The following is a 115,343-nucleotide window of genomic DNA, read 5'->3' as shown; positions in this document are numbered from 1 at the left end:
CTCAGATAAATCTTCTTTTAAGTAAAATGCCATGTCATCTAACTTGTAAAACCATTCGGTATCAAATTGCATTTTATTAATCGTTGCATCCTTAATCAGTAGTTTTTCTTTTAGAGGTTTCATAATTTTTAAATTTAGTTTCAAAATTAAAGTATCATCATAAAGTTGCCAAATTATTATTCTATTTTTATAATCAAATCAAAAATTATTTTTTTTTTATAAATTATAAAAACGTTAAAATAACACTGATATGAATCATAAATTACTTTATTAATTACTCTAAAATTTAAAATTATGAACGGATTTTTTAAAACGATATTAGCTGGTTACGGTGCCAAAAAACTTGGTGGTGGATGCTTTGGAACAATTATATTATTTATAATTATTTACTGGATCTTGGGGTATTTTTAGAATTAAAAAACTAAAAATAAATCAATTATAATTATAAAAAGAGCGTATGATATTAAATCTACGCTCTTTTTTTATTTAATTATTTTAATATTAAGAGTTCACTAAAACTATTGCATCTGCTTTAGAAAATATTAATGTCTTTACTAATTTGTTTAAAAATCAATTATTTAATAAGCTAATAATTCCATCAATTCTTTTTCAAATCTTCCTTTTGGTAAATATTGATCTTCTAATGCCTTTGTAAAAGGGATCGGACTATCTAAACTTGCCACACGTTTTACAGGAGCGTCCAAATATTTGAAGCAGTTTTCCATTATCAAAGCTGATATATCACTAGCTAATCCTCCAAACATACTGTCTTCCTGATAAATGATTACTCTTCCTGTCTTTTTTACTGATGCGTAAATTGCTTCGGTGTCTATGGGTTGCAACGTTCTTAAATCTAGCAAATCAGCAGAAATAGTTGTGTTTTTAGATAAAGTATCCAATGCCCAATGCACTGCAGCACCAAACGAAATAATAGTTACTTCATTTCCTTCTTTCAACAAAGCAGCTTTTCCTAGAGGAATGGTATAATACTCTTTTGGTACCTCTTGGTGTATGCTTCTGTATAATTGTTTGTGTTCAAAAAACAATATAGGATTAGGATCGTTAATAGAGGTATTCAATAATCCTTTCGCATCATAAGGAAATGCAGGATATACTACTTTTAGACCAGGCGTTTTTGTAAACCAAGCTTCATTGGTTTGGGAATGAAAAGGTCCTGCTTGAGTTCCGCCTCCGCAAGGCATACGAACTACAACATCTGCTTTCTCTAACCAACGGTAATGTGATTTTGCTAATAAATTTACGATTGGATTAAAACCCGTTGAAACAAAATCAGCAAACTGCATTTCTACAATTGCTTTGTATCCATTAATAGATAATCCCATTCCGGCAGAGACAATTGCACTTTCGCAAATTGGGGTATTACGCACTCTTTCCTTGCCAAATTGTGCCATAAAACCATCTGTAATTTTAAAGGCGCCACCGTAATCAGCTATATCTTGACCCATAATTACGGATTCTGGATGACGTTCCATAGATTCACGCAAACTAGCAGATATAGCATCTATAAAGCGGATATTTTCTTTCTCTTCTGAAGGCTCAAATGCCTCATGTTGATAAGGTTTATAGACATCATCTAATTCTCCACTATAAGTAGCTTCAATCTCTGGTTCGGCATTAGCAATTGCTAAAGCTTCGTCAATTTCTTTTTTAATTTCAGTTTTTAAAGCGGAATCAAATTCTTCTGAAAGAATACCATTTTCTACTAAAAATTTTCTGTAATTATCTACAGGATCTTTAATCGCCCATAAATCCATTAATTCTTGAGGAACATATTTAGTACCACTCGCCTCTTCATGACCACGCATTCTAAAAGTTTTAAACTCTAACAAAACCGGACGAGGTCTTTCGATCATAGAAGCTTTTAATTCGGATAATAAATTAAATACTTCCAAAATATTATTACCATCAACAATGTGACTTTCCATTCCGTAACCAATTCCTTTGTCAGCCAAATTTTCACAACGGTATTGCTCATTGGTTGGTGTCGATAATCCGTAACCATTATTTTCTATAACGAACATTACTGGTAATTCCCAAACCGAAGCAATATTTAAAGCTTCATGAAAATCTCCTTCACTTGTTGCTCCTTCACCAGTAAAAACGGCCGTTATTTTGCCATTTTTCTTTAATTTATTAGCCAATGCAATTCCGTCAGCAACTCCTAATTGAGGTCCTAAATGCGAAATCATACCAATAATCTTATATTGTTGGGTGCCAAAGTGAAAACTACGATCGCGACCTTTGGTAAATCCATTTGCTTTTCCTTGCCATTGCGAAAAAAGTCGGTATAAAGGAATATCTCTTCCGGTAAATACACCTAAATTCCTGTGCATTGGCAAAATATATTCATCGTTGTCTAAAACGGCTGTTACACCTACAGAAATTGCTTCTTGACCAATTCCCGAAAACCATTTAGACACTTTTCCTTGACGGATTAAAATCAACATTTTTTCTTCTATAAGCCTTGGCTTTAGTAGTCTTTTATATAAATCTAATAATTGGTTATCAGTAAGATTTTTTTTATCAAAGGTCATTTTTTCGCTTTTTTTGGTATGGCTCAAAGATAAAAAAATATAACAGTTTTGATATAATTTGTTATAAATTTTTATTTTAATAATACGTTTTAAAATTAGGAATTAAAATTATTCTTTATCTTTGTAGTTACAAGATTTAGCTCTTGTAATTTATTAAATAAAATAAATATGCAAAACATTCCTAGTGTTGACTTGCGTGATTTCCTTTCGGATGAACCGAAACGTAAACAAAAATTTGTAAATGAAATCGGAAGTGCTTTTGAAGACATTGGATTCGTAGCACTCAAAGGGCATTTTTTAAACGACCAACTGGTTGATGAATTGTATGGTGAAATTAGGAATTTTTTCTCTTTACCATTAGAAACAAAGCACAGTTATGAAATTCCTGGAATTGGAGGCCAAAGAGGGTATGTTTCCTTTGGGACTGAACATGCTAAAGGCCGAAAAGAAGGTGATTTAAAAGAGTTTTGGCATTTTGGACAATATGTATCTGAGGATTCTAAATATGCTTCAGAATATCCAGAAAATGTTGAAGTGAAAGAATTAACTCGTTTTAATGTAGTAGGAAAAGAAGCCTACCAAATGCTTGAAAAAACAGGTGTTTATGTATTAAGAGCTTTGGCATTGCATTTAGGCTTAGATGAATTCTATTTTGACAATTTTGCCAAAGATGGAAATTCAATTCTAAGACCAATTCACTATCCGCCTATCACATCAGAGCCTGCAAATGCCATTCGCGCAGCAGCTCATGGAGATATCAACTTGATAACATTATTAATGGGTGCTCAAGGAAAAGGTTTGCAAGTACAAACGCATGAAGGCGAATGGATTGACGCAATTGCAGAACCGGATGAATTGGTGATTAATGTGGGTGATATGTTGTCTCGTCATACGAACAACAAATTAAAATCTACCATTCATCAAGTGGTCAACCCGCCAAGAGAATTATGGGGAACTTCTCGCTATTCTATCCCGTTTTTTATGCACCCCGTAAGTGATATGAAATTGGATTGTTTGGAAAATTGTATTGATGAAGAAAACCCAAAGAAATTTGAAGACATTACTGCAGGCGCTTACTTATATGAACGTTTAGTAGATTTAGGGTTGATTAAAAAATAAAATCCCCCAAACCCGCAAAACGGGAATAATTATACAAAAATTCCAAATTCCAAGAAAAAAGAGACTAAATATAAAGTCAAAAATATTGGAATTTGGAATTTATTTTTTAAATTTTTAATTAAAAAAAATGGACTTACAAGACCAATTAAAAAACCTTTTTCCAAATCACGAACCAGGTCCAGAAGAAGTGATTGAAGAAGTTCCTCATGAATTATACGTTCAAAAAGAACCTATGATTTGCAAATTTGAAAAGAGAAAGGGAAAAGCAACAACAATAATAGAAGGTTACGAAGGAACAGACGAGGATTTTAAAATTCTAGCTAAAGAAATTAAAACTAAACTTAGTGTTGGCGGCACCTTCAAAGACGATTCTATAATCATTCAAGGCGATTATCGGGATAAAATCATGACCATTTTAAAAGATAAAGGCTTTAAAGTAAAACGGGTTGGTGGTTAAAAAAATGTTTCGTGATCAGTTTTAGGTATTCATTTTAAAGCGTTCAAATAAGTTCCTATTATTAAATTTAACGTTCACTTTGCGCGTTCGCGTCTTTGTGACAAATAAAAATATACAATGATAAAATCATCAGAATTAATATTAAATCCAGACGGTAGTGTTTACCATTTGAATTTAAAACCCGAAAACATTGCACACGATATCATCTTCGTTGGAGATCAAAATCGTGTCGAAAAAATAACACAGTTTTTTGATAGTATAGAATTTTCTACTCAAAAAAGAGAATTTAAAACCCAAACGGGAATCTTCAAAGGCAAAAGAATAACCGTATTATCAACCGGAATTGGTCCAGACAATATTGATATTGTAATCAATGAATTAGATGCACTGGTAAATATCGATTTAAAAACAAAAATGCCAAAAGAAAAATTAACAACACTAAATATCATTAGAGTGGGAACTTCAGGTTCTTTGCAAGCGGATATTCCTGTGGATAGTTTTGTAATGTCAAAATTCGGATTGGGATTAGACAACATGCTTCGCTCCTACTTGATCGATGCCGTTTCTAATATTAAAATGGAAGATGCTTTTGTAGCACACACTAATTGGGATCCTAAAAAAGGAAAACCTTACGTGATTGCTTGTTCTGAGAAGCTCGAAAAAATGATAGAAAGTGACAAAATGCACAAAGGAATTACAGCAACTGCAGGTGGGTTTTATGGTCCACAAGGACGTGTTTTACGTTTGAACATTCAAGATGAAAATCTAAATTCTAAAATGGATAATTTCCAGTTTGAAGGAAACCAAATCACCAATCTAGAAATGGAAACGGCTGCTATTTATGGCCTTTCAGCACTTTTAGGACACAATGCATTATCCTTAAATGCTATAATTGCTAACCGCGCTTCAGGAACTTTTAGTGAAGATCCATACAAAGCTGTAGATGAACTAATCGCATACACATTAGACAAAATAGCGCAATCTTAAAATAATTAATTTTGTTATTCGGAGCTATTTCCTGCTCTTCACTGTATCTTTTTCACTCCTTCGCAGGAGTAAAAAAGGATGCCGTTGCGATCAGGGCTAAACAGAATTTCTAACCAATTTTAATAAATGGATTTATTACTAGAAACTAAAAATCTTTTGCTAAGGGAAATGAAAATAGACGATGCAGAAGCGTTATACCAAATGGATTGTAACCCAAAAGTACACCAATACTTATGGAACAAACCTGTAAATAGTATCGATGAAATTTATCAAAATATAGAAAAAGTACGCAATCAATATTTAGAAAATAATATTGGACGATTTGTAGTACTAGAAAAAGAAAGTAATTCAATAATTGGTTGGGCAGGATTAAAATATAATACAGAAACAGTTCATAATAAAATCAATTTCTATGATATAGGATATCGATTTAATGAAACTTCTTGGGGTAAAGGATATGCTTCTGAAGCTGCTTTTGCTTGGCTGAATTACGGATTTGATGTTATGAAAATTGAATCATTACATGCTTCGGCACATGTTGATAATATTGCTTCAAATCGAATCTTGCAGAAAATTGGACTAAAATTCACTAAAAACTATATCGAAGATGCAATTCCTTGGAATTGGTATGAATTAAAAAATAATAAAATAGTATGAAAACAATAAAAATAGCTGGAGTTCCAGAACATTTCAATTTACCTTGGCATTTAGCCATAGAAAACGGAGATTTCGAAAAACAGAATATCGATTTACAATGGACAGATGTTCCCGAAGGAACTGGGAAAATGTGTCAAATGCTTCGAGATGGTGACATTGATATTGCAGTTATCTTAACCGAAGGAATTGTAAAAGATATTGTTGCTGGAAATCCAAGCAAAATTGTTCAGGTTTATGTTGAAAGTCCATTAATTTGGGGAATTCACGTGGCTGCAAAATCAGATTATAAAACTCTTGCGGATTTAGAAAATAAAAAAGTAGCTATTTCTCGTCTAGGTTCGGGTTCCCAATTAATGGCATACGTAAATGCTAATAATCAAAACTGGGCAACAGATGATTTGCAATTTGAAATCATTAACACCATCGACGGAGCGGTTGAAGCATTGACCAATCAAACTGCTGATTATTTTATGTGGGAACGCTTTATGACGAAACCACTAGTAGATAAAGGTATTTTTAGAAGAATTGCAGATTGCCCTACTCCTTGGCCGTGTTTTGTAATTGCTGTTCGCGAAGAAATTTTAAAAAATGATCGGAAGATTATCTCAAAAATTCTTGCAATCATCAATCAAACTACAGAGGAATTCAAAGATATCCCAAGTATTGATAAAACTTTGGCATCCAATTACGATCAAAAAATAGAAGATATTCAAGATTGGTTAGCATTAACAACATGGTCTCAAAAACAAATAACCAATGAAATGTTAAACAAAGTTCAAAATCAGCTTTTTCAACTTAAAATTATAGATAAAAAAGGTACTTTTGAGGGTATTGTAAAGACGGTTTAGATTACTGTTTGTAGTTTCAAGTATGATAAAATTCAAAAACATTACTTTTCAAGATATAAAACAAAAACTTCAGGTCAAAAAACCTTGGGATGATGTTATTATTTTTGTACTTAATATTTTGATTGCTATTCCGCTTTTTATAATTTTACATCAAAATTTAATCAATCCAAACTGGTTTTTAAATATTGATCGTGTTATACTTTTCATTGTAATGATCGTTGTCATTCAACTTATTTTAAGAATGTTACGAACAATAATTATTTTTTGTATTATTCTTTATTTAATAGTATTAGTTTACGGTTCAACTATTGGGAATTATGGGTTTAATAGTGTGTATGAGGACTACAACACGATGATGTATAGCATGTCCTACAATCCATATCCTCAAGATATTATCATTGCCAAATTACTTCCGTTTCCTAATAAATCCAAAATTATTAATGCAATTGAATATCAAAATCCAAAAGTTAGGAATTTTGCTGTAATGGCTACTTCAAAATATTTTAAGGATGTAAAAGGATATGCTGAGTACCGAACCATAATTCAATGTTTTGCCGTTTTTAAAGAAATTAATAGTAGGTGGAATTATGTAAGTGATCCTAAAGCAGGAGATTATATTGCTACTGCTACAGAATCGTTACTCTATTTTTCTGGTGATTGTGATGATCACTCCATTTTGATGGCGGCTTGTGTAAGAGCCATTGGTGGAACACCTCGATTGATACACACCAAAGGACATATTTACCCAGAAATACTCATTGGATCTCATGCTGATTTAGAAAAAGTAAACTTTTTGATTAAAAACATATTATTTCCAAACGAAAGTCGCGATAAAAAGCTTTTTTATCACGTAGATGAACGCGGACAAATCTGGATGAATTTAGATTATACCGCTCGATATCCTGGCGGTCCTTTTTTATCAGAGGAAATTTTAGGTGCTTTGACCTTAGATTAAGTACTAGTATTATTTCTCTGAATTAGTTTTAAAATCACTTTAATTAGAAGATATCAGAACGTGAAAGTCGTGTTAATTTATCTTTTAAGGAATTATATTTTATTATCTTGACACAACTTAAGATTTTATAAAAATTTAATTTACTATGAAAGATTCCAAACTAAAAGCTTTTATACCTCTTTTTTACCTCGTTTGGTCAGACGATCTTTTGACTCAAAAAGAATTCGTGACTTTACAGAATTTCATCCTTTCACAAGATTGGTTAAATACAAAAGAGCAGGAAATACTACTCTCTAATTTAGATAGCAAAACACCACCAACACGAACCACAATAAACAGTTGGAAATCAGAAATAGAAACCGTTCTCAACGAAAATCCTACTTTAAAATCTACTTTTGAAATAGCAACATTACTTTCTGATAATGAAAATAGTAGTAAAGATTTGCGTGCCGTATTTATACAACTCGAAAATGATTTAGGAATTTCTGGCGAAGAAATAATTACAGATTTCAAAAACAAATCGAATAGTTTAACTTCAAATCTTCAAACGACTACAAGTTTTGAAATTGAAAAGCTCACAAGAATTTTGGATGGCGAGCAAGCAGCAATAATAAAAAAAGTAAAACTGATAATCAGTCAGCCTGAATTTGCTTACGAAACTTCTACTGACACGGCTATTTATAGAGAAAAAGTCTATGATTGGTGCAAAATACTTGCCAAAGAAAATTTAGGTAACATGGCTTATCCTAAAGAATACGGTGGCGGAGATAATATAGCCGATTATTTTGCTATAATGGAGACCTTGAGTTACCACGATCTAAGTTTAGTTATTAAATTTGGTGTTCAATTTGGACTTTGGGGAATGAGTGTTCACTCTTTAGGTACAGAAAAACACTATGCTAAATACTTAAAAGATATTGGCTCACTTAAAATACCCGGTTGTTTTGCCATGACAGAAACCAATCATGGATCGAATGTGAAAGGGATGGAAACCACAGCCACTTACAATCACGATGATCAGACATTTACCATTCATACGCCACATCAAAAAGCACAGAAAGAATATATTGGTAATGCAGCCGTTCACGGACAAATGGCAACCGTTTTTGCTAAGTTAATAATTGATAACACAGATTATGGAGTCAACGCATTTATAGTGCCCATTCGCGATACTAATAGTGTGGTTTTAAAAGGCATTACTATAAATGATTGTGGGCTAAAAATGGGGCTTAACGGAGTAGATAACGGAACGATCAGTTTTGATCAGGTGGTTATTCCAAAAGAAAACATGCTCGATCGTTTTGCTTCCGTTAATGATAAAGGTGAATTCGAAAGTCCAATTCCAAGTGATAATAGACGATTTTTCACCATGTTAGGAACTTTGGTTGGTGGTCGAATTGGTATTCCTAGATCTGCTTTGTCTGCAGCCAAATCTGGGCTAACCATTGCAATACAATATAGCGATAAACGCCGACAATTTGGACCAGAAGGTGGCTCTGAAGTTCCGATATTAAATTATCGAATTCATCAAAGACGTTTGCTTCCGCTAGTAGCTAAAACCTACGCCAATCACTTTGCACTGCAATATGTTACCAAACGGTTTATGCAGAGAACCGAAGCCGAAATGCCAGAAATTGAAGCATTGGCGGCAGGTATGAAAGCCTACTCTACTTGGAGTACAACTGCTATTTTACAAGAATGTCGAGAAGCTTGTGGCGGTAAAGGATATTTGTCTGAAAATCGAATTGATGCTTTAAAAAATGATACTGAAGTATATACCACTTTTGAAGGAGATAACACCGTATTAATGCAATTAGTGGCTAAAAACCGTTTATCCGAATTTCGAAAATCATTTGGACAAATGGATGCCATGGGTATCATTCAATATGTGTATGATAATGCAAAAACAGCTTTCGCTGAAAAAAATCCGATTGCAACTCGAAAAACAGATGAAACTCATTTGATTGATCAAGAGTTTCATTTGAATGCGTTTATACATCGTGAAAAAACTACTTTAGCTTCTGCGGCAAAACGTTTAAAAAAATTGATTGAAAGTGGTCTTGATCCTTATGATGCCTTTAATGTAGTGCAACATCAAATGATTGATGTCGCGCAAGCTTATCTAGAAAGAATAGTTTTAGAGCAGTTTCAAGAGGCTATTAAAACTATTGAAGATAACGATAGCAAGGCTGCAATGATTAAATTATGTCAACTATATGCACTTGCCCAGATAGAGAAAAATAAAGGTTGGTATTTAGAAGATGGCTATATGGAAGCGGTAAAAACAAAAGCAATTCGTAAGATGGTCAATCAGTTGTGTTGGGATATTAGACCTGATGCGGTTGCGTTGGTTAAAGCTTTTGATATTCCAGACTCTTGTCTTGCTGCACCAATTGCCTTTTAAGAATAAAAATTTTCAAATAACAAAAAACTCCTTATTTTAGAGGAGTTTTTTTTGTATTCAATTTAAATTATTTTTTAAATTAATTCTATAAAATGGAGTTCAAACGAATTGTATTGTGGGTAAAACTATAAACTATTGTACTTTAACAAACTAACTCTCAAACTAGAATATTGTATTTGTAGTTCATTTTTTAATACTTCATATTCAGCAGCAAGCAATTGATTTTTTACGGTTGTATATAAAATAGCTTCTATTTTTCCGTTTGTAAATTTGGCTTGTGTTGTAGCTAATGATGCTTTGGCATAGCTTTGCTTTTCAACTAATTTTTGCTTTAATTTTATATAATTTTGCTCATTCATTTCTTCTAAAGCAATTTTTTTATCTAACTCTTGCTTTTCTTGCTCCATCAATTGTTTTGTTTTTTCACTTTCTATTTTAGAAGCACTAATTTTTTTATTGTTACGAAAACCATTAAAAATGGGAACTGCCAACTGTACTCCTACTTGCTGACTTTTATTGTCTTGCAGCTGACTGAAAAAAGCGACAGCATTTGGATCAGTCATTTTTAGGTTTTTATAATAAAAAGTCGAATATCCATAATAGGCAGACAATATTGGTAAATTATTCGCTCTTTCAATGCTTATCGTTTTTAAGATATTTTCAAATTGAAGTGCTGCACGTTTTATTTTAGGATTATTGCTCGTTATTTGTTCTTTCTCATAGAGAGCTTCTCGTTGCAATTCAATTTGACCTATTGCAACGGCAGTAAAATTCAGTAACTGGAACAACTGCATCTTCTGAATTTCATACAATTGTTCGGTTTGCATGTTCCTACTTTCATCTTCAGAAAAACTCAATTGCATGTCATATAAGTCGCTTTGAGGTTTACTACCAATATTTACTTCCTTGTTTATTCTTTCTAAGTTGAATTCACTTTGTTTGAATTGCTCTTTCTGAATTTTTAGTAATTCTTGCGTGTAGAGCGCTTGGTAATAGCTTTCTAAAATCTGAAGTTTATACTCATTTTCGATCACTGCTGCATCTGCTTTAGCCAACTCCATATTTATTTTATCTTTTTGAGCATTTGCAAAAGCACTAAAATCAATTAGATTCATTTTTGCATTCAAATAAAAATTATCATTCTGAATGTTAGAACTCACTCTTCCGTTAGTAGAAGGATCGATCGTAGAACCAAAATTATAACTTTGATCTCCATATAAAGTAACAGCGGGCAACATTCGGTTTAAAACAGAATGTTGCAATTTTTCAGTGCGTTTTATTTCTAATTGTCTTATTTTAATTTCGATGTTGTTTTGTAAACCTACCGAAATACATTTGTTAACCGACCAAGAATTTTCTTGAGCACTTACTAGCGTAGTAAATACGAAAAAAATGATGGCTGAAATGACTTTATTATTCATATTTTAAATATTTTAATACATCAACTCTTGTGGCTTGATAGGCTCTTGATAACACTACAACTAGCGTTAAAAATAGCAAAGCAACAAATCCTATTATAAAGGGATAAATAGATATTTCGATTCTATAGGCAAAATTTTCTAACCATTTATTCAATAAATAGTATACTGGATATAAAGCAATTAAAAACCCTATTATACAATACAAAATATATTGTTTGGAAAGTTCTATTAGTAAAACATTAGTTTCGGCGCCAATCGCTTTTCGAATAGCAATTTCTTTCATTCTACTTTGTATAGAATAGGAAGCCAAAGCAAATAATCCAAAAAGGGCAATACCAATTACAATGATATTTAGTAATGAAAAGAGGTTGTTTTGCTTTACATAAGATTCGTACGTTCTCGCATATTGCTTGTCTACAAAATCATATTTAAAAGGATATTCTGTATCTACTTTTGACCATAACTTTTCAATATCAGCTAATGTATTTTCAATACCTACCGATTTTAATTTTATGTAAATTTTATCAATACCGCCAGCACTTTCGAAAGTTTTTATGTGATAAAAAGTCATAGGAAGAACATTAATTTCTGGACTTAATACATTAAAATCTTTAACAACACCTACAATTTTTAACTTTTGATTTCTTAATAAAACTTCTTTACCAATTGGATTGTTAATATTCATTAATTTTTGAGCAGTTTCATTAATCAAAATAGAATTGAGCGTATCCGAAGCAAATTTTTCAGTAAATCCCCTGCCTTTTGTAATCTTTATGTTCATCAATTCAAGCATCCCAAAATCAATAGCAACGTTATTTTCTTTGAATAAAACATCATTATATAAAATTGGTGATAAATCTCCAGAAGTTCCGGTAAAAGAAATCGCTCCAGTAGAAACAGATTCAACACCTTTTATTTTTAAAAGTTCTTGTTTTAATGTAGCGTATTTATTGTAAATATTTTGACTAACATTTTCTACTTTATAAGCTGATTCTGGAAAATTTAAATTCACCGAAATGACCTGATCTCCTTTAAATCCTAAATCTTTGTGATTTAAATAATTTATCTGCTTATATACAATTGTAGAGCCTATAATAAAAAAAGTAGCAATCGCAAATTGAAAAATCAACATTCCGTTGCGGACCCAAATTCCACTTTTACTTCTTGCATAATTCCCTTTCAAAACTTTTAAAGTTTCAAAATTAGAGACATAAATCGCTGGAAATATTCCTGAAACAAAAATAGTAATGATAAAAATAAGTAGCAATTGAATGTAGAACTGGCTTCCAATTATGGTTAAGTTTTTATTTAAAAACTGATTGTAGTAAGGTAAAGTCAGTTCTACAAGTACTAATCCAAATAAAAGAGAAAACAAGCTTATCAAAATAGTTTCGAAAATAAATTGCTTTATAATATCGCTTTTTGATGCTCCGACTACTTTTCGAACACCTACTTCTTTTGCTCTTCTTATAGCATTGGCAGTTGCCAAATTGATATAATTTACAATCGAAAGAATAAGAATCATAATAGATAATCCTATCATAATCAACATAAACTGATAATTGCCTCGTCCTTCGGGATAACCATCTGTAATTGAGTGTAATCGCGATTTTGAAAGCGGTTCCATAAAAACGGTAAAATGTCCAATTTTTTTCTCCATTTCCTCCAATGTAAAACCTGCTTGTTTTGCATTTAAAACTATCACTTCTTCGTAATAAGCTTTTTCTAGCAATAATCGGGTAGCTTCTACTTTTGAAGGGTCTTTCAGTTTTAGTAAAAGTTTTAATGTAAAGAGTCCGTGTTGTTTTTCAGGATCTACTAAATCCTTCATTTTATTGACAATAACATTTGGAGCGACAGACGATTTACCAGAAATTTGATAAACTGCACGAACAACATGCATTGTGCCTAAGCAATTTATCTGTTTACCAATTGGATTTTCGTTTACAAAAATTTTTTTAGAGAGTGCTTCAGAAATTGCAATACTCGTATCGTCCTTTAATGATGAATAACCATTTCCTTTTATTATTTTGAACGGAAATAGAGAAAAGAAATCACTTTCTACATTCATAATTTTATCTACTTCTACTTTCTTACCATTATAAATTATTTTATCATTTTGATACCAACTATCAGCAAAAACAAGCTTTTCTACATTAATATCTTTTTGAAGATATGTTTTTAACTTTATAGAATTTTCTGCTAAAATTGGCATATCGGTAAGTTGTACCAATACCTGAAAAACTTTTTCTTTTTCAGGATTCCATTCATTGTAACTTTGTTCGTCATTCCAATACAGTAAAGCAAAGATTAATCCCGCAATTCCTATAGCTAATCCTAAAGCATTCAAAAATGAAAACAGTTTGTTTTGCTTTAGGTTATATATAAATATTCTTATCCAATTTTTTAGCATTTTTATTCGTATTTTAAATATTTTAATACATCGACTCTTGTGGCTTGATAAGCTCTTGATAACACTACAACTAGCGTTAAAAATAGCAAAGCAACAAATCCTATTATAAATGGATAAATAGAAATTTCGATTCTATAGGCAAAATTTTCTAACCATTTATTCAATAAATAGTAGACTGGATATAAAGCGATTAAAAACCCTATTATACAATACAAAACATATTGTTTGGAAAGTTCTATTAGTAAAACATTAGTTTCAGCACCAAGTGTTTTTCGAATAGCAATTTCTTTCATGCGTCTTTCGATAGAATAAGAAGCCAAAGCAAGTAATCCAAAAAGGGCAATGGCAATTACAATTCCATTCAGTAAGGAGAATAGATTTTTTTGTTTTACATACTCTTTATAAGTTCGTTTGTAGCTTTTATCAATAAAATCATATTGAAAAGGATAATCTGAATCGACATTTTTAATCCAAAATTTTTGGATATCAGCAATAGTTTGCTCCGTGTTTTTAGTTTCTAATTTTACAAAAATGTCACTTATATTTTCAATCATCGAGCTAACGGTTTTGAAATGGAAGAAGACCATTGGCGGTACTTTCCTTTGTGGACTGTAGAGGCTAAAGTCTTTTACAACCCCTACAATTTTATATTTATTTTCACCCCAGTCAACAATTTTTCCAATCGGATTTTTCTCCTTCATCATCTTTAAAGCCGTTTCATTTACCATCATCGAATTAATGGTATCCGAAGCTATTTTTGGATTTAAATAGCGACCTTGAGTCATTTCTATTTTCATCATTTCGAGCATGCCAAAATCAACCGCCATATCATTAGCTTGAATATTGATTCCTTTATAAGCAAAACTCGAAGAAGAATCATTACCACCACCAAAACGAAATGCTCCAGTTGCCACTTGTTCAACCCCATTTATTTTTAAAATTTCATTTTTGATAGTTATGTAACGATTAAATATTTTTTGTTCATATTCATGGCCAGTTCGATCATTTTGAGATATATTGTAAGCAATATCTACAACCTGTTTGCCTGAAAATCCTAACTTTTTGTTGCCTAAATAACGGACTTGTTCCAAAACAATATAAGAACCAATGATAAAGAAAGAGGCAATAGCAAATTGGAGAATTAGCATTGCGTTTCGGAGCCAAACACCGCTTTTATTTCTCCCGAAATTTCCTTTTAAAACTTTTAATGTTTCAAAATTAGAAACGTAGATTGCCGGGAGAATACCTGCGGAAATTATTGTAATTATAAAAATGAGTATGATTTGACCATAAAATTGACTTCCATAAATAACCAATTCTTTATCAAGAAATTCATTATAATAAGGCATTGACAACTCGACAATAACCAATGCTAAGAATATAGAAATTAGAACAATTATTATTGTTTCAAATAAAAATTGTTTAACAATATCCCTTTTTGAAGCTCCTACAATTTTACGAACCCCCACTTCTTTTGCGCGACGAATAGCATTTGCTGTGGCGAGATTTACATAATTGAAAATAGACAAAATTAATATCAAAACTGATAATCCTAGCATTATTAGTAGAAATTGATAATTCCCTTTTCCTTCCGGTGATCCTTGGCCTTTAGAATGTAACCTAGAAATAGAAAGAGGTTCTAATATGAAATTAATATGGCCATATTTTGATTCATAATCTTTTGCGGTAATTCCTTCTTTTTTTGCTTCTTTAACGGTGTTATTTTCATAGTAAATAGCGTTTAGTTTTGCAGTAAGTTCAGTCGTTTTCGATGGATCTTTTAATTTTATAAACCAACCATTATTTAAATTTCCCCATTGCTCTTTATCAGCATCTAGTCTCGCTTTCATGTTGTTGACAACAGCATCTGGAGCAATCGATGAATTTCCCGGGATTTTATAAACAGCGGTAACAGTCAAAATTTCATTTTCGTATTGAATTTGTTTGCCTATTGGGTTTTCATCTCCAAAAAAAAGGGTTGCTGTCTTTTGGCTCATTGCAATGCTATTTTCATTTTGCAACGCAGTTTTTATATTTCCCTGAATAAACTCAAAAGGGAAAAATTCAAAAAAGGTTTTTTGAGCATTAAATAATTTCTGAATGATTATTTTTTTACCATTGTATTTATAAAGAGGAGATTCGTACCAATATTTACAGTACATCATCTTTTCAATATCAGAGTCATTTCTTAAGAACGGTTCGAATGTGACAGGAGCGTACGTCCAAGTAATATCATCTCCTCTCTCTATCAAAACCTGAAAAACATTGTCTTTCTCAGGATTCCATGCATCATAACTCTGTTCGTCATTCCAATACAGTAAAGCAAAAATTAATCCCGCAATTCCTATGGCTAATCCTAAAGCATTCAAAAATGAAAAAAGTTTGTTTTGCTTTAGGTTATATATAAATATTCTTATCCAATTTTTCACCATTTTTATTCGTATTTTAAATATTTTAGTACATCGACTCTTGTGGCTTGATATGCCCTTGATAGTACTACAACTAGCGTTAAAAATAGCAAAGCAACAAATCCTATTATAAAGGGATAAATAGATATTTCGATTCGGTTAGCAAAATTCTCCAGCCATTTATTCAATAAATAATATACCGGAAACAAGGCAATTAAAAAACCAATAATGCAAAAAAGAATGTACTGTTTCGATAGTTCTAATAGTAAAACATTAGTTTCGGCACCAAGCGTTTTTCTGATGGCAATCTCTTTCATGCGTCTTTCTATCGAGTAGGAAGCCAAAGCAAATAAACCAAACAGCGCAATGACAATAACAACTACGTTTAATAAATAGAAGAGATTTTTTTGTTTCACATACGTTTGATAGGTTCTCTTGTAACTTTTATCTAGAAAATCATATTGAAAAGGATAATCGGAATCGACATTTTTTACCCAAAATTTTTCAATATCTGCAATGGTTTGCGCTGTGTTTTCGGCATTTACTTTTACATATAGATAATTTAAATTACCAATCATCCAGTCTATGGTTTTAAAGTGAAAGAAAACCATTGGAGGCACTTTTCCTTGTGGGCTAAAAAGGCTGAAATCCTTTACTACACCTACAATTTTAAGTTTATTTCCGTTCCAATCTACAGTTTTACCAATTGGATCTTTCTCCTTCATCATTTTCAAAGCGGTTTCATTAACCATCATAGAATTTATGGTGTCTGATGCAATTTTAGGATCCAAATAACGTCCTTGAATCATCTCTATTTTCATCATCTCTAGAAAACCAAAATCAACAGCAATATTCTGCCCTTGAATGTTGGTGCCCTTATATGCAAAACTGGAAGAGGAGTCGTTACCGCCACCAAATCGCAATGCTGCTGTAGCTACTTGCTCTACGCCTTTTATTTTTGAAACTTCATTTTTAGTCGTTGTGTACCGATCAAATATGAGTTGTTCTGAATTTTTATCATTCCGAATCGCATCTGGTTTAAAGTAAAAAATTTCTAAAATTTGCTCACCGGAAAATCCAAGATCTTTATTTCCTAAATACTGTACTTGCTGAAAAACGATATAAGAACCAATAATAAAGAAAGAAGCAATTGCAAACTGCAAAATTAGCATTGCATTTCGCAGCCAAACGCCGCTTTTGTTTCTTCCAAAATTTCCTTTTAACACTTTTAAAGTCTCAAAATTAGACACATAAAAAGCCGGGAATATACCTGCAAAAATCACGGTCACCACAAAAATTATTATGATTTCCAGGAAAAATTGACTTCCATAAATAATTAATTCTTTTCCTAAAAATTCATTATAATACGGCAATGAAAGTTCGACTATAACTAAGGCTAGCGAAATGGCAACAATCACTGTAATTATAGTTTCAAATAAAAACTGCTTTATAATATTAGATTGTGATGCACCCACAATTTTTCTAACACCCACTTCTTTCGCTCTACGTAATGCATTTGCTGTAGCTAGATTTACGTAATTAACAATGGATAAAATCAAAATTAATACTGAAAGGCCAATCATGATCAATAAAAATTGATAGTTGCCTTTTCCCTCTGGACATCCTGGTCCTTTGGTATCCATACGAGATATTGCGAGCGGTTCTAGATAAAAATTAAAAGCTCCAAATTGTGCTTCATACTGTTTTATGGTAATCCCTTCTTCTTTTGCTTCTTTTGCTATTTTATTTTTATAAAAAATCGATTTGATTTTTGCTTCAAGTTCATGAGCTTTTGAAGGATCTTTTAATTTGATATACCAACCATTATTAAAATTTCCCCATTCCTCTTTATCTGCATTTATTTTAGCTTTCATTCTATTGACCACCGCATCTGGAGCAATTGCTGAATTGCCATTAACTTTGTAAATTCCTGTTACCGTAAGAATTTGATCTTCATACTGAATTTGTTTGCCAATTGGGTTTTCAGTTCCAAAAAAAAGGACAGCTGTTTTTTGAGAGAAGGCAATACTATTCTCGTTTTGTAAAGCCGTTTTTTGATTTCCTTTAATAAACTCAAAAGGGAAAAAATTAAAAAAATTATTTTCCGCATTAAATACTTTTTCAACAATTATTTTCTTACCATTGTATTTGTATAGTATTGATTGGTACCAGTTTTCAGAGTACATCATTTCTTCGATGTTGGAATCATCTTTTACAAATGGTGCCATGGTAACTGGAATATTGTTCCATACTTTGCCGTCTTCCATATCTACTAAGACTTGAAAAACAGTATCTTTATTAGGATTCCATTCATTGTAACTTTGCTCGTCGTTCCAATAGAGCGTGGCAAAAATTAATCCTGCTATTCCTATCGCTAAACCCAAAACATTTAAAACTGTAAAAAGCTTATTGTTTTTGATGTGATAGAAAAATATATTTATCCAATTTTTTAGCATGATTCAAAAATTTATGAAGTGATTAGTACATCAACATTACGACTATTCGTTTTTTCAGAAAGTACTATTCCGTCCTTCATCAATATTGTTTTTTGCGAAAAAGAAGCATCGTAATCAGAGTGTGTAACCATCAAAATGGTAGCGCCATTGGCATGTAAATCCGTCAATAATTCCATTACTTCATTTCCGTTTTTACTATCTAAATTTCCTGTAGGTTCATCGGCAAGAATAATTTTTGGATCATTAATTAATGCTCTTGCTACTGCAACGCGCTGCTGTTGTCCTCCAGAAAGTTGTTGCGGATAATGTTTCAATCGGTGTGAAATATTCAGTTTTTCAGCAATTGCTTCTACTTTTTGTTTTCTTTCTGCTGCAGGAATTTTGTTGTAAATCAACGGTAATTCAATATTGTCATACACCGATAATTCATCGATCAAATTGAAGTTTTGAAAAATAAATCCAATATTTTCTTTTCTCACCTTCGATTTTTGCTTTTCTTTTAAACCCACCATTTCCTGATCGAGTAATTGGTAACTTCCGCTAGAAGCGCTGTCTAATAATCCCACAATATTCAGTAAAGTCGACTTTCCGCTTCCTGATGCTCCCATTATCGAAATAAAATCACCTTGATTAATGGTTAATGATACGTCACTTAAAGCTTTGGTTTCAATTTCTTCGGTTCTAAATACTTTTGAAAGGTTTTTGATTTTGATCATACTATTCGTTTTTTGATTGATGTTATTTATTTACTAACTATTTACTAAGAACTAATTACTACGTGCAATTCAATTCTGTTTATTCTAAATTTAAAACTTCTACTTGCTTGTAATCTTTGTAAGAGGAAGTAATGACTTTTTCTCCCGGTTTTAATCCTTCCAAAACTTCATAATACAACGGATTTTCTCTTCCTAATTTAATGGCTCTTCTTTCTGCTTGGTTTCCTTTGACTACAAAAATCCATTTTCCATTGGTTTCTTCGTTAAAACTTCCTTTAGAAACGACAATTGTTTTCGTTTTTTCAGATAAATTTAGTTTTACACCAAAACTTAATCCTTGCTTTAAATCCAATTTTTCTTTTGATATAAAATCCAGTTCGACTAAAAATCTTCCATTTTTAATTTCTGGAATTACTTTAGTTATTTGAACTTCTATGTTTTTATTGTCAAAAATAACCGTTCCTTTTTGCTTCTCTGAAATACGGTCCAGATAAAACTCATCCACATCAGCGACTAATTTATACCCTTTTCGATCATCTATAATTCCAATGGTAGAATTCTGAGGATAATTTTTTCCAAGAATAGGTTCAAATGAAGACAATCTTCCGGAAAGTGGCGCCGTAACCAGAAAGTTCTTTTTGTTAGTTCTTAAAATTTCAAGACTTTTATTCATCACTCCAATTGATTGATTGAATTGTCCGATTTGCACTAAATTGGCTTGCTTTTCTTTACTTACACTTTGTTTTATAATTCCCATTCGCTCTTGTTGAAAACGAAAATTTTCTTTGGTTTTGTTCCACTCGCTTTTAGCTAAAATTTCCTGTTCAAATAAATTTTTATTCAAATCATATAAATTTTTGGCATCTAAATAATCGTGTTCTATTGCAATCAAATCTTTACTGAGATTTAATTCTTGGTTTCTTAAATCGAGTTTCGCTTTATTCAGATTATTAATTTGCTCAATAATAGCGGTTTCTTGTTGCATATACGCCAATTCTGAATTAGGATTGTACAATTTTGCCAACGGTTGTCCTTTGCTTACTTCGTCCCCATTTTCGACAAAAATTTCTTGAACAGATCCACCTTCAATGATATTAATCAACATCGAGTTTAGCGGAACTGCCTTTGCTTGAAAAGACATAAAATCTTCAAAATAATTATCTTCGACTGATTTTATTGAAATTTCATTTTTTTTAATTGTAAGACTTCTCTTTTTTGTTGCCGATGTAAAAACAACATATCCCACAATCAAGATAATTGGTAATGCGATTAATACGTACTTTTTTTTGTTACTTTTACTTTTAATAATGGTATCCATTGTTGCTAATTTGATAAGTGTAAAGGGAATTTCATGCCACTGATTTATAAATCATAACAATTTAATTTTCAGTTATTTGCATTTAAAAAATTATTTTACATGTCCATTATTGAACACTATTTGTCCGTAAACGAACACTATTATAATTGACACTATTTTAATAGAAGCTTAAAAAATAAAATATACGCCATAAATGAAAAAAACAAATGCCTCCATTTTAATAATCGACGATCAAGAAGACATTCTTTTTGCTTCAAAAATGTTCTTGAAAAAACATTTTGAAACTATTTTCACCCTTAGCAATCCAAAAAATGTAGTCGATTTATTAGCTCAAAATACGATTGACGTCGTTTTATTAGACATGAATTACCGCATCGGTTTTGAAGATGGCAAAGAAGGTTTGTATTTATTGAAAGAGATAAAAACACTTTCGCCACGAACTGTAGTCATTTTAATGACGGCTTTTGGTAAAGTAGAAACCGCTGTCGAAGGATTAAAATCGGGCGCTTTTGATTATATTTTGAAACCTTGGGAAAATGAAAAATTGCTCGAAGTAGTCAAACAAGCCGTACACAAATCCCGTAAAGACCAAAAGAAATGCGATTCTAATTACTCCGATATTGAGTTTTTTACAGGAACTTCAGAAGTAATAAAAAAAGTTTACGCTGTGGCGGATAAAGTAGCCAAAACCGATGCAAATGTGCTGATTTTAGGTGAAAATGGAACCGGAAAATTTGTTTTATCACATTATATCTTTAGTCAATCCGAACGAAAGGAAAACCCATTTATTCATGTTGATTTAGGTTCTTTAAACACCAATATTTTTGAAAGTGAACTCTTTGGTTATGCCAAAGGTGCTTTTACGGATGCTAAAGTAGATACACCTGGACGTTTTGAAATGGCTCAAAATGGAACGATTTTTCTAGACGAAATAGGAAATGTGCCGCTTCATTTACAATCAAAACTACTGCAAGTTATTCAAACCAAAACAGTAACTAGATTAGGTGAATCGAAAGCTAGACCTTTGAACGTAAGGATTATTACTGCGACAAATTTGAATTTGAAGGAAGAAGTAGCTCACAAAAATTTCAGAGAAGATTTGTATTACCGCATTAACACGATGGAAATTATCTTACCACCTTTGCGAGAAAGAGACGCTGATAAAATACCGTTGGCAGACTATCTATTGCAAAAAATGAGTTCTAAATACCAGCGAGAAGCCATTACTTTTGACGAAAAAGTAATCGATGCAATCGAAAAACACGCTTGGAATGGTAACATTCGGGAAATGGAAAACAGAATAGAACGCGCAGTAATTTTATGTGAGAACAATACAATTACTGTTTCTGACTTAGATTTAGACCAGCTAACCGCCTACGAAGAAAATACAAACGATCACCAACTTTGGTCAATTGAAAAAAATACCGTTGAAAAAGCGCTCCTAAAAAACAACAATAATATCAGTAAAACAGCAGAAGACTTAGGATTATCAAGAGGTGCCTTGTACCGCCGTTTAGAAAAACATAACATTAGCACTAATTAATATGTTTAAATCTTTTAAAATTTACAATCTGCTTTTTGTACGATTGATTCTGATTCTTTTAATGAGTGCAATGTCTATTTTTCTATTTGAAAAAGAACTTATTTTTACTTCTACTTTTGTAGTTTTCATCGTAGTATTGCTTGTTATAGAACTTTATTTTCATGTTAAAAATGTATTTTCTATTTACGACAGAACCATTACTTCTATCTTAAAAAATGATTTTACTGCTGATTATTCAACTTATAGCGGCTATAAAAACTATGTAGAGTTATTTCATTTATATGAAAGTTTAAAACACAAACAAAAAGAAGAAACTTCAAAAGACATTGTGTATCGTTCGATTTTAAATAATATAGAAAGCGGTATAATTATTTTGCAGAAAGAAGCAAACGATTGGAGTATCTTTTTGATGAATGATTATTTCTCTAAACATTTTCAGGTTCCTAAGGTTTCCAAGTGGAAATATCTTAAAAATCAATTGCCGTCTTTGTGCCAGATCATTGAAGATCATCAATTTCAGGAACTTAAAACCTCCTTAGAAATACGTGTCAATCAGCAAGACAATCAAACTTTTGCGTTACAAACCTCAAGAAGTGAAATCTACAATCAAGATTATTTTATTGTTTTATTAGATTCTATCCAAAATGTAATTGAGAAAAAAGAAAAAGAAGCATGGATTAATTTGATGAAAGTCATTTCTCATGAACTTTTAAATTCGATCACTCCTATTCGATCGCTTTCACAAAATTTACAAGATTTAGTACAACAAGAAACCATTTCTACAGAAGATTTAGACGACATGAAAAATAGTGTCGCGGCAATGCTTAGACGCAGCGATCATTTGCAGCAGTTTGTAGAAAGTTACCGAAAATTAGCGATGTTGCCTTCTCCCAAAAAAGAAAAAATTAAGTTGCACGACCTCATTCACAATAGCCTACAATTGATGGCGCCACTTTTTAAACAAGAACAAATTGAGGTAATTAACACTATTGCTTTAAACCATAACTTAAATATTGATTTTCAACAAATAGAACAAGTTTTGATCAATCTGTTTACCAATTGCAAGTATGCTTTAAAAGAAGTGTCAAAAAAGCAAATCTATCTATCGGCTGAAGCTAAAGAAAACAGAGTTTTTATATACATTTCAGATAATGGAAATGGTGTTGAAAAAGAGATTGAAAATAAAATATTCTTGCCGTTTTTTACAACTCGTAAGGAAGGTGCCGGAATTGGTTTGACCTTGTCTAAAAACATAATCGAATCGCATGGTGGCTATTTGGCTTACCGAAAAGAGAATAACAAAACTACTTTTGTTATTTGTTTGGTTGATTAACAGTTTATCAAATAATTCTATAAAACCTCCAAAGAGCAACCTTTGGAGGTTTTTTTTTGTAATAATCCATTCATAATTTATATGATATTATTCAAAATAAGATTTTAGTATTAGATTTTTTTTAAGTCATTTTTTATCATTTACACACCACAAATAATGAGTAATTGTCTCAAAGTGGGTAATTTTTACACAGTGATAAATAGTAATAGTATTTGCAAGTGTTTGATTTACAATTAGAAATCGATTAGGAACAAAAATTGCTAAATATTTAAAAAATAATTACACATCATTTTAGTCCTTTACCATGAGAACACAAACCATAACACCCGCTGAAATTTTATTTGCTAATAAGGAAATAGTATCTACACCTAAAACTACCACTTCAAAAAGTGCTATTGCCAATCGAATTGTTTTATTAGCTACAATGCTATTATTGATTGGTGGTGCTGCATTAGTATATTATTTGCAACCGCATTTTTATAATTTTAATCAAAGCAGAATCAACTCTCCTATCGGATTAACATTTCTTATCATAACAACGGGTTTACTTGTATTTAAGGTTTTATTTTTACTATATAATGCTTACTTGTACTTACAATATAAGCCTATTGCCTCTGTCAGTGACGAATTATTGCCTACTTGTACCGTAATTGTACCCGCTTATAACGAAGGAAATTTAGTTTTTCAAACATTATTAAGTATTGCTAATAGTGATTTCCCAAAACATAAATTACAAATTCTAGCAATCGATGATGGTAGTAAAGACGATACTTGGTATTGGATGAATAAAGCAAAAGAACAGTTAGGAGATCAAATAGTTGTTTTTCAGCAACCGGAAAACAAAGGAAAAAGACATGCACTTTACCGTGGATTTAATTTAGGAACTGGTGAAATATTTGTTACTATTGATAGTGATTCAATTATTAAAACTGATACTTTAAGAAACTTAGTTAGTCCATTTGTAAAAGATGCCAATTGTGGTGCTGTAGCTGGAAATGTTCGTGTACTAAACAATAAAACTGCTATTTTACCTAAAATGCTGAATGTGAGTTTTGTAATGAGTTTTGAATTTGTACGATCTGTTGAAAGTCAATTAGGAAGTGTTCTATGTACTCCTGGAGCCTTGGCTGCTTATAGAAGTTCCGCTGTTTTTGAATGCCTTCCAGAGTGGATTAATCAAACTTTTATGGGAAGCGCATCGGATATTGGTGAAGACAGAGCAATGACGAATATGATTTTAAAACAAGGGAAAAAAGTACTTTTTCAAAGAAATGCACTAGTTTTAACAGACGTTCCAGAAAAATACCAAGGATTGTATAAAATGTTCATTCGTTGGGGAAGAAGTAATGTTCGTGAAAATCTGGCCATGGCCAAATATGTATTTACCGACTTTAAAAAGGAATCTAAAGCGGGAACTAGATTGTTATTCATCAATCAGTTTTTAACATTAGTAATGACCTACCCTTTTTTAATTTTTATGTTGTTTTTTATAGTGGTTCATCCATTACTTTTTATAAGTTCTACACTTTTAGGAATACTTATTGTGTCTAGTTTTCCTGTTCTTTTTTATGCTAAAAGATACAGCGCAGCAGAATCATTGTGGGCCTATGCTTATAGTGTTTTATATACTTTTGGTTTATTCTGGATTCCACCTTATGCCATTGCAACAGCAGGTCGTAGTGGTTGGTTAACTAGAGAGCTTTCTCAAAAATAAATTTTATATTGTAATTTAAAAAGCCACTTTTGAAAGTGGCTTTTTTTTGATTTAAAACGAAATTTTACAATAATTCGATCTTTTATAAAACTCATAAAATAAAAAAACTCCTTAATTTCTTAAGGAGTTTCTTGGTGGGCTGTCAGGGACTACAGTCGAACACTTGATACCAATTTTGACGTTTTTCGAAAACCTAAAATAGTATAAATGTGAAAACAGAAACGCCATTGTCTTCCAATGGCGTTGTTTGTCTTTGTGTGGTCCTTACGAACCTGTTTACGAACCATTTTTTGCAGGATTTAAAGAAATTATCAGTCAAATAATTTTGATTAATTTCATCTGTATTGTTATTTCATATATTTGCCTAATAAGAATGCCTAGCTAAATTAGAGCCGATTTTTTTATTGATTGAAATAAAAAATTTAAAAATAAAACAAGTACTACATAAATGGATAGTTTTAATTTTCTAAAAACCACTGCTATAATTTCTGTTTTTATATTATTACTTCTTATTTTATTTTTACTCACGGTTAAAACCAAAAAAAAACTTCCAAATCAACTTTTTGCATTCTATCTTTTTCTTACAGCTGTTGACACAAGTGGATTTTTTATTTCTGACACAATTATTAATATTCAACCAAATTTAGAAATATTTAGATGGACAATTATTTTGTTAAATATACCTCTATTCTATTTGTATGTGTTATCTCTTTGCTATACTGATTTTCAACTAAAAAGAAAACATTTACTACACATTACACCTTTTTTTATTCTAAATTTAATTTTAGTTTTTAGAATTTATTGGGCAAATGATCTTGAAAAGAAATATTTTTTTACACATCATTTCGAAACTGCTGAAATGATAATTTTTCAGTATATGATAGAGATACAATATATGATATACATTATTATGATTTTTGTTGTATTGAAAAAGTATAGACAAATCTATCTTGAAAATTATTCTTATTCTAACGATTTTGTTTACAAATGGCTGTTTCAAATTACCATAGTTTTCGTGGGTGTTCATTATTTTGCAACGTTCAAAAATATTTTAAGATATACAGATTATCATCAACTTTTGATATTTATTAATAGCTTTTTAGAAATCATTGCATTGGTAGCAATAAGTTGGTTTGTTATAAAAGCGCTCAAATATTCAGAACTTTTTAGAGGAATCAGAACTGAATTACAATTGGTAAAAGATTTTACAATAAAACACATACCCGAAACCATATTAAAAGAAGAAAAAAAGAAAAATAATACTTTAACTTTTCAAATCGAAATTCTAAAAAGATATATGATAGAAAAAAAACCTTATTTAGATACATCTCTAACATTGCAAAATCTCGCTTCACAAATGAATATGCCTGCTCGTGAATTGTCGATTTTGATTAATTCAAATATGAATATGCGTTTTTTTGATTTTGTAAATCAATATCGTATAGAAAATGCAATGGAATTATTGCGAAATTATTCTAAAAGTGATTTTACTGCCTTGGAAATTTTATACAAAGTAGGCTTTAATTCAAAATCATCATTTAACACTGCTTTTAAAAAATATACAGCTTTAACCCCTACAGAATATAGAAATAAATTTTCTAAAACAAATTAAAAAAAAACATTAACTCTTTTCAATCACTGATTATTTAGTTCGACTTTATAAAATCGGTCGTTTTTGGAAAGATAATAATTCAATTTTGTTCCCAATTAAAACAAAGACGATTTTGTCTAAAGGGGACATGCTGAAAACCAATTTTAGAGTAAGCAAAAAGAATTATGAAAACAAAAAAAACAATGTTCATTCTGGTATTGTTAACTTTTAACCTTTGTTGTTTTGCACAAGACACAATCCAATTGAAGCCTTATATTGAAAATATGAAAACAGTAGATGTTTTCATTGAAGGGAAAAAATATAATTTCCTCTTTGATACAGGTGGTGCTGATACGTTTATTTCACCAGAAATTGCAAAATCCCTTCATAAAGACATATACGGTAGCATAACTGGATTCAGGATGAGTGGAGAAATAATTAAGGCTCAAAAAGCAAATAATATTTCGCTTACAATTGGTAAAACAAACATATTACATCAAACGGTAAGCGTCTGGGATTTAATGAGCATTCTACCTAAAGATTTTGCAAGAATTGATGGTATTATATCTCTTAAATCTTTTAAAGAATCTATTCTTACGATTGATCTCTCTAAAAATATGATAATAATCGAGAATAAAGCTTCCGCTAAAAAGAGACTAAATGGAAAATCACCTTTGTTAACTAGATTTGCCAATGGTTTGGAAGGATCAGAATTGAATATATTTATTGGAATACCAAAGGCTAATAATATTTATTGGTTTCTTTTTGATTCTGGAAACAGCGGTCCATTACTTCTTTCAAAGGAAAGTGCAGAGATTTGGAAAGTTCAAAATGATAATGATGGAAATAACCAAGAATCGGAATTTATTATGGGTAAAAAAAATCTTAAGATAAAACCTTTCGTTAGAGACATTATATATGATGGAGTCCTCAATTTTGAAGCAATTAGTAGATATGTTTTTACTATTGATTTTAAAAACAAAGAGGTTTGGTTTAATTGAAAGCTTTCAGTTTGAGACCTTGCGTTCTTCGAATCTTTAATCTCTCTGGATTCAGGTGCTAACAGTTATTAGGAAAAATTTCAAAAATTGTACGAATCAAAAAAAACCTCCAAAATCAAATAACTTTGGAGGTTTCTGAATTATGGTCGGCTGTCAGGGGCTACAATTGAAAACCTTCTCCCTATTTTGACATTTTTTGAAAACCTAAAATAGTATAAATTATAAAAAAACAACGCCATTGTCTTCCAATGGCGTTGTTTGTCTTTGTGTTGACTGTCTGGGACTATAGTCGAACACTTGATACCAATTTTGATTTTTTTTGAAAACCTAAAATAGTATAAATTATAAAAAAACAACACCAATGTCTTCCATTAGTGTTGTTTGTCTTTGTGTGGATCGCAGGGATTACAATCTAACAACTTATACCTATTTTGATATTTTTTGATGCCTTAAAGTAAGACAGTTGATTATTCAAATCCAAATTATAGTAAAGCATGTTTATGATTAGCTTTATTTGTCTTTCTGCTGACTTTATTGATTATAATAAAATTGGTTAGAGTCTCGTTCTCGCTTAAGAATTCAAAAAAATATTGTATGTAAATCTCATTTAGTATCTTCAAATTCACTTTTTATTAATTAAGGGAATATAAAAGTCGAAAACTATATTAATTCCGATTAGCATTATTCGCTTGTCTAATTGTTTTTGGATCCGTTAAGTTAAAGCGGTAAACAAAACTAAGACGATAACGAGCTGCATTAGGAATACTGTTTTCAGTAACATAATAATCTGTTCCGGTTGTAGTGCTTTTATTTTGGCGTAAGTTAAAAGCATTGGTGACATCAAACACTAGAGTAGCTTTTTCTTTTAATAACGTTTTACTTAAACCAAAATCAAGAGACTGCAATGCATCGTTTTTTGTTTGCGCATTTTGTTGTTTACCGCGAAAGTTATAACGGCCCTGAAAACTTAATTTTGCAGGAAATTTAATCTGTGTACTCAAACGTCCTGTAAAAGTTTGGCCTTCGTAGTCAAGGTCTTCCTGCTGATAACTTCCCTTTTGATTAAAATGATAAAAATTCATTTCCATATTTACCTGCAGCCATTTTAGCGGATTATATAATGTGGAGAGTTCTATTCCACTTCGTATTTCATGCTGAATATTAATAGGCGTTGTATAAAATATATCATTTTCACGATAAGTAAAATCCTGAATATAGCCCCTTTCCCATTGGTAATAAACAGAAGGATTCAGTGTAAAAGTTTTCCATGTTTTAAGAAAAGCCAGTTCAAACACATCTGTAAACGATGGATTAAGATCTGGATTCCCAATATATTGAGAATTTATATCGGTCAGTTCGTTAAAAGGATATAAGGCATACAAAGGCGGACGATTTATACGCTTGCTGTAATTTAACTGTAAAGTCGATGTTTTAAACTTATAACTTAAATTCACAGTAGGAAACAGTCTATTGTATTTTTTGTCATTATTATAAGTGTTTTTTATATCTGTAATATCAATTTTGGTAAACTCATTACGCAAACCCAGCATATAATTAAATCTTCCATTCTTATTGCTGTATTGCGCGTAAGCGCTAGCAATGGTTTCATTGTAATTCATGTCGTTATCAATATTTTGATAAATATTCCAATCATTTCCTTCTTGCTGTTCAGCTAGAAAATTACTGGAAACTTTACGAATTTCTGTTTTAACGCCAAATTCAAATGCTGAAATACTATCAATAGGCTGTGTAAAATCACTTTGAACCAGCAAATCTTCACTGCTGCCAATTGAGCTCGTTCTAATGCTGGGATAAGTAAATCCAGTAGGATACAAACGCTGTGTTACAAGGTTCCAGTCTTTATCGCTGTTCCACCAGTCGTACTGAACATCGATCGTCCATTTTTTGACTGGCTGTTTAAACGTTTGCGTATAATTAAATTCGAATTGATTGTAATCTCTTTTTTCTAATGATTTTCCTTCTCTTGTCAAAATGCTGTCTTTTGCAGCAGCGGCATTACTGTAATCATACAATAAATGAGTTTTGTCATTGTCTTTTGTGGCATTTTTTAGAAAAGCGGCTGTAATGGTGCGATGGTCATCAATAAAATAATCGGCGCCAATGTAAATTAATTTACCATCGTCGTGGCGATCTTCGTTTTGTATATGGTTTAAATAGCTTGTTGTGCCGTTATTCACAGTAGCTTGATTGGTAGTATACAATCCAACATAATCAGAAGATCGGATGCTGAAATTAGAAAATATATTGATCTTATCGGATTTATAATTGATGCTCGGATTAAGGCGGCTGTCATTTGGGGAACCGGCAACCAGTCGTACCTGACCGCTAAAACCGCTTTTTTTGTTTTTTTTCAAGATAATATTGATAATTCCTGCCGAACCCGAAGCATCATATCTCGATGAAGGGTTGGCAATTACTTCAATTCTTTCAATTTGGTCAGCTGCGATTTGATCAAGAGCATTATTTTGGGTTAAACCCGATTGACGACCGTTAATCAATACCAATACACTGCTATTACCACGAAGACTTACCGATCCCGTTGGACTGACCGCAACAGACGGAACTCCATTTAAGACATCATTTGCAGAACCATTTTGCGAAAGCACATCTTTGCCAACTTCAAAAACTTTTTTATCCAGCTTTAAGCTGATGTTTGGTTTTTGTCCGCTAATTTCTACAGCGTTTAATTGTACAGCATCTGTAGATAAACCAATAATTCCCAATTCTATTTTCGATTTAACAGAAATAATTTCTAATGACTGCGCGTAATTTTGATATCCCATAAAGCTAAAAGAGATAGTCATTTTCCCAACTGGTAATCCTTCCAAAGTAAAAACGCCCTGATCGTCAGTAACACCAATTATTACTGTTTTTAAGTTGTTATCTTTTACTGAAACCGTTACGTATGGGAGCGTTTCTTGAGTTGACTTGTCTACTACTTTTCCGGAAATGGTAGTTTGCTGTGCATGCCCAAAAAGATGAAAAATTAAAATTAAAATACTAGTTATTATGGTTTTCATGTGTGCTGTTTTTTACAATGCAAGATTAGCTTATAAAATAAAATGCCGCCTTCTAAAACATGTCAACGGCTCCATGAGCTTTTGAAATGCATTTATCTATTCGATATTTATTATATCTTTATCTCATGTATCGTTTTACCTTTTTTATCGCTTTTTTACTGCTTTTGTTCACGTCCTGTGAACAGTATACTGATTACGTGAAATCGGATGTAACGTACAATACTGATGATGATTATGTGCTAGATTATTTGGGAAAACATGAAGATTCAATATTTAAAGTTCAGATACCTGTAGAGCTGATTAAGCGCGAAAAAAATGCTGGAATATTAGGTTTAAAGGTTAACAGTTTTGGTGCTTTTGATGTTTATTGGGATGGCGTTTTAGTGGGAAGTAATGGCAAAATGGCCCAATCAGGCCAGGCCGAAGTACCGGGAACAGAAATGACTTATTATCAAGTTCCTGAAAATTTAGCTTCTATTGGCAAACACATTGTAAAGGTAATCGGAACACAATCGCAATGTCGGGAGGCGCATCGCGGAATTAATGTTGAACTTGAAAGCTATTTAAGATTGCATCGCTCACCGCTTATTGTGATGTCTTTCATGAATCTTATGGCTGGCGCTTTTCTTATTGCTGCTATTTATTATTTTTTTCTATATATAAACAGTACTCGTAAAGAAGCCACAGTTTTGCTTTTCGGAATAATTTGTTTGCTTTTCTTCTGCTTATTAATAATAGAATATGTCAAATTTTATATAGACATACCGTATACTCAATATTATACCCGTTTAAAAATCATTGGCTGTCTTACTTTTTTTATATCGATGCTGGTTCCGTGGTATTTCATGTTGCAATTTGACTTCAAAAAAAAGCGATTGTTTTTATTTCTTTTGTTTTTCAGTCTTATTGCTATCTATATTATTTATTACGGTCATTATGATATAACCGCAATCTATTATAGTTATGCTATGTGTCTTGTTTCCCTTACTATTGCTACCGATGCAGCAGTCCGAAAAATAAAGGGCGGTTTAATTGTTGTCTTTGGTTTACTCGTGAGCGTGGTGGTAAATTATTTTATATTTTATGATTTTGGATTGTTTATCGCTTTCACGATCATCGTATTGTCTATGCTTTATCTTCATACTATTAGGGCCAAAGCGATCGAAGAAGAACATAATGCATCACTATTGCTTTCTTCAAGATTGCAGTTAGAACTGATTAAGAAAAATATTCAGCCACATTTTCTTCGAAATACATTAACTTCATTAATCGATTGGGTCGAAGAATCTCCACAGCAGGGCGTTGTGTTCATTCGCGCGCTGGCAGACGAATTTGATATTATGAATTCTATTGCCGAAGAAACACTTATTCCCATAAGAGAAGAGATTGCATTATGCCAAAAGCATTTGCAAGTAATGTCCTTTCGGAAAGAAATTTGTTATGATTGGGAGGAAAAAGATATCGATGAAAATGAAGAAATTCCTCCAGCAATTATTCATACTATTGTCGAAAACGGAATTACACACAGTCAACCTCCAAAACAAGCCTGTATCGTTTTCCGTTTGAGTTTTACCAAAGAAAAAAACTATAAAGAATATACGCTGTTAACCAAAGCCAAAAACCGAACAACAAGAAAAGACAAAAGCAGCGGTACTGGTTTTAAATATATCAAAGCCAGATTGAATGAAAGCTACGACGATAACTGGCAATTTAATTCTTTTGCTGTGGAAGAAGGCTGGCTGACAACAATTAAAATTTTTGATAAAAAATGAAGATTCTAATTATTGAAGACGAGGCTAGAATTGCCAAACGAATTGAAAGAATGACTCGGGATTTTTTCGATAAAGAAGTACACATTCTGCTTTGCGATTCAGTTGAAAATGGTTTAGCCACAATCGAAGAGCATTCGATTGATTTGGTGTTGCTTGATCTAAACTTAAATGGGGAAGACGGATTTGACATTCTTAAAACTGTTGTTGCGAGATCTTTTCAAACCATTATTATCTCTGCATATACCGATAAAGCCATAACAGCTTTTAATTATGGAGTATTAGATTTTGTGCCAAAACCATTTGATGAAAACAGGCTTTCTCAAGCTTTTTCGCGTTTCACATCTCCAGAAAAACAAGCCAATGGAGACATGCAGTTTTTAGCTGTAAAAAAAGCAAAAACAATCAAACTCATTTCGGTTAAGGATATAAGATACATTAAAGGCGCAGGAATTTATACAGAACTGTATTTATCAGACGGACATATTGAACTGCATGATAAAACTTTAGAATCACTAGAAAAATTGCTTCCATCATCATTTCAAAGAATTCATAAATCTTATATTCTTTGCTGGCATGAAGCCGATAAATTCGTTGTCGAAACAGGTGGAAAATACAATATATTACTTAAAAATGGTGAATTATTGCCAGTCGGCCGTTCAAAATATAAAGAAATACGGCATCGAATGATTTAAATAATAATATTTTCAAACAAATTATAGCAATATTAACATTACACTTTACAAGGCAAATTCCGCTGAGAGGGTTTTAATTTGTCTAATTTGTGATAAAATTTTATCAGGCAGTAAATCAAAAGGGCGTAATAAATATTACACTTATTATCATTGTTTTAGAGGTTGTTAGCGCCGTTTTAGTGCGGAAAATGCGAATGAAAAATTTCTTAAAGAGCTTGTAAAATATGCACCAAAGCAAGAATATAAAAAGGTATATAGTATAATAATTTTGGAAGCTTACAAAGAACAGATTATAGAAAAACAAAATGAAAAGGGACAATTATTAAATCAAATTAAAGACTATGAAAATAGACTAAGTAAAGCTAGACAATTACTAATGACAAATAAGTTTGATTCTTCAGATTACAAAGATATAAAATCGGACTACGTAGATAAATTGGCAAGGATGCAAGCAAGATACTCAGGTTTAAATACTGACCAAGATGATATTGAAAATTTACTTAATCAAGGAATTGAGAATTTATTTAGGATTCATTCTATATATGAAAACTAGGAGTTTGTTGCTTGTAGGGATTTGATTGGTTCAATATATCTTAAAAATCTAGCATATGATGGAATTGGATTTTGAACCATAAGAATCAATGAAGCGGTACAGGTAATGTATCTAATTAACAAATAATTAGAAGTAAACAAAAAAGAGACAAATCAGGATATTTCTGACTTATCTCTTATTGTGGGCTATCAAGGGCTAAGATCGAAGACCTTATCCCTATTATGATTTTTTTTGAAAGCCTAAAATAGTATAAATTATAAAAAAATAGCGCCAATGTCTTCTATTGGCGTTGTTTGTCTTTGTGTGGGCTGTCAGGGGCTACAATCGAACACTTCATACCTATTTTGACTCTTTTTGAAAGTCTAAAATAATATAAATCACAAAAAAACAACGCCAAAGTCTTCCATTGGCGTTGTTTGTCTTTTTGTGGACTTTAAGTATTTGTAAATAAATACCTTGTAGTTGTTTTTTCTTTTTGAAAGTATAAAATGATCTAAATTTTAAGACTATTACATATAAATAACTTAAGTGCCTTCATGGTACAATATTTTGAACCTTTTATTAAAAGATTTAAAATACTAGACATATAATTCTATTATATCAATTTTAACTATTGCTCCACGGATGTGTCTAGATTCTTAATTGAATTATTTGAAAGATGATTCTACTGTAATTCATGTACTACTTCTGCTAATTTATAGAGCACATTTCTTATCATACTTATTTCTTCATCTGTATATGAAATTCCTTTCCTATTTAAAATCTTTTTACATTTTGTAATTGATTGCATTCTATAAATAAATTAGTTGTGAATGGTTAATTTAGAGAATTAATATCTATAAAAGTTATTTTCCTTTTTTTTACTTGAAATGAGATCATCTTTGTCGGATTCATTTAGCAATAGATCCTCTTTTCTTATTATTGGATCAAACCAATCTGTTTTGTCTTTAGCCCATTTTAACCAATCTTATAATTCACTTGTGAGTTGATTTTTTAGTGATGCTTTTGTTTCTAACTCGTTTAAATATTCCCTAACTATTTTTGCTTTATTGTGATATAGTGCATCACTAAATAATTCTTTTGTTTTTTGAAGTTCAACCTCTCTTTTCTTCTGGAATTCCTTTTTTATTTTTTCCTCCTCTTCCATTTTGATATGGTGCAACCTGCATTCTTCACGCCATTCTAGTTCTTTAAGTGCATCTAATTCAATCTTTGCAACTATTTTAGCTAACTGATTTTCTAATTTAACTGCACCATCATGCCATTCTTTAGCGTGAAAACTTTCTCCAGTTTTTAGTATTAAAATTCCTGTTGGAATGTAAGTCGATGATTCGTATAATTTATCGGAAGGTATTCTTTTATTTTTTTCACGAATAGAAAAATGAAATTCGACATCGCTTACAACAATTCGTGGGCCTCTTTTATTTATATCTCTTCTAAAAGAATGGCCTCGATATCTCAGCAGTTTTATAAAAGTATCCATTATTCTTAGAGCTCTACTATAATTAAGCTCTGCTACATAAATGGATATAGTATCAATTTTATCATCCCAGTAATAGCGATTATTCTTTCTTTTATCATGAAGGGTTTTAGTATTTTGAACTAAAATATCAGGGTTACTTAACCTTTCAGGAACAATTAAGGGAGATTTAGAATCAGTTAAGATTTCTTTTGTTTTAATAATAAGAGGAGATTGGTCTATATTAACTAGATTTCCTTCTTCTCTTATTGTTATTATGATTTTATCTTCTTCGTCAAAAATTGGATTGAATTCTGTTTTTTTAATTTCTTTATTGAACTTCAGTTTTACCCAATAACCATTGACAGGCATTGCAATCGCGAATTGTTTACAAATTTTCTTAAAACCTTCATTTGAAATCGCATATTGCAATATCAGTTTTGAAAGAGGTGTTGACCAAACTAAAACGTATAACTGTTTTCTTGATAATTCTATAGTTTCCATATGATAAACTTCTTTAAAAAATTATATTTAAAGATACTTTATATCAATTAAAAAAGGAAAATTAGTGAAATGAAGCAAAGAAAGAATTGATGCTAGGAATACATGGGCTAGGAGCAATTTTTGTGCAGATGAATGAGATCATGAATTTTTATTTATTTTGCACCACTTTCAATTTCCATAATTCTTGGCATTTCATCATAGGTTCTACCATTAAGTAATCGTCCTGATGCCTTTTTATTTTTACCACCCCATTGTTTGAAGAAAAATGAAACTTTGGCTTTTTTACACTGCTCATAAATATCTAAAACCCAATCTTCATCCATTGGTCTAGCTTTTGGTCCACTTTCTCCACCAACGATAACCCAATTCATTTTTTTTAAATCAAGATTAGGTAAAGCACCTATTAACGGCTCTAAAGATAAAAATTTAGTATGAGCTTTAGTTTTTCTCAAATAATCTATACGATCAGTTACTCTTTCATCTTCTACAGAAACTCCCATCCAAATATTATGTGTCCAATTAAGTTTTTTGTGCACTTCAAAAAGTCTTTCAGCTCTTTTGGTTAAAACTTGAAAAACGTGTTGTGGATTATCGTTCATTACTTTGAATACTTTTTGAATGTATTCTAATGGTATTTCTTCGTGGAATAAATCGCTCATTGAATTTACAAAAACAACTTTAGGAGATTTCCAAGTATAAGGTATTTTTAATGAAGGTTCGTGAATTCTCACTTTGAAATTGTCCTTATATTTTTCAACACCCATTGCTTTAAGTCGTTTCGACATTACCTCGGCATAACAAAACTTACAACCAGCAGATATTTTGGTACATCCAGTTGTTGGATTCCAAGTCATTTCTGTCCATTCTATACTAGATTGTGCCATTATTTTCGTATTTAATAAAACATTTAACCGTTTTTGTTTTCACTTCATTCCAACCAATATAGAAAGCTCCTTTTCTTGGTTTACTTCTATCTGTATTATTTACAATCAAATTATTTGAATTTTGTATTTTTTTTAAAATTTGAACTGTATGAGTTGTAAGATGTCTATTTTCAATAGTAAAATGATGTATTTCAATATTAGAACGCAATTGTGACAAAAAAGTTATTAAATTTTCTTCAAATTTATTTGTTTTTGCATGAACTTCAATAGTTGAAAACAAATCAACCTCTTCAAATTTAGGACTCCAGCCACGACCTTCTTCTTCATCAATACTCCATTTTGCTTCTAAAAATTTTTCAAAGCCATATAAATGACTGGTGAAAAAGTAAAGTGCGAAAAATTCATTAATATTCCTTGTAATAATAAAGGAATCTACATAATGCTTTCCTTTCAACTTATTTCCAAAACCATCTCTTAATTTATGAATAAAATCAACACCTGAACTGCTCATACCTTGCTCTTCTTCAGGCATTACTTCAGCCAAAAAATTATATAAACTTTCTGGTGTAGATTTTTTTTCAAATCTATACATAAACTGTGTCGGAAGAAACAACAATACCTCTGTATTTTTATCTGAAAGTAATCCTTCTATGTCACCAACACTAATGTTTTTATAGCCATATGGATCTATGAAAATAAATCTTTTAGCCCCTTTTACTTTATGGGCTTTTACAATTTTATCTTTTAATATTTGATAGTCTTCATTGTAATAATTTAAAGTACCCATCTCTGAATAGTGCATTTTTTTTTCAGAAATATAATTGGAAAGCTTAACTGTTTTTTCGCTATTGAAATCATTAAAATTACAATTAAACTTAACGTTAGAGTTTTTCTTAGCCTTATAATAAATATCCTTAATCAATCTTAAAATGATGACTGGACTCCCTTCTTTACCGTTACTATAAATACCTTCTCCACAAAACAAATCATATACTTCAACGGTAGTAACACCTTTTGCTAAAGCCAGTATATTTATATACTTTTCTAAATAAAGTTTTAAAAGCTTTACTTTAATATCAGAGTGCTCGTAAGGGTTTATTTGAGAATCTTTCATATTTATTAAAATTAATTTTTTAATAAATATAGTTAATTCTATTTTTAAAAAAATTCAGCTTATCCTTTTTGTTTTTTTTCATTATGTAAATGGGAAAATATAATATTAATTTTTATGCCATCAAAAAGAGTTCTAGGAGTTTTACTAATTATAAATCTTATTCTTGTAATTTAAAAGAATACTCGAATCTTACTAAATATTCAATGTTTATATTGCAAATATTATTTGACACTAAATATTTCAATTTGTTCAAATAATGAATCGTCTAATTTCCTATTTTCTTCATATTCAAAATTTCTATTAGTGAAAATAGTTTCTAAGTCTAATCCTTCAATTAAAAAATCAGGAGGTAAATTATGGATCATTCTATAATCAGTTAAAAATTTATTTTTATTGTCCTCCCATTGTGAGCCTGTACCAGAATACCAATTATAGAAAATATGGAGTTGTTCGTAATTTGATAATATCGAACGCAATACCCTTAAATAATTACGTTTTTCTAAATAGTTAATTGTATTTACGTTAGCTACAAATTTTACTAATGAAAACAACTGCCTCAATATCAATGATAGTTTAGTTTCCATCCCTTTAAAAGGAAGGTGATTTAAATTAAGATTTTCATTGTTTTTCAATAAGAGATATGCGAAATGGTAGTTTGCATCTAAATCTAGTAAATCATTTAATCTACCTCCTCCGTTTAAACCATCTAAAACATTATCTAATATGACTTCAGTTGGAATATCAATTGTATGATCAGTATTGCTTTTTAAAAATTCGTAAATAGAAGACAAAAATAATTCAATTTCTAATAATTCATTTAGGTCTAAATTATATTTGTCCTTAAAATAATTAATTCTATTATAGTATTTCAACCTACCCCTATAAAAGATATAGTATGCTATTTCAATTTTTATTTTTATAATATTAGTGGCAAGTATATTGTCAACTATGAAATATATTAATTTAATTTCTTTATCAAGTTCATAAAATACCTTTCTGCCCAATAATGTATCACCGTTATTTAATGGCAAATAAATTGTACTGATTTCTTCTTTAATGAGTTTTAGCATTTCGTAAAATTGGCTTTCAAACTGCTGAATTTTGAATTCATTCTGCACTTGCTTATTAGCAACATATTGCACATAAAAAGCTAAGGATGCAGCTATGATTCCAATAAAAGCGACTATTGGATTCATTATACCTCCGATCAAATCACCGTATGGACCAATTTTCGCATAATCTGCTGTAAAAAGATTGGTGTTAATAATAAATTCATTAGTTAAATCTAAAGAAATTGCCAATAGGTAAGAGCTGAAAGCTAATAGCACTAGGGAGACAATTATAATTGAACTTTTCTTTTGAGTGTTTTTAACTGAATTATTATTCCTTTCAAAAAAATAGTAAATAGCAAATCCGAAAGATATAATTGCAAGAAATGAAAAAAGTAAAGTAAATAACTTCATTTAATTATTGGGGGTTAGATTCTATTTTTATTTTAAAATTATTTTATACGTTTTAAAAAGCCACTTCTAATAAATGCCTATTTACTTTAAGCTAATTTTTAGCTTTTTGATAATTATGCACTTGAATAAGAAAGGATGTTCAGGAAACGAAGTGTATGATTGCCTTCTATTAGATGTACAGATAACTTTCCGATTCCCTTGAAAGTTTTGTAGTATCTTTTCTAATACATCAGCTCTCCGATGTGTTGTTATGAAACATTACGGGAATGTCTCCTGACTTCGCACCAGCAATATAAATCAAATAAACAAAAAAGAAATTCATTTAAGAAGTGGTTTTTGTTTTTTAAAGTAAATATATTACGAAAAAAGCTCCAAATTACTATGAAGCTTTTGATTTATAACCTTGACAAGTTAATTTTCCAGCCATTTATGGATGATCTAGTCCGAGATGTAATTAAGAGCTAATTTAGCGCAGTTATATTTTTTATTTAAGATGACTTCTATCTTGTTAATGTTTTAAACACTCAATATTCTTTTCAAAGTATCTTGCATAGCGATTCTGAAAGCATCATCTTGGGTCACTTTTTTGTATAAATCAAGTTCTATTTTACGTTGTTGCGCCATAACCTCTTCAAATATTTTCTTAAATGCAATCTCTCTGTTTTGTGCATCGGCATTTCCAGAATATTTTTCTACATAATCCGGATGAGCTTGTATGCTTTTGGCAAGACTCACAAATTTTACCCTTTGCTCTTCTGGTGTAGCTTCCCAACCTTGAAACCAACGTTCATTGAAACTGTTGATAATTAAATCTAAAGGATTTTCGTCTTTTTCTGTTCCGTGTGCCCCTCTTGGATTTGGGTTTTGTGGGTCTAATTCTGTTTCCGAATCGTCTAAACCAATACCGACATTCAGTTTCACTCTTTCCAAACCATAAGTTGATAAATCGACTGAATTTAATAATTCATCCAAGGCATCACTACTTGAATCAACAATAATCAGTTTTGGAATTAAAAATTTCAAAAACCAGAATAATTTTTCCCAATTGACCACTTCATAAGGCAAGATTGAGGCCATCTGCCCGTATATTTTGACAAACTGCTTGGCCTTGATTTTGAAATCGGCTTTGTCGCTATCTTCTAATTCCAATTGAAAATTAAATCGGTCGGCGGCCAAATCAATAATTGGACTTAGGAGTTGTGCATCTACTTTTTTGAAATATTTATCTACAAAATCTTCTACTTCTGACCATTCATAAACGCCTATATCGTCTAAAGTTGCCTTTATTTCGTGCAGTACATTGACGTCAGTAGCTTTGTTTAATGAGGTTGCTGTATAAAAGGGGTCGAATGCCTCTTTCATTTCGTCTGTAGAATTGAAGAAATCCAGCACAAATAAATCTTCTGTCTTTTTTCCTAATTTATTAGCGGCGCGGTTTAATCTTGATAATGCTTGAACAGCTAAAACACCTTGCAGTTTTTTATCCACATACATTGCTGTTAGTTTGGGCTGGTCAAATCCTGTTAGGTATTTGTTTGCCACCACTAATATTTTATAGTCCTCACTGTCAAATTGATCTCGGGTATCTTTTTCTGCAAAACCATTAATGCTGTCTTCACTGTATTCAATTCCATCGACCGTTTTCTTTCCCGAAAAAGCAATCGCCGCTTTAAAAGGTTGCCCTTTTTCTTTTAGAATGTTTTGTATGGCAAAGAAATAACGAATTGCCGATTCGATACTTTGAGTTGCAACCATCGCTTTGGCCTTGCCTTTTAGCTTTTTGGTATTAACAATTTTAGTAATAAAATGATCTAGTGCAATATCAGCTTTTATGGCAATAGTTTGTTTGTGCTGTTCCACAAAGGCTCTTAATTTTTTCTGCGCTTTGTTGGTGTCAAACAAGGGATTGTCTTCTATCGATTTTTCTATTTCATAATAGCTTTTGTAGGTTGTATAATTGGCTAATACATCCAAAATAAAACCTTCTTCAATGGCTTGTTTCATCGAATACAAATGAAACGGTTTGAATTTTCCGTCCTCTTGCAATTCACCAAACTTTTCTAAGGTATTTGATTTTGGAGTAGCGGTAAAAGCGAGATAAGAGGCATTCTTACTCATTTTACGAGAACGCATGATTTCAAGAATTTTGTCTTGGGGATCTTCTTCTTCCTCAACAGTATTGCTTCCCATTGCACGGTTCATATTATCGGCAGCTGAACCACTTTGACTGCTATGTGCTTCATCTATGATTACGGCAAAACGCTTATCACTTAAATCGGCTATTCCATCTACTATGAAAGGGAATTTCTGAATTGTTGTAATAATTATTCGTTTACCACTTTCTAAACTTTCTTTTAATTCTTTGGAAGAATAAGCCGGAGCTACAATATTTTTAACTTCCGAAAATTCTTTGATATTCTCTCTTAATTGCTTGTCTAGTAATCGTCTGTCTGTAACCACAATAACCGAATCAAACAATGGATTTGTAATTCCACGGCTTCCGGGAGTCGTTTCAGTTTCAGGATAAGTTTCTATTAATTGATAGGCTGCCCAAGTGATTGAATTTGATTTTCCGGAACCTGCAGAATGTTGAATTAAATAGGTTTGTCCCACACCGTTTTTACTGGCATCGGCTATTAGTTTTCGAACCACATTCATTTGGTGATACCGTGGAAAAAACAAGGTTTTTTTGTTTAAGGTATCTTTTTCTTTACCATCAAAACGCACAAAATGCTGGATGATGTTTGCCAGACTTTCTCGGGTTAAAACTTCATCCCATAAATACGCTGTTTTATGTCCGAAAGGATTCGGCGGATTCCCTTTGCCATAATTATGTCCAAGATTAAACGGGAGGAAAAATGTTCCCGCGCCATCTAATTTTGTTGTCATATATACCTCATCAGTATCGACTGCAAAATGCACGATACAACGCCCAAAGTTTAATAAGGGTTGGCTAATATCTCTTTTAAATTTATACTGATTCTGTCCGTGAACTTTAGCATTTTGCCCTGTCCAATGGTTTTTGAGTTCCATTGTTGCAATAGCCAACCCATTGACAAAAATGACCATATCAATTTCTTCTCCTGGATTGGTTATAGAATACCTGATTTGGCGTGAAACGCTAAATTCATTGTTTTCAAAATTAGCTTTGGCAGCCGCACTACTACTTGCTAAAGGCAAAACATATAATAAAGTAAAGTGCGCATCATCAACTTCCAAACCTTTGCGAAGCAAACGCAAGATGCCATATTTTTTAACCAAACGATCCAAACGCTCCAAGATTTTGAGTTTCCAATCGTTCTGTTTTTGGATTTTTGCCAATTCCTCCGCTTGGGTTGTTTCTAAAAAATGCCAAAAACGAACCTCATCAATAGCATATTTAGCATTGAAATCACTAGTAGAACCAATATAATAGCCATTGCCCGAACGATACAATTCGGAACGCTCATTCACGCTATCGACTGTCGTTCCAGCTGCTTTCAATTCTTCGAGGCAACTGCCTGTAAGTTTTTTTTCTATTGCTGATTCTAAGGCTTGTTCGTTGGTTTGTGATGGCATATTTTTATCTTTCTAATTGAAATTCTTTAAATTCATCTCCTAAAAATTCAAACTTCTTTTTAAATAATGATGAAAATTTTTTATTTGCGGTAGCAAAAAATATTTGCTTTTTTTCTTTTACAATAAAATATCTTAAAAAATCTAAAAATGACAAGGCATTGAAATCGTCTATGAAAGTGACTGGATCATCAAAAATCAAAATATTAGGACCGTTTTCTAATTTTCTATTTAAACTTATAAAAATTGATAAAACTAAAGCTGCTCTTTGCCCCGTACTGATTTGTGAGATTTCAAAAGATTTACCACCTTTTATTAAAACTAATTTGTTAGATAAATATTCAATATTTTCAAACTCTTTGGGAGAATGTATTGTCGTAAAAATATCTTTTATTTCAATCAAATTATCTTTGAAGAAATCCTTTAATATTATGTCTTCACTATTATTGCTTAGCCTATCTAGTACTTCAACAGCTTTATTTAGTCTACTATTTAAAGTTTTTAGATCAGGAAAAGACTTTTCAATTTCTTCATTTGAAGTCAAAAGTTTTTTTATTTCGTTCTGACTATTTTCAATTAGTCTGAATGTGTTCAAATTTTTATTTAAAAGCGCTAAATCTTTTGATAAATCAATAATACTTTTATCTGTTGGAATATCTAAATAACGATTTAAATTCTGAAAGCTGAAATTTAATGAATCGATTAAATTATCATTTGATTTAATAATTTCCTCGATTTTATCAAAACTATCAGCATAGGACGATAATTTTAGTGCAACATTTAAATCATTTATTATTTTATCATTACTTACTTTAAAATTATCGACTTCAGTACTACTTTTATTTATTTGCATTTTAAGATTATCAATAATCTCAGTTAACACTTCTTTTTTTAAAATATCAACATTTGGGTATATCATTTGTAACGCCAATTTCAAAATAGAAAACTCAGATATCGATCCCTCAATATTATTTAATTGGAAAAATATTTTATCATACAATTCTTTTTCAGATAAAATTTCATTTTCCTTGGCAATCCTTTCTTTAATGGCATTATTTATTTGAGAAAGATCTAAATCTTCGTAATCTTTTAAATATTCAGAGACTACCATTTCATATCTCCTTAAGTGTTTTATTTCTAATTCTAGTTGGTCAATTTCCTTATTAAATACTTCTAATAAATCATTCTTACTTTTAATAAGATTTTTAAAATCATCATTTATTAAATCATTATCTAGCCTTAATAAAAGTTCTGTTTTTGAAATTTCCTGATCACACAACGGACAGCATTGATTCGAATGAAACTTATCGTTTAGAATTTTTCTTCCAATAGTTTTTAGTTCAATAATAAGCCCTTCATTTACCGAAAAACCTTTTTGTAAAAGAGATATTTCACCTTTTAAATCACCTTGTGATATAGTTTTATCTACGAGTACAGATTTTTTAGATGATATTAAGTCGGCAAGTGATTTACGTTCTTCTGATAATTTCACTATATCTAGCTGTAAATTGTTTAAATCTTTTAAAGTTTTTATTATTAAAAGTTGCGTCTCAATTTTTTTATAATTAATTGCTAAATCTTCAATTTTGGAACAATTATCAATTTCAATATATTTATAAAAGGTATTAATTTTTGAAAGAAAATCTTTATTTTTTTGTCTATCAAGAATACTTTCATTTGACTTTACAATATTCAAATTAAAGGCTTCCTTGTTTTCGGAAACTAAATTTTTACGTGTTTCAACAATACCACTAACTTCTTTAAACTTACTAAAATTTGTTACCTTCTTAGATAATATAAAATCTAATTCATTTTTAATTTCGTTGACAAATAAACCAGAAACCGAATAATTGGATTCGTCATAAATAGCTTTATATCCAAGGCTAAGCATGTTCCCTTTAATGTTTCCTTTTAGTTCACTAAAATTTTCATCGTTTTTTAATTCACTGATGCGATCTTTATTTTTTTTAAGATTATCCAATTTTTGACTAATTTCTTTGGAAGCTTTATTTAATTCCGTTCGAAGTCTTGGTCTAATTTTTTCAATCTTATCTTTTAAAATTGTGAATTCCTCTCCTAAAATAATTTGCTTTAAAGATTCATTAATTACACCAGCATCTTCGGCATTTGAAAACTGATGGGCAGCATCCGTATTAAAAAAGTTAAACTGATTAAATGATTCGAAAGTTCTATTTCCTTGTTCAGAAAGACGTCTATTGTACCATTTAGATCCTCTTTCTTTGTAGATTCTATTATTAGGAGAATAAGTGTCTTTTAAATCTTCATTTAGAATTGCTGTGATAGAATTAGGAGCTTCATCTTTACGATCATTACGCTGAGTTTTTCCTGTCAAAATTAACTCTATAGATTCTAATAAACTGGTTTTACCCACACCATTTGACCCTGTAAATAAATTCACATCTCCAAAATTGAAATCTCGTTTTTTAGGAAATGGTCTATATCCTTGATTTAAGTTTATCGAATTTATCTTTTCTACTACAGGAATATGATCTAAACTTCTTTCTAGTCCTTGAACAATTTCTGGTGATTTATCATTCAGAAAATTTTTAACAATACCCTCATTTGAAGCTGAACTGTACAGTTCTTGTAATCCAACTTTGTTTAATTCTCTTTTCCAAACTGAAGTAATATCTGGTAGCTCACTAGCTTTCGATGTTTCTAATTCAAAATAATCTAAATATTCATCTCCGGTAAATATCAATTTTCTTGCATATTTATCGTCCCTTAGAATTTTTATTTTTAAAGCTTCAGAAATATTACTATTTATAAACAACAAATAAATATTCCATTGTAGTGTTTCTTCTTGATTGTAAAATTCATTTGCCAAATATTTATATTGTAATTCTTCAAAGTCCTCTTCTGAAATTTGCTGTTCAAAATTTAAATAGTAAATACCTGCAACTTTATCATTAATATTTAGCTGTCCTTTATATAGATCTTTATTTACTGGTTTAAAATGCGTAAATAATTTTTGTGATTGTTCTATTAATTGTTGAGTATTCATAATAATTTAAAAGATTGAATTGTTATCTGTTGGAACTTCTGTATATGAACCAGCATGGGGATTAGATTTTTGCTCTAGATTTAAACCTCTTTTGTAATAAACAACAATTGTATCTTTACCTTGAGTACCTGTTTCAAATAGTTTTTGTAATTCATCATAAGTAGATTTTACCTCCCTATCTGAAGCATTTCCAATGTAACAAATTGTTGCTTTTTGAATTTCTCCTGTTTGATTAACAACATTGTACCTATAATTAAAATCACAAGCGTTATCAGAAAATGCTAGTTGTAAATCCTTATACCCCAAATGTTTTATACTATGAGGATATAAAGTGTTGTTTGGTAAAATATTACAGTCTAACTCTGCAACACTTGAACAATTACTATTTCTTACAGCTTCACTAGTACTAAATGTATCTTCTATGTATGTTAATCTGTTATTACATTCATCTGATTCATTTAATGTAAAGCTATTCAAATGTATGACGTCGGACCATTTACTTTCCTCTTTCCCTTTAACTTTTCCTGTAGATATATTAATCAATCTTTCTTTATCCAGGAATGATTTAAATGGATCTAATAAATAAGCATTAGTAACTCCTCTGTCATTTAAAAAATCAATATGATTATCGGAAACTATAGAAATTTCTTCTAAATCAATAGAATTAACAAAATGATAGATATTAGTTACCGTAGGACCTTCACGTCTTTGTTGCTCATCAACACCTTCAATAATATGCACTGATTTATTATGAATTTTAAACAGTTCAATATTTCTATTTAGAAAATAAACGCGTTTATTTCGTTTAATTTGCAAGAAATACAAACCTTTATTATGATTATCAATAATTTTTTTAGGTTTATAGTCTAACTCAGTATCAACTGTTTTAAAATATATAGCACTTCTAGGAGCATTATTATCTTCATACAAATACTTTCCATTTAAAAAAGTAGTGTCAATCCCCCAATTTAAAGTTAATAGTTCTCTTTTTTCTCTAGCTAATGAAAATTGTTTAAATGCTATAAAGTTATTGTGAGATGGATTTGGATTAAACTGCAGGCTCAAAATCAAGTATGGGGAATCAATCCAACTATGATTATCTGTTAGTTCTTGTTCAAATTGAGCATTAAAATTCATAGCTTCGGAACAAATAAATGACATTAGTCTTACAGAATGATTATTATTTTTGATAATATAGACAGTACTACCTTTTATTAAGTTATCTGGTTCTATTTGGCTAGACCATAAACCGCCCATATGTCTAGTTTTAAACTGAATTAGAATAATAAGTTTTTCTAAACCATCATGTTTTCCTTTGAAAATATAATATAAAGGATCTACATAATTTTTATCAGATGTTGTATAGCAATCTTCAAAATGTATGTACAATTTTTCATAGTTTATTGCTCTTAAAGAATCTAATTCTACTTTGTTGAGTGATTCGCCCCCTAACGCCCAAAGTTTATTCTGTGAAGGTTGCAAATCTTCATTAGCTATAATCTCTTCAATAACAGACTTTGGACAAGAATATTCAGGAGATAACACTAGTGCTATATGCTCTTCCTTTGCCTTTTTTAAGACGCTGATAAACTTTTCTTTTGCTTCGTTTTGGTTCTTATTCCCAATACGAGTATTGTCAGCAAAAAATACACCTTTATGCTGATAAAGGAAAAAACTGTTACGCTGAGTATCACGTTTCAGAACGTCTAGTTCAGTTGTTATGTTTAGACTATCTATATCTATAAACTTCATTTTTTCTTTTTAGTTAATTAACATACTCTAACTTTCCCCGTTACCACCCCATCTATCAAACTACTCTTATATTCCTTCAACTTCTCAATCTCTTGCTCTTTTAATGAAATGGCTGTAGTGATTTTGGTAGACAAAGATTTTATAAATACCACAATGTCATCCTGCTCATATTTTGATGGATAAGCAATTGGCATTTCAAAAAACATTGTGGAGTAGAATCTTAGTCTTGACGAATGTAAACCTGTTGACACTTTATTATAATGTTCTACATAGTTAATACCAGCTAAAAGATTTTCTAAAAAAATAACATTAAAGGAATTTTGTGTTTTCTGTCTATAAACGGCGTATGAAGGACTAACAATTCCAGTTTGCTTAGAAACACCTAATGCTCCCATCCAAGCCCACATTATGTTATAAACAAGATCATCTTTTTGGCATAATTTTGAACCTGTGTAATCTTCAGATTGAAACATGGAAACATTTTTTTCTGAACGAGGAGTTACTCCAGTCATATGAGAAACAGATAATAATTCTTCTTTTCCTGTTTGAGAACGATCATTTATCTCATCAAATAAATATTTGCATTTTTTCACCTCCCAATGCTCAGGAATCTCTCCAATCCATTCTACACCGCTGTCTTTTAGTTTTATATCAGGATTAATCCCTTGAGTAACCGCTTTATGAATGAGTATTTGCCTGCGTTCTTTGAGTAAGTCTATTTGCTGTTGCTTGATGGCGATGGCTTGGTCAATCTTGGCAGTTTTATCGTCTAGAAATTTAGCAATTGCGGTTTGTTCTTCAAATGGTGGTTGCAAGAATTTATATTGATATAAATCTTCAATTCTAAATGAAGCTTGCATATGATCTGGAATTAAACTTCTGTAGTATGAGAACAAAGGCTGAAAATGATAAAAAAAGAATTTGTTTAAAATATTATGATTTCTTTTTATAATTATCATACAATTCTGCGACAAACTAAATTTACCTTGAAGATAGCTAACAGTCATTGCTTTAGCTCCAACAGTAGTTGAAAATAGACATCCTTGTTCACTAAAATCAAATTCAAATTCGTTAATTGAACTCATTATACCATTATTCTCGGTTTGGCCACTATAGACTGGATAGTTGCCTTTTATATTCCCACAGAATTCTTTTGTCAAAATGGCTGCTTTTTTACCTTTTTCAGCTTTAAAATTGTGAAATACTTTCTTCACTTCCCAATGCTCTGGAATATCCCCCAGCCATTCCACACCAGAAGGTTTGTAAGATGTATAAGCTTGTAATTTTGTAATGGTATTATTCATCGGTGGTATCAATTCGGTTTTGTAACTCTTTTTCAATTTCTTCGATAGTAGGTAAACTACTTTTTAGTTCTTCGGGTAGTATTTCAGTAAACGAAAATTCACTAATTCCTATGGGTTTGTTAATGTCTCGCAAGGCAAACTCGGCTTCGATGTTGTTTTTGTCTCGGCACAATAGTATTCCTATGGTGGGTTTGTCATCTTCTTGTTTTAAAAGCGTATCGACTGCCGAGAGGTAAAAATTCATTTTCCCTGTGTATTCAGGAATAAAGGCAGTGTTTTTTAATTCGATTACCACGTAACATTTGAGTTTGATGTGGTAGAATAGTAAATCTAAAAAGTATTCTTTTTCGCCAATTTCGAGTGGGTATTGTTGCCCTACAAAGGCAAAACCTTTACCGAGCTCCAATAAAAATTTTGAGATTTGTGTGACCAACTGTTTTTCTAAATCGCGTTCTTTCATTTTTGGAGTCATCGCCACAAAATCAAAAACATAAGGGTCTTTTAGTGTTTGTTGTGCCAAATCGGACAAGGGTTCTGGCAGGGTATATTTGAAATTGGTTATCGATTTCCCTTGTCGTGCAAACAATTGTGATTTGATTTGCAAGGCCAAAGTATCGCGACTCCAGGCGTTTTCTATGGTTTGTTGGATGTAAAATTGGGCTTGTTCTACATTTTCTGATTTGGTGAAAATGTAGATGTGATGTCCCCACGGAATTTGAGTCAATAGTTCGGCGTTCAATTGGTCAACAGCTTGTTGACTTTTTACAATTGGTATGTTTTGTAATTGGGCAACAGCTTGTTGCCCAAATGGATCGTTCGTGTTTTTCAATTGTGCAACAGCTTGTTGCACAATTGTATCTTTATAAAAATTATAGAAACTACGGCAATATTTGAGGTTTCGACTCGAAAAACCCGTCATTGTTGGGAATTCTTCTTTTAAATCTAAGGATAGTTGCTCTATCAATTTATTCCCCCAAGTGGCTGTTTCTTGCTTTTCGGCAATCATTTTTCCTAATTCCCAATAGAAATTAATCAAAGCGGCATTCACCGCTACTGCTGCTTTTATTTGAGACGAACGGATTTTTGATTTTAATTCAAAAAGCCATTCTTTGTATTCGGTATCTAGTATTTGCATCCTGAAATTTTATTTATAAAGCCAATATTTCTGCAATCAGTCCGTCACTTTGTTTCTCTAAGTCCAAAATATCTTTGGTTACTTCTGAGATGCTACGCAAGGGTTTGTGTTGGTAGAAATATTTATTAAAGCTTATTTCGTAGCCAATTTTGGTTGCATCAAGGTTTATCCAAGCTTCGGAAACGTGCGGCTGTACTTCACGTAGGAAGTAGTCGTAAATCGGTTCTTTTAATGGTACATTTTCGGTATCACGCAAATCGCTTTCGGTTTCATAAGTAAGGAATTCGCCTTTTTTGGCCGTTGGAAAAAAGCCATAATTCGGCAACTCTTTTTCGGTACAGTCTAATTTTTCTAAAAGTTGGTTTAATTTGTCGCCTGCTAGTTTCACGATACTTTTCGTTACTTTTTCCGCTTCGGCATCGTAGCAGGAAATAACGTTGTAAACAGCATTCAATTCAGAAGCACTTACTTTTAGTTTATTGGTTTTAACCGCCGCCGCTACTTTGTCTTTAAAATTATTAAAATCACTGTATTCCTGGGTTCCTATAGCCTTCATTAAAGTCTGGCTCAAGGTCATTAGATCCAATTGTTTTTTCCAAAGTGCCTCGGTGGTCAACGCTTTTAATTGTTTGGCGTTGAGGTTGAGTTCTTGCTTTTCACACCAATCGGTAATTGCTTTTTCGTGTGTTTTTATATCGGTATATACAGCTTCGCCATAGGTTTTATAGCAATGTTCCATCGCTTCACGTAGCGTTTTATCAAAACGCAGTTCGGCAATGCGCTCGGCTGTGAATTGTGCTTTTAAGCGTTTTGGTCTTTCGATGGTTACTTTGTGGTAGCCAAAATCAGAATTGTCAAATACTTTGGAAGCAATACCTTCGCTTTCGGTTCTTTCTATTGCTTGTAAATCAGTGTAGGTTTTTACAATTTTGGTAATATGCTCAGGTGCGAACTCACAGTTTTTGTTTCCTAAATTCTTTCGCAGTTTTCGGAACAATTGTCCGGCATCAATGAGTTGTACTTTTCCTTTGCGTTTGGGGGCTTTGTTGTTGCTTAAAATCCAAATGTAAGTGGTAATTCCAGTATTGTAAAATAAGTTGTTGGGTAATTGTACAATGGCTTCCAAGCAGTCGTTTTCGATAATGTACCGACGAATGTTGCTTTCGCCACCGCCAGCATCGCCTGTAAACAAGCTACTACCATTATGTACCGAAGCAATACGAGTTCCTCTTGGACTTTGCGAAAGTGGTTTCATTTTGCTGACCATTTCCATTAGAAACAACAATTGTCCGTCAGATGAACGCGGAATGGCATCGGCAGCTTCTTCTATTCCCCAATAGTTTTTTAATTGGATTTGGAAACGACTGTCAATCACGTCTTTTCCGTCTTTGATATATTTTTGCTCACTTGCCCAGGATTTACCATAAGGAGGATTGGACAACATAAAGTCGAAAGTGGTTCCTGCAAATTCATCGGTAGAAAGTGTAGAACCCACACGGATATTTTCGGGATTATTTCCCTTAATCATCATATCTGATTTACAGATGGCATAGGTTTCGTCGTTGATTTCTTTTCCATACAAATACACATCCGAATTGACTGCACGAATTTCTCCCTCTTCGTCTTTGATGAAATTTTGCGCTTCAGTAAGCATTCCACCACTACCACAAGCGGGATCGTAAATGGTCATTACAGGAGGTAAATTGTTTTTGATTGGATCAAAAATAATGTGCGTCATCAGATCAATTACTTCACGAGGTGTAAAGTGTTCTCCTGCTTCTTCATTATTTTCCTCGTTGAACTTTCGAATTAATTCTTCGAATACATAACCCATTCCGAGATTAGAAAGAGCTGGTAATTTTCTACCATTGCTATCTAATTTTTCGAAAGGAGTCAGGTTTATGTCGGGCGAAGTAAATTTTTCCAAAACATCTAGCAACACATCTTTTGCAGCCATGTGTTTGACTTCTTAGTTTAAACTTCTCGATAATCTCTTTCACATTGGCACTAAAACCATTTAGATAATCCTCGAAATTAGCTTGTAGCAATTGTTGACTATTCGTAGCGGTATTGTGTAGGCGTTGTAAAGTCCACTCACTAGTATTGTAAAACACGTAACCAGAAGCGGCCCGTAATCCGTTTTCGTCCCATTCTGTAAAACCTGCTTCATCACGTTGAAAAGAGAGTTCTTCCATAACAGCGTCTTTAGTAGGTTCTAGCAAAGCATCTAGTCGGCGTAAAACGACCATTGGTAAAATAACATCGCGGTATTTTCCACGAACGTAAACATCACGAAGGCAGTCGTCTGCAATTGACCAAATGAAAGAAACTAATTTATTGTGTACGGATTGATTCATTTATATTGAAATTTATTATAAAAATGTAAAACTATAATTTTCATTATTGTTAACCTAGATTTGTTTTACATTGATTCGCTTTGTTAACAAAAATAAAGTTTAGTTTTATTTTACAATTACGGTTTACCGCATTTTTTATGGTGTCTTTGTTTATGTATTAGCTTTCCTTTAAATGTTCTTTGCTTACAAGTTCCAAGTGAAAAGGAACCAGATATCGTTTGTGAAACAAACGGGCGTCTTACCGTTCACAGGAACGTTGTGATCTTGGAATTTTTTAAAAGTCAAAAACTAAATTGGATCTAAAAGCAATTATAAGCAATCATGGACATATTATGTCTATGATCATAATGTTACAACTTGAAAAACGGATAAGTTAATTACCTACAGCCATAAATATCTTAAAAAAAGAAAAAGGAAAAAGAACGCATTCTTAAATTGTACATCTGCAATGAAAATGCTATAAGTTCCGAATGGTGACATGTTGAGGAACGAAACTTGTCAATATGCGTACTTCTTTTGCCTATGTACAATACCTTGGTTTGCTTATTGTCTTTTTGTCCTTATTTAAGTTTCTTTGAAGGGATACACTACAACAAAAAATTAAATGGAAAACATTATAAAAGAAGTGTACTTTTTCAATACAATAATGTCTTTCAAATCCATAAAATTCTGACTGTTTTAAGGAAGGTTTTTGTGGAGCTCTTAGAATTAATAGCAGTCGGAAATTATCTTTTACTAATCAATGTAAAGGTTAATATAAGATTAATCTAAAAAGGAAAAAGGACACTGTTGAAGGTATCCTTTTGAATTAATTTATACTTTATAAAAGGGCTATTTTCCTTTTAGTAGCTTTTCTAATAATTCAACCTTTTCTTTTTCAGCTTGAACTAAACGTTCGTAAAGTTTTCTGTTTTCATCAACAATTTCCATCATTTTATCCAAGGGATTGAAAGCGCAATGATTAGCCTGAATACCACCATTACTATGGCTAAAATCATTATCGTATATATTATTAAAATAATTAATCACATTTTCTTCTGAAAAATTTTTAATTGCTTCCACAGTTACTCCTAATGCTTTTGCTACTTCAGTTAGTTTTTCTTCATCTATAGTTTCACTTGCTTCTATATTAGAAACAGACTGCTGACTCACTCCAATAGCGACTGCCAATGCCTCTTGCTTCATCCCTTTAAGTTCTCTAATTCGGCTAATATTTCGGCCAATATGTTTTGGTTTTGTTGCTGTACTCATAACTCAAAGATATTTAAAATTCTTTTAAAAAATAGGTTTTGGTAAAAAACAAGTTCCTTTTGGTACGATACAATTTCCGTTAGTTCGGTACAGTACAATCTCTTGCTTACTTGCATGTAATAAACAAAAATACAAATTAAAAAAGATGTTTAACATGTAAAAACAAAAATTATGAAACCTTCAGAACAACTTTCATTTTCAAAGCTCGAAAACGACTATTTAGAAAATATCCTTAGAGAATTGGTTAATCAATACAATATCATTCAGATGTTTTTCACCAAACACCCCTCTTCCTTGTTTTCGTATCTTATTATCAATATTGAAAAAAATATTGATGCACAACAGCTACAACAGAACAAATGGGTAAAAAAAGTTAAAAGTCTTTATCAAATCAATGTATATTTTATTTGGTCTTCAAGACTTCATCATCATTATTCTTTGGGTTGTCCCTTTATTGCGTTTTACTGCATTCCATCTGCCGTTATGTTCCAGAATTTAGAGTCGCAAAATTCAATTTTCATTGCTAAGGAATGGAAAAAATACAAGAAGTCGTTTAATGTGTATCAAAATAGTTTTTACCACGATCACGACCTTTATAAGATACAAGTCCAAAACCTTATTTCAGAAGGTTCTTCTAACAGTATTTTTACATCTTATGCAAGACTTATTGCATATGATCTTGACTATTTAGAAGAACTGTACTGCGGAAATAAATCTGATTCACTGAGTTTAGATCAAAGGATTACTAATCTTATTGAATACATTCCTAATGTTCAGAAATACTTTGTAAGTAACAGTCACAACCAATATTATCTCACTGATTTGTTTGTAAAAGCAAAAGAAGCAACTGCCGATGATGAGGCAATTTATAGAGAGGAAATGTACGAAGCAGTTAGAATTGCCGAACAAAGTCTTTATCGTCTTATCGAAGAAAGATTTGATGAATTAAAAAAAGGGATCAAAAAGGAATCATCTGAAAAGCTTGAAGTTTCATTTCAAATTGATGATAAGCCGAAAGATATAATTCTAAGCGTTGCAATAGAAACAATATTAAAATCGATTAAAATCGAACAGATTTATTTATATCATCAAATTACCTACGGTGAGAAAACAACCTATTACTTGATGCTTATAACAGTTGGTGCGGGTAATGAAAAATTAAAATCACTCAATCAATCTCTAAAAAGCAAAGTTGGAGAAAAACATGATTTTGTTTTGTTAAGCCACAGCCGATACTGGATACAAAATAACCTATACCAAAATCAGGCTTTCTTTTCCAACATTATACAAGAGAAATATCATAGATATTCATCCAGTAAATATCTTCCCGAATTTCATTGGGAGATACCACACAAACCCTATCACGCTGACCTATATTTTTACTATAAGTCGACCAAAAACAGTGCTTTACAATTTTCTACAATAGCCAATAATGATCTTGAAAACTACCAAGTTTTAGATTCTCTTTTTACATTGTTTTTTCTGTCCTTTTGCAGGACATACATTTTTGTAAAAACGCATTACCTGCCCAATTATGTTTCAAGCCATACATTGTGGGAACTGTGCATTTATGCAGATCCTGGCATACGAAAGTATAATTATCTAATAGAACAGTTCTGGACGGATTTCTTTCCCTTTTTAGATAGACATATGACCCTTCATCATAAATTATCAAAGTTCAACAAAGAAGAGGTTAATCAGATGAATGTTATTGTTGAGAAACTGATGTGTGAATTGCACAATTTGGTTATTGAAGGCGAATTGCTATTGAGCTTTGAGCAAGACTAATGCATTATCATTAAGTAAAAGTTATCAATATAAAATACAAGGAGTATGAAAACAGATGAAATTGAAAATCTAGAAACTATTAAGAGATTAACTACTAGTTGTCTCTCTACTTTGAAACCAAGTAAGGATAAAAGCAAGGTTCACATTGCTGAGATAAGAGTTTATGATTATTATGAGCTTGCCACGGTTGTTAGACACTTATTGAAATTATGTATTGTAGCTCTCGATCAAGATTCTGCTGAAGTACCTAGTACAGTTAAAAATCAGTCTATTGATGTTGGACTTATACTGGGAATTGCTCTGCAGTTGTTCCCAATTGATGAATTTGAATTAATAAATGAGATAAGCATGATGTTCCCTGTTGGTGATAAATGTGAAGATAAACAAGAGTGATGCAGAACGGAAATAAAGTACATTATTTTAAATATTATGGTCTTTAATTACCATTAATCCTGCACTGCCATACTGAGTATGTTTACCTAAGATTCTGCTAAAATCGCTTATTATCTGTACTTCACAAATTAGTTTCTAATTCATAAGTAAAAATTATTAAATCCATTTCATCTAAAAAAAAACGACTTCGGAGTTTTTTTAAGCTCCCTGCGGGGCAAGTTGTTTTGAGCTACTGAATTCATTCAGAGTAGCTCAAAACACAACTTGCTGTTTTCTCTCGAAAACATTATTAGATTGGTTTTTGATCTAAAGGGCTGATGCCCTTTTTTTTATGTTGGCTTTTTTTTTAATCCATGCTTACTTTTAGTTTTATTAAAATTAGTTATGAAAAGTCTGTGTGAATAATGCAGTAATACACTGTTTTTGTAGGGCTTAGCTATTACATTTTGAGAATAAGTTCTAATTAAGCCTAAAGACTTGAATTCATTATTGACTGTAATAGTTTGAAATTAGCCTAACCATTTATAAGTGCATAGGTATGTATGTATGTATGTATGTATGTATTTATGTATGTAAAATTGCAGTCTTGTACTCCTTTAATCTTGCAATCTTGCTCGCACATATATCCTTATATAAACCCGTAGCTACGTCCCTACGTAAAAGCATATATATTTAAATATGCTTTTACATAAGGGTATGAATATATATGTAAGCTTGCAGTTATAACCATATGCTTATATCTACAACCATAAATGTTTTTTCAAAAGAAAACAGAAAAACCAAAAAAAAGAAAAAGAAAGCAATTTAAAAGGAGGGGATGCAGGCAGACCAAAAGGAATCGGAATAAGTCCCGTAGGGTGGATTGTGAGGTACGAGCAAGACATTATGCCGAAGTCTTTTGGGCAGACTGATCCAGCCCGTCCTATCTTTATTTCTTTTTTTATTTCTTTGGATAAAAAGCTTATCCAAAAACAGACAAACACTACCAGTTAAAGCCTTGAACTACCTTAAAGAGTGGCCTAAAAAGTATAAGGACTATCTTCTGCTTTAAAATTAAGAATTATGAAAAAAGATAAGCATAAGAGTAAATCAAAACAAAAGCAAAAAGCATCGGCAAATTTAAAAACTGAAGAAAAAAAAGAGAAGGAAATTAAAAAGGAGACCGACAGAAAAGAAACTCCTTTTATGCAGATTGATAAAAACGGAGACATTTTTACGAACTTTTTTTCTAATTTTTTCAAACAGCTTAGAAACCGTGCAAAAACAGGACTTGGTGGAATTTTAGAGAAATTTTTATTGGTTAAAATTAATGAGAGAGATAAACCTGAAAAATCTGTGGATATAGTGGGTTCAACAAAAACGGTTTTGCGTTATGTAAACAATGATAGAAACAATAATTTAAATCCAGCTGAAAAGGAATCGCTTAGACAGCTTACAAACCAGCCCCTTAGAAATACAGTTAAGCAGACTCAGGATAAAGAGGAATCAATAACTAAACCAAAGAAAAAAGGTTTGAGCATTTAGTTTTGTTCAGTAACTGGCATGAATAACATCTAAGTGTTGTAAGTAAAACTAAATCCAGTGGTAGGGTTTGTCCTTACGGTTTAGGTAACAGTACATATCTTCCTTTTTGAGTTCAGGAAAGAATATAATAGCATCTTCAATGGCATAGTTGGGCAGAAAGGAAATTTCATCACGGATCGTTCTGATTACTTTTTCCTGTCCATAAAAACGGATGATTTCATCAATTTGATCCTGACCTCCACGCTCAACAATACGGGCAATTACCATTTTATATCCTCCGTCCCAGTCAATGCGGTCAAATTTAAAATCCCAGAAGAATTTAGGGTGAAGGTTAGGTATATTTTTGGTTAATGGCTTCATTGTTTTTTTAATTGCTTTAGTATCAAATATACGCATTTTCCACTGAATTACCTGCGAAAACCTCTGTTTTTATTGGGGTTAATCGATAGATCTTGGCTTTCTGATTTAAATTTATATAAAGGATTTTTTACTGCCAGTTCCAGCCGTTTTTTAATATTTTTCCAGTTCTGCTCTTTTTCTTTTAGTACATCCACACCTTCAAAGGTGGTAATCTTGTCATACGTATTCAGACCTATGCAAGCCCAATATTGGTCTTTGTCATACTTTCTCTGATAAGCTTGCAGATAGAACTTTAAAGGTTCTTGTTCAAGCATAAAATACATATCGACAAAATCTTTGTATCTGTTACCACTCTGATGAATTGCATGGAGTTTCATTGCTCCAATGTCTTCATTGGAAATTATGCGGACTCCTTCAATTGTTTCTACAGAATTTAAAAGAGGGTAATTGTGTGTGACAATATCGACTTTTATATTATCGACGTAGGTAAGAACTGTGTTCGAGAAGCACTTGCTTTCATTTTGATTTACACCGTAAGTATCATGCAAGTATTGAAGCATCATCTTCGAATCAAAATTTTTTGTTGTAAAAAGATCTATATCTACTGATAAACGATGTCCTAATCCTAAAGCTAGCGCCGTACCACCAACCAGCACATGTTCTTTCAATTTCTCATCTTTCATAAGTCTTTGGAGAAGTTCCCACATCTGTTGAGTAACTGTTTCTTTGTGTAGCATAATTTTTTGTTTTCAGAAAATTAATTCTCAAAACAATAAGCTCTCGCAAAGTGGTTACTTTTGGCTTTCCATGGCGTCACTTGTCTTTATATACCGTTATATAAGTTCAATTAGGACAACTCAAGCCAAATACTACTTACTAGTTCCTAATCTTCATGTCATAGCTAATCTTTAGATATATTGCTTCATAAATTTTTCTAAGTAATATCAATCAGTAGTGGTTATGGAAAATCAAAGTAGAATCAATTCTCACAAAGGTGGTAGGCATCCAAAGAAGGATCCTGCAACTAACCGTTATTCCATTAGTTTGACTGCTGAAGAAAATGCACGTTTTCTTTCTTTATTTGAAGAATCAGGTATGAATGTTAAGGCACACTATATAACCGCATGTGTTTTTCAAAAAGGCATCACAACTATAAAAGTGGATAAGGCAGCAGTAGATTATTATATCCGTCTGACTGCTCTATTTGGGCAATTCAGGGCTGTTGGGGTAAATTACAATCAAATAGTAAAGCTATTGTACCATAATTTTTCAGAAAAGAAAGCGGCTGCTTACCTCTTCAAGCTCGAAAGGCAAACTATTGAATTAGTTCAATTATCTCAAAAAATAATCCAACTTACAGCGGAATTTGAAACAAACTATCTGAAAAAAGAATAAAAAAATGATAGCTATAATTGATAGGGGTAAGAATTTAATGGGTGCGCTTTATTATAATTATCATAAGGTTGAAAAAGAGAAAGCACAGGTTTTGTTTACCCAAAAAATGATTGAAGCGCCCGATGGTAGTTATTCAGTATCTCAGTTAGCTAATTCTTTCGAATTGTATCTATTAGCCAATCGCAAGACAGAAAAACCAGTACTCCATATATCAATTAATCCTGATCCAAAAGATAGCGTAAGCGATGCTGATTTTAGTAGTATTGCACAGGATTATATGAAACAAATGGGTTACGAACAGCAACCTTTTGTGGTTTTTAAACACACCGATATTAACCGCACTCATATACATATTGTTTCAATTTGTGTGGATGAAGAGGGAAGAAAAATATCAGATCAATTTGAAAAAAGACGTTCGATGGTCATCTGCAGATCATTGGAGAAAGAGTATAATCTAATTTCAGCTATTGAAAAAAAAGAAAATTCTCAGCATTTTACATTCACCCCCGTTGATTATAAGTCTGGTGATATCAAAAGCCAAATGGCATCTGTACTGCGTTATTTGCCCAAGTATTATAAATTTCAAAGCTTTGGTGGGTATAAGGCTTTACTTTCTCGATTGAATATTACTGTTGAAGAAGTCAAGGGTGAATATAACGGTATCACAAAGCAAGGCCTGGTTTATTTTGCCTTAAATGACAAAGGAGAAAAAATCAGTAATCCATTTAAAGCTTCTTTATTTGGAAAAAGTGCAGGTTATACGCACCTGCAATCCTACTATGAAAAATCCAAAATCATCCTAAATGATCATCCCAACAAAGCTTCTTTAAAAGCAGCCATAGAAAAAAACATGCAGGCAACAACAAATGAAATTACTTTCATAAACCAATTGCAACAGCAAGGAATTGATACAGTCATTAGGCGTAGTAAAGAGGGAAGAATTTACGGCATTACTTTTATTGACCATTCCTCTAAAACCATTTGGAACGGTTCACAATTTGGAAAAAATCTTTCTGCTAATTTTTTTGAAGAATATTGGAATAAGGATGATAAACTGCAATACTCATCTCATGAAAATATGTCTAATTCAAAAAGGGATCAATCAGAGAAAATTGATATAGGGCAAGCCCACGAGTTATTTAATTTTTTAGACAAAGAAAACATTCAAAATGATTCACTGGAAAACGGACTTATAGATGCGCTGGGTGGATTGTTTTCCAGCCACCAAGGTGAAGACTATGAGGAAGAAGCATTTGCTAAAATGATTAAGAAAAAAACAAAACAAAGAAAACGGTAATAATGCTAATCCATTTAGACAAAAAGAAGACTCTAAGTAGAGGGTACTAATACCCTCCTGTTAATGACTTGCGTTTTGGTAGATATATGGAATGAAAAGGAGTTTATCTATCAAATTGCAACTACAGCTTTGGATAAATAAAGACTTTTCCGACCAAAGGAAGGAAGTGTCTTTATTTAGTAAAAGAACAGTTTTAAAAATTGGCTTTAATAAGCCATGTTACGACAATCAGTTCCTTTTAGTACTATAAGCGAGAAAACACTAAATCTATTTTATAAATTCAGGAGTTCTATTACAAATATTTAAAAACTATATAAAAGTAAGGAGGTGAAAAATGGATAATTTAGAAAGGCAAACAACTGAAAAAGAAGAAATTATATCAAAAATTTATGATGAGATAGAAAGGGAAAAAGAAGAAAAATTTGTAAATTTATTGGTTGAGATTATTGTGTCAATTACATTAATACAAGTTTATGAAAAGAGCGATTAGATATTTGAGATTTAGTCAATTGGGACAAAGTAATGGTTCAATTGAAAGGCAGGAACTGTATACCGATCAATATATACAACATCACAATATACAATTGGTCGATACCTTTATAGACAGGGGGAAAAGTGCCAAAACTTTTGATCGTCCTGATTTTATAAAATTACAAATTTTTATCGCCAAGCATTATAAATCCGTAGATTATTTACTTGTGGATCAGCTCGACCGTTTTAGTAGAGATGCAGGCGAAGCCATGAATATGGTCAAACAATTTCAAAAGAAATATAGTATTCAAATTGTTAGTGTAACAGAAGGAATCACTTTCGATTATGATACTCCAGGAAGTTTTTTCAGAGCGGGTTTACAATTATTACTTGCTGAAGAGGATAATATCAATAGAAGTATAAAAGTACGCGGTGGACTATATACTGCCAGAGCAAAAGAGGGACGATTCTTGACAAGAGAAAAACCTTTTGGTTATAGGAAAGTAGGAGAAGGAAAAGAACGTCATCTTGAAATTAACGAAGAGGAAGCAAAAGTTGTACGCATTGTATATGATATGTTTCTTCGGGATTTGCCTTTGTATAAAATCAAGGAGAAAGCCTATGAATTGGGCTTCGATAGAAAAGGCAATATGGCTGTTGATCGCGTACTGGCAAATCCTGTTTATGCAGGACTTGTCAGAGTTGAAGCTTTTAAAGATTTGCCTGGAGGACTTTTTCCTGCAATACACGAAGCCATTATAGATAAAAGCTCTTGGCAGATTGTACAAGGCAAAATGAAGAAAGAAGATAAAGTAAAAGTTGTCGTTGATGATGATATTCCACTTAGGGGCGTTTTGAAATGTCACTGTGGAGTTCCATTGACTGGTGCTCCATCACGTGGTAAATCGGGTAAATATTTTTATTACTACAAATGCAAACATTCCAAACATAATAATATCAGTGCTATTAAAGCTCATGAGCAATTTTTAAATGCTTGTGATCTTATGAGTATTTCTGAAACCAATATTAAGGTAATCAGAAATAGTTGTTATTCTACGATTGAAATTGAAATGAAAGTTAATAAGAAAAAAGCAGTCGAGAAAAAGCACGAACTCGATGAAATAAAGCAAAAACTCAATACAGTTGAAGAAAAGTGGTTTAAAGACGAAATAAACAAAGACACTTATGACAGATGGTATCCCATTTACAGTGGTCAAATTTTAAACCTCGAAGCAGCTATTGAAAGACTTAGTGCTAATCAGGGGAAAGTTTTCGAAGTTTTAGATACAAATCTTGATATGTTATCCGATATGAGATACGTTTATACAAAGTCAGATACTTTGCAGAAAAGAGAATTTGTAAACATGGTGTTCAACAAGAACTTGTACTATGAAAAGGGTATCTATCGAACACCTACAATGATGGATATGTTATCCCATAATGCCAATAAAATGGAGGAAAAGGGATATCTTATATACCAAAAAAAGAGGGATACTTTTTCAAATATCCCTCAAAGTGGGCGATGAGGGGTTCGAACCCCCGACCCCCTCGGTGTAAACGAGGTGCTCTGAACCAGCTGAGCTAATCGCCCTTTCGGGTTGCAATGTCTTACGTTATTGCGATTGCAAATATACAGCTCCATTTCGATTTCACAAGCATTATTTTAAAATAAATTGATATTTTTTTTCCGAAATTTGCTTTCACACTCTTTAACAGCATTTTAAATAAGAAATGAATCTGAATCATTTTTTTGTATTCACTTCTTATAGTCTTACATTTGCTTCACAAATAAAAAAAAATGGGAAGATTCAAAGAAAATGATTTACCAAAATCAAAAATTACAGCAAGTTCACTCAATAAAGCAAAAATAATTTTTAAATATGCAGGCAATAATAGCTGGAAATTCTATGTTGGTCTTGTTTTTTTATTACTAACCAGTGTAACGGCATTGGCTTTTCCAAAATTTATGGGAATGCTAGTGGATTGTGTCAATAAAAAAGACAGCCATTTAGCCAATCAAATTGCACTTGGCCTTGGATTGGTATTGATATTGCAATCCGTTTTCTCCTTTTTTAGATTGTCTTTGTTTGTCAATTTTACCGAAAATACCTTGGCAAATGTTCGGTTGGCTCTTTATACTAATTTAGTAAAATTACCAATGACGTTTTTCTCTCAAAAACGCGTTGGAGAATTAAACAGTCGAATAAGCAATGACATTACACAAATACAAGATACATTAACTACAACAATAGCCGAATTTCTGCGTCAATTTATATTGATCATTGGAAGTTTTATTATGTTAGCAAGTATCAATGTCAAATTAACTATTATGATGGTTTCTGTAGTGCCTTTAGTAGGTGTTGCAGCGGTATTTTTTGGTCGATTTATTAGAAAATATTCTAAAAGAGTGCAAGATCAAGTTGCCGAAAGTCAGGTTGTGGTTGAGGAAACCATGCAAGGTATAAGTATTGTAAAAGCTTTCGCTAATGAATGGTATGAAATAGCACGTTATAAAGAGAGAATTAAGGAAGTTGTAAAAATTGCTATTCAAGGTGGTCAACTTAGAGGTTATTTTGCCTCTTTTATCATTATTTGTTTGTTCGGAACTATTGTAGCGGTAGTTTGGTACGGCGTTCAATTAAGTATTGCAGGAGAAATTACCGTTGGAGAATTATTCACCTTCATCTTGTATTCTAGTTATGTAGGCGCTTCCTCTGGTGGAATTGCAGAATTGTATGCTCAAATGCAAAAAGCCATTGGTGCGACGGAAAGAGTTTTTGAACTATTAGAGGAAACTCCTGAAAAAATAAATGCCGTTAAAAATACTACTTCTCTTGAAAAAATAAAAGGAAACGTAACGTTCAAAAACGTAGGGTTCAGTTATCCATCTAGAAAAGAAATCAAAGTTTTAAAAAATGTAAACTTTACCGCTAATTTTGGTCAAAAAATTGCAATAGTAGGACCTAGTGGTGTAGGAAAATCGACTATTGCCTCGTTATTATTACGTTTTTATGATATCGAAGGTGGAGAAATATTAATTGACGGAAAAAACATTTCTGATTTCGATTTAGAAAACTTACGTGGAAATATGAGTATTGTTCCTCAAGATGTAATCCTTTTTGGAGGAACCATAAAAGAAAATATCGCTTATGGAAAACCAGATGCTTCAGATGAAGAAATTCTTTTGGCAGCAAAACAAGCCAATGCCTTTAACTTTATTGAAGGTTTTCCGGAGAAATTTGAAACGATTGTAGGTGAAAGAGGAATTAAATTATCAGGAGGACAAAGACAACGTATTGCTATTGCTCGCGCTTTACTTAAAAATCCAAGTATTTTAATATTAGATGAAGCCACTTCCTCTTTAGATAGCGAAAGTGAAAAATTAGTTCAAGAAGCATTAGAAATTTTGATGGAAGGAAGAACAAGTATTATAATTGCTCACCGTCTTTCTACAATTCGCAGCGCTGATCAAATTTTAGTGTTGGATAATGGAGTGATTTCTGAACAAGGAACCCATCAAGAGTTAATTGGTTTAGAAAACGGGATTTATAAAAATTTAAGCAACTTACAGTTTAGTACAACTTAGAATCCTCTCCCCGTCCCTTTCCAAAGGAGAGGCTGACTAGATAGAAATGCATTGGTTTCCAAAGTAAAAATTTACAATAATCCAAGTATAAAATATTTTTATACTCTTCTTGACTATATCAATTAAAGTTAGAAATGAGTTGGCAGACATTGTAAAAAAAAACAAAAGAAATAGAAATAACATATTTTAAATCAAAAACTTAATAAATTAATTAACAACAAAAATGAGATTATTAAAATTATCTGTCGGAATCTTTTTAGCATTAACTTTAACAAGTTGCGTAACATCACTACCATTAAATCAACAATTCTATAACACCAAAAAAGTTGGTATAATTTTAAAAGTTGATAGTATTGGAATGTCTAAAGCTGGTGGACAAGGATTATTAGATATGGCTTTGACACCAGGAAATAGATTTACAGAACCTTTGAAAAAAGTTGAACCAAAATTAAAAATGAACGAAACAATGCAAACTGAAATTGCAAACATTCTGAAAAGTAAAAACAAAACATATGAATTTATTACAGAAAAAATTGATTATACAACTCTGAATAAATTTGAAAAGCCAAACTCAAACAAAAAATATAGCAAAAAAGACTTTCGAGACTTTAAATCGAAAAATAATGTTGATGAAATAATGTTGGTGAAAGTGAAATACGGGATATTAGTAAGTTATTATGGAATGATTGAATTGGATAAACAAGGTTATGTAAATATTGGAACTGAAGTTATTGACTTAATTGATAATTCACTTTTACAACAAGAAAATTTTCAAACTGCTGCAAAAATGAATGGAAATTGGAAAAAAGGCGATGATTATGGAAATCTAACAAATTCAATTCAAGAAGCAATAAATAGTTCTATTACAACATTGAAAACAAAATTCTAAAGAAAACAAAGATGTAACAATATCGATTTGCATAAATGGCGAAATAGGTGGTAAATTCACGTTTATCTTCCGCAAGAAATTTTATCTTAGTTGAAAATATTAGGTTACAAAGTTCGCCAGTTCTGTAAGCCGCGAGACGAAATAACACTAAAGCAAAAAGCTCCAATTTTTCAATTGGAGCTTTTTTGTATATTTAAAATTCTGACACGTTAAAACTGAAAATTATTTCCCTTTTCTTCTATTTCTCTCTGATTTGATCATTGATAATTCACGACTCGTTTGTCCTGCTACTGAAGTATTTTCTTCAGCACGACGAATGAGGTACGGCATAACATCCTTTACAGGACCAAATGGAAGATATTTAGCCACATTATAGCCATTAGCAGCCAGATTGTAACTAATATTATCACTCATGCCATATAACTGTCCAAACCAGAATCTGTCATCATTGGCGTTTATTCCTTTTTCCTTCATAATATCCATGAGCTTATAAGTACTCAATTCGTTATGTGTTCCTGCAAAAATGGACATCATTCCCAAATGATCAGCCATATAACGCACCGTATCATCATAATTTTTATCAGTAGCCTCTTTAGTCTCGCAAATTGGAGACGGATATCCTTTTTCTATTGCTCTTGCAATTTCTTTTTCCATGTAGGCACCGCGAACTAATTTCATTCCAATAAAAAAACCTTCATTTTTAGCTTTTTCATGTAATTTTTTCAAATAATCCAAGCGATCCCAACGGTACAATTGTAAGGTATTAAAAACAATTGCTTTCTCTTTATTGTACTTGCGCATCATATCAGTTACTAAATCATCAGCTGCATCTTGCATCCAAGTCTCCTCGCCATCAATTAATAAGGCTACATTTTTTTTATGTGCTTCGCTACAAACTAAATCAAAACGAGCCACTACTCTATTCCATTCTGCTTGTTCATCTGCATTTAAAGCTGTTTTTTCTCCAATTTTTTCATACAATTCAAAACGTCCAAAACCGGTTGGCTTAAAAACAGCAAATGGGATCGCTTTACGTTCTTTGGCAAATTCAATAGTTTTTAACGTCATCTCTAATGCAGCATCAAACTGATTTTCTTCTTCTTTTCCTTCAACAGAATAATCCAAAACAGACGAAACTCCTTTAGTATACATTTTATCAACTACGGATAAACAGTCATCTTCATTTACACCACCACAAAAATGGTCAAAAACAGTAGCACGAATCAATCCTTCGACAGGAAGATTTGCTTTTAAGGCAAAATTAGTAACTGCAGTTCCTATCCTAACTAAAGGTTGATTGTCAATCATTTTAAAAAGAAAATAAGCTCTATCTAGTTCCGTATCGCTTTTTAATGAAAATGCAACTTGTGTATTATCGAATATTTTTTCCATTTTTTTGTGAAATTTTTGTACAAATATAAAGAGAGTTTTAAATATTATTCAGCAAAAATTACCTTATTTTGCCATTACTATAAATTATTTAAGATGCAATCAATTCAAGCCAACGGATATCCAATTCATTTCAACGAAAAAGCATACGAAGCGTTAAACCTTCATTTAAAACAAAATAAATATTCTAATTTGTTTATTTTAGTGGATAGCAATACAAATGAGTCTTGCTTACCAAATTTATTACCTCTTTTAGAAACGGATTTAAACATTGAAATAATTGAATTTGAAGCAGGAGAATCGAATAAAAACATCGAAACTTGCGTTCAAATCTGGAACGTACTAACGGAACTTGGAGCTGATAGAAAAACTCTTATAATTAATTTAGGTGGTGGAGTTGTTACGGATTTAGGTGGCTTTGTAGCCTCTACCTTCAAAAGAGGAATAGATTTTATCAACATTCCCACTACTTTGTTAGCGATGGTAGACGCATCAGTTGGAGGAAAAAACGGAGTTGATTTAGGCAATTTAAAAAACCAAATTGGAGTCATAAACGTTCCTAGTTTGGTTCTTATAGATACTCAATATCTTGAAACACTGTCTCAGAACGAAATGCGATCTGGTTTAGCCGAAATGCTAAAACACGGTTTAATTTATGATAAAAACTATTGGGAGCAATTTTTGGATCTAAAAGCCATTGATTTTGCTGATTTTGATCAACTAATATACCGTTCCGTTGAAATTAAAAATGAAATTGTAACTCAAGATCCTACAGAAAAAAACATTCGAAAATCTTTGAATTTTGGACATACTTTAGGGCATGCAATAGAAAGTTACTTTTTAGAAAATGAAAATAAAACTACTTTATTGCATGGAGAAGCGATTGCCGTAGGAATGATTTTAGAAAGTTATATTGCTTTGCACAAAAACTTGATTAGTAAAGCAGAGTATCATCAAATAAAAGCAAGCCTAAAATCAATATATGAAACTATTATTTTTGAAGATAATGACATCGAACCTATCCTTGATTTACTTATTCATGACAAAAAAAATGAATATGGTACGATACAGTTTGCTTTGATAGAAGGTATCGGAAAAATAAAGATCAATCAATCCGTTGAAAATGAATTAATTCTTAGTGCCTTTGAGAATTATAAATCTTAATTTTATTTTTATAAAAAGGAAGCATACTGTTTATAATATTTTTTTACATTTGCATCAATGAAAAAGTGTCAAAATAAACCCAATTATAGTTCTAATAAAGCGCGAAACAATATGTCTTTTCTAAGGATATTGAAACGCTTTTATTCTATTAAAGGAAACTTTAGTTTTGATATTTTTCAGTACTTGAAATCTGATCATGAGAAATTACAGATTATTTATGCTAATATTCGGGTTTGAATTATAGATTTATTTGTTTTAAAATATTCTAATCTCTAAAATTCAAAAAATCTAATGAATACAAAATATTCTGATTTAATCAATCAAACTTACTATTTTCCTCAAGAGGAATTCAAACTTAACAAAGACAATCTTCAGTTTCACAATATCGATTTGATGAGCTTGGTTGAAAAATATGGTACGCCATTAAAATTCACCTATTTACCTCAAATATCAAACAATATCAATAAAGCCAAAGGCTGGTTTAGAAAGTCGATGGAAAAAAACAAGTACGAAGCTAAATACTTTTACTGCTATTGTACAAAAAGTTCTCATTTTGAATATATCATGAATGAGGCTTTCAAAAACAATATTCACATTGAAACCTCTTCTGCTTTTGATATTAATATTGTTGAGAATTTACTTGAAAATGGTAAAATCAATAAAAGCACTTATGTAATATGTAATGGTTTCAAAAGAGATCAATACGTAGAAAATATTGCTCGATTGATCAACAATGGTCATAAGAATACTATTCCTATCATTGATAATTACGAAGAATTAGATTTACTGCAAGCAGAAATTAAAGGAAAATTTAAAATTGGAATTCGTATTGCTGCCGAGGAAGAACCTAAATTTGAGTTTTATACTTCAAGACTTGGAATTGGATACAAAAACATTGTTAGTTTTTATAAAAAACAAATTCAAGAAAATAAAAATTTGGAACTGAAAATGTTGCACTTTTTTATCAATACAGGAATAAATGATAATGCGTATTACTGGAATGAATTAGTAAAATGTATTAAAGTATATGTTGCCTTAAAAAAAGAATGTCCATCGTTAGACGGATTGAACATTGGTGGTGGTTTCCCTATAAAAAACTCACTTGCATTTGATTTTGATTATCAATACATGATTGACGAAATCATCAATCAAATTAAAATTGCTTGTGACGAAGCTGAAGTTGATGTTCCGAATATTTTTACCGAATTTGGATCTTTCACAGTTGGAGAAAGCGGCGGTGCTATTTATCAGATTTTGTATCAAAAACAGCAAAATGATAGAGAAAAATGGAACATGATTGACTCTTCTTTCATTACCACTCTTCCTGATACTTGGGCAATCAACAAACGTTTTATCATGCTAGCTGTAAATCGTTGGAATGATACTTACGAAAGAGTGTTATTAGGAGGAATGACTTGTGATAGCGACGATTATTACAACTCTGAGCAGAATATGAATGCCATTTACTTACCTAAATACAATAAGGAAAAACCTTTGTATATTGGATTTTTCAATACGGGAGCGTATCAAGAAACAATTGGTGGTTACGGAGGATTACATCACTGTTTGATTCCACAACCTAAACATATTTTAATAGATAGAGATGAAAATGGTATATTAGCTACCGAAGTATTCTCAGAACAGCAAACTGCTGAAGATGTTTTAAAAATATTAGGTTACGATAAAAAATAAAAACAAACCTTTTTTAATTACGCCACTATTCAAATTTATTTTATTAGATTTGGATAACTACTTTACAACTAAATAATTACAAGATTTTAAATTAAATAAAAATGAGCAAAGGACCAATTAGTCAGTTTATTGAAAAGAATTATTTGCATTTTAATGCAGCTGCCTTAGTAGATGCTGCAAAAGGATATGAAGAGCATTTATTAGATAATGGCAAAATGATGATTACCCTTGGTGGTGCGATGAGTACTGCTGAACTTGGAAAGTCATTAGCAGAAATGATACGCCAAGACAAAGTACATATTATCTCCTGTACTGGTGCAAATCTTGAAGAAGATATCATGAACTTAGTAGCTCATAATTCTTATAAGAGAATTCCAAATTACAGAGACTTAACACCTCAAGAAGAAAGAGACTTGTTAGACAATCACTTTAATCGTGTAACGGATACTTGTATTCCTGAAGAAGAAGCTTTTAGAAGATTGCAATCTCATTTATTTGATATTTGGAACAAAGCAGATAAATCAGGAGAACGTTATTTCCCGCATGAATTCATGTACCAAATGATTAATTCTGGAGTTCTAGAACAGTATTATGAAATAGATCCTAAAGATTCATGGATGGTTGCTGCAGCCGAAAAAAATCTTCCAATAGTAGTTCCAGGTTGGGAAGACAGTACCATGGGAAATATTTTTGCTTCTTATTGTATCAAAGGAGAATTCAAGCCAACAACAACAAAAAGTGGAATTGAATACATGATGTGGTTAGCAGATTGGTATCCTAAAAACTGTAGTGGTAAAGGAATTGGTTTCTTCCAAATTGGTGGAGGAATTGCTGGTGATTTCCCTATTTGTGTTGTACCAATGTTAGATCAAGATTTAGAAGTAGAAAATGTTCCGTTTTGGAGCTATTTCTGCCAAATCTCAGATTCTACTACGAGTTATGGTTCGTATTCTGGAGCAGTTCCTAATGAAAAAATTACTTGGGGTAAGTTAGATATTTCAACTCCTAAGTTTATTATAGAGTCAGATGCAACAATAGTAGCACCTTTAATTTTCGCTTATTTATTAGACCTATAGCATATTTATGAAAAGAGTAATAGTTGATTACGCAAAACTTACAAACGAAATTTTAAACCTTCTAGTAGAAAAATTTCCAGACGGTTATGATGATTCTAACATCATTAGTTTTAGAAACGCAAAAAATGAATTGATTGAAGCAGTCGAAGTGCGAACTGAAGATACTATTTATTTAGTAAAAGTAAGTACTAAGCTATCTGATAGGATTGAAAATTACGATGAAGATGATGAAATGTTAATTGACGAAGTAGTAGAACCGATCAAAGGTCTTGACTTAGACGATGACATCGACGATGATGACGAAGATGAAGTTATCGACAAGCCTGATACTGGTGATGACGAAGATGATGAAGATGGAGATGATAAGGATTTTTCTGATGATGAAGAAGATCAAGATGATGAAGATTAATAAATCTTAATTATAATACTATTTAAAAGGAACTCTCAATTGAGTTCCTTTTTTTATTACTTTAGGTTTAAATATACGCCAAAATGAAAAATCAAATTTTACACGACACTTTAAAGGAAAACTTTGGTTTTGAAAAATTCAGACCCAATCAGGAGGATATAATTAATTGTGTATTATCTGGACAAGATACACTAGCCATTATGCCTACAGGTGGTGGAAAATCAATTTGTTTTCAATTGCCTGCCTTATTATTCCCCGGAATTACCATCGTAATTTCTCCACTTATCGCTTTGATGAAAGATCAAGTAGATAGCTTAAAAGCAAACGGGATCGAAGCTTGTTTTATAAATAGTAGCCAAACCGAAGAAGAGCGTCAATTTTTCATAGAGAAATTACAATCTAATCTTATTAAATTAGTTTATATCGCTCCAGAAAGTTTATCTTTTTTGGACAATATATTCAATAGCTTGATAATAAGTTTAATTGCAATAGACGAAGCACATTGTATTTCAGCTTGGGGTCATGATTTTCGACCCGCTTATACAAATTTAGGGTATCTTAAAAACCGCTTCCCTTCTACTCCAATCTTAGCTTTAACTGCCACTGCAGATAAAGCTACACGTAAGGATATTAGCGATCAATTAAACTTAATAAATCCTACTGTATTTGTAGCATCATTCGATAGGAAAAATCTAAGTTTAGAAGTGCGTCCCGCTTTAGATCGTGTAAAACAAATTATAGATTTTATAAAAGAAAAACCAAACGAGTCAGGAATTATTTATTGTTTGAGTCGAAAAACAACCGAAGAACTTGCCGAAAAATTACAAAAAGTTGGTGTAAATGCTAAAGCATATCATGCAGGTTTAGACAATAAAATTCGATCCAAAACACAAGATGAATTTATTAATGATGATTGCCAAGTAGTTTGTGCAACCATTGCTTTCGGAATGGGAATTGATAAATCTAATGTTCGTTGGGTGATTCATTATAATTTACCTAAAAATATAGAAGGCTATTACCAAGAAATTGGTCGTGCAGGTCGCGATGGTTTACCTTCTGAAACGGTATTGTTCGAAAGTTACGGCGATCTAATACAGCTTCAAAAATTTGCATCACAAGGTTTGAATGCTGAAGTGCAACTAGCGAAGTTAGAACGCATGAAACAATATGCGGATGCCTTAAGCTGCAGACGTAAAATTTTGCTTTCTTATTTTGGGGAACTTGTTACAGAGAATTGTGGGAATTGTGATATTTGTAAAAATCCGCCTTTATTTTTTGATGGAACTGTAATTGCTCAAAAAGCATTATCAGCAATAATACGCTTACAAGAAAGCGAACCATTACCCGTTATTGTTGACTTTTTGCGAGGTTCTAAAAATGCTTATATTTTTGAGAAGGAATATCAAAACCTAAAAACCTACGGTGTTGGCGCCGATCTTTCTTGGTATGACTGGAACCAATACTTAATCCAATTGATTAATTTAGGTTATTGTGAAATTGCCTTTCACCAACAAAATAAAATTAGATTAACGGCTTTTGCTAAAAAAGTATTGTTTGAAGGTGAAAAAGTACAATTGACAACCGTTCAAAAAATTAATATTGAGAAGCAAGAAGTCAAAGAAAAAAAATCAAAATCAGTTGCTAATTCACTATTTGAAACCTTACGCAAATTACGTTATGAAATCTCAAAGGAAGAAGAAGTTCCTGCTTATGTGATTTTTAGTGATGCGGCATTACGCCAAATGGAAACCGAACGTCCTATGAGCGAACAAGAATTATTAGCGATTGATGGTGTTGGAAAAGCAAAGCTAGAAAAGTATGGGGATGCGTTTATCAAAGCTATTATTGATTTTCAGAAAACAAAAGCAGTTAAAAAAAAGAAGGAAACAACTACCTACAAAGAGACTTTAGAATTGTATCAAAATGGATTATCTGCTGAAGCCATTGCTGAAAAACGAAAATTAGGACTAAGCACTATTATGTCTCATTTAGCCAAATTATATCTTGACGGCGTTTCTATTGATTTGAAAGCTTTCGTTTCTGATGATGAAGTAAATAATATTGCAAAAGCAAAAATAAAACTAGAATCGCCAGCAACCTTAAAACCTTATTTTGATTATTTTGAAGAAAAAATGGATTATGGAAAAATCCGATTAGCATTAGCTATACTTGAAAAAGAAAGTGCTTTAATTTAAATTTAAAATATGATTCATTCCTTCCCGCCTTTTGTAAACATAGACACTGAAATTTTGATTTTAGGAACGATGCCTGGAATCGCCTCTTTAGAAAAGCAAGAATATTATGCACATCCTAGAAATCATTTTTGGAAAATAATCTACACCCTTTTCAATAATTTACCTGTGTCAGAACTTTTTGAAGAAAAGATAAATTTTCTCCAAAATCATAAAATCGGATTATGGGATGTTTTAGAAAATTGCGAAAGAAAAGGAAGTTTAGACATTCATATTAAAAACCATAAAGAAAATGATTTTGAAATGCTATTTGAAAAATTTCCTCAAATAACTAAAATTGTTTTTAATGGGAAAGAAAGTCACAAATACTTTCTGAAAAAATTTGGACAAATAAAAGGCATCACGTATTGTGTGATGCCTTCTACTAGTCCTGCAAATACAATGTCTTTTGATAAAAAATTAGAAATCTGGTCTGCAATTTTAGACTAAATTACAAATACCTTTCTTCAAAAACTCTTTGATGGTGCTTTTGATGTCCAATCATAATAAAACCTATAGCGCGAACCGATATCCCAGCATTTGAAGCTATTCCTGTTCTTTCTAATTGTTCATTTGAAAAACTTTTAAAAAGATAAATATTTGAATGTCTAACTGCAGACAATTCAGTCAATAAATGCTGAATACTTCTAGTATTTGCCTGTGTATTGTTTACATAGTTATTTTCATCAAAACCGGGTAAAGGTGTTTGATCATTTCTAGAAATACGTAAAGCGCGATACGCAAAAATACGCTCTGTATCGATTACATGCTGAATAATTTCTTTGATTGTCCATTTTCCTTCTGCATAACGAAAATCAAATTTATCCATGGGTATGTTTTGAACAAAACGAATAAACTCATGCAATGAAATTTCTAATTCTTCAATCAAAGTGGCATCTCCCAAAACACTTATGTATGGGAAAAAATATTCTGCATATTCTTTTACTGGTAATTGTGATGCTTTCATTTTATTTATTTTTTAAGCGGAGTTTCTACTCGCATTAGTGTTTCCAAAAAGAGAACGTGTAACAATTTTTTCATACACTTTTATTAACTCCTCGTTGGGTATGTTTTCTTTATTTAATTCATTTATTCTAAGTAAAGCATATTGTTGTATTGTTATCAATGGCAATACAATACGTTCTCTAACATCAATAGAAGCTTTACCATCAGGATAATTTTCCATTAAAGTTTTATGACCTGCAATTTTCAAAAGTAAACGTTCTGTTTCTAAAAATTCATCATAAATAATTTGCCAAAACTCACCAAATTCGGGATCGTTTTTCATATATGCCGTCAGTGGAAAAAATGATTTTGCCAAGGACATCATACTATTTTCCAACAAGGTTTTAAAGAATAATGAATTATTGTATAGATCTTGAACTTTATACCACTCGTTATTATCTTCAAATTTTTTCAAAGCAGTGCCCAAACCAAAGAATCCAGGAACATTTTGTTTTAATTGACTCCAAGAACCTACAAAAGGAATCGCTCTCAAATCAGCAAAATCTAAACTAGCAGATTGACTTCTTTTAGAAGGACGACTACCGATATTTGTTTTAGCATAATACTTTAACGTACTCATCTGTTCTAAATACGGGATAAATTTTGGATGATTTTTAAAACTTAAATATTTTTCATAACCTATATTCGCTAAAGCATCCAAAATACTTTTCTCCTCTACAGTCAACTCATTTTGCCCTTTATTAAACACCTGATTAGTAACACCAGCGCTTAATAAGTTTTCTAAATTGTACCTACAAGAATCTAAAGTACCAAAATTAGAACTTATTGTCTGTCCTTGAACAGTAATTTGAATTTCATTATTTTCGATATTTGGACCTAAAGAAGCATAAAATTTATGCGTTTTACCACCTCCACGTGCTGGAGGTCCGCCTCTACCGTCAAAGAAAATTACTTTAATACCATATTTTCTAGAAACAGCTGTAAGTTCTTCTTTGGCTTTATAAATACTCCAGTTTGCCATTAAATAACCACCATCCTTAGTTCCGTCTGAGAAACCTAGCATTATCGTTTGCTTGTTTCCTCTATTTTCTAAATGTTTTGCATAAGCGGGATTCAAATATAATTTTTCCATAATAGCATGCGCATTATGCAAATCATCAACCGACTCAAAAAGCGGAATAATATCTACTGTTGGTTCTTGCCAACTGCTCAAACGAAACAACGCAAAAGTTTCCATTACATTTAGTGCGCTCTCATTGTTACTAATTATATAGCGATTTGCACCAAATTCACCATTTCTACTTTGTATGGTTTTTATAACCTGAATCGATTCGATTGTTAATCGTGTTAATTCATTTTCAAAAACTTCCGGATTTAAATCTGCTGAAAGATTTGACAAAACATTAATTTTTTGATCTTCGGATAATTCAAAATAATTTTCTGGAAAAACAGCAGGATTTGTTTTCAAATAATAAGCAACCACATCACTAAATACAGCATCATGTATTTTACTATTTTGACGGATGTCTAATGAAGCAAAGTGAAAACCAAAAAGATTTACTTTTATCAAAAGCGCTTCTAATTCATCCAAATATAAAGATTGATGCTTGGCTATAATTATATCTTTAATTGTATTTAATTCAGCTTTAAATTGCTCTAAGGATATAAACAATTCTCCTTTAGAATAAAAAACAGATCTATAAAGCTTTGATTCAAGTTCAGTAACCAAAGTATCTACACCTGAGAAAGTTAATTTTCTTTTTAATTTTCTAATTTCTATATAATAACACTTTAAAATAGAGGTTCTTAATCGTTCTGCAACATTCAAAGTAATTTGGGTAGTAACAAAAGGATTACCATCACGATCGCCTCCTGGCCAAAAACCAAGTTTAATTAATGGGTTTTGTATAGAGTTTCCTTTAAAAATATTTTTTTGCAAATAATGAACCATTTCACCAGAAGTTTCATAAAAAACATTTTCAAGATACCAAATCAAACTCACAGCTTCATCAAAAGGATTCGGTTTTACATCTTTTATAAAGGGAGTTTTACCCAATTGAGCCAACAATAGCTTAATTTCTAATAAATTATTAACTCGAATTGCATTAGTTAAGTCATTTATAATTCCTAAAACTGCGCCTGGATAAAATTGAGTTGGATGCGCCGTTAAAACTGTTCTAACATTAAAATCTTCTAAAAAATCAATTAATTCTTCTTGCTTATTTTTGACATCAGATTTCTCTTTGATATCTCTAAGCGACCCAATTCCTTCCATATTATGTACTGTAGAGAAAGCAGCATCTTCAATAGCATCAAATAAAACCACTTGTCGTTCTATATACTGAATAAAACGAAACATAATATCAATTTTCTCAGCTTCAGAGGCATTTTCTAAATACCTTGTAGCAAAAAAATCCAGTATTTCTTTAGGAGTTTCATGCTTTTTATAACCTGCATCGCATATTTCTGAAAATAAAGGCAGCAAAGCACCTGTATTATCAATAGAATCAAAAGGAAGCGTAATAAAAACACTATTGTAAATATTGTATTTGGATAACACCTCTTGATTGAAGCGTTCAATTTTAGGTAAAGTGTACATATTGTATAGTTGTGGTTGGTTTAGTTAAATAAATTGTCATAAAAAAACCCCAAGTGTAAACTTGAGGTTATATTTATTATATAGCATTCAAGAACATTACATATTTTTGAAAATAGTATGCATCAAACGCTTCTTATCATTAATACTTTCTTCAAGAGAAATCATAGTTTCTGTTCTATAAACACCATCGATATCATCAATCATAAAGATCACATCCTTAGCATGTTTAGTATCTTTAGCTCTAATTTTACAGAAGATATTAAATTTTCCTGTAGTAACAGAAGCTACAGTAACGTAAGGAATTTCATTAATACGCTCTAAAACAAATTTAGTTTGAGAGGTATTGTTTAGAAAAACACCAACATAAGCAATAAAAGAGTATCCTAATTTATCATAATCAAGAACTAATGAAGATCCCATTATGATACCTGCATCTTCCATTTTTTTCACTCTAACATGCACCGTTCCTGCAGAAATCAATAACTTTTTTGCTATATCTGTAAAAGGAACTCTTGTGTTATCGATCAACATGTCCAATATCTGGTGATCTACTTCATCTAAACGAAATTTACTCATAATTCTAAAATTAATTTTTTTTAATTGCTTTAACAAAGTATAAAATTATATATAAAAAATAACAAAAAGATACAAATATTACGTTTTTATCATTCCGTTAACAAATTTTAAATTATTTCCTAAATAAAAATTAGCTTTTTGGTTTAATTTTGGAATGTTATCTAAATCATCTTTGTAAGAAGCACCTTTCGCATCGTACTCAAAATGACCATAATAATGTTCTAAATTTCCTATTTGAGAAAAATAGGCATTAAAGCAAACTTCATTGTCAATTAATTCTTCTTTGTATTGTGCTGCAAAATTGGTGATTTTTTCAATACCATCATAACTTATTTTGATGTTTTTATAAATAAAATCATAAAAAACGACTTTATTTTGAGGAATATTCAAGTATTTGCCAATTCCATTAACAACTATAACGTTTTCGTAAAGTACAGAAAAACTACTCATTAGCGCCATAAAAACAAATTTACGCGTCTCTTCTCGCTGATAATCATCTTGAAAATGACCCGCTTCGAACAATAATGTAGGAACTCCTAAGTACTGAAAAGTATCACCAATACAGTTAATATTAAACGAATCATCAAAGCGACCTATCTGATTAGGTAAATAAGACTGTAGCTTTTCGTTAATTGCAGCAATTAAATCAATTGATTTAATTCGAGATTCATTCACATCTCTATTCTCATTGAATGATGGCGCCAAAAAGGATAAGGTTGCTGGCTTCCCGGTGTCTGCTACACCAAAAATAGTACGTTGATCATGAAGATTAAAGCAAAAATGAGGCTTAAACGCATCAAAAGTAGCTCGTAAAAACTTACTTTCTGGCTGCGTAAGTACCTGTGAATCTCTATTAAGATCTACATCATTAGCATTTGATCTTGTATATAAAGCAGCTCCATCTGGATTTAACATTGGAATACATAAAAAAGTAAAATTCGTTAACAAATGATTAGCCAAGGTTTCATCGCTTTTTAGATAATTCAAAAAGTCAAACAATGCTTTTGTAGTAGTACTTTCATTTCCGTGCATTTGGGACCACAAAAAAATCTTAGTCTTTCCTGTACCTATTTGATAGGAGTATATAGGTTTATCGAGGACAGATTTTCCGATTACTTTTAATTCATTATTACTGTTTAATTTATTCAATAAAGGTTCTATTTCTACTAAAGTGACATATCTACCACTGATAGATCTTTCTTTATTTTTATTAAATAATGCTATTAAATTCATGCTGATTTATTTAGTTTACAAAAGTAAACATCTTTGTATTTACATTTGTAAACAACAAATAATATGCTTATTTCAATAGTGTAAACAGTTTATTTTACTTTTGTATTATAGCTAGAGTGATGATTAATGACAAATGTTATCATTGTTAAAATAATTAACTAAATAACAGTAAATCAATATATTAAAACCTATCAATTAAAGTGTTTATTAGTTAAAAATCACATTAAAAGTATAATTTACAACTGTAATTTAGGAAAATAGATAGCTTTTGATTACATTTGTAAATAGTTATTTTTTAATATTAATTTACAATGGTAAACATAGAGGATTTTATAAAAAGGCTTGAAATTATATTAGATTATTATAGCTTAAACGCTTCTTCTTTTGCTGATAAAATAGGTGTACAACGCTCTAGTTTGTCTCACCTACTTTCAGGAAGAAACAAACCAAGTTTAGATTTTGTACTTAAAATTTTAGAAGTTTTTCCAGATATAGATTTATATTGGATTTTGAATGGTAAAGGAAGTTTTCCTAAAAACACAGCAGAACAGCAAACGGCTGGAAGAACGACGGAACCCTTAAATGAAAAAAATAGCACTACTCTATTTAATGAATCAATTAGTGCCCAAGATTTATTTTCGGAAAATCAAATTCCAGATCCTGTTCTTATGTCAGCATCAAAGAAAATTGAAAATCAAAATTTTAACAAACAAAACGATTCGGAAGAAATTGATAAGATTGTAGTTTTTTATAAAAATGGAACTTTTAAGAGTTATCGTCCCAATTAAGGTAAAAAATGATTTGAATGAATTGAAATGAATTTATTCTACACTATACCCCTTTTCTGGTATTTTACCTTTTACTCCAACAAAATGTTTTTTCAAAACTGCCAAATCTGAATCAAGATCTCCAGTAGGATAAACGGGCTTGCCTAAATTAACTTCTTTTTTACCAAAATCAAATGCAACCGGAACAATTGGAACATTGGCTTTAAGAGCAATGTAATAAAATCCTGTTTTAAGCTCGTTCGTTTTATTACGCGTTCCTTCTGGAGCTACAGCCAATCGAAAAACTTCCTTACGTTCAAATATAGCAGCAATTGAATCTACTTTATTTAAACCTCCAGAACGATCTAATGGTTCTCCTCCCATATATCTAAAATAGGATCCTAATGGAAAACGAAATAATTCTTTTTTGCCCACAAAGTTCATTTCTAATCCAGTAATCCCTCTAGTAAAAATTCCTAAATAAAAATCATGCGCACTCGTATGAGGCAACACCATCATGACACATTTTTTAAGATCGTGATCTATTGTTCCTACTATTTTCCAACCCATAAGGTTGAAAAAAATCCATTTATATATTTGTTTTTTCATTCTTTAATTTTTTGCACAAAATAAATAATTTAAATCCTATTTTTGGGCAAAACTGCTAGCAATGATAAAAAAAATATTAAGCTATTTAATTCCAATAAAAATCTACACTTCAAAATCTTCCTTAAGTAATGCTATAGAGGTTACTTGGGCTAATGGTGAACTTGTGTTAGACTCAGAAAATGCTAATTATTCCTATGGTAGTTTACAAAGAATCTTGCGATTAGGATTAAAAAATATCGGATATGACAAAATAGTGTCTATGAATCATATTTTAGTTTTGGGAGTTGCAGGAGGAAGCGTAATAAAAACGCTAGTAGATGAAATTAAATTCAAAGGCAAAATTACTGGTGTCGAAATTGATCCCGAAATAATAAAAATAGCTAATACTTTTTTTAAATTAGATACAGTAGAAAACCTGCAAATTGTAATTGATGATGCTTTTGAATATGTTTTAAAAACAAAAAACAAATACGATTTGATTATCATAGATGTTTTTCAAGATACTTCGATGCCTGCTTTTTTGTTTGAAAATTTTTTTACCAAACGAATTTGCTATTTATTAAGAAGTCGTGGAGTTGTGCTTTTTAATACTATGATTTTAAATCAAAATCAAAATCTAAGAAATAAAAAATACGTTTCTGAATTTTACGAAAGTGATTTTAAAATTAGAACTATCGCCAGAGTAGAACAACATAATGAGTTAATTGTAATTGATAGGCTAACTTAATCATAGCATTTTTCTAGCTTTTTCTAAATCTTCTAAGGTATCAATTCCAATTCCAACATGAGTAGTTTCGACCATTTTGATGCGTTTTCCAAATTCTAAATAACGCAATTGTTCCAGTTTTTCAGAAGCTTCTAGCGATTTCATTGGTAAGCTGTAAAAATCCAATAAGGCTTGTTTTCTAAAAGCATAAATACCTATGTGTTGCATATACCTAACACCTACATTTTTCTCTCTAGCATAAGGAATAACCGAACGTGAAAAATACAAGGCGAACTGGTTTTGATCTACAACCACTTTTACATTATTGGGATTATTTATTTCTTCATCCTCTTTTATTTCGCGCATCAAAGAGGCTAAGTCTATTTTTTTATCGGCATCTTTTTTGAAAAATTCAATCAATTCTTTTAATGGTTCAGAATTTATAAATGGCTCATCTCCTTGTACATTGACTACAATATCTACATCAATACTTTCAACAGCTTCTGCTATACGATCACTCCCCGATTCGTGTTCCTTGATACTCATAATAGCTTTACCTTTATGAGAAATAATTTCATTATAAATTAATTCTGAATCGGTTACCACAAAAACATCATCAAATAAATTTGTTTCTACAGCAGCTTCGTATGTTGTTAAAATCACTGTTTTTCCTCCTAAATCCTGCATTAATTTGGCTGGAAATCGTGTTGATGCGTAACGTGCGGGTATAACTGCTATTATTTTCATTTTTATGTTTTAATGCTAAGACAAAAATAGAACTATTTTTAAATTATCATCAAAAACATTATATCTTTAAATTTTTATTAATTAATAAGTAAATCCTGTATGAAGTCAATTTATATTGTTCTTTTTTTATTTTTAGTTTCTTGTAGTCCTATTAAAGTAAAAGATTTTAATTATGATTACACACAAGAGATTGTTGGCAAAATAAAGTCGATAGATATTAAAAAATACGAATACAAATTCATAAAAAAAGATACCGTTAACTTGGTCAAAAAGACAATTTTAAATTTTGACGTTAACAAAAATTTGAAGAATGAAAAATTCTTCACAGAAACTGAAAAAAAAGAGATTAGCTATAAGTATGTCAATGGTTTAATTATCCAAAAAGAGGTAATTTCAGATAATGATACTACGATTATTGACTATAAATACGATGAAGCAAATAATTTAATTGAAGAAAAATCATCTGACAAAAATGGACTATATAATATTACTACTCAAGCTTTTGATAAATATCATAATCCCATTGAAATAAACAAGAACTTCGCTAATAAAATAAAACAAACAATTCAAATCGAATATAATTATAAAAAAAACTACTTTATCAGTAAGAGTTTTATAGACACCTTAAGCTATACCAAATTAGAATCTAAAAAATATTTTGATAAAAAAGGATATATTATAAAAATTCACGATATTAAATCTAAAACAAATGCTAACTATTTTACGTTTGAAATTGATAAAAAAGGAAACCTAAATACAAAAAAATATTATAAAAGCGATGGTACAATTATTGAAACCGTAGCATTTAAAAATGATTATGATAACAGGGGTAATATAATTATTAGAGAACGATTTTTAAATAATAAATTAGTTGACAAAACTATTTACGAAATAACTTATTATTGATAATACATTTTTTTAAAAAAATATTTGATTAATTAGTTTTAGATAGACTTACATATAATTCAATATGAATTTGAAAAAAACGACAGATGTAATAATTTTTAAGGAAAAAAAAAGTGCAGTTAAATATTGGTATTATTTAATATGTATTGTTATCTCTCTAATTTTTAATAGTTACTTTATACTTTTTAGTTCCATTATAACTTTATTTGTATTATCGAGAAATATTTTTCTGATTGACAATTCAGTAAGCAAATTGAATTTAAGATACAGTACTTTAATATTAATGAATAGAGGTATACTTAAGTATAATGATATTGATACTATTGAAAAAATTAAATTTTCTGTATTCTTTGAATTCTATAAGCTAAAACTTTATCAATATTGTGATTCTAACAGATGTTCAAATATCAAATACGGAATTAAAATAAATTTAAAAAATGGAAAATCAATTATTGTTCCATCCCAAAAACCTGAAGAACTTAAAAAAAACATTGAATTACAAATTAAAGAAAACTGCTCCTTACCCGGTTATTTAGTGTGATTGTAATTTTTAATATAATATAAAAAATATCTTTGCAATTGAAAAAAAAATAGTTCTAATGCGAAAATATGGAGTCTTTAATACTGAAGAAAACAAAAGCACTAATTCCAAACAATTATCAACAAACAGAATTATTTTAAGAAAGCATTGTAGTTGCATCAGTAAAATTACTCCACAAAACTTTCGTCTTTAAATCCTATCAAATACAATTTATTCTTGGCTCTAGTCATTGCAGTGTACAACCATCTGATGTAATCTCTGTTGATTCCGTCTGGCAAATACGGTTGTTCTATAAAAACTGTATTCCATTGACCACCTTGGGACTTATGACAGGTTATTGCATACGAAAATTTAACTTGAAGTGCATTAAAATATTCATTCGCTTTTACTTTTTGAAACTGTTTAAATTTGGTTTCACCTTCATAATCCTTCAACACTTCTTGATACAATCGATTCGATTCGTCATAGGTTAATGATGGCGATTCGCTCTTTATAGTATCCATTAACAAAACTGTTTCAATAGGTTTTTGATCGGGATAATCGATCATTCTAATTTTAACTTTCGCAAACTTAAAACCATACAATTCTTTGATATTAAAAATTTCTAAAACTTCTATAATATCACCATTGGCAATAAAACCCGCTTCGTCAGAATCCTTTAACCAAAAATAATTATTTTTCACCACCATCAAAAAATCTCCCGAAGAGAGTTCGCTTTCTTTATCAAGTATTTTAGTTCTAATTTGTTCGTTATATTGATTGGCCCTTTTATTAGAACGAACAATAAAAGCGGTATCTTCAATACTATAATTACTGTACGCTGAATTTATTGCATCTTGAATATCATATCCATCTGTTAGTCGAATTATATCTTTGAATTTTTTTACATCAAATTTGAATTCATTGATGAAAGAATCTTTCAATAATTCTCTAAGTTCCGTAGCATTGTGCAAAATTCCCGAATTTTCTTCCTGACGCATTACTTCGTCTAGTTCGATATGTTCTACTTCTTTGTCATAATTCATTCCTAAAGTACGAATATCCAAAGCGGGACTAATATCTAGATTTACTGGAGGTAATTGTGCCGTATCTCCCAGTAAAATCATCTTGCAATTTTTTCCTGAATACACATACGAAATCAAATCATCCAACAAAGAACCATTTTCATATAATTTTGAATCAGAATTGGTATCTGAAATCATCGAAGCTTCATCGACTATAAAAATCGTGTTGGTATGTTTGTTTTGCTGTAAGGTAAAGGAGACGCCACCTCCTGAAGATTTTTTAGGGAAATAAATCTTTTTATGAATTGTAAAAGCAGGTTTATCCGAATAATTGGCAATTACTTTCGCCGCACGACCTGTTGGTGCCAGCAAAACATATTTCTTGTTGATGTCTAATAAGCTATTTACTATCGTAGAAATTACTGTTGTTTTTCCAGTTCCAGCATACCCTTTTAGGACAAAAATGGTTTTATTTTCGACTTCAGTCAAAAAAATAGCGATTTTTTGAAAAAAAATATCTTGTTTATAAGTAGGTTGAAACGGAAATTTTCTCTGTAAAAGACTGTAAAACAAGGAGGAATTCATCTGGGAATAGGTTGAAAAATGAATTTCAAAGATAGGGTTTCCATTTTAAAATGAGATTGTGAATGCTATTGATTTTTGAAATTGAAATTCGCATTGAATTTGATTTTTACAATTGTCATTGCTGTTTTTATTTGTAAGTTTGTTGACTCATTTAATTCGCTTCAAAATAAAAATTGTAAATGAATTATAAAACAAAATATGCCAACACAAAACACCAACATCACCGAAAAGGTTTATAAAAAACTCTCTGTTCAAGTTTCCTTGAATGGTTTGTCTTTTTGTTGTTTTGATACACTCAATAATACCGTTAGTTCTTTTAATGAAGTGCATTTTGACACCATTCATAAAGCCACTAAAATTGAGGATTTATTTGCTGAAGCTTTTGCTAATTATCCTGAATTAAAGCAACAATATGATGAGATTTTAGTAATTCATAACAACAATCTTTCTACATTTATTCCAGAACCGCTTTTTGATGAAAATCATTTAGGAAGCTATTTGCAATACAATACAAAGGTTTTTGAAACTGATTTTTTTGCTTTTGATCAAATTGCTAATTATCAGATGAATACCGTTTATATTCCTTATGTAAATATCAATAATTTTTTTATTGATCAATTTGGTTCTTTCGATTACAAACACGCCAATACCATTTTGGTTAATAAATTATTGATTGACTCCAAAAATAAAGATGAAAAAAAGATGTTCGTTCATATAAATAATGGGCATTTTGAAATTATTGTTATTCAAAATCAGAAGTTATTACTCTTTAACTCTTTTGAATACAACACGCCAGAAGATTTTATTTATTATCTCTTGTTTACTGCCGAACAATTGAACTTAAATCCCGAAAATTTTCCGTTAGAACTAATTGGAGACATTACAAAAGATAGTGCTTATTACACAATTGCATACAAATACATTCGCAATGTCTCTCTAATTGATGTAGAGGATTTGCGATGGAATAATTATTTTTCTGAGGCCGAAAACAGAAAACACTTTATACTTTTCAACTCATGAGAATAATTTCAGGAAAATACAAAGGAAGACGTATTTCACCACCAAAAGGTTTGCCCGTTCGCCCTACAACAGATATGTCTAAAGAAGCATTGTTTAATGTTTTGAACAACCACTTTAGTTTTGAAGGACTTAAAATATTAGACCTATTCGCAGGTACAGGAAATATTAGTTATGAATTTGCTTCACGCGGATGCACTCCTATTACCTCTGTAGATGGCGATTTTGGATGTGTAAAATTCATCAAGCAAGTTGCAGCAGAATATGATTTTAATATTGCCGCCACAAAAAGTGATGTTTTTGCTTATTTAGAAAAATGCAAAACATCGTACGATATAATTTTTGCTGATCCTCCTTATGGTTTAGATCAAAAGACTTTTGAAAAAATAATTGAATTGGTTTTCCAAAAAGAATTATTAAACCAGGACGGAATGATGGTTATTGAACATTCAAAATATACCAAACTAGATCACATGATTCACTTTTCTTTTCAAAAAAGTTATGGTGGTTCTATTTTCAGTTTTTTCGAATTTGAAAGTAATGACGAAAATGAGGAAGAATCAAATTTAAACGATGGCGAAGAGGAATAATTGATCTTATCGCTTTACAAACAAAAAAAGATGCCTTTAAAGCATCTTTTTTTGTTATAATCCTAAATCTTCAATTAATAGAAAAAAATTATGCTTTCATTTCGCCAGCTATTAGTTTTCCTTTATAGAATACAGCTTCTCGTTTGGGCAAACGCGCGACTGCTTCTGCAGAACAACTTGCATTTACTAGAATAAAATTGACTTCATTATCTACAAGAGGCCAAGTACGAATTCCTGCATCATCAAGTGGCAAAATTTCGTTAGTAGTGGCAATATGTAACGCGCGACTCAAACCAAACTCATCTGTCCAACCGTAAAGTTGGGCACATAATTTTGCTTTTTCAAGCATATCACAATTTCCAAAAGGTTGCCAATGATCTACAATACTATCTGTTCCAGTCATTAATTTAACACCATATTTCTTCAAAGTAGGAATTGGCATTATGGTTCGGCCAATAGGAACTGTAGAAACTACTCCAATACCCAATGCTCCCATTTGTTCTGCAATTTTTTCTAAGTCTTTTTGGTCCATTCTGGCAAGAGCAAAACCATGACTTATATACGTTTTTCCTTGAAGCTGTTTATTCTCTTCTGTTTTTTTGATAATATATTCAATTGCCGCCTTTCCAGTTGGTAATCCTTCATGCAAGTGAATATCGATTCCTTTATTATTATCAATTGCAATTTGGAACATAGAATCAAGAGATTGTTCTAAATTCCCATCAACAGTGGTTGGATCTAGTCCTCCAATAAAATCAACACCCATTTTAGCGGCTTCTCTCAGCAAAGGCTCTGATTTTGAATACAGAATACCATGTTGTGGAAAAGCTACAATTTCCCAAGCAAAACTATCTTTGTTTTTATCTAATGCGGCTAATAAATGTTCCAAACTTTTTAATCCGCTTACGGGATCAATATTGGTTTGGCAACGGGCAAAATAAGTACCTTGACTTTGCATAAGCTTAATCGCTTCTTCGGCTTTATGCTGAGAATCTGTTAGTAATTGTGGAATTATTTTTTCCTCTAACCTAATCATGTCCTTTACAGTGTAGCCTTTTCTTGGCGCAGCGTTCCATTTTCCAGCGTAATACGTTTTATCAATATGTATGTGCATATCACGTAATCCGGGAAGCATCAAGAAACCCTTTGCATTAATTGTTTTCAATTTTAAATCGAGTTTACCTTTGGCTATCTTTTTGATTTTACCATCGGCAATATGTAAATTGTATAAATCGGTTTTGGTGGCAATAACTTCGTTTTTTTCGTTGTATTCAAAACCTTCTTCGAGTCTTACATTCGTTAAAATATATTCTTTAAAATCAGCTATTTTTTTATCTTCAGGCATCACATTTGTCATTGCCGAACTACCAACACTAGAAAATAAAGCGGCACCAGTTGCTGCTGCACTCATTCCCAAAAACTTTTTTCTACTAATCGCGTTTTGATCCATATTCTCTTTTTATTATTTTGCTAATCTAGATTAATCCTTATATTATTCCTTTATTAAGATGTACTAAAATAGATGGTAAATTTATACTGAACTGTAATAGTAACAAAGCAATTGGAAAACTGATAAAGAAAACGGCTCAAAAAAATTAAAAAATTAAATTTCATCTTAATGAGCTGTTGCTAAAATTTATAAACTAAACCAATTTTGCATTATTTTTTTTTCGATACTTTTATTTTGATGGTGTACATAATCATTACGAAAGGCATCATAGCGATAATCTAATTCCCATATTTTAAAGTTTTTTGCAACATCCGTAATAGCGTCACAAACAAAATTTATTTCAGCATTAGTCATTGTAGGATGAATAGACATTCGAATCCAACCCGGACGTTCAAGCATACAACCTTCTAATATTCTCTTTTCAATACTTTTTGACGTTTGTTGATCTACGTTTAATAAAAAGTGACCATACGTTCCCGCGCAAGAACAACCGCCACGAGTTTGAACTCCAAATCTGTCATTTAATAATTTTACAATTAAATTAAAATGAGCATCCGTAATATAGAAAGAGAAAATTCCTAATCGATCTTTATGCTCAGACGCTAGAATAGTAAGATTTGGTATTTTAGAAAGTTTCTCAAAAATGATTTCATTCAATTCGTGTTCTCTATTGATAATATTAGAAACTCCCATTTTTTCTTTCAATTGAATTGAAAGTGCAATTTTTATAGTTTGCAAAAATCCAGGTGTTCCTCCATCCTCTCTGGTTTCAATATCATCAACATAATCATGATCACCCCAAGGATTGGTATAACTTACTGTACCACCACCAGGATTATCGGGCACTATGTTTTTATATAGTTTTTTATTAAAAATTAAAACACCACTGCTTCCCGGACCTCCTAAAAATTTATGCGGAGAAAAGAAAATAGCATCTAAATAAGCTCCATTTTCTTCAGGATGCATATTGATATCCACATAAGGAGCCGAACAAGCAAAATCTACAAAACATAAACCGCCATGATTGTGTATCGTAGTAGCAATTTTATGATAATCGGTTCTAATACCCGTTACGTTAGAGCAAGAAGTTACCGAAGCAATTTTGATTGGTCTGTTTTTATATTGATCTAAAACCTTTTCAAAACTCTCAAAACAGATTAATCCAGAATCAAGACAAGGAATTATTTCGACATCAGCAATTGTTTCCAACCAAGACGTTTGATTGGAATGATGCTCCATGTGCGTAATAAAAACAATAGGCTTTAAAGCATCAGGAACCTGAGTATAATCCTTAAGGTTTTCAGAAACTTTTAATCCTAAAATACGTTGCAGTTTATTAACAACTCCAGTCATTCCTGAGCCTTCAGTTATCAAAACATCATCTTCGCTAGCATTTACATGCTTTTTGATTATTGCTCTAGCATCGTGATACGCCATGGTCATCACTGAACCAGTAATAGAAGTTTCAGTATGTGTATTAGCTACAAATGGACCAATATCATGCAGTAATTTATGTTCTATAGGATGGTACAATCTTCCGCTCGCGGTCCAATCTGCATAAATAATTTCTTTTTCGCCATAAGGAGATTCAAACTTTTGGTGCATACCCACAATTTTTTCTCGAAACTGTGTAAAATAAACCTCTAACTCAGAAACTTCGGTAGCTGCTTCAGTAGTCGTTGGAGTGGCCTCTTTTGAAAAAATATTTTTAAAAAAACTCATATTCAGTACATTTAGTTTATTGATAAAAAAAGCATTCCATTTTTAGAATTGGAATGCTTTTTTATAATCGATTTCGTTATTTATTTTTTATTATAATTAGCCACTCCTGTTTTTAACCAATTTTGATATTCTTCGACATCTGGAGTATAACCAACAGGATCAATTAAATTTTCTCCTTCATTGTCCGTCAATACATAAAAAGGTTGAGCGTTCGCCTTGTATTTTATGGTTTGAAATTCACTCCATTTTTGTCCAACGTATTTCAGTTTCTTACCTGGTCTTAGTTTAGATTCGATTTCTTCTCCTGCAGGAAGTGGTCTTTTATCATCTACATATAATGAGATAAGCACTACATCATTTTTTAGGATGGATAGAATTTGTTCTTTTGGCCAAACTTGTTGCTCCATTTTTCTACAATTTACACAAGCATAACCTGTAAAATCTAACATAACCGGTTTATTTACTTTTTTGGCGTAAGCCATGCCTAAATCATAATCTGTAAAAGCCAAAATATTATGTGGTGCCATTAAATGTGCTCCTTCAGGAATTTCGACAGTTGCTGCAGTAGATCCACCACCTTGAGAAGATCCAACTCCATAAGGAGATTCACTGTAATGTTGTGCGGGTGGGAAAGCGCTGATCAAGTTTAGAGGTGCTCCCCATAAACCTGGAATCATGTAAATGGTAAAAGTTAATGTCAGTAAACCTAAACTTAATCTTCCAACAGAGATATGTGTTAAAGGAGAATCATGTGGCAATTGAATTTTTCCAAAAAGGTAAAAAGACAAAGCACCAAAAATAGCAATCCAAATCGATAAGAAAACTTCGCGCTCTAGTAAATGCAATTGTAGGACTAAATCGGCATTCGACAAGAATTTGAAAGCTAATGCTAGTTCTAAAAATCCTAAAACTACTTTCACAGTATTCAACCATCCACCTGATTTTGGTAAGGAGTTTAACCATCCTGGGAAAGCGGCAAATAAGGCAAACGGAATGGCTAATGCCAAAGAAAAACCTAACATCCCTACGATTGGACCTACTTGATTTCCGCCAGCTGCTGCTTGTACTAATAAAGTTCCCACGATTGGACCTGTACAAGAAAAAGAAACGATTGCCAAGGCTAAAGCCATGAAGAAAATCCCGATTAATCCACCTTTATCTGCTTTTGTATCTACTTTATTTGCCCATGAATTAGGAAGCATAATTTCGAAAGCACCTAAAAAGGAAACTGCAAAAACAATCAAAAGCACAAAGAAAATAATATTAAACCATACATTAGTCGACAATGCATTCAAAGCATCGGCACCAAAAACAGCACTTACGATTGAACCTAACAACACATAAATGATAATAATAGATAAGCCGTAGATTATGGCGTTTTTTATTCCCTTGGCTCTAGTTTTACTTTGTTTGGTAAAGAAACTCACCGTCATCGGAATCATTGGGAACACGCAAGGTGTCAACAAAGCTGCAAATCCAGAAAAGAAAGCAATGATAAAGATGGCTAACAAGCTTCTATCCGTTTCTTTTTTATTTTTATTTAGTGTCGTTTTCTCTGCCTTAATTTCAGCTTTAGCAGTCGAATCTATAGCTACTTCTTCTTTTTCTAAAGTATCTATTGTGTTTTTTTCGGCAGCAATTAAAACGGCTTCTTTTTCTACTGCTACTTCTTCTTTAATAGCTGCAACTAAAGTATTTTCTGGAATTTGAAAATTCAAATCGACATAAGATGGAGGCAAACAATTGGCATCATTACAAACCATAAACTCTACTTCAGCTACCACTTTAAAAGCTTTTTTTGAAAGTGACTTAATACGTTGTTTGAAAACAGCTTTGCTTTCAAAAAACTTAATCTTCATATTAAAAACAGGATCATTAATCGTACGTCCCGTTCCTTCAGTAGGTTTTCCTACTAATTCAAAGTTTGCATTTTTGGTAAAAGTAAAAGCTGTAGGAACTGGTCCGTCATCAGGAACACTTTGAGAATACAAATGCCAACCGTCTTCAATAGTAGTCTGGATAACCAAATCAAATTGTCCCTCTCCAACAGCTACTACTGAAGTAGACCATTTTACGGGATTGTGTATTTGAGAAAAAGAAATAGCACTTATAAAAAAGGCTAAAAGAATTATTATTTTTTTCATTAGAATTTAATTTTTAAGATTGAAGTAAAAAAAAGGGCCATATTTAAATGACCCAATAAATACTTTCGTTGGTTGCTTACTAATTCAAAATACTTATACAAAACATAAGTAGTAACGAAAGATGTTTTGAATATTATTTTTGAGGTTTAAATATAAATTCGAAACTTTCTGCTTTGTCCAAAATTGTATTGACCAATTTTTGAACATCTTGTGGTGTAACCGAATTTATTAGATCTAAATTATTGGCCGCATCATTTCTATTGTATCCTTCGATGGTGTAGTCATACATTACATTCAAACCGTAATTTGTATATTCTTTTTCCTCCTTCAGGTCTTTTAAATAACTAGTCAATACTTTATCTAAATCTTCTTTATCGATGTCTCCTTTTCTAATTTTCTCTATTTCTTCATGAACAATCGCTACCAACTTATCTACTTTGTCAGGATCACAATCAAAATAAACATAAAAACTAGCTATTTGTTTGGGTCTTTTTGGTAAAGAGCTAAAAACGCTGGCTCCATAAGTTCCACCTTCTTGCTCTCTCAAAGTTTCTAACAATCTATTTTCAAGAACATCCTGAAACGCTTTTAGAACATAAGTGTTTTTTAAGCTATACGTAAATGGATTTTTAAAAGCAATTCTTACCGTAGCTTTTGGGTCTTCCATGGCCATGAAAATTTCTTTTTTGTTCGTTCCTTTTAACCAAGAAACCGAATTATCTTGCCATTTTTCTTTTTTCTTAGTAGTCGGCAAACTAGCAATGTATTTCTCCAGCAAAGGTTTTAGATCCTCTTTTGAAATATCACCTGCAATAAAGAAAGTAAAGTCAGCAGGATTTTTAAAACGATCAAGATAAATAGCTTTAATTTTTTCGAATGAAATATCTTTGATATACTTTTCATCAAACAAACGTTTTCTAGGATTATTAAATCCGTACAAAGTTGTAGTGATGCTATCTTCCATTTTATAGGCAATATCATTCTTTCTTTGAATCAAACTATTGTCTAAATTGTTCAATAAAACTTTAAAACTATCTTCGTCAAAACGAGGTTTTACAAACTGTAAATGAATCATTTGCAATAATGTTTCGATATCTTTAGTAGTGGTCATACCCGAAATATTTTCTTCTAAATCCGAAATACCAATTCTGGCATTCGCATTTTTACCTGCCAATACTTTTCTTAAATCTGTCGCATTATAATCGCCTAAACCAGACATTCCCATTAAAGTACTAACCATGGCTGCCGATGGAAGATCAGCATCTTTTACTAAAGAATTACCTCCAAAACTAGCCGCTTCTAAAAGCACATTGTTTTTTTCGATATCGGTAAATGTATAATCTACTACTACTCCATTGCTCAACACAAAACGGGTAGAGCCTATTTCTTTATTTACTTTTTCAGATTTTATCTTTCCTGCTTTTATTTTCAGACCAGAAATCAATGTTTTACCCACAAATTCATCCGTGTAAGCAGTTATAGTAGCATCATTTTCTACTTCCTTAATCAATTGTAAAGCTGCAGCTTCAGAAAGATTATTTTCTCCTTCAACACCCGTTACATCAAGAACTCTGTTTTCTGGAGAGTATAATTTTTGAATAAAATCTTGTAAATCTTTAGGAGTCATTGTAGCAAAAATCGTTTTAACGATTTCATACTCTTTTGGCATGTCTGTCATTGCCTCATTTTCTAAATAGTTTTTCTGAATCGTATTTACTATTTCTGCATGAGGTGTTTGATCAATTTTACTAATTTTAGTTTGGTAATAATTGTTGTACACTGCCATCGTTCTATCAATTTCTGCTTGTGTAAAACCAAATTTCACGGCTCTATTTAGCTCTATTAAAGCAACTTTAAAAGCTTCTACTTGATTATTTGGTTTAGGTGAAATCAACAGTCCGAAATTATTTTTTGCTCTAGCAAAACTTTGAAAACTAGCGCTTGCCGATACAAATGGAGCGTCTGGTTTTTGAGAATTCTCTCTTAATCTAGAGCTCAACATTCTTGAAATCATTCCGCTAAATAAAGATTCTTTAATATCAGCAACAGTTTCGTCTTTTAAAGATTTTGGTTGATTTATGGTAAAAGAAATCGTTGAGGTTGCCACTTCTTTATCTATTCCTAAATTATAAAGCATCACTTTATTATCAGGAATTTGTATTACAAAACGCTCAATAGGATTTTTTATAGCTTCTATTGGAGAAAATAATTTTTGAATTTTTTGTTCAATCTCAGCTACATCAACATCACCCACAACAGCAATCGCCTGCAAATCTGTTCTATACCAATCGTGATAAAAATCTCTAAGTGCTTTGTATTTAAAATTATCAACTACGCTCATTAAACCAATAGGCATACGATCTGCATATTTGGTGTTATTAAACATCGCTGGTAACGATTTTTTAAAAAGACGCATATACCCATTTTGTCTGGTTCTCCACTCCTCTTTAATTACGCCACGTTCCGCATCAATTTCAGCTTCAGTCAGCAATAAACCATCTGCCCAATCATGCAAAATCAATAAGGAAGTATCAATAAGTCCCGGAACATTTGTAGGGATATTATCCATATTATAAACCGTTTCGTCAAAAGCGGTATACGCATTAATGTCTTTTGCAAAAACGGCTCCATGTTTTTGAAGCGTGTTTAAAACCCCTTTCCCAGGAAAATTTTTAGTCCCGTTAAAAGCCATGTGCTCTAGAAAATGCGCCAATCCTTGTTGATCATCATTTTCTAAAACCGAACCTACATTTTGTATAATATAATAACTTGCCACATTTTTTATTACATCCGTTTTATAAATGTAATAGGTCATTCCATTTTTAAGAACTCCTTTTTTAATTCTGGTATTTACCGGAAGCGGATCATTCAATTTTAGTTCTTGTGCAGTAATTGTGTGCACTGCCAAAGAGAGAAAAAATACGGTTAATAGATTTTTCATGTTTATGTAATAGTAAATTTTAGATAGGTAGTTTACAAAAGCACTACACTATTTAGTAATTAAAAAAAAGAAATGTTTGCTTTGGGCGTGACCTTTCAGATTGCTTCGTCGTTCCTCCTTGCCTCGTCAGGTCGGGCTTTACGTTCCCGCTTTTTTTATCAAATTCTCGTTCAAAAACGAGAATTTCATAAAAAAGAGCTTCACTGCAATCCCTCACGCAAAAAAACAGCATAAATATGCCTGTTCTGTTACCGATTCTCATTTTAAAAATCGAAACAAAATAATATAATACTTGTAATCAATAACATTAAGCGATCAATTACCAAACCTATGAAAATTAAAAAAATCATAGGTTTAGTTCTAATAATTGATGCTTTTGAATTAATAATTAAAGATCAAGAGAATTTAAGATATCTAATAATTCTGGTTCCGATGGTCTAGGAGAATCAGAATTGATGATTTTACCTTCTTTATCTAAAATGATAAAACGTGGAATGGCTTGAATGTAATATCCTGCAATAAATGAAGAATTAATTTCTTTATCTGCCAAAAGTTGGATTCCTACTAATCCTTCTTTCTTAATCATATCACGCCATTTTTGTTCATCTTTCAAACGGTCAATAGAGATGCTAACAAATTTAATGTTTTTACCATGGTACATTTTTTCTACTTTTCCAATAAAAGGAAATTCATATTTACAAGGACCGCACCATGTTGCCCATACATCAATAAAAACGTAGCTTCCTCTAAAATCAGAAAGTGAAGTTTTTCCACCGTCATGATTAATGTAATTTTTAAAATCGGGTGACTGTTTTCCAGCACCTAGTTCACTGTTATTTCTTAATTCTTCAACAAATTGTTGTGTCATACTCTTATTAAACTCATCTAAATTTTTTAGTTGAGTAGTAACAAAAGAAGGCTCAAGTACTGATTTTTTTTGAGCTATTTCAGCTTTAAAATCATCAGTGAATTTTTTCATCTTAGCATCAAATTCTGGCTTTTTTAGGTTTAAAAAAGCACGGTAATCCGCTCCAATTAAAGCTCCTTCTGATTTAGTTTTGAACTTTAAGAAATTATTCTCATTTTCCCCTTTTCCTTTAAAAGAAACTGATTTAGAAACACTTTTACCGTCAAAATTAATTTCTAAATCCATATCATTAGCTAAATAAGCGCCAAAGACATTACCGTAAACTGCATTATAATACGCCGCTTTTTCTAATTTAATGGTATCTCTATAAGTTCCGTTAGCATCTACTTTTACAGTAAATGATTTTGAAGTAACTGGATTATAAAATCTTAAACCCAATCCTTCTGTAGGATTTTCAATTTTTCCGTGTAAAACCACATAATCTTTTGGTGGCATAACTTTTTGGCAAGAAAGCAAAACTACTAGTAATGCGATCAAAAATACATTTTTCATCTTTTGGTTTTTAAAAAATTAATAGAAAAAAAGGAGAGTACAAAATTAGTTAGAATAGAAATTATTCATCGCTTTTTAAGCACTCTCACTTTAAGTGGTTAGGATTAATAACCTTTGTTTGGAATTATAAATTTATTACCGGCAATTACTTGCAATGGTATTGGTAATACAAATTGATTTGGAGAAACTAAACTGGCTTTAGCAGATGAAGCTGTAAGATTTCCAAGATTAACATAACGAACAATATCAAACCAACTTTCTCCATTTTCAAAGAAAAGTTCTAGTAATTTCTCCTCACGGATGTCATTTAATAAAGTCGCTTTATCAGAAAGAGTTTTTAAGTCTACTCCTGCACGAAATCTAATATCGTTAAGACTTTCTAATGCAATATCAAGATCTCCGCCTGTTCTTCTCGCTTCGGCTTCGGCTTTAATTAAATAAATCTCACCAAGACGCAAGTGATATAAAGTATTTCCTTGAGATTGTTGATTGTCTGCAAATGGATATTTACCATTTGAGTTTCCTTTTTTCGTATTATCAGAATAAGCAAAGGCATAACGAGGATCAAATCCAGAACCAAAACCTACTAAACTTCCATCATTAGCTGTCCCTTTTTGTGTATCAGCCAAAGTTTTCAATGTATTACTAGATCTCATTCTACTTACTTGATACATCGCTGTTTTTCCTTCATTATCTGGACCTGTAAATGGTGCAAAAATAACTTCTGAAGATCTAAAACTTTTAGCAAAAATATCAGCATAATTCAATTCTAACTCATATCCTTCATTGGGACCATTGGTGATCACATCATCAGCTAAAGTGGCTGATTCGGCAAATTTCCCTTCGTATAAATATACTTTAGATAATAAAGCTTTTGCAGCAAGACTTCCTGTGTAGAAGTGGTCTATATAAATAGGTCCTTTATCTGATGCAAAAAGTAAGTCGTCTTCAATTAATTTGTAAACTTCTGCTACTGTATTTCTTGGTTTTGCTTCTAGCTTTGTTGAGAATTCAGTTCTCAAAACTACTCCATAAGTAGAGTTTAAATTATAAAATTCTCCAAAATAACGAAGCAAATTAAAATAAGCAAAAGCTCTTTGAAACTTAGCTTCAGAAAGCATTTCTCCTTTTCTTTCTTCTGAAATACCAATGGCTTTACCGTTTTGTAATTCTTGAATCAAAAAATTACAAGAATTAATAATTTTGTAATGACCATTATATAAATTAGTCAAAAAGATATTATCAACAGGAACTTCATTGGTATTGAAACCTTTACTACCACTAATAGCAGTTGAAAAAGTACCTTCGATCCCCAAAGCTGCTAAATGCAAAGGGAAAAAGTTAACATCAAACGCTCTTCCTGAATTATAAACACCATTTAGTACTAATTGAGCCGAAGCTTCATCTCTTACTGCATCGTCAGGAGTTAATTTATTAAATGGTTTTATATCATCAATACTACAACTTGTAATGCTTGTTGCAAGTGTCAAAAATAAAACGGTCTTAATTTTTTTTATATATTGTTTCATCAGTTGATAGATTTAAAATTGTAATTGAATTCCAAAAGAGAATGATTTAGCCAAAGGATATGGATCCTCATTACTCACTTGATCTGTAATATTTCCTCTTTCTGAGAAAGTTTCAGGATCAATTCCAGGCCATTTTGTCCAAGTCAATAAATTTGTACCCGTTAATGTTAGTGATGCTTTATCAATTCCAATTTTATTTAATACTGTTTTATCGAAATTATAACTAAACTGCAAGCTTTTTAATCTTAAATAAGAGCTATCGTAAACATATCTGTCTGATGTTCTTCCATTTGCAGAAGGATCTGTATAAACTGTTTTTGCATAACGCGCATTTGGATTTTCAGGAGTCCAAGTATTTAAAGCATATTCACTGTACTTGTTTTCTCCCAATGAATTTAGCGTACTAGTAGGAATTGCATTCCAAATTGATTTTGCTCCTACTGAATATTGAAATAATGCACTAAGACTAAAACTTTTGTAAGCGAATGTATTTGAAATTCCACCAAAGAATTTTGGTTGAATATTACCAATTACTGCTCTATCATCAGCCGTTATTTGACCATCACCATTGGTATCAATCATTTTAAAATCTCCAACTGTAGTTGACATTTTATCATAAAAACCAGTAGGTGATGCATTATTCAAAGCATCTACTTCATCTTGAGATTGGAAAATTCCAGCTACTTTATATCCTTTAATAGTTCCTACTGGTTGTCCTTCAATAAAGAAATCCAATTGGTAAGGATTAATGCTTGCACCGTTTAATTTTAATAACTTATTTCTATTTAATGACCAGTTTACGTTGGTAGACCATACAAAATCTTCATTTCTAACGATATCACCACCTAAACTAACCTCAATACCTTTATTAGAAACATCCATAAAGTTCGAAAAGTAAGAGTTAGGACCTAATTCAAAAGGAATAGGTGTTTTTACCAAAGCTCCTGTAGTTTTTCTATCGTAAATATCAAAACTCCCTTTTAATCTATTATTAAAAAATCCAAAATCTAAACCTAAATTAACTTCGTCAGTTGTTTCCCAACCAATATTTGGATTTGGAAAATTATTATCAGGCATAATAGCTGAACCACCATTGTAAAGACTCCCTGGTTGATTTTGAAAAAATTGCAAATAAGCAAAGTCAGAAACGTTAGTAGATCCAACTCTACCCACACTTGCTCTTAATTTTAAACTACTTATATTCTCTACACCGTATAGAAACTCTTCATTAGAAATATTCCAGCTCGTTGACAAAGATGGAAAATATCCTCTTTTGTTATTTGGACCAAATTTTGAAGAAGTATCCGTTCTAAAATTCAATGTTGCATTATACAAATCTTTGTAAGTATAGTTTACACGAGAAAACAAGGAATATAATCCAGTTTCTAAACGAACACTTGAATACCCAAGTACCGCTCTTGCAGAATTCGCGTTTATAAGAATTTCATCATCTGGAAAACCAGTATAAAAATGATTTGAATTATTAAAACTCGTACGATCCCAAGCAGCTCCAGCTAATAAACCGATTTTATGATTGGATATTAAAAAACTGTAATTTGCTGTTAAATTGGTAGTAATGTTAGACACTAAACCATCCGCTTCGTTTAAGAAAGAGTCCGTTGGAAAAAACAGATAATCAGTTTGAGCAATTTTTGGAATAAATGAACTGTTTTTATTATAAAACACAGAAGCATTTACATCCGTTTTCAGTTTTAAATCTTTTAATGGCTCTACTTCAAGATATGCGCTACCAATAAAATTATAGGCTTTATTATCCGTTTTATTACTTAAACGCATTAAAGGATTAGGCTCTAAGGTCATAAACCCATTTTGATAATCTGGCTGTCCCGCTAATTTTCCGTTAGCATCTCTTGGTGCTAAATCCGGACGTGCGCGAGCGATAGAAGTGTTTACAGTATATTGATTTAATACATCATTGTCTCCATTTTTTTCTTGAGTATGTCCCACATTAACAGAGGTTCCAACTTTTACAAAATTTGTAACATCAGTATCCATCGAAAGGCCTAAATTATATTGTTTCATGTTATCATTAACAGTCAAACCTTCTTGATCTATAAATGAAGTACTAAAATTATAATTGGTTTTATCGCTACCACCACTCAAACTTAAATTAGCTTGTTTAGTCACCGCCATAGATCTAAAAACTTGTTTGTTCCAATTGGTATTTGAAGTTCCAAAGTAATCCGGTCTCATTCCATTAGAATTTACAGTGAAAGTGTCAAAATCTAATTCTACGTCAGCAATCTCTTGAAAGTCAAAAGCATAGAAAGGATCTAATTGACCATTATTCATCGCATAAACACTATTAGACAACATCAAATTATAATAATTTTTATATTGATTTGCATCCAAAACCGATACGGTTTTAATAGGTTGTGCTAATGTTGTAGCATAAGAGAAATTTACTCTTGGTGCTTGCCCTTTTTTACCTCTTTTAGTTTTAATTATAATAACACCATTAGCGCCACGAGATCCATAAATAGAAGTCGCTCCAGCATCTTTTAATACATCAAAACTCTCAATATCATTAGGATTTAATGTAGATAAAGGATTTGCACCTTGTAAAGCATCCACATTAAACGGTACTCCATCAATTACAAATAAAGGTTGGTTTAATCCGCCACCTACAGAAGATAATGGTGAAGTTATACCTCTAATATTAATACGAACTGGCGCACCTGGACGACCTGTATTTTGAGAAACTTGAACACCTTTTACTAACCCTCCTAAAGCTCTATCAAAACCTACGGTTCCTGTTGCTGATTGAATAATATCTTTAGCACTCACAGAAGAAACGGCACCAGAAAATTCACTGCGTTTTTGCTTACCATAACCTACAAGTACCACCTCTTGTAGTTCATTTAATTCTTCTTGTAGAACTACTTTTAATGAAGATTCACCTGCATAAGCAATACGTCTTGATTCATAACCCAAATGTGAAAAAAGCAAAATTCTCCCCGCAGCATCAGCATTCAATTTAAATTTTCCGTCAAAATCAGTCAATGTACCGACTTTTGTTCCTTCGATCATAATAGAAACACCCACAAGAGGCAAGCCCGCTTTGTCAGTAACAATTCCTTGTACTTGCTTTTGTTCCGTTGCAAAAGGAATTTCAAAACTATTGTTTTTTTCTACTTTTTTAAGAACTATCTGATTGCCTAAAATTTGATAAGAAATATTGGTATTGCTAAATAGTTTTCCAAGAACATCTACAACTTTAGTTTTATCAACATTTAAATCAATTTTTTGATTAACATTCAGCTCATTTCTGTTATAAAAGAAATGAAAATCAGTTTGATTTTCAATAATCTGAAAAATATTGGTCAATGCTACCCCGTTAACATCCATGGTAACTGTATTTTTTTGACCGTAACTACTTGATGCACTGACTTGCATAAGAGTGGTGAATAAAAATAGGAGTGAGAATTTCATCTTTAAATTAGAGTTATTCAAAATGCGCAGCAACGCACCTTTAGTTCGTTGTTTTTTCATAATTTTACAATGGGTTTAATTTGTTAGTTTTAGATTAAATCACTTTTTCAAATGATAAGGGAAGGTGTTGGCGCACCTTCCTTTTTTTTTGGTTTTTTTTTATTTCATTTTCTGCGGTCTATTTATAGTTACTACTCTGTTATTAATGGTATAGTTAAAGGCCTTATAGGTTTGAAAGGTTTTCAAAACCTGATCAATATTTTCTTCTTTGAAAGTGGCAGTGATCATAATATCATTTAATTCTTCGTAGTTATTTACAATATCAACGTTGTATTTTCTTTCTAATTTATTGGTAATGACACCAAAAGAGTCATCTATAAACATTAACTCTCCAGAAACCCAAGCAATGTATTTCCTAACATCGACAGCTTCGGTTTTTAAATGCTTATTTTCAAAAAAGGCTCTGTTACCAGGTTTCAACAGTACTTCTTCATTTGCTACTACTTTACTTGATGCAGCCACGCTTCCTTCAACCAAAACTGTATATGTTTTTGCATCTTCCTGATACGAGGTCATATTAAATTTGGTACCTAAAACTTTGACATTCATATCGTTTGACCCTACTATAAATGGATGTTTAGGATCTTTGGTAACATCAAAATAGGCTTCTCCATTTAAAAAAACTTGACGATTCAATCCCTTTATAAATCGAACAGGATATTTTAATGAAGTTCCCGCGTTTAAATGTACATTGGTTCCATCCGAAAGTTGGAGTTCAAAACGTTTTCCGTAAGGTATTTTTATTGTATTGTAAACCAGAGTATCTTTTGCGGCAGCGTTACTATATACTAATTGATTACCTTTTTGAGTTCCCACTACAGTACCATTAGCATCTAAAACTTGAGTTGATCCATCTTCTTTAATAACTTGTATATCGCCATTAGCTAACTGAAGAGTGATTCCTTCTTGAGAAATAGGATTTTCTAAAACGGGCTTAAGAGAGATAGCTTCCTTATCGAAATAAAAATAACCAACAGAAACTAGAATTAATATTACTGCTGCATATTTTAAAAATACAGAACCTATTTTCAAAAATCTGATTTTGGTTTCATTTAAAGCCAACACATCCTCTTGTACTTTAAGCGGAGTATCTAGTTGCGATACCACTTTTTGCCAAGCTTTATCTTTATCAATGTTTCCAGCAAAAAGAATTTGTTTTGTTTTTTTATAAAAAAGTATGTAGTCAGAAAAAGCTTTTTTATTTTCTGGCGATTCATTTATCCAATCTTTTAAAACAGAGAATTCATTTTCGTTTATTTCTTTTGAAATATAAACGGAAAGGATTTCTAAAATATTTTGAGGAATAGTGTTCATTTGTGTCATCTTATATTATACAGAGTACAAAAGATGAAAAATGGGTGACAAGAATTTAATTTTTTTTTAAACTAAAAGTAACATTACTATAACATCTAATGAATTCCGAAGTTGTTTTAACGCTCTTGAGTAATGCGTTTTAACCGTATTTACTGATATTCCCAACTCTAATGCAACCTCTTTGTATTTTTGATTTTCTAATACAATGGCTTTAAAAACTTCTTTGCTTTTTAATGGTAAAGCTTCAATTTCCGTATATAATTTCTGTTTTTCTTGCTCTAGAAACTCTAAATCAAGTCGTTCCTCCTCCATTAACACATTCACTTGATCTTCTATTTCTTCAAAAAAGTATTTACTTTGCTTTTTTACGGCTTTTAGACTGTTGTTTTTTACAGCTTTAAAAAGATAAGGACTTATCGCTTGATCCAAATCTAAATAGATTTTTTTATCCCAAAATTTAATAAATAAATCTTGAACAATATCTTCAGCTAATTCAAATGAGTCACAGTATTTTAAGGAATAAACACTGAGTGGCATATAATATAGGTCAAACAATTCTTTATAAGCAGAAGAATCTCCCACCTTAAGTTTTTCAAGGATTAATAAATCTTGTGACTTCATAAAGAATGATTGCTACTAGGAAAAAGTGGTTTTAGATTTAAATGATACACTACAAACAGATTAATTTTGAAAAACGAATAGTTTTAGAAAAATAATCGGCCATAAATATTGCCCGAATATAGACTATTTTCAAGCAAAATCAAATCTATAAACCTTACAAAGGTAACTTCTGCACAGCATTGTACATTTTTATTTACAAAAAATGAACGTTAAATTCTATTACAGTTAACGAGTAAGAGTCTTATATTAAAATATTTACAGTTTGATCAATTAAAAACTAATCTCAAATTATTATTTAACATTTTCTTTAAAATAAATGCAAACAAGCTGCTAAAAGATTACTTTTTTCGAAAAGCAAGATGCACTATTAAGATAAGAAATGATAAAACGATTCCAAGTGACGAAACTCCCACCCATTTGTAATTTCCCCACGCCATTGCGCCAGCAACAGTACCAAAAGCACCTCCAATAAAAAAACCAACCATATAAATAGTATTCACCCGATTTCTAGCTTCTGGATTTTTAAAAAAAATAATTTTTTGATTCGTGATGTGCAAGGATTGCAATCCTAAATCGACAAGTAAAACTCCCAGCATCAAACCTATTAATGAATTACCTGAAAAAAACAGTATTATCCAAGAAAGAATTAAAAGTAATGTTCCAGCTAATATAACGGTATGATTACTCACAGAACTACTAATTTTACCAACTACAGTAGCACCTAAAGCGCCAACGATCCCAAGAATTCCAAAGGAACCGGTTATGGCACTTCCGAAACCAAATGAATCCTGCATCAAAAAAACCAATGTAGTCCAAAAAGCACTAAGTCCTGCAAAGGCTAATCCTCCTCTTAATGTTGCCAATCTTAGAGAACCGTCCGTTTTAAAATAATGATAAAGTGATTTCATTAAGCTAGCATAACTCCCTTTAAATACGGGTGCAATGGTTGGTAATTTGTACTTTAATATAATGTACAATAAAACCATCATTACTGCTGCTGCATAAAACATAACACGCCATCCAAACTGACCTCCTACAAAACCACTAATCACTCGGCTTCCTAATATACCAATTAGCAAACCGCTCATCACAATACCTATTGCTCTACCTCTATTTTTATCATCAGAGAGTTGTGCTGCCATTGGTACAAATAATTGTGGTATAGCGGAGGTAAAACCAACAAGAAAACTACTTATTGTTAATATTAAAAGTGATTTTGCAAATCCTGCTGCCAACAACGAAATAACCATGATTAGAAAATCCAATCGCAATATTTTCTTATTAGAAACTTTATCTCCCAACGGAATAATAAACAATAATCCTAAGGCATAACCTAATTGAGTAAACAGCGCTACATTACTAACCTCTGCTTCTGTAACCTTAAAACTAACTGCAATTTGATGCAATAATGGCTGATTGTAATATAAATTGGCAACGACCAAACCAGCGGAAATACTCAATAAATAGAGTACTTGATTGCTAAGAGTAACTTGTTTCATTTATGATTTAGAAATAGAAATTAAATAGAAATTTTATAAAAAAAAGGCATTTATACATTCAGTCTTATAACCAATAGCGAAGACTGAGAAGCAAATGCTTTATTTTTTTTTCAAAATTAAATAGAATAATATTAAAAAACATTGTCATAGATCAACGTTTAAAAAAATTACAATTGCGATTTTATCCTACTTAAAGTAGAAGGAGAAATACCTAGATAAGAAGCTGCCATCTTATTAGACACTCGTAATAAAAAATGAGGTTGATTTTTGATGATCCATTTCAACTTTTCTAAAGCATTATTGCCTTGAAAACTATAAATTCGTTGCTGAGCAGTAATGAAACCCAATTCTAAAATTCTCTTGTAAAGACTATCGAATGCTGGAAACTGATCGACTAATTTATAAAAATCAGTTCTTGATATTACTAATAATTCACATTTTTCTATAGTTTTCAAATATTCTGCTGCAGGTTTTTGATCAATAAAACTAGGCAATGCCGTGCAAAACATTCCTTCAAAAGCAAAATACCTTGAATTTTCTGTTCCGTCCGTATTTAGTGTGTACAATCTTAAGGAACCTTTATTTATAAAATAGTAATTATTGCAAATTGTATCAAAATCAATAAGAATTTCGTTTCGTTTAGTCTCAATGGGTTTAAAGCAAGAAAAAATTAACTTTAAATCAGCTTCACTTATTGTGCTTTGCTCTGTAATATATTTTTTTAAAAGAGAATACATTTAAAATTGTTATTGAATTAGAAAAACATTCAAAAATGCAAAAATAAATTCAAATTTTCGTTTTTATATTTAACTAATGAATTTTCAATTTCTCTACTTATTAAATCTTTTCAAAAGCAATTATCATAATTGCATTAGAAATAAAAAACTAGATTGATTATGTACAAATATTTTGAACTCACTTTATTTTTTCAAATTTTAATAATTAATCATCTTATTTAGTATTATAAAATAACAATGGTGTATTATCAAATAAAAATTTTATTCAAAAAAGAAAAGCTAAAACGAACTATTGTTCCTGTTTAAAATGGTAATATAAATTAATATAAAGTTAAAATGAAATTGTTTTGTATTTTTGAAATTTAAAAGCAAAAATTCACAACATGAATTCCTATTACATCCATAATGGTACTGAAAGTACTGGTCCCTTTGATTTTGATGAGTTAAAAGCAAAAATGATTGCAAAGACAACTCCTGTATGGTGTGCAGGAATGGAAGATTGGAAATATGCTGGAGAAATAAAGGAGTTGCAACCATTATTTGTAATTGTGCCGCCGCTGATTAATAATTTTGTAACACCTGCAACACAAACTGAAATAGAAAGCCTTGAGGAAACTGAAACAACTGAGCCAACAGCCAATTCAAAAATATTAGGCATCAATAAAACATTTTTTTATGTACTAATAGCCCTAGTAACACTATTTATAGCAAGTTCTGTATTTACTTATTTTGAAAATAAAAGAAGTGCTGAATTAGAGCAAAAGAACACTAGAACTGAAAAAGAAAATCTTCAATTTCAATTACAAGAAAAAACAATTAAAGAACAAAAAAATCAAATTATTGAACAAGAAAAAATAGCTTTTGAAAAAGTTCTAAAAGAAAGAAAAGCAACACTAAATAGCAGACTTGTAGAAGTTCAGGAAAAACTTTTTAAATCTGTTAGCGCTCTAGAACAGGCCAAGAATAAATTAAATAAAGCCCAAGATTTTCAGTTTTTAAGATCTGCTACTCAAAGAGAACAAGAAATTAATTCGAGCCAAAAAGAGATTGACTCTTTAGATAATGAAGTAGTTGAATTAAAAAAAGAAATGGATCATATCTCTTTAGAATTAGAAAAAATAAAAATATAGATTAAAATTCATATTTCAAATTAGAAATTAAAATACAGATTCATATAGAATTAAAATCACATTATTTCTATATTAAGCTATTTTTTTTTTATGATTAATAAAATCATATTAGTTTTTCATTAAAGCCTTATTCCTTCTATAAATTAAATCTAAAAATTATTTTATTTGCGATAATACAATTAAAACAACAGCTATTAAAGCTAGAAAAAGTCCCGCTAAATTTATTTTAGACAATTTCTCCTTAAACACAAAAATACCTAAAAGACTTCCTAAAATTATTACACCCATATTCATTCCTGCAAATACAGTCGAAGGATTTTCGGAAAATGCTTGGTGAGCTTTGAGATAGAAAAGAATATTTCCAAAATTAAAAAAACCGACTAAACCTCCAAAAGCGATGTTTTTAATCTGCAAACGGACATTATTAGCTATCCATTCATAAATAACAACAGCAACCATAATTAGCAAAGCGATGCAAAAAACTACAAATAAGGAAGTGGTATAAGGCAAAGTGGTGTACGATGCTATTTGTTTAAAAAGAATATCTATTAAACCAAAACCAAGTAAAACTATAGCAGGATATATCCATTTATTTTTGGTGTTTTCAGATGGTTTTGAGAGAATCAATAGTATTGCTGGTAAACCAATTAAAAATGCAGTAATTTTTAATGAATTAAAGTCTTCTTTGAAGATTAACCAAGCGGCTAGAATAGGAATAAATAGTGAAAGCCGTTGTGCTGCATCTGTCTTTACAATTCCCATATGCTTGATTGAAGCAGCCAAAAATAAAAATACGGACGGCAACAAAAGTCCAATAACGATGTACAAAGTCCAAGGCGATTCTGTGTCAACTGACTTCAAATTAGGACTAAAAAACAAATAGCAAAGAATTATAGCAAAGAGATAGTTTGCTGCTACAATTTGTGAATTATTTACATCGTATTTGCGAGTTATTTTAAAAATAACGCCCACAGTAACGCTACAAATAATACTTAAAATTAGAAAAAGCATAATAAATTTTTAGAGTCCAAAAATACTCTTTATTGGTTTAAAAATAGTTCTTTTTCGAAAATTAAACCTTATTATAAGTACAACTTAAAAGCACTTTCTGTCCCCGCCAAAACACAAAGCCATAAAGAATTTAATATTTTGAGTTATAACAATTCTTTTAATTTAAACCAATATTTTAAAAAGTTAAACAATATATTTTACCAAAATTCAGAACACATCAATTGGGAAGTCAATTGATTTGGCTTACTTTCGCATTATGGATTCTTTTACACAAATCGTTTTAGGAATTGCAGTTGCCGAAGTATGCGCTGGAAAAAAACTTAAAAACAGAACCTTTATTTACGGTGCAATTTTAGGGACATTACCTGACTTAGATGTGATAGTTGGATTGTTCTTAAATCCTGTAGACGCTATATTAATTCATCGTGGCATTAGTCATTCTCTTTTTCTTTTTTTGCTGATTAGTCCGATTTTTGGTTGGCTAATTTCTAAGCTTGAGAAAGGTAAAATCAGCTTTTTTTCTGCTACTAATATGGCTTTCTGGGGCTTACTGACTCACGTTTTGCTAGATATGTTTACTTCCTGGGGAACTCAAATTTTATGGCCTTTAGAGCCACGATTAGCATTGAAAACTATTTTTGTAATTGATCCACTTTATACAATTCCGCTTATTGTAGCATTAGTATTCGTATGGAAAACAAAGAACACGACACTGCGTAACAAATACATCATCAGAGGATTAATCATCAGTAGTTTCTATTTGCTTTTATCTTGTTTTATAAAACTTTACACCTTATCACAATTTGAAAAAGCACTAAAAAATCAAGGAATTCAATATTCAAAAATCATTGTAAAACCAACTGCTTTTAATTTGATTTTATGGAATGCAAATGTCGCTACTTCAGACAATTATTTATTAAGCGATTATTCCCTTTTAGACACACAACCGATTTCATTTGTTGTTTACAATAAAAACAAGATTCTAGAAAAGCAATTGCTAGGAAATTCAGATTTTGAAAAACTCAAAAAAGCTAGCGAAGGTTGGTATATTATTTCAAAAAAAGACGGGGATTTATATTTTAACGATCTGCGTTTTGGTCTTTTGAATGATAATCCAACCAACCCACAATTTGCTTTTAGTTACCAGTTTATTCAAAATCCTGCTGGAATACATGTGATCGAAGTCCCTAAAAGTAAGAGAGATGGAAAAAAATTACTCCAAAAGATATTCACTCGTTTAAAAGGGAATTAAATCAGTTTTTAATAAATTAAGTATCGACTGACGTAGATTAAGCTGTCACGTCGAGCGTAGTCGAGACGCTTTTATAAAGTAATCCCTATAAAGAATCTCGACTGCACTCGATTTGACAATATTTAGTGTAGCTGTCACGTCGAGCGCAGTCGAGACGCTTTTTTAAAGTAATCCCTATAAAGAATCTCGACTGCGCTCGATTTGACAATATTTTGTATTTTGGTCACGTTGAGCGCAGTCGAGACGTTTTTTTTAAAACTAATTATTAGAAAGAATCTCGAGTACGCTCGATTTGACAATATAAATAATTTGTATTAAAAAAATTAATCACTTTTTAACCAACCCGTTATACTCATTCTAGTGTTATTAGTAATCAAAACTTCATGCACTAACTCGTCACTTTTAAAGAAAACTGTTTTACCTTGAGTGGGTGCTATTTTTTGATTATTATTTTGTTGATGAATAAGCAATTCGCCCCCATCACTTTCTTGCCAATCGGCATTCAAATAACTAATCATAGAGTATTTTCGGCTGGGATTATTTTTGAATTGATCTAAATGTTGTAAATAAAAATCACCTGATTCATATAAAGAATAATGAAACTCATAACTGGTAATTCCTGCAAAGCAGCTTCGATTGAGGTATAAAATGAATTCTTCTATTTGGGCAAAAAATTCATTTTCGAAAGCATTATTGTGTTTTTTATCCAACCAATAAATAGAATCACTCCGAATTGCTCCATCATAGGAAACCTTTTCGGCGTTGCCTATTCCTGCATCAACCAATAAACTTTTATTGTTAAGAGCAATTAAATTTAGCTTTAAGTTATTCGCCAAAGTGTTACTCAAGAAATGCTCAGATATACCTACTTTATTTTCAATATAAGTGGCTATCAAAGTCTCGAAATTATTTTCCATGTCAATTTTCATTGACTGCTTAGACCGCCAACGAGCAAAAGTAGAATAAAAAAAAATAGCATTACTTTATTGTGAAATAAATATGCATGATTTTTTACCGCAGATTCGTTGACTTATAAAATACTATTATAAAAATCTAAAATTTAAATTGTTTTTTCTTTTTAATAATATTTTTCTAAATCTTCTAACAAAAATAATCAATCTGCTAATTTGCGCTTAAAAGTATAGGAATTTCAAAATAAAAAAGGGTTTAGAAAAAAATCTAAACCCTTTTTGTATTACAGTTTACTGATAAAACTACCGTAAATATCCTTAAACTGATAGCCTTCGGAAAAACGATCTTTACTTAATTTTTTATATTCGACCAAAGCCCATAATATAAACTCTTTCATAAAGAATTTGTCTTCATTGGTGAGTTGTGGTTGGTATTTTTTAATTAAAATTTCAAGCGGAACAATACTTCCTAAAATTCTTTGGTATTCTTCGTCCGTACAATCGTCTAATAACTCGAAACCACTTTCCGCAAAAAACCATTCTATAATATCCGTGTAAGCTGTTTTTTCGTCTTGCTTTTCTAATTTTTCAATCTTAGGAAAATAAGCAGGGAAAAAAGTATGGATCGCATCACCTAATAAGTGCTGTGCGACTACGGCGGCTCCCTCCTGCTCTCCTTCATAAACCAATTCTACTTTTCCAGTAATTGCAGGAATAATTCCCATAAAATCTGATAAGCGAACCGTAGTTTTATCGGCTCCATTTTTCAAAGCTCTTCTTTCGGCAGTACTTAATAAATTCTCAAAAGCCGTAATACTCAAACGCGCACTAATTCCGCTTTTGTTATCAATATATTCACTTTCTCTGGCTTCAAAACTAACTTGCTCCAACAAATCTCTCGCTAAAGAAGGAACGTAAACCATATCATTCTGCAATGTATCTAACTTGGCTTCTTGTTCCGTAATTGTTCTTGCAATTTTTATCGTGTCAGGATAATGGGTTAATATTTGCGAACCTATTCTATCTTTCAACGGCGTCACAATACTTCCTCTATTGGTATAATCTTCTGGGTTTGCTGTAAAAACGAACTGCATATCCAGAGGCATTCTTAACTTAAAACCTCTAATTTGGATATCACCTTCTTGCAAAATATTAAATAACGCTACTTGGATTCTAGCTTGTAAATCAGGTAATTCGTTGATCACAAAAATACAGCGATTCGCTCGTGGAATCATCCCAAAATGAATCACACGATCATCAGCATAAGATAATTTTAAATTTGCCGCTTTTATAGGATCGACATCACCAATTAAATCTGCTACGGTAACGTCTGGAGTTGCTAATTTTTCAAAGAAACGATCGCTTCTATGCAACCATGAAATTGGAGTATCATCGCCTTTTAAATCAATAATATCTTTCGCAAAACGCGAAATCGGTTTCAATGGATCATCATTAATCTCAGAACCGCTTACATACGGAATATATTCATCCAATAATTCTACCATTTTACGTGCCAATCTCGTTTTGGCTTGACCACGGAGACCTAATAAGTTGATGTTATGACGTGACAAAATTGCTCGTTCCAACTCTGGAATTACCGTATTCTCAAAACCATGAACTCCTTCAAAAGTAGTTTGCCCAGCTTTTATCTTTTGTCTTAAATTTAATCGCAATTCATCTTTAATACTTTTGCTTTCGTATCCTGATTTTTTTAATTCCCCGAGTGTTTTTATATCTTCTATTTTCATATTTGTTGTTTTTTAACCACAAGGTTTACAATGTTTTGCACAAAGTTCACCAAGATTATTTTAATTTTTATTACTATTATTCTCTAATAATATTTTTAAGTTAAGTGTTCAAAGCTATGTTTCAACTCATTATTCAACACTATTTTATTCTCTTCTTTCTATTGGTTTCATAATCTTCAAAAATCATTTCTCCCAATCCTTTTAACCCTGTATAAAATGCTTTTCCTTGATTCGCTTCGGTAAAATGATTTACAAATTGTTGCAAATATGGATCATTCGCAATCATAAAAGTTGTAATCGGAATATGTAATTTACGAGCTTGTTGCGCCTGATTGTAACATTTATCCACAATATATTCGTCAAGACCGTTACTGTTCATATAATAGGATCCATCTTTCTCGCGCACGCAACTTGGCTTTCCATCGGTAATCAGAAAAATTTGCTTGTTGGTATTTCGTTTGCGACGTAAAATATCCATAGCCAATTGCAATCCAGCAACCGTATTGGTATGATAAGGCCCTACTTTTAAATACGGTAAATCCCTAATTGGAATAGTCCAAGCATCATTTCCAAAAACTAAAATATCTAAAGTATCTTTTGGGTAACGCGTAGTAATGAGTTCAGCAAGAGCCATCGCCACTTTTTTAGCAGGAGTAATACGATCCTCGCCGTACAAAATCATACTGTGGCTAATATCAATCATCAACACCGTGCTCATTTGTGATTTAAACTGTGTTTCCTCGACAACCAAATCATTTTCGGTTAGCATAAAATCATCGACGCCATTATTGATTTGGGAATTACGCAAACTTTCTGTTAGCGAAATACGTTCTAGTCCGTCTCCAAAATGAAACTCCCGAAACTCGCCTGTATGTTCGTCTCCACTTCCTGCATGTTTGGTTTTATGATTCCCACTTCCAGAACGTTTCAAGTTTCCAAAAATAGTATCCAGAGCCTGCTGTCTTATCGCACGTTCCGTCTTGGCAGTGATCCCGGTTCCCGAAGTCCCGTCTTCTTTCAGTTCATCACGAATATATCCTTTTTTTCTTAAATCTTCAATAAAATCATCAATGGTATAGTGTTCATCGGTGAGTTTATATTCCTTGTCTAATTCTCTCAACCAATCGATCGCTTCATCAAAATCTCCCGAAGTATGCGTTATTAATTCCTTGAAAATACCAAAGAGTTTGTCAAACGGGGACTGAAATGGCGCTTCATATTGCTTGAAAAAGAAACCTTTTTTATTTACATTTTCCATAGACTTTAAAATTACATCATTTTACAGCGTACTTCAAACGAACGTTTATTAATTTTTAGTTAAATGAGATTTAGAAACCCATTTTAGAAATAATTGTTCACCACACACTTGTATTTTAAAGTTCAGTCGTAGTTTGCATTTATAATATCCCTAATGAAGGAAATCTATCTGTTGATACTTCAGAAAAATTATTCACACACTAAACAGTTTAAAAAATGTATCTATTTAGAAAATTTAAATCTATTTGTAAGAATTTATTAATACATTTGAAATATAAATAAAGTATGATTTAGTCATACCAATCCACCATAATTTGGTTGTATGGGTATAATTTAGTCATACATATATACTAGTTAGTGGCAAGCTTAAAGCAATACGATAACAATTAACTGAATATAAGGTATTTAACTTTTTATAATCAATTAAAAATGTGACTTTAAATTATGGGTTTTTGAAATTAATTACAAATTAAAAAGTAGATTTTTAATTGTAGAAAGTTAAAAATTGAATTTTGAAATGCAGAAACTTGAAAGTTGGATTTTGCAAAAAGAAACTTGAAAGTCGGAATCTAAAAACAGAACTGAAAAATAAAAACTTATGCTAAAATCAATCTGTCAGTATTTTAGAAAAAAAGATGAAATTATTGGAAATTGGACGAGAGAAGACGATGGTTCCGGATTAATTAATATTTATGGATGGAGTTTGCATTTTTTTGAAAACGATACAGGAAAAAGTTATTCTTGGGAAAATGACTCAGAAACTAATTATGATTTTGAATGGAAAAGAGAAAATAAAACAGAAATTAAATTACGTACAGAAGATAATGATTGGGAATTTATAACTTATAAAATGGAAAAATATATTGGAGCTTATACATCGAAACAAACTAAATTAACAGAAATAAATAAAGATAAATTTTGGGATTCTCCTGAAGCACTTTATAAACGTAGATAAAAGCCAGCCACTAACAGCCGTTTGGCGAGATTGGGGTTTTAGTGGAATTAACGTTTTTTATCATATCTTCGTTTCGGCAGAAAATACTCTGCTATAAAGTCCCCAACCTCGCCAAGCGCCAAGACGTTATGTGCAATTGCGCAATCGAGACCTGATAAACAGCCTAAATATTTGATTTGAAAGGGAATATTAAAACAGGAAATAAAAATTTGTAATTTTCGTCAAGCCTTTCAAATGAGATTTGCTGAAAATTTATTTTCAAAGCGAAGACGCTTAAAGGCTTGGCTAAGTTATAAGAAAAAAATGATATAATCAAGTTTTTTTTATTATAACTGTTTTAATATGAGATTTTTAACTATTTAGGCTATGATTAAAAAAAACAGTACCTATCCCCCGAGTAGATAGGAACTATATTTTTTAATCGTTTATCTAGCTATCTCCTGGCACAACTGTTCCTGTTTTTATTATCTTAGCAGAGAATAAATAACAGCACATAACAACGGCTAAGCATAATGCCGGCCACAGGCCAGAACAGGCACTATGCCTAGCCGAACCGTTATGTGCAATTGCGCAATCGAGACCTGATAAACAGCCTAAATATTTGATTTGAAAGGGAATATTAAAACAGGAAATAAAAATTTGTAATTTTCGTCAAGCCTTTCAAATGAGATTTGCTGAAAATTTATTTTCAAAGCGAAGACGCTTAAAGGCTTGGCTAAGTTATAAGAAAAAAATGATATAATCAAGTTTTTTTTATTATAACTGTTTTAATATGAGATTTTTAACTATTTAGGCTATGATTAAAAAAAACAGTACCTATCCCCCGAGTAGATAGGAACTATATTTTTTAATCGTTTATCTAGCTATCTCCTGGCACAACTGTTCCTGTTTTTATTATCTTAGCAGAGAATAAATAACAGCACATAACAACGGCTAAGCATAATGCCGGCCACAGGCCAGAACAGGCACTATGCCTAGCCGAACCGTTGGTAGAAAGTTAAAAAAACTGCACAAAACAACTTTAACGTAAAAATTTTATTAGTTTTGTATAGAAATAATTATTAAATAATGAAATATCCAAGATACGAATATTCAACAGAAGCTGAATTAAACATTTTTGAATTTGAAAGCATTGGACCGAAAGGTAAAATATTCAAATTAGTACAATATACAGAAATGAATATTGAAGGTTATTTTAATTTAGCTTTTGGAGATTTAGATTTAAAAACAAGAGAAATAAATGATGGTGTAATAACTAATAATGGAGATGCAACTAAAGTTTTAGCAACCGTAGTTTCTACGGTTTACGCTTTTACAGGAAGATATCCAGAAGCTCATATTTTTGCAACAGGAAGTAGTGAAGCGAGAACAAGATTATATAGAATGGGTATTACAAATAATTTAGAAGAATTGAAAAATGACTTTTATGTTTATGGATTAAAGGTTGACGAAACATTTGAATCATTTATTGTTGGAGAAGATTATTTAGGGTTTTTAATAACACGAAAAAATTAAAATTATGAAAGTTGAAGATTTAAATAAAGCAAAAATACCTGTAGTGAAGATTAATAAAAAATTGGAAGAATTTAAAGGAAAAATATTGTTTCCTGAAAAACTTGAGTTGGCAAATAAATTGCTTGAAAAAGCAAAACTTCCAGTAGAAACGTCCAAATAACCTTCTACCAACAGCCGTTTTGCGTGATTGGGGGTTTTGTGGAATTAACGTTTTTTATTATATCTTCGTTTCGGCAGAAAATACTCTGCTTTAAAGTCCCCAACCACGCAAAGCGCCAAGACGTTATAGGCTATACTACCAAAAATCGTAAAAAGAAAAATATGAAAATTTACTGTTTGCTTTTCTTAACTATTTCAACTTTGAGTTTTTCACAAAACAATTCAGAATCTGACGTTTTTAAAAAAAT

86 protein-coding genes and 1 tRNA gene (1 of these 87 running past the window's edge) are annotated in these 115,343 nt (G+C 31.3%); 40 read left to right on the top strand and 47 right to left on the bottom strand.

Annotated elements, in window-relative coordinates; translation table 11 throughout:
- Together J3S90_RS12650 and J3S90_RS12645 are read right to left on the bottom strand one after the other, a co-directional pair.
- On the bottom strand, positions 1 to 123 hold the 5' portion of the coding sequence (locus J3S90_RS12650) for a hypothetical protein (protein ID WP_188050941.1). The gene continues 105 nt to the left of window position 1, outside the view; only the first 123 of its 228 coding nucleotides appear in the window; the start codon lies at positions 121 to 123; the stop codon falls past the left edge of the window.
- 455 nt (positions 124 to 578) lie between these two features.
- On the bottom strand, positions 579 to 2,555 hold the full coding sequence (locus tag J3S90_RS12645; RefSeq protein ID WP_210646508.1) for an alpha-ketoacid dehydrogenase subunit alpha/beta: 1,977 nt from the start codon (positions 2,553 to 2,555) through the stop codon (positions 579 to 581).
- A 168-nt stretch (positions 2,556 to 2,723) separates the two neighbouring features.
- Here J3S90_RS12645 and J3S90_RS12640 point away from each other — a divergent pair, with 168 nt between their 5' ends.
- The 7 genes from J3S90_RS12640 (at position 2,724) to J3S90_RS12610 (ending at position 9,982) form a co-directional block, all read left to right on the top strand.
- Positions 2,724 to 3,674: an isopenicillin N synthase family dioxygenase gene (locus J3S90_RS12640; protein ID WP_210646507.1), complete on the top strand. Its 951-nt coding sequence runs from the start codon at positions 2,724 to 2,726 to the stop codon at positions 3,672 to 3,674.
- Between the two features lie 127 nt (positions 3,675 to 3,801).
- Positions 3,802 to 4,131, top strand: a complete 330-nt coding sequence (locus J3S90_RS12635; protein ID WP_188050937.1) for a translation initiation factor — start codon at positions 3,802 to 3,804, stop codon at positions 4,129 to 4,131.
- A gap of 117 nt (positions 4,132 to 4,248) precedes the next feature.
- On the top strand, positions 4,249 to 5,118 hold the full coding sequence (locus tag J3S90_RS12630) for a nucleoside phosphorylase (RefSeq protein ID WP_210646506.1): 870 nt from the start codon (positions 4,249 to 4,251) through the stop codon (positions 5,116 to 5,118).
- A 126-nt stretch (positions 5,119 to 5,244) separates the two neighbouring features.
- Entirely contained in the window at positions 5,245 to 5,775 is a 531-nt protein-coding gene (locus tag J3S90_RS12625) for a GNAT family N-acetyltransferase (protein ID WP_210646505.1), read from the top strand.
- The gene (locus tag J3S90_RS12620; protein ID WP_210646504.1) at positions 5,772 to 6,623 is read left to right on the top strand and encodes a substrate-binding domain-containing protein; all 852 of its coding nucleotides are present in this window, start codon (positions 5,772 to 5,774) and stop codon (positions 6,621 to 6,623) included. Before J3S90_RS12625 ends, J3S90_RS12620 begins: the two co-directional genes overlap by 4 nt.
- 22 nt (positions 6,624 to 6,645) lie before the next feature.
- Positions 6,646 to 7,578, top strand: coding sequence for a transglutaminase (locus tag J3S90_RS12615; protein WP_210646503.1), 933 nt, complete (start codon positions 6,646 to 6,648; stop codon positions 7,576 to 7,578).
- 145 nt (positions 7,579 to 7,723) lie between these two features.
- Positions 7,724 to 9,982, top strand: coding sequence for an acyl-CoA dehydrogenase family protein (locus J3S90_RS12610; protein ID WP_210646502.1), 2,259 nt, complete (start codon positions 7,724 to 7,726; stop codon positions 9,980 to 9,982).
- 125 nt (positions 9,983 to 10,107) lie between these two features.
- Here J3S90_RS12610 and J3S90_RS12605 read toward each other — a convergent pair whose 3' ends face one another.
- The 6 genes from J3S90_RS12605 to J3S90_RS12580 all read right to left on the bottom strand — a co-directional run bounded on the left by J3S90_RS12605 (position 10,108) and on the right by J3S90_RS12580 (position 20,714).
- On the bottom strand, positions 10,108 to 11,403 hold the full coding sequence (locus tag J3S90_RS12605; protein WP_210646501.1) for a TolC family protein: 1,296 nt from the start codon (positions 11,401 to 11,403) through the stop codon (positions 10,108 to 10,110).
- On the bottom strand, positions 11,396 to 13,816 hold the full coding sequence (locus J3S90_RS12600) for an ABC transporter permease (protein WP_210646500.1): 2,421 nt from the start codon (positions 13,814 to 13,816) through the stop codon (positions 11,396 to 11,398). Before J3S90_RS12600 ends, J3S90_RS12605 begins: the two co-directional genes overlap by 8 nt.
- A 2-nt stretch (positions 13,817 to 13,818) precedes the next feature.
- Entirely contained in the window at positions 13,819 to 16,248 is a 2,430-nt protein-coding gene (locus J3S90_RS12595; protein WP_210646499.1) for an ABC transporter permease, read from the bottom strand.
- Between the two features lie 2 nt (positions 16,249 to 16,250).
- Positions 16,251 to 18,680, bottom strand: coding sequence for an ABC transporter permease (locus J3S90_RS12590; RefSeq protein ID WP_210646498.1), 2,430 nt, complete (start codon positions 18,678 to 18,680; stop codon positions 16,251 to 16,253).
- A gap of 11 nt (positions 18,681 to 18,691) precedes the next feature.
- On the bottom strand, positions 18,692 to 19,396 hold the full coding sequence (locus J3S90_RS12585; RefSeq protein WP_188050928.1) for an ABC transporter ATP-binding protein: 705 nt from the start codon (positions 19,394 to 19,396) through the stop codon (positions 18,692 to 18,694).
- A 79-nt stretch (positions 19,397 to 19,475) separates the two neighbouring features.
- Positions 19,476 to 20,714, bottom strand: a complete 1,239-nt coding sequence (locus J3S90_RS12580) for an efflux RND transporter periplasmic adaptor subunit (RefSeq protein WP_210646497.1) — start codon at positions 20,712 to 20,714, stop codon at positions 19,476 to 19,478.
- A gap of 193 nt (positions 20,715 to 20,907) precedes the next feature.
- Here J3S90_RS12580 and J3S90_RS12575 point away from each other — a divergent pair, with 193 nt between their 5' ends.
- The 5 genes from J3S90_RS12575 to J3S90_RS12555 all read left to right on the top strand — a co-directional run bounded on the left by J3S90_RS12575 (position 20,908) and on the right by J3S90_RS12555 (position 27,896).
- The gene (locus tag J3S90_RS12575) at positions 20,908 to 22,257 is read left to right on the top strand and encodes a sigma-54-dependent transcriptional regulator (RefSeq protein WP_210646496.1); all 1,350 of its coding nucleotides are present in this window, start codon (positions 20,908 to 20,910) and stop codon (positions 22,255 to 22,257) included.
- Positions 22,258 to 22,327: 70 nt separating this feature from the next.
- The gene (locus tag J3S90_RS12570) at positions 22,328 to 23,590 is read left to right on the top strand and encodes a sensor histidine kinase (protein WP_317192544.1); all 1,263 of its coding nucleotides are present in this window, start codon (positions 22,328 to 22,330) and stop codon (positions 23,588 to 23,590) included.
- 304 nt (positions 23,591 to 23,894) lie between these two features.
- On the top strand, positions 23,895 to 25,304 hold the full coding sequence (locus J3S90_RS12565) for a glycosyltransferase (RefSeq protein WP_210646494.1): 1,410 nt from the start codon (positions 23,895 to 23,897) through the stop codon (positions 25,302 to 25,304).
- Between the two features lie 895 nt (positions 25,305 to 26,199).
- Positions 26,200 to 26,916 carry a helix-turn-helix domain-containing protein gene (locus J3S90_RS15985; protein WP_236023954.1) on the top strand — a complete coding sequence of 239 codons (717 nt, stop codon included), beginning with the start codon at positions 26,200 to 26,202 and terminating at the stop codon, positions 26,914 to 26,916.
- 263 nt (positions 26,917 to 27,179) lie between these two features.
- Positions 27,180 to 27,896: a retropepsin-like aspartic protease gene (locus J3S90_RS12555; RefSeq protein ID WP_210646492.1), complete on the top strand. Its 717-nt coding sequence runs from the start codon at positions 27,180 to 27,182 to the stop codon at positions 27,894 to 27,896.
- A 665-nt stretch (positions 27,897 to 28,561) separates the two neighbouring features.
- Here J3S90_RS12555 and J3S90_RS12550 read toward each other — a convergent pair.
- Entirely contained in the window at positions 28,562 to 30,937 is a 2,376-nt protein-coding gene (locus tag J3S90_RS12550) for an outer membrane beta-barrel family protein (protein ID WP_210646491.1), read from the bottom strand.
- Positions 30,938 to 31,062: 125 nt separating this feature from the next.
- Between J3S90_RS12550 and J3S90_RS12545 the strand changes: the two genes are divergently transcribed.
- From J3S90_RS12545 to J3S90_RS12535, 3 genes are all read left to right on the top strand, one after another.
- The gene (locus J3S90_RS12545; protein WP_236023953.1) at positions 31,063 to 32,709 is read left to right on the top strand and encodes a histidine kinase; all 1,647 of its coding nucleotides are present in this window, start codon (positions 31,063 to 31,065) and stop codon (positions 32,707 to 32,709) included.
- Positions 32,706 to 33,401, top strand: a complete 696-nt coding sequence (locus J3S90_RS12540) for a LytR/AlgR family response regulator transcription factor (RefSeq protein ID WP_210646489.1) — start codon at positions 32,706 to 32,708, stop codon at positions 33,399 to 33,401. Before J3S90_RS12545 ends, J3S90_RS12540 begins: the two co-directional genes overlap by 4 nt.
- 268 nt (positions 33,402 to 33,669) lie before the next feature.
- Positions 33,670 to 33,954 carry a hypothetical protein gene (locus tag J3S90_RS12535; RefSeq protein WP_210646488.1) on the top strand — a complete coding sequence of 95 codons (285 nt, stop codon included), beginning with the start codon at positions 33,670 to 33,672 and terminating at the stop codon, positions 33,952 to 33,954.
- Positions 33,955 to 34,921: 967 nt separating this feature from the next.
- Here J3S90_RS12535 and J3S90_RS12530 read toward each other — a convergent pair.
- The 12 genes from J3S90_RS12530 to J3S90_RS12480 form a co-directional block, all read right to left on the bottom strand.
- Positions 34,922 to 35,917 (bottom strand): hypothetical protein, encoded by a 996-nt coding sequence (locus J3S90_RS12530; RefSeq protein WP_210646487.1) that lies wholly within the window; start codon positions 35,915 to 35,917, stop codon positions 34,922 to 34,924.
- Between the two features lie 152 nt (positions 35,918 to 36,069).
- Positions 36,070 to 36,801, bottom strand: coding sequence for a DUF5131 family protein (locus tag J3S90_RS12525; protein ID WP_210646486.1), 732 nt, complete (start codon positions 36,799 to 36,801; stop codon positions 36,070 to 36,072).
- Positions 36,788 to 37,915: a three-Cys-motif partner protein TcmP gene (gene tcmP / locus J3S90_RS12520; protein ID WP_210646485.1), complete on the bottom strand. Its 1,128-nt coding sequence runs from the start codon at positions 37,913 to 37,915 to the stop codon at positions 36,788 to 36,790. Before tcmP ends, J3S90_RS12525 begins: the two co-directional genes overlap by 14 nt.
- A 221-nt stretch (positions 37,916 to 38,136) precedes the next feature.
- Positions 38,137 to 39,216 (bottom strand): putative phage abortive infection protein, encoded by a 1,080-nt coding sequence (locus J3S90_RS12515; RefSeq protein ID WP_210646484.1) that lies wholly within the window; start codon positions 39,214 to 39,216, stop codon positions 38,137 to 38,139.
- 678 nt (positions 39,217 to 39,894) lie between these two features.
- On the bottom strand, positions 39,895 to 42,936 hold the full coding sequence (locus tag J3S90_RS12510) for a type I restriction endonuclease subunit R (protein WP_210646483.1): 3,042 nt from the start codon (positions 42,934 to 42,936) through the stop codon (positions 39,895 to 39,897).
- 4 nt (positions 42,937 to 42,940) lie between these two features.
- Positions 42,941 to 45,958, bottom strand: coding sequence for an AAA family ATPase (locus J3S90_RS12505; RefSeq protein WP_210646482.1), 3,018 nt, complete (start codon positions 45,956 to 45,958; stop codon positions 42,941 to 42,943).
- Between the two features lie 6 nt (positions 45,959 to 45,964).
- Positions 45,965 to 47,710, bottom strand: a complete 1,746-nt coding sequence (locus tag J3S90_RS12500) for a hypothetical protein (protein WP_210646481.1) — start codon at positions 47,708 to 47,710, stop codon at positions 45,965 to 45,967.
- Positions 47,711 to 47,727: 17 nt separating this feature from the next.
- Complete coding sequence (locus J3S90_RS12495; RefSeq protein WP_210646480.1) at positions 47,728 to 49,050, bottom strand: restriction endonuclease subunit S; 1,323 nt, start codon at positions 49,048 to 49,050, stop codon at positions 47,728 to 47,730.
- Positions 49,007 to 50,149, bottom strand: coding sequence for a PDDEXK nuclease domain-containing protein (locus J3S90_RS12490; protein ID WP_210646479.1), 1,143 nt, complete (start codon positions 50,147 to 50,149; stop codon positions 49,007 to 49,009). Before J3S90_RS12490 ends, J3S90_RS12495 begins: the two co-directional genes overlap by 44 nt.
- A gap of 13 nt (positions 50,150 to 50,162) precedes the next feature.
- Positions 50,163 to 52,106 (bottom strand): HsdM family class I SAM-dependent methyltransferase, encoded by a 1,944-nt coding sequence (locus J3S90_RS12485; RefSeq protein WP_236023952.1) that lies wholly within the window; start codon positions 52,104 to 52,106, stop codon positions 50,163 to 50,165.
- Positions 52,021 to 52,506, bottom strand: coding sequence for a type I restriction-modification system subunit M N-terminal domain-containing protein (locus J3S90_RS16240; RefSeq protein ID WP_236023951.1), 486 nt, complete (start codon positions 52,504 to 52,506; stop codon positions 52,021 to 52,023). Before J3S90_RS16240 ends, J3S90_RS12485 begins: the two co-directional genes overlap by 86 nt.
- An 831-nt stretch (positions 52,507 to 53,337) precedes the next feature.
- The gene (locus tag J3S90_RS12480) at positions 53,338 to 53,757 is read right to left on the bottom strand and encodes a helix-turn-helix domain-containing protein (protein ID WP_210646478.1); all 420 of its coding nucleotides are present in this window, start codon (positions 53,755 to 53,757) and stop codon (positions 53,338 to 53,340) included.
- A 171-nt stretch (positions 53,758 to 53,928) separates the two neighbouring features.
- Between J3S90_RS12480 and J3S90_RS12475 the strand changes: the two genes are divergently transcribed.
- The 3 genes from J3S90_RS12475 to J3S90_RS12465 all read left to right on the top strand — a co-directional run bounded on the left by J3S90_RS12475 (position 53,929) and on the right by J3S90_RS12465 (position 57,462).
- Positions 53,929 to 55,545 (top strand): hypothetical protein, encoded by a 1,617-nt coding sequence (locus J3S90_RS12475; protein ID WP_210646477.1) that lies wholly within the window; start codon positions 53,929 to 53,931, stop codon positions 55,543 to 55,545.
- Positions 55,546 to 55,590: 45 nt separating this feature from the next.
- Positions 55,591 to 55,938: a hypothetical protein gene (locus J3S90_RS12470; RefSeq protein WP_210646476.1), complete on the top strand. Its 348-nt coding sequence runs from the start codon at positions 55,591 to 55,593 to the stop codon at positions 55,936 to 55,938.
- A gap of 1,062 nt (positions 55,939 to 57,000) precedes the next feature.
- Complete coding sequence (locus J3S90_RS12465) at positions 57,001 to 57,462, top strand: hypothetical protein (protein ID WP_210646475.1); 462 nt, start codon at positions 57,001 to 57,003, stop codon at positions 57,460 to 57,462.
- Between the two features lie 48 nt (positions 57,463 to 57,510).
- Here J3S90_RS12465 and J3S90_RS12460 read toward each other — a convergent pair whose 3' ends face one another.
- Together J3S90_RS12460 and J3S90_RS12455 are read right to left on the bottom strand one after the other, a co-directional pair.
- The gene (locus J3S90_RS12460) at positions 57,511 to 57,822 is read right to left on the bottom strand and encodes a DUF6922 domain-containing protein (protein WP_210646474.1); all 312 of its coding nucleotides are present in this window, start codon (positions 57,820 to 57,822) and stop codon (positions 57,511 to 57,513) included.
- A 47-nt stretch (positions 57,823 to 57,869) separates the two neighbouring features.
- Positions 57,870 to 58,559: a nucleotidyl transferase AbiEii/AbiGii toxin family protein gene (locus J3S90_RS12455; RefSeq protein WP_210646473.1), complete on the bottom strand. Its 690-nt coding sequence runs from the start codon at positions 58,557 to 58,559 to the stop codon at positions 57,870 to 57,872.
- Between the two features lie 223 nt (positions 58,560 to 58,782).
- On the opposite strand from J3S90_RS12455, the gene mobA reads away from it, so the two are divergent.
- From mobA to J3S90_RS12435, 4 genes are all read left to right on the top strand, one after another.
- Positions 58,783 to 59,217, top strand: coding sequence for a conjugal transfer protein MobA (gene mobA / locus J3S90_RS12450; RefSeq protein ID WP_210646472.1), 435 nt, complete (start codon positions 58,783 to 58,785; stop codon positions 59,215 to 59,217).
- A 4-nt stretch (positions 59,218 to 59,221) separates the two neighbouring features.
- Positions 59,222 to 60,514: a conjugal transfer protein MobB gene (gene mobB / locus J3S90_RS12445; protein ID WP_210646471.1), complete on the top strand. Its 1,293-nt coding sequence runs from the start codon at positions 59,222 to 59,224 to the stop codon at positions 60,512 to 60,514.
- Between the two features lie 334 nt (positions 60,515 to 60,848).
- Positions 60,849 to 61,004 carry a hypothetical protein gene (locus J3S90_RS12440; RefSeq protein WP_210646470.1) on the top strand — a complete coding sequence of 52 codons (156 nt, stop codon included), beginning with the start codon at positions 60,849 to 60,851 and terminating at the stop codon, positions 61,002 to 61,004.
- Positions 60,988 to 62,511 (top strand): recombinase family protein, encoded by a 1,524-nt coding sequence (locus tag J3S90_RS12435; protein WP_210646469.1) that lies wholly within the window; start codon positions 60,988 to 60,990, stop codon positions 62,509 to 62,511. Before J3S90_RS12440 ends, J3S90_RS12435 begins: the two co-directional genes overlap by 17 nt.
- Here the strand turns inward: J3S90_RS12435 and J3S90_RS12430 are convergent.
- Positions 62,502 to 62,576, bottom strand: a tRNA-Val gene (locus tag J3S90_RS12430). The genes J3S90_RS12435 and J3S90_RS12430 overlap by 10 nt on opposite strands.
- Positions 62,577 to 62,783: 207 nt before the next feature.
- On the opposite strand from J3S90_RS12430, the gene J3S90_RS12425 reads away from it, so the two are divergent.
- Both J3S90_RS12425 and J3S90_RS12420 read left to right on the top strand, forming a co-directional pair.
- On the top strand, positions 62,784 to 64,571 hold the full coding sequence (locus J3S90_RS12425) for an ABC transporter ATP-binding protein (protein ID WP_210646468.1): 1,788 nt from the start codon (positions 62,784 to 62,786) through the stop codon (positions 64,569 to 64,571).
- Positions 64,572 to 64,794: 223 nt separating this feature from the next.
- Complete coding sequence (locus tag J3S90_RS12420) at positions 64,795 to 65,460, top strand: hypothetical protein (RefSeq protein ID WP_210646467.1); 666 nt, start codon at positions 64,795 to 64,797, stop codon at positions 65,458 to 65,460.
- A 222-nt stretch (positions 65,461 to 65,682) separates the two neighbouring features.
- On the opposite strand, the gene J3S90_RS12415 is transcribed toward J3S90_RS12420, so the two are convergent.
- Positions 65,683 to 66,852 carry a proline dehydrogenase family protein gene (locus tag J3S90_RS12415; protein WP_210646466.1) on the bottom strand — a complete coding sequence of 390 codons (1,170 nt, stop codon included), beginning with the start codon at positions 66,850 to 66,852 and terminating at the stop codon, positions 65,683 to 65,685.
- Between the two features lie 93 nt (positions 66,853 to 66,945).
- Between J3S90_RS12415 and aroB the strand changes: the two genes are divergently transcribed.
- The 6 genes from aroB to J3S90_RS12385 all read left to right on the top strand — a co-directional run bounded on the left by aroB (position 66,946) and on the right by J3S90_RS12385 (position 73,871).
- On the top strand, positions 66,946 to 68,013 hold the full coding sequence (gene aroB, locus J3S90_RS12410) for a 3-dehydroquinate synthase (RefSeq protein WP_210646465.1): 1,068 nt from the start codon (positions 66,946 to 66,948) through the stop codon (positions 68,011 to 68,013).
- Positions 68,014 to 68,304: 291 nt separating this feature from the next.
- Complete coding sequence (locus tag J3S90_RS12405) at positions 68,305 to 69,705, top strand: type III PLP-dependent enzyme domain-containing protein (RefSeq protein ID WP_188050920.1); 1,401 nt, start codon at positions 68,305 to 68,307, stop codon at positions 69,703 to 69,705.
- A gap of 101 nt (positions 69,706 to 69,806) precedes the next feature.
- Positions 69,807 to 70,781 (top strand): deoxyhypusine synthase family protein, encoded by a 975-nt coding sequence (locus J3S90_RS12400; RefSeq protein WP_188050919.1) that lies wholly within the window; start codon positions 69,807 to 69,809, stop codon positions 70,779 to 70,781.
- Between the two features lie 7 nt (positions 70,782 to 70,788).
- A complete protein-coding gene (locus J3S90_RS12395) occupies positions 70,789 to 71,190 on the top strand; it encodes a DNA primase (RefSeq protein WP_210646464.1) in 402 nt (133 codons plus the stop codon).
- A gap of 83 nt (positions 71,191 to 71,273) precedes the next feature.
- Entirely contained in the window at positions 71,274 to 73,385 is a 2,112-nt protein-coding gene (recQ, locus tag J3S90_RS12390; protein ID WP_210646463.1) for a DNA helicase RecQ, read from the top strand.
- A gap of 9 nt (positions 73,386 to 73,394) precedes the next feature.
- Positions 73,395 to 73,871: a DNA-deoxyinosine glycosylase gene (locus tag J3S90_RS12385; RefSeq protein WP_210646462.1), complete on the top strand. Its 477-nt coding sequence runs from the start codon at positions 73,395 to 73,397 to the stop codon at positions 73,869 to 73,871.
- Between the two features lies 1 nt (position 73,872).
- Here J3S90_RS12385 and J3S90_RS12380 read toward each other — a convergent pair whose 3' ends face one another.
- From J3S90_RS12380 to J3S90_RS12365, 4 genes are all read right to left on the bottom strand, one after another.
- The gene (locus J3S90_RS12380; protein WP_210646461.1) at positions 73,873 to 74,388 is read right to left on the bottom strand and encodes a DinB family protein; all 516 of its coding nucleotides are present in this window, start codon (positions 74,386 to 74,388) and stop codon (positions 73,873 to 73,875) included.
- Between the two features lie 12 nt (positions 74,389 to 74,400).
- Positions 74,401 to 76,986: a phosphoenolpyruvate carboxylase gene (locus J3S90_RS12375; protein WP_210646460.1), complete on the bottom strand. Its 2,586-nt coding sequence runs from the start codon at positions 76,984 to 76,986 to the stop codon at positions 74,401 to 74,403.
- A gap of 96 nt (positions 76,987 to 77,082) precedes the next feature.
- Positions 77,083 to 77,562 carry an Lrp/AsnC family transcriptional regulator gene (locus tag J3S90_RS12370; RefSeq protein ID WP_066082003.1) on the bottom strand — a complete coding sequence of 160 codons (480 nt, stop codon included), beginning with the start codon at positions 77,560 to 77,562 and terminating at the stop codon, positions 77,083 to 77,085.
- A 78-nt stretch (positions 77,563 to 77,640) separates the two neighbouring features.
- On the bottom strand, positions 77,641 to 78,795 hold the full coding sequence (locus tag J3S90_RS12365; protein ID WP_210646459.1) for a M14 family metallopeptidase: 1,155 nt from the start codon (positions 78,793 to 78,795) through the stop codon (positions 77,641 to 77,643).
- A 311-nt stretch (positions 78,796 to 79,106) separates the two neighbouring features.
- Between J3S90_RS12365 and J3S90_RS12360 the strand changes: the two genes are divergently transcribed.
- Positions 79,107 to 79,583, top strand: a complete 477-nt coding sequence (locus J3S90_RS12360) for a helix-turn-helix domain-containing protein (protein ID WP_210646458.1) — start codon at positions 79,107 to 79,109, stop codon at positions 79,581 to 79,583.
- A gap of 33 nt (positions 79,584 to 79,616) precedes the next feature.
- Here J3S90_RS12360 and J3S90_RS12355 read toward each other — a convergent pair whose 3' ends face one another.
- Positions 79,617 to 80,171, bottom strand: coding sequence for a 1-acyl-sn-glycerol-3-phosphate acyltransferase (locus tag J3S90_RS12355; RefSeq protein WP_188050912.1), 555 nt, complete (start codon positions 80,169 to 80,171; stop codon positions 79,617 to 79,619).
- Positions 80,172 to 80,232: 61 nt separating this feature from the next.
- On the opposite strand from J3S90_RS12355, the gene J3S90_RS12350 reads away from it, so the two are divergent.
- Positions 80,233 to 80,898, top strand: a complete 666-nt coding sequence (locus J3S90_RS12350) for a spermidine synthase (protein WP_210646457.1) — start codon at positions 80,233 to 80,235, stop codon at positions 80,896 to 80,898.
- Here J3S90_RS12350 and kdsB read toward each other — a convergent pair whose 3' ends face one another.
- The gene (gene kdsB, locus J3S90_RS12345; RefSeq protein ID WP_188050910.1) at positions 80,899 to 81,624 is read right to left on the bottom strand and encodes a 3-deoxy-manno-octulosonate cytidylyltransferase; all 726 of its coding nucleotides are present in this window, start codon (positions 81,622 to 81,624) and stop codon (positions 80,899 to 80,901) included.
- A 99-nt stretch (positions 81,625 to 81,723) separates the two neighbouring features.
- Here kdsB and J3S90_RS12340 point away from each other — a divergent pair, with 99 nt between their 5' ends.
- Positions 81,724 to 82,530: a hypothetical protein gene (locus J3S90_RS12340; RefSeq protein ID WP_210646456.1), complete on the top strand. Its 807-nt coding sequence runs from the start codon at positions 81,724 to 81,726 to the stop codon at positions 82,528 to 82,530.
- 708 nt (positions 82,531 to 83,238) lie between these two features.
- On the opposite strand, the gene J3S90_RS12335 is transcribed toward J3S90_RS12340, so the two are convergent.
- Positions 83,239 to 84,660 carry an ATP-dependent DNA helicase gene (locus tag J3S90_RS12335; RefSeq protein WP_210646455.1) on the bottom strand — a complete coding sequence of 474 codons (1,422 nt, stop codon included), beginning with the start codon at positions 84,658 to 84,660 and terminating at the stop codon, positions 83,239 to 83,241.
- 198 nt (positions 84,661 to 84,858) lie between these two features.
- Here J3S90_RS12335 and J3S90_RS12330 point away from each other — a divergent pair, with 198 nt between their 5' ends.
- Complete coding sequence (locus J3S90_RS12330; RefSeq protein WP_210646454.1) at positions 84,859 to 85,680, top strand: DUF3822 family protein; 822 nt, start codon at positions 84,859 to 84,861, stop codon at positions 85,678 to 85,680.
- Positions 85,677 to 86,267 carry an RsmD family RNA methyltransferase gene (locus J3S90_RS12325; RefSeq protein ID WP_210646453.1) on the top strand — a complete coding sequence of 197 codons (591 nt, stop codon included), beginning with the start codon at positions 85,677 to 85,679 and terminating at the stop codon, positions 86,265 to 86,267. Before J3S90_RS12330 ends, J3S90_RS12325 begins: the two co-directional genes overlap by 4 nt.
- A gap of 88 nt (positions 86,268 to 86,355) precedes the next feature.
- Here J3S90_RS12325 and J3S90_RS12320 read toward each other — a convergent pair whose 3' ends face one another.
- From J3S90_RS12320 to J3S90_RS12270, 11 genes are all read right to left on the bottom strand, one after another.
- Entirely contained in the window at positions 86,356 to 87,717 is a 1,362-nt protein-coding gene (locus tag J3S90_RS12320; RefSeq protein ID WP_210646452.1) for an amidohydrolase, read from the bottom strand.
- A gap of 186 nt (positions 87,718 to 87,903) precedes the next feature.
- Positions 87,904 to 89,322 carry an aminotransferase class V-fold PLP-dependent enzyme gene (locus tag J3S90_RS12315; protein ID WP_236023959.1) on the bottom strand — a complete coding sequence of 473 codons (1,419 nt, stop codon included), beginning with the start codon at positions 89,320 to 89,322 and terminating at the stop codon, positions 87,904 to 87,906.
- 197 nt (positions 89,323 to 89,519) lie between these two features.
- Complete coding sequence (locus J3S90_RS12310; protein ID WP_210646450.1) at positions 89,520 to 91,583, bottom strand: protein-disulfide reductase DsbD family protein; 2,064 nt, start codon at positions 91,581 to 91,583, stop codon at positions 89,520 to 89,522.
- A 133-nt stretch (positions 91,584 to 91,716) separates the two neighbouring features.
- Positions 91,717 to 94,524 carry a M16 family metallopeptidase gene (locus J3S90_RS12305; RefSeq protein ID WP_210646449.1) on the bottom strand — a complete coding sequence of 936 codons (2,808 nt, stop codon included), beginning with the start codon at positions 94,522 to 94,524 and terminating at the stop codon, positions 91,717 to 91,719.
- A 388-nt stretch (positions 94,525 to 94,912) separates the two neighbouring features.
- Entirely contained in the window at positions 94,913 to 95,944 is a 1,032-nt protein-coding gene (locus tag J3S90_RS12300) for a TlpA family protein disulfide reductase (RefSeq protein WP_210646448.1), read from the bottom strand.
- Positions 95,945 to 96,048: 104 nt separating this feature from the next.
- Positions 96,049 to 97,473, bottom strand: a complete 1,425-nt coding sequence (locus J3S90_RS12295) for a RagB/SusD family nutrient uptake outer membrane protein (RefSeq protein ID WP_210646447.1) — start codon at positions 97,471 to 97,473, stop codon at positions 96,049 to 96,051.
- Between the two features lie 12 nt (positions 97,474 to 97,485).
- Entirely contained in the window at positions 97,486 to 100,986 is a 3,501-nt protein-coding gene (locus J3S90_RS12290; RefSeq protein WP_210646446.1) for a TonB-dependent receptor, read from the bottom strand.
- Positions 100,987 to 101,085: 99 nt separating this feature from the next.
- Positions 101,086 to 102,300: a FecR family protein gene (locus J3S90_RS12285; RefSeq protein WP_236023950.1), complete on the bottom strand. Its 1,215-nt coding sequence runs from the start codon at positions 102,298 to 102,300 to the stop codon at positions 101,086 to 101,088.
- Positions 102,301 to 102,366: 66 nt separating this feature from the next.
- The gene (locus J3S90_RS12280) at positions 102,367 to 102,921 is read right to left on the bottom strand and encodes an RNA polymerase sigma factor (protein ID WP_210646445.1); all 555 of its coding nucleotides are present in this window, start codon (positions 102,919 to 102,921) and stop codon (positions 102,367 to 102,369) included.
- A 338-nt stretch (positions 102,922 to 103,259) separates the two neighbouring features.
- Positions 103,260 to 104,420: an MFS transporter gene (locus J3S90_RS12275; RefSeq protein WP_210646444.1), complete on the bottom strand. Its 1,161-nt coding sequence runs from the start codon at positions 104,418 to 104,420 to the stop codon at positions 103,260 to 103,262.
- Between the two features lie 167 nt (positions 104,421 to 104,587).
- The gene (locus tag J3S90_RS12270; protein ID WP_210646443.1) at positions 104,588 to 105,157 is read right to left on the bottom strand and encodes a Crp/Fnr family transcriptional regulator; all 570 of its coding nucleotides are present in this window, start codon (positions 105,155 to 105,157) and stop codon (positions 104,588 to 104,590) included.
- A 383-nt stretch (positions 105,158 to 105,540) separates the two neighbouring features.
- Here J3S90_RS12270 and J3S90_RS12265 point away from each other — a divergent pair, with 383 nt between their 5' ends.
- Positions 105,541 to 106,287, top strand: a complete 747-nt coding sequence (locus J3S90_RS12265; protein ID WP_210646442.1) for a GYF domain-containing protein — start codon at positions 105,541 to 105,543, stop codon at positions 106,285 to 106,287.
- 156 nt (positions 106,288 to 106,443) lie between these two features.
- Here the strand turns inward: J3S90_RS12265 and J3S90_RS12260 are convergent, their stop codons facing one another.
- Positions 106,444 to 107,298 (bottom strand): DMT family transporter, encoded by an 855-nt coding sequence (locus tag J3S90_RS12260; RefSeq protein WP_210646441.1) that lies wholly within the window; start codon positions 107,296 to 107,298, stop codon positions 106,444 to 106,446.
- Between the two features lie 256 nt (positions 107,299 to 107,554).
- Between J3S90_RS12260 and J3S90_RS12255 the strand changes: the two genes are divergently transcribed.
- Positions 107,555 to 108,550, top strand: a complete 996-nt coding sequence (locus tag J3S90_RS12255; protein WP_210646440.1) for a metal-dependent hydrolase — start codon at positions 107,555 to 107,557, stop codon at positions 108,548 to 108,550.
- A 323-nt stretch (positions 108,551 to 108,873) separates the two neighbouring features.
- On the opposite strand, the gene J3S90_RS12250 is transcribed toward J3S90_RS12255, so the two are convergent.
- The 3 genes from J3S90_RS12250 to J3S90_RS12240 form a co-directional block, all read right to left on the bottom strand.
- Complete coding sequence (locus J3S90_RS12250; protein ID WP_210646439.1) at positions 108,874 to 109,467, bottom strand: 2OG-Fe(II) oxygenase; 594 nt, start codon at positions 109,465 to 109,467, stop codon at positions 108,874 to 108,876.
- Positions 109,468 to 109,745: 278 nt separating this feature from the next.
- Positions 109,746 to 111,209: an AAA family ATPase gene (locus J3S90_RS12245; protein WP_210646438.1), complete on the bottom strand. Its 1,464-nt coding sequence runs from the start codon at positions 111,207 to 111,209 to the stop codon at positions 109,746 to 109,748.
- A gap of 139 nt (positions 111,210 to 111,348) precedes the next feature.
- On the bottom strand, positions 111,349 to 112,467 hold the full coding sequence (locus J3S90_RS12240; RefSeq protein ID WP_210646437.1) for a vWA domain-containing protein: 1,119 nt from the start codon (positions 112,465 to 112,467) through the stop codon (positions 111,349 to 111,351).
- A 597-nt stretch (positions 112,468 to 113,064) separates the two neighbouring features.
- Here J3S90_RS12240 and J3S90_RS12235 point away from each other — a divergent pair.
- From J3S90_RS12235 to J3S90_RS12225, 3 genes are all read left to right on the top strand, one after another.
- A complete protein-coding gene (locus J3S90_RS12235) occupies positions 113,065 to 113,421 on the top strand; it encodes a hypothetical protein (protein ID WP_210646436.1) in 357 nt (118 codons plus the stop codon).
- Positions 113,422 to 114,489: 1,068 nt separating this feature from the next.
- Positions 114,490 to 114,936, top strand: a complete 447-nt coding sequence (locus J3S90_RS12230; RefSeq protein WP_210646435.1) for a DUF6934 family protein — start codon at positions 114,490 to 114,492, stop codon at positions 114,934 to 114,936.
- Positions 114,937 to 114,940: 4 nt separating this feature from the next.
- Positions 114,941 to 115,096: a hypothetical protein gene (locus J3S90_RS12225; RefSeq protein ID WP_210646434.1), complete on the top strand. Its 156-nt coding sequence runs from the start codon at positions 114,941 to 114,943 to the stop codon at positions 115,094 to 115,096.
- Positions 115,097 to 115,343: the final 247 nt, after the last annotated feature.

This window comes from Flavobacterium flabelliforme, from assembly GCF_017948675.1.
Classification (GTDB): domain Bacteria; phylum Bacteroidota; class Bacteroidia; order Flavobacteriales; family Flavobacteriaceae; genus Flavobacterium; species Flavobacterium pygoscelis.
Note: the sequence above shows the minus strand (reverse complement) of the source record. Positions and strands in the feature narration are given on the sequence as shown.

Excerpts from the sequence above, each read along its gene's own strand:
- J3S90_RS12540 (WP_210646489.1), top strand. The coding sequence starts at position 32,706 with ATGAAGATTCTAATTATTGAAGACGAGGCTAGAATTGCCAAACGAATT.
- J3S90_RS12365 (WP_210646459.1), bottom strand. The coding sequence starts at position 78,795 with ATGAATTTAATAGCATTATTTAATAAAAATAAAGAAAGATCTATCAGT.
- J3S90_RS12420 (WP_210646467.1), top strand. The coding sequence starts at position 64,795 with ATGAGATTATTAAAATTATCTGTCGGAATCTTTTTAGCATTAACTTTA.
- J3S90_RS12415 (WP_210646466.1), bottom strand. The coding sequence starts at position 66,852 with ATGGAAAAAATATTCGATAATACACAAGTTGCATTTTCATTAAAAAGC.
- J3S90_RS12265 (WP_210646442.1), top strand. The coding sequence starts at position 105,541 with ATGAATTCCTATTACATCCATAATGGTACTGAAAGTACTGGTCCCTTT.
- J3S90_RS12510 (WP_210646483.1), bottom strand. The coding sequence starts at position 42,936 with ATGCCATCACAAACCAACGAACAAGCCTTAGAATCAGCAATAGAAAAA.
- J3S90_RS12280 (WP_210646445.1), bottom strand. The coding sequence starts at position 102,921 with ATGAAGTCACAAGATTTATTAATCCTTGAAAAACTTAAGGTGGGAGAT.
- J3S90_RS12435 (WP_210646469.1), top strand. The coding sequence starts at position 60,988 with ATGAAAAGAGCGATTAGATATTTGAGATTTAGTCAATTGGGACAAAGT.
- J3S90_RS12460 (WP_210646474.1), bottom strand. The coding sequence starts at position 57,822 with ATGAAGCCATTAACCAAAAATATACCTAACCTTCACCCTAAATTCTTC.
- J3S90_RS12570 (WP_317192544.1), top strand. The coding sequence starts at position 22,328 with ATGTCTATTTTTCTATTTGAAAAAGAACTTATTTTTACTTCTACTTTT.
- J3S90_RS12525 (WP_210646486.1), bottom strand. The coding sequence starts at position 36,801 with ATGGCACAATCTAGTATAGAATGGACAGAAATGACTTGGAATCCAACA.
- J3S90_RS12230 (WP_210646435.1), top strand. The coding sequence starts at position 114,490 with ATGAAATATCCAAGATACGAATATTCAACAGAAGCTGAATTAAACATT.
- J3S90_RS12505 (WP_210646482.1), bottom strand. The coding sequence starts at position 45,958 with ATGAATACTCAACAATTAATAGAACAATCACAAAAATTATTTACGCAT.
- J3S90_RS12325 (WP_210646453.1), top strand. The coding sequence starts at position 85,677 with ATGAGAATAATTTCAGGAAAATACAAAGGAAGACGTATTTCACCACCA.
- J3S90_RS12440 (WP_210646470.1), top strand. The coding sequence starts at position 60,849 with ATGGATAATTTAGAAAGGCAAACAACTGAAAAAGAAGAAATTATATCA.
- J3S90_RS12480 (WP_210646478.1), bottom strand. The coding sequence starts at position 53,757 with ATGAGTACAGCAACAAAACCAAAACATATTGGCCGAAATATTAGCCGA.
- kdsB (WP_188050910.1), bottom strand. The coding sequence starts at position 81,624 with ATGAAAATAATAGCAGTTATACCCGCACGTTACGCATCAACACGATTT.
- J3S90_RS12400 (WP_188050919.1), top strand. The coding sequence starts at position 69,807 with ATGAGCAAAGGACCAATTAGTCAGTTTATTGAAAAGAATTATTTGCAT.
- J3S90_RS12465 (WP_210646475.1), top strand. The coding sequence starts at position 57,001 with ATGAAAAAAGATAAGCATAAGAGTAAATCAAAACAAAAGCAAAAAGCA.
- J3S90_RS12330 (WP_210646454.1), top strand. The coding sequence starts at position 84,859 with ATGCCAACACAAAACACCAACATCACCGAAAAGGTTTATAAAAAACTC.
- aroB (WP_210646465.1), top strand. The coding sequence starts at position 66,946 with ATGCAATCAATTCAAGCCAACGGATATCCAATTCATTTCAACGAAAAA.
- J3S90_RS12645 (WP_210646508.1), bottom strand. The coding sequence starts at position 2,555 with ATGACCTTTGATAAAAAAAATCTTACTGATAACCAATTATTAGATTTA.
- J3S90_RS12595 (WP_210646499.1), bottom strand. The coding sequence starts at position 16,248 with ATGGTGAAAAATTGGATAAGAATATTTATATATAACCTAAAGCAAAAC.
- J3S90_RS12335 (WP_210646455.1), bottom strand. The coding sequence starts at position 84,660 with ATGAATTCCTCCTTGTTTTACAGTCTTTTACAGAGAAAATTTCCGTTT.
- J3S90_RS12285 (WP_236023950.1), bottom strand. The coding sequence starts at position 102,300 with ATGAACACTATTCCTCAAAATATTTTAGAAATCCTTTCCGTTTATATT.
- J3S90_RS12530 (WP_210646487.1), bottom strand. The coding sequence starts at position 35,917 with ATGGAAACTATAGAATTATCAAGAAAACAGTTATACGTTTTAGTTTGG.
- J3S90_RS12640 (WP_210646507.1), top strand. The coding sequence starts at position 2,724 with ATGCAAAACATTCCTAGTGTTGACTTGCGTGATTTCCTTTCGGATGAA.
- J3S90_RS12340 (WP_210646456.1), top strand. The coding sequence starts at position 81,724 with ATGAAGTCAATTTATATTGTTCTTTTTTTATTTTTAGTTTCTTGTAGT.
- J3S90_RS12355 (WP_188050912.1), bottom strand. The coding sequence starts at position 80,171 with ATGAAAAAACAAATATATAAATGGATTTTTTTCAACCTTATGGGTTGG.
- J3S90_RS12485 (WP_236023952.1), bottom strand. The coding sequence starts at position 52,106 with ATGGCTGCAAAAGATGTGTTGCTAGATGTTTTGGAAAAATTTACTTCG.
- J3S90_RS12300 (WP_210646448.1), bottom strand. The coding sequence starts at position 95,944 with ATGAAAAATGTATTTTTGATCGCATTACTAGTAGTTTTGCTTTCTTGC.
- J3S90_RS12500 (WP_210646481.1), bottom strand. The coding sequence starts at position 47,710 with ATGAAGTTTATAGATATAGATAGTCTAAACATAACAACTGAACTAGAC.
- J3S90_RS12385 (WP_210646462.1), top strand. The coding sequence starts at position 73,395 with ATGATTCATTCCTTCCCGCCTTTTGTAAACATAGACACTGAAATTTTG.
- J3S90_RS12475 (WP_210646477.1), top strand. The coding sequence starts at position 53,929 with ATGAAACCTTCAGAACAACTTTCATTTTCAAAGCTCGAAAACGACTAT.
- J3S90_RS12405 (WP_188050920.1), top strand. The coding sequence starts at position 68,305 with ATGAATACAAAATATTCTGATTTAATCAATCAAACTTACTATTTTCCT.
- J3S90_RS12305 (WP_210646449.1), bottom strand. The coding sequence starts at position 94,524 with ATGAAAAATCTATTAACCGTATTTTTTCTCTCTTTGGCAGTGCACACA.
- J3S90_RS12315 (WP_236023959.1), bottom strand. The coding sequence starts at position 89,322 with ATGCACCAAAAGTTTGAATCTCCTTATGGCGAAAAAGAAATTATTTAT.
- J3S90_RS12370 (WP_066082003.1), bottom strand. The coding sequence starts at position 77,562 with ATGAGTAAATTTCGTTTAGATGAAGTAGATCACCAGATATTGGACATG.
- J3S90_RS12470 (WP_210646476.1), top strand. The coding sequence starts at position 55,591 with ATGAAAACAGATGAAATTGAAAATCTAGAAACTATTAAGAGATTAACT.
- J3S90_RS12630 (WP_210646506.1), top strand. The coding sequence starts at position 4,249 with ATGATAAAATCATCAGAATTAATATTAAATCCAGACGGTAGTGTTTAC.
- J3S90_RS12615 (WP_210646503.1), top strand. The coding sequence starts at position 6,646 with ATGATAAAATTCAAAAACATTACTTTTCAAGATATAAAACAAAAACTT.
- tcmP (WP_210646485.1), bottom strand. The coding sequence starts at position 37,915 with ATGAAAGATTCTCAAATAAACCCTTACGAGCACTCTGATATTAAAGTA.
- J3S90_RS12320 (WP_210646452.1), bottom strand. The coding sequence starts at position 87,717 with ATGGATCAAAACGCGATTAGTAGAAAAAAGTTTTTGGGAATGAGTGCA.
- J3S90_RS12550 (WP_210646491.1), bottom strand. The coding sequence starts at position 30,937 with ATGAAAACCATAATAACTAGTATTTTAATTTTAATTTTTCATCTTTTT.
- J3S90_RS12235 (WP_210646436.1), top strand. The coding sequence starts at position 113,065 with ATGCTAAAATCAATCTGTCAGTATTTTAGAAAAAAAGATGAAATTATT.
- J3S90_RS12425 (WP_210646468.1), top strand. The coding sequence starts at position 62,784 with ATGGGAAGATTCAAAGAAAATGATTTACCAAAATCAAAAATTACAGCA.
- J3S90_RS12260 (WP_210646441.1), bottom strand. The coding sequence starts at position 107,298 with ATGCTTTTTCTAATTTTAAGTATTATTTGTAGCGTTACTGTGGGCGTT.
- J3S90_RS12575 (WP_210646496.1), top strand. The coding sequence starts at position 20,908 with ATGAAAAAAACAAATGCCTCCATTTTAATAATCGACGATCAAGAAGAC.
- J3S90_RS12545 (WP_236023953.1), top strand. The coding sequence starts at position 31,063 with ATGTATCGTTTTACCTTTTTTATCGCTTTTTTACTGCTTTTGTTCACG.
- J3S90_RS12360 (WP_210646458.1), top strand. The coding sequence starts at position 79,107 with ATGGTAAACATAGAGGATTTTATAAAAAGGCTTGAAATTATATTAGAT.
- J3S90_RS12310 (WP_210646450.1), bottom strand. The coding sequence starts at position 91,583 with ATGAAAAAAATAATAATTCTTTTAGCCTTTTTTATAAGTGCTATTTCT.
- J3S90_RS12555 (WP_210646492.1), top strand. The coding sequence starts at position 27,180 with ATGAAAACAGTAGATGTTTTCATTGAAGGGAAAAAATATAATTTCCTC.
- J3S90_RS12620 (WP_210646504.1), top strand. The coding sequence starts at position 5,772 with ATGAAAACAATAAAAATAGCTGGAGTTCCAGAACATTTCAATTTACCT.
- J3S90_RS12290 (WP_210646446.1), bottom strand. The coding sequence starts at position 100,986 with ATGAAAAAACAACGAACTAAAGGTGCGTTGCTGCGCATTTTGAATAAC.
- J3S90_RS12395 (WP_210646464.1), top strand. The coding sequence starts at position 70,789 with ATGAAAAGAGTAATAGTTGATTACGCAAAACTTACAAACGAAATTTTA.
- J3S90_RS12600 (WP_210646500.1), bottom strand. The coding sequence starts at position 13,816 with ATGCTAAAAAATTGGATAAGAATATTTATATATAACCTAAAGCAAAAC.
- J3S90_RS12245 (WP_210646438.1), bottom strand. The coding sequence starts at position 111,209 with ATGAAAATAGAAGATATAAAAACACTCGGGGAATTAAAAAAATCAGGA.
- J3S90_RS12240 (WP_210646437.1), bottom strand. The coding sequence starts at position 112,467 with ATGGAAAATGTAAATAAAAAAGGTTTCTTTTTCAAGCAATATGAAGCG.
- mobA (WP_210646472.1), top strand. The coding sequence starts at position 58,783 with ATGGAAAATCAAAGTAGAATCAATTCTCACAAAGGTGGTAGGCATCCA.
- mobB (WP_210646471.1), top strand. The coding sequence starts at position 59,222 with ATGATAGCTATAATTGATAGGGGTAAGAATTTAATGGGTGCGCTTTAT.
- J3S90_RS12295 (WP_210646447.1), bottom strand. The coding sequence starts at position 97,473 with ATGAAACAATATATAAAAAAAATTAAGACCGTTTTATTTTTGACACTT.
- J3S90_RS12225 (WP_210646434.1), top strand. The coding sequence starts at position 114,941 with ATGAAAGTTGAAGATTTAAATAAAGCAAAAATACCTGTAGTGAAGATT.
- J3S90_RS12625 (WP_210646505.1), top strand. The coding sequence starts at position 5,245 with ATGGATTTATTACTAGAAACTAAAAATCTTTTGCTAAGGGAAATGAAA.
- J3S90_RS12565 (WP_210646494.1), top strand. The coding sequence starts at position 23,895 with ATGAGAACACAAACCATAACACCCGCTGAAATTTTATTTGCTAATAAG.
- J3S90_RS12490 (WP_210646479.1), bottom strand. The coding sequence starts at position 50,149 with ATGCAAATACTAGATACCGAATACAAAGAATGGCTTTTTGAATTAAAA.
- J3S90_RS12610 (WP_210646502.1), top strand. The coding sequence starts at position 7,724 with ATGAAAGATTCCAAACTAAAAGCTTTTATACCTCTTTTTTACCTCGTT.
- J3S90_RS12605 (WP_210646501.1), bottom strand. The coding sequence starts at position 11,403 with ATGAATAATAAAGTCATTTCAGCCATCATTTTTTTCGTATTTACTACG.
- J3S90_RS12270 (WP_210646443.1), bottom strand. The coding sequence starts at position 105,157 with ATGTATTCTCTTTTAAAAAAATATATTACAGAGCAAAGCACAATAAGT.
- J3S90_RS12255 (WP_210646440.1), top strand. The coding sequence starts at position 107,555 with ATGGATTCTTTTACACAAATCGTTTTAGGAATTGCAGTTGCCGAAGTA.
- J3S90_RS12635 (WP_188050937.1), top strand. The coding sequence starts at position 3,802 with ATGGACTTACAAGACCAATTAAAAAACCTTTTTCCAAATCACGAACCA.
- J3S90_RS12250 (WP_210646439.1), bottom strand. The coding sequence starts at position 109,467 with ATGGAAAATAATTTCGAGACTTTGATAGCCACTTATATTGAAAATAAA.
- J3S90_RS15985 (WP_236023954.1), top strand. The coding sequence starts at position 26,200 with ATGATATACATTATTATGATTTTTGTTGTATTGAAAAAGTATAGACAA.
- J3S90_RS12455 (WP_210646473.1), bottom strand. The coding sequence starts at position 58,559 with ATGCTACACAAAGAAACAGTTACTCAACAGATGTGGGAACTTCTCCAA.
- J3S90_RS12590 (WP_210646498.1), bottom strand. The coding sequence starts at position 18,680 with ATGCTAAAAAATTGGATAAATATATTTTTCTATCACATCAAAAACAAT.
- J3S90_RS12380 (WP_210646461.1), bottom strand. The coding sequence starts at position 74,388 with ATGAAAGCATCACAATTACCAGTAAAAGAATATGCAGAATATTTTTTC.
- J3S90_RS12275 (WP_210646444.1), bottom strand. The coding sequence starts at position 104,420 with ATGAAACAAGTTACTCTTAGCAATCAAGTACTCTATTTATTGAGTATT.
- J3S90_RS12350 (WP_210646457.1), top strand. The coding sequence starts at position 80,233 with ATGATAAAAAAAATATTAAGCTATTTAATTCCAATAAAAATCTACACT.
- J3S90_RS12580 (WP_210646497.1), bottom strand. The coding sequence starts at position 20,714 with ATGGATACCATTATTAAAAGTAAAAGTAACAAAAAAAAGTACGTATTA.
- J3S90_RS12585 (WP_188050928.1), bottom strand. The coding sequence starts at position 19,396 with ATGATCAAAATCAAAAACCTTTCAAAAGTATTTAGAACCGAAGAAATT.
- recQ (WP_210646463.1), top strand. The coding sequence starts at position 71,274 with ATGAAAAATCAAATTTTACACGACACTTTAAAGGAAAACTTTGGTTTT.
- J3S90_RS16240 (WP_236023951.1), bottom strand. The coding sequence starts at position 52,506 with ATGAATCAATCCGTACACAATAAATTAGTTTCTTTCATTTGGTCAATT.
- J3S90_RS12375 (WP_210646460.1), bottom strand. The coding sequence starts at position 76,986 with ATGTACACTTTACCTAAAATTGAACGCTTCAATCAAGAGGTGTTATCC.